Below are 112333 nucleotides of genomic sequence, written 5' to 3'. Positions count from 1 at the left end.
GACCACGGTCAGACCCTTGACGCCGGACTCGCGAATCGCATCCGACAGCACCTCGGCGATGCCGCAGAGGCCGAAGCCGCCCGACATGATCATCATGTTGTCCTTGAGAACGCCCTCAAGCGCCGACTTGGCGTCGGGATAGACCTTGTTCATGCAAAAACCCTCGGCTTAACCTGCGGCAGGCGTCGCGCCTTGTTGGCGGCGATTATTAGGCGAAATCGTCCGAAGCCGTCAATGATACGGGGTTCTCCATTCCGGTAGCTGGTGGTAGAAGCTGCCCACGCCGTGGGCAGATCCGTCCGTGGCCTTGAAAGCGACAAGAAAACCCTTCAAGTTGCGGGGGTTGGGCGTGGGGGCGCGCAGGTTTCCCGCCCCGCCCTTCTGGCTCCAACGACCAACTCTATCAGGACATGCCATTGACCATGGCCCAAGGAATGAAGCGCCTCGGGACGCCGATCGCGGCGCTGCTCGGTGTCGCGCTGATCGCCCTGATCGCGACCTCCTGGCTCATCAACCGCGACGCGCTGCGCAAGGCGGTGGAAGCGCAGATCCGCGACGTCACCGGGCTCGAGCTCGGCGTGGCAGGCAACATCGACATTTCCGTGCTGCCGGCAAGCTACATCTCCTTCCATGACGTCGGCCTGAAAGGCGGCGGCACCAGCGACCCCGCGCTCCATGTCGACGTGCTCACCGCCAATCTCAGGCTGTTGCCGCTGCTGCTGCAACGGTTCGAGATCGCCGACCTGACGCTGTTGCGACCGCGCATCCATGTCAGCCTGAAGCCGGACGGCGAGAGCAACTGGACGCCTTTCATCCAGACCATTGCGCGGACGATGAAGCCCGGCGCCGACAACCAGGTCTCGTTCTCCGAAATCAGGATCCAGGACGGCGTGCTCAATTACGAGGACGTCGCCACGAACGCCACCGAGAAACTAGAGGACATCGACCTGTCGCTGGCGTGGCCCTCGATCTCGCGCTCCTTTGCCGCGACCGGGCAATTCGACTGGCGCGGCGAGCGCGTCGACGGCTCGATCAGCTTTGCCGATTTCGTCGCGGCCCTTTCGGGCGACCGCTCGGGCCTGAAGGCGCGGGTCGCCAGTGCGCCGCTCAAGCTCGCCTTCGACGGCAGCGTCGCCAACCGCACCAGCCCGATGATGGAGGGTACGCTCACCATCGACAGCCCGTCTCTGCGCAACGCGCTGCGCTGGACCGGCCAGCCGCAGCCCGGCAGCGGCGGCTTCGGACGCTTCGCGCTGAAAGCGCGCGCCAATGTCGTCGGTGCCTCGATCGCGCTGACCAATGTCAATGTCGAGCTCGACGGCAACACCGCCGAAGGCGTGATCACCTACGCCAATAACGGCCGGCAGACGCTGCAGGCGACACTCGCCGCCGACGCGCTCGACTTGACACCCTATATCTCGACCTTCCGCCTGCTCGCGAGCGGTGCGCGCGACTGGAACACGCAGCTGTTCGATCTCAACGGATTGTCGACCACCGATCTCGACATGCGTCTCTCGGCAGCCAAACTGACCGTCGGCTCCTCGAAGCTCGGCCGCACCGCGATCGGCGCCAATCTGCGCAACGGCACGCTCGCGCTCTCGGTCGGCGAGGCACAAGTCTATGGCGGCATCGCCAAGGGCTCGTTCGGCATCTCGCGCTCCGACACCGTCGCCGACATCAAGGCACAATTCCAGTTCACCGACGTCGACCTCCAGGCCTGCGCCTCAGAACTGTTCGGCCTCAACAAGCTGTCCGGCCGCGGCAACATCAACGTGTCGCTCCTCGCCTCCGGCTCGAGCCCGTTCGGTCTGGTGCAGTCGCTTGACGGCACCGCCACCGTGACCGGGCATGATGGCGCGATCGCGGGCATCAATGCCGAGCAGCTGCTGAAGCGGCTGGAGCGCCGGCCGCTGTCGGGCGGCGGCAATTTCCGCAACGGCTCGACGCCCTACGACAATCTCACCATCGCATTGAAATTCGCCGACGGAATCGCCACCGCCGAGGACATCCGCATCGAAGGGCCGGCTGCGAAGATCACGATGACCGGCACCGCATCGGTACCGACGCGCGAATACGACATGAAAGGTGTGGCGAGCCTCAACACAACGTCAGGCTTTCAACTGCCTTTCATGGTACAGGGTCCCTGGGACGATCCGCTGATCTTCCCTGATCCCGAGGCCCTGATCCGCCAGTCGCCCGCGGCGTCTCCTTTCCTCGACCTGCTGAAGCGGCGCATCACCGGCGGAAAGCGACAGGCGCCGGAGGGATCGCCGACGGCGGAGAACGCCAAAGAGGGCGCGAAGTCGAACTGAGGACGCGTCCGCCGATCGCGCGAATTGATCGGGGCGAATTGATGCGGCGATTGGATCGATGCACGCGTTAAGCATCTCCACGAGCCCGATACCCCACGACCTATGTCTGACAACATGCCGCTAGATCGGATAGCGGCCATGCGCTAGTGTTTTATCCGACCGGTTAAAACACCGGCGGCTTGAGGGAGAAAAACGTGAAATCCAAGGTTATTGGCGCAGTCACACTGGCGGTCGCTGCGGTCGGGCTGTTCGCGGCCGCTGCACCAGCATTTGCGCAGCAAAAGACGATTACGGTCTGGTGGAGCAAGGGCTTCTACCGGTCCGAAGACGACGCGCTGCTCGAAACGATCAAGAAATTCGAAGCCAAGACCGGCATCAAGGTCGAATTGTCGCAGTACGCGATTCAGGACATGATTCCGAAGACGGTCGCCGCGCTCGACGCCGGCACCGTGCCCGACGTCGCCTACTCGGATTCCTATGACGTGCAGGCGCAGGGCAAGTGGGCCTATGAGGGCAAGCTCGAGGACTTGACCGATGTCATGGAGCCGATCAAGGGCCGGTTCGTGCAGAACACGCTGGATGCATCGATCCTCTATAACGACGTCACCAAGAAGAAGGCCTATTACGGCTTTCCGCTGAAGCAGCAGAGCATGCACGTCCAGATCTGGAAGGACATGCTGGAGAAGGCCGGCTTCAAGCAGAGCGACATCCCGACCGATTGGGCGGGCTATTGGTCGTTCTGGTGCGACAAGGTGCAGCCGGGCATCCGCAAGGCCACCGGCCAGCGCATCTACGCCGTTGGCCAGCCGATGGGCGTGGAATCCACCGACGCCTTCCAGTCGTTCTACACCTTTATGGACGCCTATCACGTCAAGCTGGTCGACGACGACGGCAAGCTGCTGGTGGACGATCCCAAGGTCCGCGACGGCCTGATCCACGCGCTGAAGGACTACACCGACACCTATATCAAGGGCTGCACTCCGCCCTCGTCGACGACCTGGAAGGATCCGGACAACAACGTCGCCTTCCACAACAAGACGATCGTGATGACCCACAATTTCACGATCTCGATCGCGGCGAAGTGGTACGAGGATTCGCAGAATCAGGCCCTCACCCAGGAGCAGCGCGACGCCGGCAAGAAGGCTTACGAGCAGGACATCATCACCGCGTCCTTCCCGAAGGCACCGGACGGGTCCACCATCCGTTACCGCTCCGACGTCAAGACCGGACTGATCTTCGCCGCGGCCAAGAACAAGCCCGAGGCCAAGCAGTTCATCAGCTTCCTGCTCCAGGAAGACAACGTCCGTCCCTATATCGAGGGCGCGCTCGGCCGCTGGTTCCCGGTGACCAAGGAAAGCCAGGCCAGCCCGTTCTGGCAGGCCGACAAGCACCGCAAGGCGGTCTACGCCCAGTTCACCGGCGGCACCGCGCCGTTCGACTTCACCAAGAACTGGAAGTTCACGATTCTCAACAACGAGAACATCTGGGCCAAGGCGATGAACCGGGTCGTCAGCGAAAAGATCCCGGTTGACAAGGCCGTCGACGAAATGATCGTCCGCATCAAGCAGGTTGCAGGCTAAGTTCTCTTTCTTCCTCTCCTCGCTGGCGCGGGGAGAGGCGAAGCGCTAACACCGGCCGCCTCGTGCGGCCGGAAGTCCTTTCAAAGAGTCCCAAAGAATGGCGATTACGCTCTCTGGCGATCAGTCGATCCCCGCCCCGCCCTTGTCGTCACGGCTCACGCCGGCGCAGGTCTGGGGCATCATACTGATCGTGCCCTATCTGCTGGTTTTCCTCGCCTTTGTCGTCTATCCCGTCTGCTACGGGCTCTGGCTGGCGCGCGCCCCATCGAACTATGTCGCGCTGTACAACGACCCGATTTTCGCGCGCGCCGCGGTCAACACGTTGATCTTCCTGGTCATCGGCATCAACATCAAGATGCTGATCGCGCTGTTCCTGTCCGGTTTCTTCGCGCAGCAGCGCACCTGGATCAAATGGCTCTCGGTGATCTTCATCCTGCCTTGGGCGGTGCCGTCGATCCCGACCATCCTGTCCGTGCGCTTCATGTTCAATCCCGAATGGGGCGTGGTCAACCACCTGATCTTCTCTTTCACCGGCGATGACGGCCCGAACTGGCTGAACGATCCGACGGTGGCGTTGACGATGGCGATCGGCGTGCACATCTGGAAGTCGCTGCCATTCTGGACGCTGATCCTGATGACCGGCCGGCTCGCAATCGCGCAAGATCTGTTCGAGGCCGCCGAGGTCGACGGCGCGAGCTGGTGGCAGAAATTCCGCTTTATCACCTGGCCGTCGTTGCAGACGCTCTACATCACCTGCACGCTGCTCTCGATGATCTGGACGCTGGGCGATTTCAATAGCGTCTATCTGCTTACCGGCGGCGGTCCGGCCGACCTGACGCATGTGCTGTCGACGCTCGGTATCCGCTATCTCCGGCTCGACCAGCTTTCGCTCGCGATGGCTTCCATCGTCTGCGCAATGCCGTTCGTCGTGCCGCTCATGTACTTCATGATGAAACGGCTGTCGCGATGAAGCTTCCCTCCCTGCGTGATGTCGCGACCGAATCGCGGCTGCTGCTGATCGGTATTCCCGTCTTCCTCTGGACGATGATTCCGATCTACCACATGTTCCTGTTCGCGATCTCGCCCAAGGAGGACGCGTTCTCGGGCAAGCTGTGGCCGGATCATCCAACGCTGCACAACTTCGAGATCGTGTTCAGGGAGCAGCATTACTTCCTGCGCGACTTCTACGTTCAGTTCTGGAATTCCCTGGTGATCGCGGCCGCCGTCGGCGTGCTGACGCTGGTCATCGCCACCGCGGCGGCGTTCTCGATCTCGCGGCTGCGCGTGCCCGGCGGACGTATCGTGATGAACCTGGCGCTCTTCACCTATTTCATCCCCGCGGCGTTCCTCGCGGTGCCGATGTACCGCACTATGGGCAATTACGGCCTCCTCAACAATCACTGGTCGCTGATCCTCGCGATGGTGACGATCGCCTCACCCTACGCGATCTGGGTGCTGAAGCAGGCTTCCGACAAGCTGCCGGTCGAGCTTGACGAAGCCGCGGTGATGGACGGCGCCACGACGCTGCAGATCTTCCGCCTGGTCTATCTTCCGCTGATGATACCCTCGCTGGTCGCGATCGGGACCTATGCGGTTCTGCTCGCCTGGAACGAATATCTCTACGCGTTCCTGTTGCTCTCGAACGACCGCGACATCACACTCCCCGTGGCGCTCGGCAACTTCCTCGCCGCTGACGATTCGCCCTGGGAGCTGCTGATGACGACCGGCTTCATCTACGCACTGCCGCCGGCCGCGATCTACTACGCCTTCCGCCGTTACATGGTGGGCGGGCTCACCGCGGGCGCCGTGAAGTCCTAAACGTCGGCTGCGCGCTTCCTGCGACAGGCGATCAGGAGCGCGATCATCGAGCCAAGGAAGTAACCGGCGGTCGCGCCCGAGATGGTGCGGCCGACGATGAAGCCAAGTGCGCGGTCGCCTGCGTTGATGGCCGAGATCACGCTCACCGTGTACTGCAGAAAGAACACGACGAGATTGCGGATCAGCGCGAACGCGCCGCCCGGACGGATGATCTCGCCGGTCTTGTGATCGACATCGAACGGACGCGGCGTCAGCACACCGAGAGGCAGAAGCACGACCGCCGCTGCGATCCATGCGACCAGCGGCCATTGGCTAGCTTGCTGCCCAAAGCCGATCCGCGAGACGCCCCAGACGATAAATACGACAGGGACAATCAGTGCACGCCAGATCGGCGCCTTGCGCGGCTGTATCGACTTGATGCCCTGCCAGACCAGATAGGCAAGCAGGATCCAGACCCAGGGCGGGGTGTGGATCAGGATCTGATAGGCGAACATCATGATCCATCCCTTCTAAAGAGGTGCTGCGCTCTCGCCCTGTGAACTCAACAGCTTTGAAGCGAGCGAGGCGATGATGATGACGACCGCGATCAGGGCAATCACCAGCGTGCAAATCGCGTTGATCTCCGGTTTTACGCCGAGCCGCACCTCGGAATAGATCCGGATCGGCAAGGTTGCCGAGCCTGGCCCCGTGGTGAAGCTCGCAATCACGAGATCGTCGAGCGAGAGCGTGAAGGCGAGCATCCATCCGGCGACGATCGCCGGTGCGATCAGCGGCAGTGTCACCGACAGGAAGGCTCGGACGGGCGCGCAGCCGAGGTCCATCGCCGCCTCCTCCAGCGACCGATCGAGCGAGCCGAGGCGCGACTGCACGACGACGGCGACGAAGCACATCGTCAGCGTGGTGTGGGCGATCGTCACCGTCCAGAAGCCGCGCTCGGCGTTCAACGCGACGAACAGCAGCAGCAGCGACAATCCGCTAATCACCTCCGGCATCACCAGCGGCGCATAGAGCATGCCGGAGAACAGCGTACGGCCGCGAAAGCGCTCGCCGCGCGACAGCGCCACCGCGGCCAGCGTGCCAATCAGCGTGGCGATGGTCGCGGACGAGACCGCGACCCGCAGGCTCATCCAGGCCGCCTCGATCATGGCGCGATCGGCAAAGAACTCGTGGTACCAGCGCAGCGACCAGCCGCCCCACACCGTCACCAGCCGCGACGCGTTGAAGGAATAGATCACGAGAATGAGGATCGGCAGATAGAGGAAGGCGAGCCCCATCGCGAGCGATGCGATGTTGAAGCGGGACAGGCGAGAGACCTTGCGCATCTCACCGCTCCTCCAACTGCCGCCGCTGCAGCCGCTCGTAGAGCAGAAGCGGCAGCAGCAGCATCACGAGCAGCACGATCGCCGCGGCAGACGCAACCGGCCAATCCTTGTTGGTGAAGAATTCGAGCCACAGGGTCTGGCCGATCATCAGCGAGTTGGAGCCGGCAAGAAGATCCGGAATCACGAACTCGCCGACAATCGGGATGAAGCACAAGAGTACGCCGGCGCCGACACCCGGCAGCGACAGCGGGAAGGTGACGAGCCAGAACACCTGCCACGGCGGGACGCCGAGATCGCCCGCCGCCTCCTCCAGCGCCGGCTCCATCTTAGCGAGCGTGGCGTAGAGCGGCAGGATCATGAACGGCAGATAGGAATAGACGATACCGATATACATCGCGGTGTCGGTGGAGAGCCACACCAGGGGCCGGCTGACCAGATGCAGCGCGAGCAGGATCTGATTGAGCAGGCCGTCGTGCTGAAGGATGTTGATCCAGGCATAGATGCGGATCAGGAACGACGTCCAGAACGGCACGATCACCAGCACCATCGCCACCGCCTGCCAACGTTTTGGCAGCCGTGCCATGCCGTAGGCGATGGGGTAGCCGATCAGAAGCAGCAGTGCGGTTGCCGTCACAGCAACGGTGAGACTGCGCAAATAGGCGAACGCGTAAAGGTCGTCGGAGGCGATCAGCCTAAAATTGTCGACTGACAACGCGGCAAAGGCCGCCTGGATTGCCGTCCATCCCGCCGTCAGGTCGAACACCGGCTCGTAAGGCGGCTGCGCGATCGCGGTCTGCGACAGACTGATCTTCAGCACGAAGCCGAACGGCACCAGGAAGAACAGCACCATCCAGACATAGGGCGCGATCGCGGCAAAGCGCGCCGGTCGCGCGAAAATCCGGGGCGTGCTCATGACGACAGCACCATGCAGTCGTCAGGCGTGAACCAGGCTACGACGTGCTGGTTCAGGCTATAGGCATCGACATCGAGGCGAGCACTGTTGGCAACCGACGCCTGCACAATTCCGCCGGCGTCGAGCTTCACCTTGTAGGTGGTGGTACCGCCGAGATAGCAGATGTCGGCGATCACGCCGTCCAGCCGGTTGATCGCGGTTTCGTGGCCGGCCTCGCTCACCGGACCATGGCGCGACAGCTTGACCTTTTCAGGACGGATCGCGACCGACAATCTTCCCGCGCCGACCGGTTGGCGCGGCTCGGCCACCACCAGCGCACCCGCATCACGCGTGCCAATGACCAGACGATGACCGTCGCGCAATTTGGACTCGCCGTCGAACAGATTGATGTCGCCGACGAACTCCGCGATCCAGCGCGAACGCGGTGCCTCATAGAGTTCGCGCGGAGTCGCAACCTGAGCGAGCTTGCCGGCATTCATCACGCCGATTCTATCAGCCATCGTCATCGCCTCTTCCTGGTCGTGGGTGACGATGATGAAGGTCATGCCGAGCCGGCGCTGTAGCTCCATCAGCTCGCCTTGCGTGTTTTCGCGCAGCTTCTTGTCGAGGGCTGCGAGCGGCTCGTCGAGCAACAACAATTGCGGTCGCCGCGCCAGCGCGCGGGCCAGCGCGACGCGCTGCCGCTGGCCGCCGGAGAGCTGATCGGGCTTGCGCTTCTCCAGCCCTTCGAGCTTCACCAGCGCGACCATCTCGGCAACACGCTTTGCGATGTCGGCACGCGCCAGACCTGCGCGCTTCAGGCCAAAGGCGATGTTGTCGCGGACCGACAGATGCGGAAACAGCGCGTAGTTCTGGAACATCATGTTGATGGGGCGCTCGTGCGGCAGCGCCTGCGCGATATCATTGCCACCGAGCAGGATGCGCCCTTCATCCGGCGCCTCGAAGCCCGCGAGCATGCGCAGCAGCGTGGTCTTGCCGCAACCGCTGGGGCCCAGCAGCGCAAAGAACTCGCCGGCCCTGATGTCGAGCGACACGCCGTCAACTGCACGGAACCTCCCGAACGTCTTGGCCACGCCCTCGATGCGCAGCAACGGTTCGCCCGCGGCAGCAATCGCAGCTCCAGCCGCATGGGCCGCGGCGTCCGTTCTGGGCAACTCGTCAGTCATGATCCCTGCCAACCCCAATGCCGCCGCACGCTAGCGGCGGATCGTCTTTTGCTCAACCGGTTCGAGGATAACATTGCCGACCCGTAGCCCGGATGGAGCGCCAGCGTAATCCGGGGCGGTCCGTCGCCGGTGAGACTTTCCCGGATTGCGCTTCGCTCCATCCGGGCTACCGCTGACTAGCTCACACTCGCCATGAATGCCACCAGCGCATCACGGTCCGCCGCGGGCATGGTCAGGCCGAGCTTGGAGCGGCGCCACAGGATGTCCTCCGGGAAGCGCGCCCATTCGCGGGCCATGAGATAGCGCACTTCGGCGCCGGTCAGGTCGGGACCAAAGCCTGGACCGAGCTCGTCGCGTGTCTTCGCCTCGCCCAGTACGGCCGGCAATCGCGAGCCGTAGGCCGCAACCAGGCGCCGGGCCTGCGTCTCGGAGAGAAAGCGCCAGCGGTCGCGCGCGAGGTCGACCTCGGTCTCGAAACGATCCCAGCCGAAATCTCCGCCGGGCAATGCTGCGCCGGCGGTCCAGCGCGGCAACATCGGATAGAACGGCGTCAATCGCGTCACCGCCCGCTCGGCGCGCAGCCGCGAGGTGGTGACGTCACCACCGAATATCGTCAGCAGTGGCGCCTTGCCCCGGCGCGCATGGAACAGCGTCGTCCCGTCGCGTCGCCGCGCGGACGCAGGCGACAGGTTGACGCCGGTGACCGTGCGCACCACGTCGGTCGGGGCAACGCGCTCGCGGAAATAGCGGCTCGCCGCCTCGCAGAGATAGCTGACATCGGCGCCCGGCATCGCGACGATCGCGGGGTCACCGGTGAAATCATGGGTGACCGTGCCGACCAGCGTGAAATCGCGCTCGAACGGGCCGGCAAAAATCAGCCGCCCGTCGTTGTTCTGGAAGACATAGACGTTGTCGGATTCGAACAGCTTGGGCACGACGATCTGGCTCATCTGCATGGCCACCAGGGCCGGCTGCGGCTGCCGCAGCACGGTCTCTGCGACCATCGACGTCCATCCACCGGTGGCGTTGGCCAGCGCACGTGCCGTGATCACCCGGCGATGGCCGCGATCGACCAGCGCGAGCCGCCAGATGTCGGTTCTGTCGGCGCGCACGCAACGCGCCCCGGTCCGGATCGCGGCACCGCGTTCGGCGGCATCCAGCGCCGTGAGCACCACCAGACGCGAATCGTCGACGACGCAATCGGCATATTCGAAGGCGACGCCGAACGGGCGCTTCAGCGCATTGCCGACCGGATGATGCGTGATGTCGAGCGTGCTCGATTTAGGCAGGCCGCCGCGGTTCGTGAGCGCGTCATAGACATATAGTCCGGCACGCAACAGCCATGGCGGGCGCTCGTCGGAATGGGCGGGGATCACAAAGCTCATCGGCCGCACCAGATGCGGCGCAATCCGGAGCCAGGTCCGGCGCTCGGCCAGCGCCCGGCGCACCCGCCAGAAGCCACGCCGTTCCAGCACCGACAGATCGCCATGGATCAATCGCGGCGTCGCCGATGACGCGGCGCCGGCGAGATCGCCCTGCTCGATCAGGATCACCCGCAGTCCGCGGCCGGCGGCATCGCGCGCGAGACTGACACCGTTCAGGCCGCCACCGATGATCGCGAGGTCGTAATCCGCCATGAAACCGTCGAGAGGGAGCGATAGATACGCCCAACACCACTAGCCGGTCTTGAGCGCAAGCTCCATGGCCTCGACACGGCCAACGAAGCCGGCATATTGCCCGATGGGCAGCGGCTTGCCGAGCAGATAGCCCTGCACGCCGTCACAGCCTTCCCTGGCAAGGAAGGCGAGCTGGTCGATGGTCTCGACGCCTTCGGCGATGATCGACATTTCGAGGCCGTGACCGAGGTCGATCACGGCGCGGACGATCGCAGCCGATTGCGGATTGCGGCCGAGATTGATGATGAAGGCGCGGTCGATCTTGATCTTGTCGAACGGGAACGCCTGAAGATAGCTCAGCGAGGAATAGCCGCTGCCGAAATCGTCCATCGAGATGCGGACACCCAGCGCCTTCAGGCGGCGCAGCAGCGCCAGGCCGCGATCAAAGTCCTCGATCAGCACGCCCTCGGTGATTTCGAGCTCGAGCCGGCCGGGTGCAAGTCCGGTCTCGATCAGGATCGAATGGACGAGCCCGACCACGTCGCCGTGCATGAACTGCGCCGGCGACAGATTGACCGCGACCTGCAGCGGCTTCGGCCACGACGCCGCCTCGCGGCAGGCCTGGCGCAGGATCCATTCGCCCATCTCGACGATCAGGCCGCTCTCTTCCGCGATCGGGATGAACTCTGCCGGCGAGACCTGGCCGCGCACCGGATGCTGCCAGCGCGCCAAGGCCTCGAAGCCGATGATCTCGCTCTCGGCGACGCTGTTGCGCGCGATGCCCTGGGGCTGGAAGGCAAGCGACAGCTCGCCGTTCTTGATCGCCATCGACAGGTCCTGGTGCAGTACGCGGCGGTCGCGGATCTGCTGGTCCATCTCGGGCTGGTAAAGGCTTATCGTGCCGCGCGATTTCTGCTTGGCGCGGAACAGGGCCGCCCCGGCATTGGCGAGCAGCGAGGCACCGTCGGAGCCGTTGTGCGGAAAGACCGACATGCCCGTGGTGATGCCGGCGCGGACCGCGCGGCCGTCGATGTGGAATTCCGGCGCGAGCGCCTCGCCAAGCTGCTGCGCCAGCGCGAGGCCCGCATCTGGCTGCTTGCCGTCGATGATCAGGCCGAATTCGTCGCCGGAGAGGCGCGCCACCAGGCCGCCGCGTGCAGCGTCCTGGAACCGCTGGGCCACCTCGATCAGCAGCTTGTCGCCAAGCGCATGGCCGAACACGTCGTTGACTTCCTTGAGGCCGTCGAGATCGACACACAGGACCGCGAATTCCTCGTCGGTCCCTTCGCAGGCCTCGATCATCTGGGTCAGCGCCTGAAGGAAGGCGGCGCGGTTCGGCAGGTCGGTGAGGCCGTCGTGGTAGGCCATGTGCGCCATCCGCGACTCGGTCTGCCGGCGGTTGGTGACGTCCTCGTGGGTCTTGATCAGATATTGCGGCTCGCCGGCGTCGTTGAGCACCGTGGCACGCCGGGTCAGGAACAGGCGCAGGCCGTCCTTGGTGGAGATCGGATGCTCCTCGGTGATCATCCCGCGTTTCTTGATCGCCGCCTCGTCGCGCGCGATGATCAGCTTGGCTTCCTTGGCATTGAAGATGTCGGAAGCGGTCAGGCCGGTGGCTTCCTCGCGCCTTCGGTTGAGGATCGTCTCGGCGCTGCGGTTGGCGAGCAGATAGCGGCCATCCTTGACCTGCTCCACGATCAGCGCGACCGGAATGTTGTCGACCACGAGCTCGAGGAATTTCTTGGTGCTCTCCAGCTCCATCGACAGCGATTGCCGGTCGGTGATGTCCTCGAACACCACCAGCAGGAATTCCGGCTTGTTGCTCTCGTTGCGGACCACGATCCGGATCGAGGCCACCATGCGCCGGGCCTGGTCGCGTGGGACGTCGACCTCGAATTCGTTGCGATATTGTCCTTCCGGCGCCAGCAGTGCGGCGCGGTCGGTCGCCTCGATGCTCGCCGCCGATTTGGGACCGAACAGCTCGCGCGCATTCTTGCCGACGACCTGGTCCCGCGAAAAGCCCCAGAACCGCTCATAGGCGCTGTTGGCGAAGATGTAGCGGCCGTCCTCGATGTTCTTCGCGGCGACGCAAGCCGGCACGTTGTCCAGCACCGTTTCCAGGAATTGCTTGGTCGAGGCGAGCTGCCGCGACAGCTTGCGCTGCTCGCTGACGTCGAGATGGGTCGCCACCGAGCCGCCGTTCGGCAGAATGAAATATTTCACCAGGATGGCGCGGCCGTCAGGCAGCTCGCTGATCAGGCCGTTGGAGCTTGCCGCCTTCTCGTAGAAGTCGTCGTCGGAAACGGCGAGGACCCCGCGCTTGCGCCGCAACTCGAGGATGTCGTAGCCGGTCATGCCGGTCCACAGGTCCGAGCGCGTCAGGCCGTAGATCTCGATATAGCGGTCGTTGCAAAAGATGATGCGCCGCCGCGCATCCGTCATCACCACGCCCTGGTTGAGATTATTCATGGCGGAGGAGACGAAGGCGTTGCGCCGCAGCTGCGAACGCTTGCTCCGGCGCAACGCGGATTGGATCCACAGCGCGACGGCGGCCAGGAACGCGCAGACGACAATACCCCCGATCAGGGCTTCCCAGATCAGATTGGGGTCGAGATTGCCAGGATAGGGAATAGGGCTGTCCGCATAGGCACGCGAAGGCGCTACCGCGCTGGCCAGGCACACGACGGCCCGCACAGCAATCGGAAGCATGCTGCCTTCCTGCCAGTTCTTCTCAGCCATCAGCCACCCGCGATTTCAACTGCGGATTGTCTGGCTTCACGGGTTTGGATCGGGTAAACGCCTGTACGCCCAACAGAAAAATGTGACGCGAAATACGGCAATTGCCCTGACATGATAAATGCTTCCTTAACGGAAAACGGCCGCGAGGCGCATTTCCCACGCAAAACGGACTTCTGGGCAACTTCAGCGGGACTTCTGCACAACCATGGATAGGGTCGACTGCGTCGTCATCGGTGCCGGCGTGGTCGGGCTCGCGGTGGCCCGGAAGCTCGCACAGTCCGGGCGCGAGGTGATCGTACTGGAGGAGGCCGAGGCCACCGGCACCATCACCTCCTCACGCAACAGCGAGGTGATCCATGCCGGAATCTACTACCGCGCCGGAAGCTGGATGGCGCGCATGTGCGTCAGCGGCAAGCATGCGCTCTACCGCTATTGCGGCGAGCGTGGCATTCCGCACAAGAATTGCGGCAAGCTGATCGTCGCGACCAATGCAAGGGAAACCGAGAAGCTGCAATCGATCAAGGCGCATGCCGAGGCCAACGGCGTGCTCGACATGCAGTTGCTCTCGGGCGAAGCCGCGCGCGCGCTGGAGCCGGCGCTGGCCTGCGACGCCGCGCTGCTCTCGCCATCGACCGGCATCATCGACAGCCATGCCTATATGCTCTCGCTGCGCGGCGAGGCCGAGGCAGCGGGCGCAGCCTTTGCGTTTCACACACCGTTGATCCGCGCCAAGGCGGATGCCGGCATGATCGAGATCGAGGCCGGTGGCGAAGCGCCGATGACGCTGCAATGCGGCTTGCTCGTCAACGCCGCCGGACTTTCAGCGACGACCGTGGCACGCCACATCGACGGCATGCCGATTGACCGGATTCCGCCATCCTATCTCGCCAAGGGAAATTATTTCAGCTGCAACGCGCGCGCACCGTTCTCGCGCCTGATCTATCCCGTGCCCGAGCCTGGCGGGCTCGGCGTGCATCTCACCCTGGACATGGCCGGACAGGCGCGCTTTGGCCCCGACGTCGAATGGATCGAGACGATCGATTATGAAGTCGATCCGTCGCGCGCCGAGCGCTTCTATCCTGCGATCCGCAAATACTGGCCGACGCTTCCCGATGGAGCGTTGATGCCGAGTTATTCGGGCATTCGCCCGAAGATCGTGCCGCCGGCCGTAGCGACGCAGGATTTCCTGATGCAGGGTCCGCGTGATCATGGCGTCACGGGTTTGATCAATCTGTTCGGCATCGAATCGCCGGGACTGACATCGTCGCTCGCGATCGCGGACCACGTCGCGGAGCTCGCCCAAATCTAACCGTTGCGCAACGATGATTGCGCAGCGCACGCCTTACGGCAGGGATGAGCGCAAAGGCTCTCATCCCTGCCTGAAAGGATACGATCAAACTCTACGGTGTTACGGGGGTTACTAGTGGAGCGTGTTGCCGTGCTTCAGACGCTCGATCTGGTCCTTGACCAGCAACTTCCGGCGCTTCAACTCAACAATTTGCAGGTCGTCTGTTGAAAGGTGCACGAGAGCTTCGTGCAATTCGTTTTCGAGAGTTTTGTGCTTCCGTTCCAATTCAACCAGATGTGCCTGAATTGTCATTCGAAACCTCCTCGGTAGGGGTGAACCTTGGATTCGATCCGGACGAGCAAGTCTACATCACCGATTCGTTCTGTCGATGGGTATCGGTCGTCGCACCGTCATTTTTGAGAATTCATATGTAATGAAGCGTGAGTAAGGAACCACGCGGCGAAAAATCCATGATATCAATGTGCTTGCGCGACGCTGCTGCGAATCGTCGAAATATCTTGCGAGAGAGCGGTGAGCGAAGGCCCCAGATCGCTTGCGATCACGCCGCGCAAGGACGATAATTTCCACAGGGCATCCACAGCCTTATCTCAAGCCTATCGGTTTTCGGCCACCGCAGACATGACCAATGAAGACGAGCGTGAGCTCGAATCCGAGCTCACCCGGTTGCAGCAGGAACACCGAGATCTCGATGCGGCGATCGATGCACTGCATCAATCGCCCGCCCCCGACCTATTGCGGTTACAGCGGTTGAAGAAACGCAAGCTGTTGTTGCGCGACCGTATTGCCTTCATCGAAGACCAGATCACGCCCGACATCATCGCCTGATCCACAGCCGTGGCGCGTTGCCATGTTTGAATCTGCTTGACTCAAAAAGAACAAAGTAGGAACATCTGGCTCACCCCGATGCCCGGAAACGCCCCAGGAACACGCAAGGACAACGCAGATGTCGGTCCCCGCCCTTCTCGACAACGGCCATTATGAGCAAGCCTGTGACCAGGCGATCGCCATGTGCGACGGCAATCTGCGCAGCACCATCAAGGCGCTGATCATGGCCAACGAATATCTGGAAGCCGAACTGGAGGAATTGCAGGCGGCGATCTCGGCCGGTTGCATTCCGGAAACTTCACGCAGCAGAAGCAGCGCCGCCTGACCTCACCATTGGAGCGCAACGCCATGTCGGACGTGACCTATTACGTTGCAATGCCCTTCCTCATCGATGCCGACGGATCGCCTGTCGCGGGCGCCGCGGAGGAATGCCAGAGTTCGACAGCCGCATTGCGGCGCGCCGAAGCCCTGGCGCACGGTGCCGGCCATATCGGCGCGGTCGCATTCAGCCGCAGCGGCAATCCCATGACCGGCGAATTCGGTGACGCCACGCTGTTGCGCAAATTTGGCAACGTCCCGGAAGATCTCGCAACGCTGTAGAAGATTGCTTGTTTGAGCATCATCTCCGCGCAAACGCGTTCCGCGTTTGTCGCGAGGGAAAACCGCTCGACACTTTGCGCTAGCGCGGCCCTTCGGGTCCGGATCAGCTCTAGCTGTTCACAAGCCTGATCCGCGGCTCGTGCCGCCGCTGCGCCTTGCGTACATACATGGCGGCATCGGCCTCCTCCAATGCGCGGACGGCGTCGGACTGCGCACCGAGCAGCGCGACACCGGCGGAGGCGCCCGCCGTGACGTGCTGGCCGCGAAAGACAAACGACAATTCGTCGATCGCCTGCTCGAAGATGAGCGCCTTCGCCTTGGCATCGGTCTCGCTGAGATTCCACAACAGCAGGGCAAACTCGTCGCCGCCGAGACGGCCGACCACGTCGGAAGCGCGGATCTGCCGCGTCAGCGTCGCGGCGATCGCCTTCAGCACCTCATCGCCGGCGCCATGACCGAAGGAATCGTTTATCGGTTTCAACCGGTCGACGTCGAGCACGATCAGTGCGCCGCTGGCGCGGTAGCGATTCATGTAGGCGGTGGCGCGCAGGAGCTCGCGCTCGAAGCCGCGGCGGTTGGGAATGTCCAGCAGGAAATCGGTGTCGGCCGCAGCCTCAAGCTCAACGACGCGCCGCAGCGCCTGGGTGAGCTTGGTCCGCAGGCCGCGGATCGTCGCCTTGCCGGTATCCTTGCCGGTATCCTTGCTAGTTTTCTTGGCAGCGCGGGCTGTGGGCGCGCGGCGCGGCGCCGCAGCCCGCTTGGGAGCAGTTTTCGTTCGGCTCCCGCTGGTTTTCCGGCCCTTTTTGGCCTTCGCAGCGGTCGCCCTTTTTGGTTTCTTCATGGGCATCCTGCTCAATGAAGGCTTGCGGGGATTCACCAAGACAGGATAGTCCATTCCCTTCTCCTTGCCACCGCCTTGCGAGCCACCGGCCGGAACCGTAAATCTGGCCTATCTTTCTGTTTTCCGAGCACAATTGACGTCATGACCGCGCCGATCGCCATCATCATGGGAAGCCAGTCGGACTGGGAGACGATGCGGCACGCCGCCGACACGCTCGCAGCAGTCGGCGTCGCCGCCGACACCTGCATCGTTTCGGCACACCGGACCCCGGACCGGCTGTTTGCTTTCGCCAAGGGCGCCAAGGCGGCCGGGTTCAAGGTCGTCATCGCCGGCGCCGGCGGTGCCGCGCATCTGCCCGGCATGACCGCGGCGCTGACGGAACTGCCTGTGTTCGGCGTGCCCATCGAGTCCAGAACGTTGAAGGGCATAGACTCGCTCTATTCGATCGTTCAGATGCCCGCCGGCATTCCGGTCGGCACGCTCGCGATCGGCAAAGCGGGCGCGATCAACGCGGCTCTGCTCGCGGCATCCGTGCTGGCGCTGTCCGATCCGGCCCTGTCCGACCGCCTCGCCGCCTGGCGCAAGGCGCAGACCGAGGCGGTTGCCGAGCGCCCGGAGGACAAGGCGTGACCGACGCAAAGCAGGTGAAGCTGAAGCCCGGCGACACCATCGGAATCCTCGGCGGCGGACAGCTCGGACGGATGCTGGCCATGGCCGCGGCGCGGCTCGGCCTGCGCTGCCAGGTGTTCTCGCCCGATCCGGATTCGCCGGCCTTCGATGTCGTGCTGAACGCAACCTGCGCCGAATATGCCGATGTGGAGGCGCTCGAGCTGTTCGCCCACGACGTCGACGTCATCACCTACGAGTTCGAGAACGTGCCGGCCGCTGCCGCCATGGTGCTGGACGCACGCCGCCCGGTACTGCCCAATCGCAAGATCCTCGAGACCACCCAGGACCGGCTTGCCGAGAAGGATTTCGTCACGCGGCTCGGCATCGGCACCGCCGCTTACGCCGACGTCACCTCGGTCGCGTCGCTCCGCGAGGCGATTATAAAGATCGGCCTCCCCGCCGTGCTGAAGACCCGCCGCTTCGGCTATGACGGCAAGGGCCAGGCCATCATCCGCGAGGGCGACGACATCGCAAAAGTCTGGACCAGCCTCGCCACCAAATCGGCGATCCTGGAAGCCTTCATCCCGTACGAGCGCGAGATCTCCGTGATCGCTGCACGCTCGGCCGCGGGCGAGGTCGAGTGCTTCGACGTCACCGAGAACGAGCATCGCGACCACATTCTGAAGATTTCCCGCGCGCCTGCGCTGATCCCGGATGCGCTCGCCGAAGAGGCACGCAGCATCGCCGGCAAGATCGCGACCGCGCTCGACTATGTCGGCGTGCTCGCCGTGGAGATGTTCGTGCTCGCGAACGGCGGCGGATCGAAGGTGCTGGTCAACGAGATCGCCCCGCGCGTGCACAATTCCGGACACTGGACGCTCGACGGCGCGTCGGTCTCCCAGTTCGAGCAGCACATCCGCGCTATTGCCGGCTGGCCGCTCGGCAAGCCCGTGCGTCACGGTGAAGTCGTCACCATGACCAATCTGATCGGCGACGAGATCAACGATTACGAGACCTGGCTGAGCGTGCCCGGCGCGACCGTGCACATTTACGGCAAGGGCGCCCCGCGCCCCGGCCGCAAGATGGGCCATGTTACCGAAGTCAGGCCTTCAAAAAGCAAGTGAGGGGACCGCAGCAAAAGCTGCGATCCCGCCTTTTTTGGAGTTTTTGTCCTGACGCGTTTTCTTGACGCGAACCGGTATCCACTTCGCTCGAAAACGCTCTAAAGCGCGATGAGATTTGGATGAATCGTCATCGCGCTTTAGGTGGTTGTTTGCGCATGATCTTTCCGGAAAACCGCTTCGCACTTTTCCGGATCATGCTCTAGGCCGTCTTCACGCCCGCGACGACGCCCGAGGGTTCGTCACTGAGCCAGCGATAGATCACCCCGCCCAGCGCGCCACCGATCAACGGTGCGACCCAGAACAGCCAGAGCTGCGACAGCGCCCAGCCGCCGACGAACAGCGCGGGGCCGGTGCTGCGCGCCGGGTTCACCGACGTGTTGGTGACGGGGATGCTGACGAGATGGATCATCACCAGCGCAAGTCCGATCGCGAGCGGAGCGAAACCCGCAGGCGCGCGACCGTGGGTCGAGCCCATGATGACGAACAGGAACATCATCGTCATCACCACCTCGGTGACGAAGCAGACGACCATGCTGTACTGGCCGGGCGAATGCGCGTCATAGCCGTTGGAGGCAAAGCCCTTGGTGACGTCGAATCCGGGCGCACCGCTGGCGATCACATAGAGCAGTTGGGCAGCGACGATCGCACCACAGACCTGCGCGATGACGTAAGGGAGGATCTGCCCGGTCGGAAACCGCCCGCCGGCGGCAAGGCCGACCGTCACGGCCGGATTGAGATGGCACCCCGAGATATGGCCGATCGCATAGGCCATGGTGACGACACTCAAGCCGAAGGCCAGGGACACGCCGACCAGGCCGATACCGACCTGCGGAAAGCCGGCCGCGATCACCGCGCTGCCGCAACCTGCGAATGTGAGCCAGAACGTGCCGATGGCCTCGGCCGCATATTTCTTCGTGTCCATGTAGCGTCTCCCCTGATTTCAAAGATTGCGGAAGAAAACCCCGCTGCGACCCCGTCTTGGCACCAAACCACCCAAATCAGGGCCGCGAGAGAGCATTTTCGCCGTATTTAATGGCTGAACTTGGCCCGAAAAGCTGCTCCACCGGTGGACATAGCGGGTTTTGTCTGATACATCCGCGCCCTCAAGGTTAAGGGCTTGTGCTTTTTGCCATCCCTTTGACTTACCAGAATTCAAATCCGATCCACTGAAGAGGATGCCGCGTGCAGGTTCTCGTTCGCGATAACAATGTCGACCAAGCCCTCAAGGCGCTGAAGAAGAAGATGCAGCGCGAAGGCATTTTCCGCGAGATGAAGCTCCGCGGTCACTACGAAAAGCCCTCCGAGAAGAAGGCCCGCGAAAAGGCCGAAGCCGTGCGCCGTGCGCGCAAGCTGGCCCGCAAGAAGCTGCAGCGCGAAGGCCTGCTGCCGATGAAGCCGAAGCCGGTGTTCGGCGCAGGCCCCGGCGGTGATCGTGGCGGCCGCGGCGGCCCGGGCGCTGGTGCGGGTGCAGGTCCGCGCGGACCGCGCTGATCTTGCCGAGATTGCAGGACTGAGATTTCAATGACGCGGGCCCCGGGCCCGCGTTATTATTTTGTGAGCAGTGCCTTTCTGGGACGGGGCACTACAGATGCGGCACCAGCGCGAGCGAACCGTAGATGGCCTCCCCTTTCCCCAAGCCTGGCTTGGCGCGGTCGCGCCGGATCTGGCGCCAGCCGCTTGCGCTGACGTTGGTGGGGATCGCACTGTGCGGCTGCTCCTTCGATCTGGGCTCGCTGATGCCGGAGAAGGACAAGCCGCAGGAAGCACCTCAGGCGGCGGCCGCCCCAGTGGATAGCGCGGTGAGCGCCGCCAACGTCACCGAGGCCCAGACCCACACGGCAAAAGCCCAGGCCATGGCGAAATCGGGAGAGACGCAGGCAGCGCTCGACGAGTTCAATCGCGCCGTTGCACTCGATCCCTACAATGCGCAGGCGCTCTACGGCCGCGCCCTGCTCTACCAGGGCAACAACGAGCACGATTTCGCGATCGCCGATTTCGGTGCCGCAAGCGGGCTCAATCCACAAAAGGCCGAGCCGCTGCTCGGCCGCGCCGTCAGCTATCTCGCCATCGGCAAGGTCAAGGAGGCGGCGGCCGATCTCGATGAGGCCGCAGAGGCCGATCCCCACAATGCCCAGGTCTGGACGACACGGGGACAGGCCTATGAGCGGCTGGGCGACAAGACCAAGGCGGCGGCATCCTACAACAAGGCAGTCGCATTGCGCCCACGCGATGACGCCGCCCGCAGCGGCTTGACCCGCGTCGGCGGCTGACAGACTCCCAAGCCTCAATTAAACGCGTTTTCTTGACGCGAACCTGCATCCACTTCACCCGAAAACGCTTTGGGACGGCGCAGACGCCGTCCTAATCGGGAGTGGCGCCCTTTGGCAGAACCGCGTGGAACATCGACTTCATGCCCGACAGCATTTCGTCGGCGACATTGGTCTTGGGCCGCGGCGCGGTTGCGCCTGCATCGGCGCGCAGATCGAGCGGCGGCGCAATCATTGGGACCGGAATATCAGCCGGCGGCGTCAGCCGATTCGGATTATCGCTACCGACCGAGGCCGTGTAGGGCGGGTTCGGCTGCGATGAGCCGTCATTTCCATAAGCGTCGGGTGACGGCGTCGACACATTGATGGGCGGCGGCAACGGGCTCACCGTCGACGGCACCGCAGTCACGATTCGGGGGGCCTCGGGTATGCGGGATGCTTCCTGCACCGCAGACTCCGGCGTCCTCTCGGCCGCCTTGGACTCGGAAGGTTTGGACTCCGAAGGTTTGGACTCCGAAGGTTTGGACTCGGAAGGCTTGATTTCGGCAGATTTGGCCTCGGCTGCCTTCTCAGCGGCCTTGCCCTCATGCGACTTGCGCAGGCGCTCGATGGCGGCGCGCGCCAGATCGTTGGCGTCGGGGATCACGGCCGGGGACGCAGCAGCCGGCGCCGAATTGGCCTCAACCACCGGCGCGGCGGTGGGCGCTGCCGGAGTGGATTTGGCGACCGTCTTCTCGTGCGCCGGGGTGCGGCCCACGTCCGCAGCCTTGGTCTCGGCAGGCTTCTCGGCCGCCGCCTTGTCCGACGCGCTCTTCTCGGAAATGCTCTTCTCGGAGACGCCCTTGGCCTTGACGCCGGGGGCCGGGAGGTTGGCGACATCGGCCGGCTTGCCGTTCTTGCCTGCATCGGCAGGCGCTATCACCGCGGCTGGCGCATCCGCCGCCGGCCTGGCGTTGATGTAGTGATTAACGATGTAAGCCCCGATGATCGTCGCGAGCACCGAGGGGAAAATATCCATCGAAATTTTAGCGATGTATTTCAGCATTTCTCGGCCACTCCCCGCGCGATCAGATGCGGGAACTTTGGGGCATAGTAAGGGATCAACTGCGACAGATCGATGGCAAAGGTTACGCGTGCCTTACGGCTTCAGCTCGATCTCAAGGAACACGATCTCGGTTGAGGTTTCGTTAAGTACGTCATGTTGGACGCCGGCTTTGCGAAAGTAGGACTTCCCTGCCGCAAGCTGCGCCTTGGAACGTTCCCCATCGGGCGCCACGATGGTCATTTCGCCGGCCACGACGGGAACGATCACATAGTCCATTCCGTGGGTGTGATGCCCGGTCGCGCTGCCCGGGGCAAGCCGCCATTCGGTTACCCGGACCTCTTCGTTGTCGATCTGGACCTCGGACTTGGCGGCAAGCATCGGAACTCTCCCGGGGGAATCGGCTCAGGGCACAAAAACCATGAAGACGTAGGCGGCAAATACCACCATATGGACCAGCCCGAACAGGACATTGGTCCTGCCCGTGCCGAAGGTCAGCATGCTCAGCAAGAATGTCAGGAACAGCAACACCGTGTTCTGGGGATTCAAGCCCAGCACCAGCGGCTGATCGATCACATAGGTGGCGAGCCCGACCGCTGGAATGGTCAGCCCAATGGTTGCCAGCGAGGAACCGAGCGCCAGATTGATGCTCTTCTGGAGGTCGTTCTTGCGGGCCGCCGCAATCGCAGAGACGCCCTCCGGCATCAGGATCAGGAGCGCGACCAGAAGGCCTGCAAAAGCCGGCGGGGCGCCGATACTGTCGGCGACGGCGTCCACCACCAGCGAGAACTTCTTGGCGAGGAGAACGACGGCCAGAAGCGAGATCAGGAGCAGCGCAACGCTGAGCGCCAGCATCTTGCCCGACAAATGGGCCTCCCCGCCCTCGCCGTCCGCGCGCTCGTGAACGAAGTAGTCCTTGTGCAGGACGATCTGGGTGTAGAGGAACACGCCATAGAGCACGATTGTGACGAGGTCGACGAAGCCGAGTTGAAGCGTCGAATAGATCGGTCCCGGCGTCGTCAGCGTATAGTTCGGCATGATCAGCGTCAGCGTCGCAAGCGCGATCAGCACGCTGAGATAGACGTTGGCGCCCGAGACCTGAAAACCCTGCTCGCGATAGCGAAGTCCACCGATAAAGACGCAGAGGCCGACGAGGCCGTTGCAGACGATCATGACGACCGCGAAGACGGTGTCGCGCGCCAGCGTCGGCGCGGGCTTGTCGCCGAGCATGATCGTGGTGATCAGCGCGACCTCGATGATCGTCACCGCGAGCGTGAGCAGCAGCGTGCCGTAGGGCTCGCCGATCCGCTCCGCGATCACCTCGGAATGATGCACGGCCGCGAACACGGTGCCGAACAGGATCACCAGCAGGACGACCGCGAACAGGCCGCCGCCGGCCGACAGGGTGAAGCCGTAGCCGGTCACGCTGACGATCAGGAACAGCAGCACCGCCAGAGCGGGGAATATCCAGGACGACCGCGGCATCGGTTCGTGTGCACTCATGCAGGCGATTCCTTCAATAGGGAGACCGATTATGCGCGAGAAGATCGCGCCCGTCAGCCCTTGGGCGCATTGATGAATTCGCGCGCCGTCTCCAGTGCCCCGAAATCATCGAGATTCTCGTGCCCTCCGCCTGGAAACCGCACCAGCTTCTTCGGCTCGCGAGCGAGGGCAAACAGGCGTTCGCCAAATCCGATGGGGATCGCCGGATCGTTGGTGCCGTGCATGATCAGCAAGGGCACCGTAACGCGCGCGATGCGCTCGTCGGAGCGAAATTGATCGCGCATCAAGAGGCGAACCGGGGCGAAGCGAAACAGCGAGGCCGCAACATCAACCGTCGACGTATAGGGTGCTTCGAGGATCAACTTGCTGACCGGATGCTCGGCTGCGACTGCGACCGCCACGCCCGTCCCAAGCGAAAAGCCCCACGCGACAATGCGTTGCGCGTCATAACGTTCTGTTGCGAAAGCGTATGCGGCCGCGGCGTCCCGGAAGAGGCCCCGCTCGCTCGGCGCGCCAGTCGAGCCGGCGTAGCCACGATAGGACAGTGCGACGAGGCCGGTGCCGTCGGCCGTGACGCCCTTGAAGCGGCTAACGCGCCCTGCGAGAAAATCGCCATTACCCGGAAAGAACAGCACCACGGGACGGCCGGGCTTTGCCGGCACGTGCCAGACAATGACCTTCTCGCCATCGGATGTCGTCAGGAGGTGCTCTTCGGCCTCCGGAAGCCCTGCCGCGGCGGGCGCCGTCCGCTCGGTGGTAGGAATCGGAAACAGCATATCGCGTTGCTTGAAATACAGCAGCGCGAGACCGGCGAGATAGCCGACCGCAAGAATGATGGCGATCCACTTGATGACGGTCATGCCGGACGGAATCTCACGTCAGCCGCGCCCACCATCGCATGGACGGCGCGCCAACTGACGCGCCGCTCCCGCGCGATGCTACATCGCCTTGACGATGTTCTCGGTAACCTTCTTGGCGTCGCCGAGCAGCATCATGGTGTTGTCGCGGTAGAACAGGGGATTGTCGATACCGGCATAACCCGACGCCAGTGACCGCTTGATGAACATTACCGTGCCGGCCTTCCAGACCTGGAGCACCGGCATGCCGTAGATCGGCGAGGTCTTGTCCTCTTCGGCCGCCGGGTTGGTGACGTCGTTGGCGCCGATCACGAAGGCGATGTCGGCCTGCGCGAATTCGGAATTGATGTCCTCGAGCTCGAACACCTCGTCATAAGGCACGTTGGCCTCGGCGAGCAGCACGTTCATGTGGCCGGGCATGCGGCCGGCGACCGGGTGAATGGCGTACTTCACCTCGACGCCTTCCTTCTTCAGGATGTCGCCCATTTCACGCAGCGCGTGCTGCGCCTGCGCCACCGCCATGCCGTAGCCGGGCACGATGATGACCTTCTGCGCATTCTTCATGATGAAGGCCGCGTCATCCGCCGAGCCGAGTTTGGCGGGCTTCTGCTCGCCGCCTGCTCCGCCGCCTGCGGCGGCAGTCTCACCGCCGAAGCCGCCGAGGATGACCGAGATGAAGGACCGGTTCATCGCGTGGCACATGATGTAGGACAGGATCGCGCCGGAGGAACCGACCAGCGCGCCGGTGATGATCAGCGCGGAATTGCCGAGCGTGAAGCCGATGCCTGCAGCGGCCCAGCCGGAATAGGAGTTCAGCATCGAGATCACGACCGGCATGTCGGCGCCGCCGATCGGGATGATCATGAGCACACCAAGCGCCAGCGCGATGATGACGATCAGCCAGAAGTCGAGCGCGCTGCCCGACATCACCAACCCGACGATGAAGACGACGAGCGCAATCGCGAGCGCGCTGTTGATGACGTGGCGGAACGGCAGGATGATCGGCGCGCCGCTCATGCGCGCGGACAGCTTCAGGAACGCGATCACCGAGCCGGTGAAGGTCAGCGCGCCGATGGCGACGCCGAGCGACATCTCGACCAGGCTCTGCGAATGGATGTTGCCGGGGGTGCCGATATCGAAGGCTTCGGGCGCGTAGAACGCACCGGCGGCGACCAGCACCGCGGCCATGCCGACCAGCGAGTGGAATGCGGCGACCAGTTCGGGCATCGACGTCATCGGCACCCGCCGCGCGACGACCGCGCCGATAGAGCCGCCGATAGCGATGCCGAGAATGACGAGCAACCAGGCGAGACCGTCCGCCGGTGGATGGTTGGCGAGCGTGGTGGCGACCGCAATCGCCATACCGATCATGCCGAACAAATTGCCCTGGCGCGACGAAGCCGGGCTCGACAGCCCGCGCAGCGACAGGATGAACAGCACTCCCGCCACGAGATACAAAAATGCAGAGAGGTTGGCGCTCATCTCAGGTCCCCATTGATCCCATCAGCCCGAGGTGGCCGCTTACTTCGACTTCTTCTTGTACATCGCCAGCATGCGCTGGGTGACAAGGAAGCCGCCGAAGATGTTGATGCAGGCAAAAATCAGCGCGACGAAGCCGAAGGCACGCGCCCAGCCCGAACCGCTCGAGACGTTGGCGACGCCGCAGGCAAGCAGCGCGCCGACCACGATCACCGACGAAATCGCGTTGGTCACGCTCATCAGCGGCGTATGCAGCGCCGGGGTCACCGACCACACCACGAAATAGCCGACAAAGACGGCGAGGACGAAGATCGACAGCCGAAAGATGAAGGGGTCGACGACCTGTGCAGCATGCTCCATGGCGATCTCTCCTTAAACCTTCGGCTGGAAGTTCGGGTGGATGACGGCGCCATCCTTGGTCAGGGCGGTGGCCTTGACGAGCTCATCGTCCCAGTTCACGGCGAGCTTCTTCTCGTTCTTGTCAACCATCGTCTCGATGAAGTTGAACAAATTGCGTGCGTAGAGGCTCGAGGCCGAGGCCGCGACGCGACCGGCGACGTTGGTGTAGCCGACGATCTTGATGCCATCGAGATCGACGACCTCGCCCGGCTTGGCGCCCTCGACATTGCCGCCGCGCTCGACGGCAAGATCGACCAGCACCGAGCCCGGCTTCATCGACTTGACCATTTCGCCGGAGACGAGCTTCGGTGCGGGCCGGCCCGGGATCAGCGCGGTGGTGATCACGATGTCCTGCTTCTTGATGTGCTCTGCGGTGAGCGCTGCCTGCTTGGCTTGGTACTCCCTGGACATCTCCTTGGCGTAGCCGCCGGCAGTCTGCGCGTTCTTGAATTCCTCGTCCTCGACGGCGAGGAACTTCGCGCCGAGCGATTCCACCTGCTCCTTCGTCGCGGGCCGCACGTCGGTCGCAGTGACGATGGCACCGAGACGGCGCGCGGTCGCGATCGCCTGGAGGCCGGCGACGCCAACGCCCATCACGAACACTTTTGCGGCGGGCACGGTGCCGGCGGCGGTCATCATCATCGGGAAGGCGCGGCCGAAGGCCTCGGCGCCCTCGATCACGGCGCGGTAGCCGGCGAGATTAGCCTGCGACGACAGCACGTCCATCACCTGCGCGCGGGTGATGCGCGGCATCAATTCCATCGCGAAGGCCGAGACGCCGGCATCGGCGATCGCCTTCAGCGCCGCCTCGTTGCCGTAGGGATCCATGATGGCAATGACGAGCGCGCCGCGCTTGTACTGCGCGAGCTCGGACGCCTCGGGACGCTTCACCTTGATGATGATGTCGGCGTCCTTGAGCGCATCGGCGCTGACGGTGGCGCCCACGGCGGTGAACTCGGAATCCGGCAGGCCCGACTTGAGGCCGGCGCCCGGCTCAACGGCAATCTCGGCGCCCAACGCCTTGAACTTCTTCACCGTATCAGGCGAAGCGGCAACACGCGGCTCCGACGGATCGATTTCCTTGGCAACGGCGATCTTCATAGGCCCTCCGGCGACGCGGGAAAAGCGCGCGCGCAAACTTAGCGTTACTCCCGCAACGTTGCATACCGGCTTTGGAACCGGATTGTTTGCAAATTTTGTGGGCAGCTGCCGCCGCAGACGTAGGCAGCCGCCGAAGACGATTTAGGTGAGGAAAATCGCCATCAGAATGACGATGAGCGCGACCGAGGCCGTGCCGTACTTCACGAGCTTGATGAAGCCCTCGTAGGTCTGCTCGTGGGCGACGTAGTCGTTGCCGTCGGCCGTGGTGTAGGCCACTTCGCTATGGTCAGCCATTGATGATGTCCCCAGTCGAAAGTCGAATTCTTTGGCTGGGATACCTTAAACCTTCGGGCAGGGCAACGGCACCGAAGCGCGGTTTTCCAGCAAATAGGCTCATTTGGAATCCGGATTATCGTGGATCCCGCACGCGAGACGGCATCCGCTGAACGACGGTTCAACGAATGCTTTGCAGCCATCCTGCCTGAAATTCGGGCACTTACGCTCAGCCCATCGCCTCGAGCTCGTCGATCATCCCGGCAATGACGGAGAGGCCGCCGTCCCAGAATTTTGGGTCCTTGGCGTCGAGCCCGAACGGGCGCAGCAGCTCGGAATAGTGCTTGGTGCCGCCAGCGGCGAGCATGTCGAGATAGCGCTCGGCAAAACCCTCGGCCGCGTTCTCGTAGACGGCGTAGAGCGAATTGACGAGGCAATCGCCGAACGCATAGGCGTAGACGTAGAACGGTGAGTGGATGAAGTGCGGGATGTACATCCAGTAGTTCTCGTAACCCGCCTTGATCTCGATCGCCGGCCCCAGGCTCTCGCCCTGCACCGACAGCCAGAGCTCGCCGAGCCGCGTCGCGGTGAGCTCGCCGTTCTTGCGCTCGGTGTGGACCGCGCGCTCGAACGAATAGAACGCAATTTGCCGCACCACGGTGTTGATCATATCCTCGACCTTGCCGGCGAGCAGCGCCTGGCGCTGCTTTGCGCTTTTGGTCTGCGCCAGCAGCCGCCGGAAGGTCAGCATCTCGCCGAACACGCTTGCGGTCTCGGCCAGCGTCAGCGGCGTCGGCGCCATCAGCGCGCCGTTCTTGGCGGCGAGCACCTGATGCACGCCGTGGCCGAGTTCATGCGCAAGCGTCATCACGTCGCGCGGCTTGCCCTGGTAATTCATCAGCACGTAGGGATGCGCCGACGGCGTGGTCGGATGCGAGAAGGCGCCCGGCGCCTTGCCCGGACGCACCGGGGCATCGATCCAGCGATCGGTGAAGAAGCGCTCGGCGATGTCGGCCATTTTGGGCGAGAAGCCCCGATAGGCCGACAGCACCATGTTGCGCGCATCGGGCCAACCGATGATGTCGGTCGCGGCGAACGGCAGCGGCGCGTTGCGATCCCAATAAGCGAGCCGCTTCTTGCCGAACCACTTCGCCTTCAGCGCGTAATAACGATGCGACAATTTTGGATAGGCCGCACGTACCGAAGCCACCAGCGCGTCCACCACCTCGCGCTCGACGCGGTTGTTCAGATGGCGGGAATCCGCGACATCCTTGAAGCCGCGCCAATTGTCGGAGATATCCTTGTCCTTGGCGAGCGTGTTGGTGATCAGCGCAAAAGTGCGCTCATTGGCCTTGAAGGTTTTTGCCAGGGCTTCCGCAGCGGCCTTGCGCTTGGCGCCGTCGCGGTCCTGAAGGAAATTCAGGGTGGGTTCGATCGCAAGCTCCCTGGATCCGACTTTGAAGCGCAGACCCGAGATCGTCTGGTCGAACAGCCGGTTGAAGGCGGAATAGCCGGTTTGCGACTTCTCCAGGAACAGCTGCTCGAGCTTGTCGTCGAGCTGGTACGGTTTCTCCTTGCGCAGATCCTCGATCCAGGGACGGTAATGCGCGAGCTCCGAAGCTTGCATCGCGCGGTTCAAAATATCGTCATCGACACGGTTGAGCTCGAGCGCGAAGAACAGAAGATGCGTCGAGGCCGCCGTCAGCCGCTCCGAGACATCGCCGTAAAACTTTGAAATCGCAGGGTCCACGCTATCGCCGGCGTGGACGAGGCCGGCATAGGAGCCAAGACGGCCCGCGAGATCGTCGATCGCCTCATAGCGTCGCACGGCTTCCGCGAGCCATTTTCCGCCATCTTCGTTTGCTGTGCCTGTTGCGAGCTTGCCCTTGTAGTCCGTCTCGAACGTGACGCAATCGGCATCCATCGTTTCGAGATCGCGCGCCACTTCCGGCGCATCGATCCCGGAATAGAGATCGGCCAGGTTCCACTCCGGAAGCTTGCCGGCCTTGCTCGCAGACTTGGTAAGCGAAGGCTTGGCGGAGGGTTTTGCCTTGGCAGCGGATTTTTTGGTGCTTGTCTCGCGGAGAGCGGGCTTGCTGGAAGCGGGCTTACGAAGAGCGTTCTTGGAGCGCGAAATCATTGTGTGGGAAACCTGTGTTCAACAGTCGCGACGGCGGGCGGGGACATCAAGGTTTAAGAGTGCGTTAATCGGCTTCGGCCAGAGTGACCCGATTCGAGACAGATAGTAGTAGCGTGCGGGGAGCACCATGGCTGCCAGTATTTTGATTGCCGATGACGACGCTGTGGCACGCCGCCTGGTCGAGAACATGGTGCAGAAATGCGGCTATGAGACGATCGTCGTCGAGTCCGGCGACGCCGCGCTGGCCGTCCTCACCGCCCCCGACGCTCCGGCGATCGACGCCGTGATCCTTGATCTCGTCATGCCCGGCCTCGACGGCATGGGCGTGCTGGCGAAAATTCGCGAAGCGGGCCTCAGCGTGCCGGTCATCGTACAGACCGCCCATGGTGGCATCGACAACGTGATCTCCGCGATGCGCGCGGGCGCGGCCGACTTCGTGGTCAAGCCGGTCGGTGTGGAACGGCTTCAGGTCTCTCTTCGCAACGCGCTCAACGCCTCCGCGCTCAAGGGCGAATTGCAACGCATCCGTCACAGCCGCGAGGGCCGGCTGACCTTCTCCGACATCATCACGCGTGCCGAGGCGATGGAGGGCGTGATGCGCGCCGCGCAGAAGGCGGCAAACTCGTCGATTCCGGTGCTGATCGAGGGTGAGTCCGGCGTCGGCAAGGAGATGTTCGCTCGCGCCATCCATGGCAGCGGCGAGCGCAAGGCAAAACCCTTCGTTGCGGTCAATTGCGGCGCGATCCCCGACAACCTCGTCGAGTCCATCCTGTTCGGCCACGAGAAGGGCGCCTTCACCGGCGCAACCGAACGGCATACGGGCAAGTTCGTCGAAGCCCATGGCGGCACGCTGTTTCTGGACGAGGTCAGCGAGTTGCCGCTGACCGCGCAGGTCAAGCTGTTGCGCGCACTTCAGGAGGGCGCAGTCGAGGCCGTCGGCGGCCGCAAGCCGGTGAAGGTCGACGTCCGGATCGTCTCCGCGACCAATCGCAAGCTGCTCGATCGCGTGAAGCAGGGGCATTTCCGCGAGGACCTGTTTTACCGCCTGCATGTGCTGCCGCTGACGATCCCTTCGCTCAGGGCCCGGCGCGAGGACATCCCGCATCTCTTACGCCATTTCCTGGCGCGCTTTGCCGCGGAGGAGAACCGCCCGATCTCGGGAATCAGTGGCGAGGCCGTGGCATATCTCGCCCAGCTCGATTGGCCGGGCAACATCCGCCAGCTCGAAAACGCGGTCTACCGCGCGGTGGTGATGAGCGAAGGCGACCAGCTCGGTCTCGACGACTTCCCCCTGTTGGCGTCGCATCCGCATTCCGGGGCGGATATTCCGACCGCACCGCTGATGATCGAGCCGATGGCAGCGCCCTCGGTGGTCTCGGGTAACGAAATACCAATCGCCCCGCTTCCGTCAGCGGGAACTCTCGCCATGCTGACCTCCACCGGCGATGTCCGGGCCCTGGAGGACATGGAGAACGAGATCATCCGGTTCGCGATCTCGCACTACCGCGGACAGATGTCGGAGGTGGCGCGTCGCCTCAAGATCGGCAGGTCCACGCTTTACCGCAAACTCGACGAAGCCGGCGTTCCCGGCCATGGCGGGAAAAGCGGTGAGGAGACGCACTGAACCTCATGCGAACGAAGGTTCGCGCGAGCCGACCACGCGCCCGCAACCCGTTGAATTACGACAAAATTCTGCAGCAAGCCAAACCGTGACTTGGAAGTGACAGACACCGGGAAAAGCGCGCGGTAAAGGCGCACAATCCGTTGCAAACGGGCTTTCTTGAAGTCAGTTTGTCGTGAGTTGTCCCGGGTAGCGCTGGCTGCGAAAACGGGGCCTGTATATCGTCAGCGTAAGAATCGTTGCGTGCAGGCGTGCAACTTTCAAGAGGCCGGCGCGGTTTAGCCGAAGCTCAATCAGGCGATAACGAAAGCTGTTCCACGGGGGACAGTTCACCCAAGGGGTGCGACACAATGCGTGACTGTTTGAACCACCGTGCAGGCTTCGACCGCGTCTTGATGACGGTCGCGGCGACCTTCCTCACGGTTTCGGCCGGCTCGGCGCTGGCACAGGATCAGGCGCGCAACAGCGCGGCCGAGCTCGCGATCGAAGCCGCGATCCCGCGCCCCGAGCCCGCAAACGTCCCGCCTCCAACCGCCGCCGACATCAAGCTCGACACGACCGCGACTGTTCAGGACCCTGCGAAGGAAGCCGCCAAGGAAACTGCTAAAGAGCCCGTGAAGGCCGAAGCCGCGCCGGCTCCCGACAAGGTCGAGACCAAGCCCTCGGACGTCGCCACCACGCCCGCAGCCGAGGCGCCGAAGAGCGAGACCGCGAAGACGGAACCGTCGAAGACTGAGCCCGCGAAGGCAGACACTGCGACGGCAACGCCCGCGCCTGCAGCACCTGCCACTGCAGCAATTCCTGCCGCCGAGCCGGTGAAGGCCGCGAGCAACGTCCCCACCGCCGACCAGCCGGTCGCCGACAAGCTCAAGGACATCATCGGCGCCAAGACTTCGCGCCATTTCGACCGTAAGAACGAGCGCGCGGCGATCGAGAAATTCTACGGCGCCCGCGACTTCGCGCCGGTCTGGACCCAGGGCGGCAGCCTGACGGCCGCGGCCAAGGGCGTGATCGCGCGGCTGAAGGATGCGGCCTCCGACGGTCTCAATCCCGCCGACTATCCGGTGCCGGATTTCGCCGGTGCGACCACGCCCGACGCGCTCGCCGATGCCGAGCTGAAGCTCACCGCCAGCATGTTCGACTATGCGCGCCAGGCGCAGAGCGGCCGCATGCACTGGTCCCAGCTCAGCGCCGACATCCTCTATCCCGAGCATCCGGTCGATCCGAACGAAGTGCTCACGAAGGTTTCGACGGCAGCCGACGCCTCCGCTGCGCTCGACAGCTACAACCCGCCGCAGAAGCTCTACAAGGAACTGAAGGCAAAGCTCGCGCAGCTGCGCGGCCAGGGCGAAGGCCCGGTGATCGAGATCTCCGACGGCCCAGCGCTGAAGTACATCCGGGCCAGGGGAAAGAAGCAGGCCGAAATCGTGGTGCAGGATCCGCGCGTGCCGCAGCTCCGCGCCAAGCTCGGCATCACCGAGAACGCCAGCGATGACCATTACGACGCCACGGTCGCCAATGCCGTGCGAAGATTCCAGGACGGCGCCGAGATCAAGGCGACCGGCGTGCTCGACGCGCCGACCGTGAAGGCGCTGAACAGCCCGAAGCGCGACAAGCAGATCGATACCGTGTTGGTGAACATGGAACGCTGGCGCTGGCTGCCACGCGACCTTGGCGTGCCCTCGCTGGGCGATGCCTATGTCATTCTCAACATTCCCGACTATACGCTGAAGGTGATGCAGCGCGGCCAGCAGGTCTGGACCACCCGCGTCGTCACCGGCAAGCCGGGCCAGCACGCCACCCCGCTGCTGACCGAGACGATGAAGTACATCACGGTCAATCCGACCTGGAACGTGCCGCCGTCGATCGTCTATGGCGAATACCTGCCGGCGCTGCAGCAGGACCCGACCGTGCTTCAGCGCATGGGCCTTAAGCTCGAGCAGAACCGCGACGGCTCCGTGCACATCTCGCAGCCGCCCGGTGAAGCCAATGCGCTCGGCCGCATCCGCTTCAACTTCCCGAACAAGTTCCTGGTCTATCAGCACGACACGCCCGACAAGAACCTGTTCGCCAAGGAAGAACGCGCCTTCAGCCACGGCTGCATGCGCGTTCAATATCCGGATCAGTACGCCTCGATCCTGCTCAACATCGCCCTGCCGGGCGAGAAGTACACGCCGGAGCGCGTGCGCAGCATGTACGGCTCGGGTGAGGTCGACCTGAAATTCCCGACGCCGATCCCGGTCAACATCACCTACCAGACCGCCTTCGTGGATGACGGCGGCAAGCTGCAATTCCGCAAGGACGTCTATGGCCGCGACGCGACCATGATCAACATCCTCAAGAACAGCCGCGGCAAGGATCTCGAGACCATCGTCGCTCACTCGCAGCCGAGCTATTCGCGCCCAGCGACGACGCTGCCGTCCGGCGTGGCGATAGCCAACAATGGCGCCTCGTCGGGACTGAACTTCTTCGAGCGGCTGTTCGGTGCGCCGACCCCGCCGCCGGCCCCGGTCGGCCGCCGGCCGCAGCAGCAGCGGGTGTTCACCCGCTGAGCTCAGGCCAACCTCGGCGCCCGATTCTCTGAAATTCCGTAATAAAATCAGCGACCTCATCCCTTGGATGGGGCCGCTTAACGTTAACCATTCTCGACCTGATCTCGGGCGATGGGCGTTTTTTTGCCACACTCAACCGCTTAGGTTTGTGTTCTGACTTGGTTTGGGGTCGGGAAGGTCAACCTCCAATTAACCTTCTCGCTTTAAGAAAGCGTTCACCCTCTTTCGCGCGCTAACGGGGTTGGCGGGAGAGTCCATTTTGAACGCTCGTCGACTGGGTGGGCTCTAACTTGCTGGCTGGTTTCGCGCGCCAATTCGCTGCGTTGTCGTTGTCCCATGCGGGCGTGAGGGTCGGATCTCGGATCGGCCTCGCCTCGCTGGCACTGCTTGCGGCTGCCGGTTCGGTCCACAACGCAGCCGCGCTGAACGAAACCAAGACGCTCTCCTTCCACCACACCCATTCCGGCGAAGACCTTACCGTCACCTTCAAGCGCAATGGCCGCTACGACGAAGCCGCGCTGAAGACACTCAACCACTTCCTGCGCGACTGGCGCACCCAGGACGAGACGGTGATGGACCGTCACCTCTTCGACATCCTTTGGGAAGTCTATCGCGACGTGGACGGCAAGCAGCCGATCCAGATCATCTCCTCCTATCGCTCTCCCGCCACCAACGCGATGCTGCGCCGCCGCTCCGCGCATACGGGTGTCGCGCGCTTCAGCCAGCACATGCTGGGCCATGCGATGGATTTCTACATCCCGAATGTGCCGCTCGAGCAGATCCGGTTCGCTGGCCTCCGCCTGCAGCGCGGCGGCGTCGGCTTCTACCCGACCTCCGGCTCGCCCTTCGTACATCTCGATACCGGCAACATCCGGCACTGGCCGCGGATGACGCATGACCAGCTCGTCCGCGTCTTCCCGGACGGCCGCACTGTCCACGTCCCCAGCGACGGCACTCCGCTGAAGGGATATGAGCTTGCGAGGGCCGACATCGAGCGGCGCGGCAATGGTGACGACGCAGCAACCGTCGGCAAACCAAGCTTCCTCGCCGCTCTGTTCAAGGGCAAGTCGGCTCCCGCCAGCAACGACGAGGATGACGAGGGCGCACCCGCCGCGTCCGAGAAGCCGGCAGCGCCGACCGTGGTCGCGGCCGCAGCGAAGCCAGCCGATCCGGTGCCGACGCCGCGGGCCAAGCCGTCAGTCGTCGCTGCGATCCAGCTGGCCTCGGCCGATGCCCAGCTTGTTGCGCCGCCCAAGCCGAAGCCCGCGCCCGTCGCTGACAAGCCGGCTGCAGGCAAGCCTGAGACCCCGGCCGACATCATCAATGCCCGCGGCTTCTGGGATGCACCCGCCACGCCGCAGCAGGCGACGCCCGCCCAGGTCGCAGCCCTGAGGGCGCGCCAGGCGCTCGCTGCCGCCACCGATCCTCAGCCGACCGCGAGCGTCTCCAACGCCGCCTATCGGGCACTGGCCTATGCGCCGGCTTCCGCCTCTCTGGTCGACCGCGCCAACGTCGTCGCCGCCTCTGCGCCGATCCCGCGCGGCGTGCGCCCGCTGTCCACGGCCCGCAATTCCGCGCCGGCCACCGAGATCAACTCGGTCGTCGGCAAGAGCACCGACGGCATGATCGCCACCGCGACCCGGCTCTCCGCGGCCAAGGGCGAGAGCATCTGGCTCAAAATCGTGATGCTATCGCCGAGCGCCAGCCGTGCGATGTCGGTGACGCTGATGGGCGAGCTCGATACGTTTGCTTTGCGCGGCTATTTCGTGAAGCCGCGGGCCGTGGTCGCGATGGGCTTCACCGACGATCCGATGCAGGGCCTGTCCTGCGACAGTTTCTCGGGTAGCGCCACCGCCAGGCTCGAGACGACGTCGTTCGTCATGCGCACCGCCGCACTGCGCTGAGGCGCAGGCCTTTCGCTGCTTCCCAAATCTCCGGAATCGTCCTCGCGAAGGCCAGGATGACGACGTTATTTCCTGCGCCGCCGATCGAGATGATACGTCAACGCCAGCGACAGGCAGATCGTAAGCTCCTGCTTCGGCAGCGCGCCGACGACGTTCAACAACAGCGCCCGGGTCTGCCGATATTCGAACTGATCGGAAAAGCGCTCACGGAACGTATCGATCAGCGTCGTCTTGCAATTGAACAAGATGGCGGCGTGCTCGGAATCCTTGACGCGGCCGAGCCGGATCGTGCTGCCGCTTCCGGACTGCTCCGTGAGATAGGCCGGCTCGCCCCATTTCAACGTCTCGGTCAGCGGACCGATGCCGTCATGCGCCGCGGCCGTTGCAAAGATGAGCTTGCGCACGTCGAGAAGGCGCCGGCGGATCGGCAATGGAAAGGCGTCGAAGGCCCGGCTCACCTCGCGCGGCAACAGCGGCTCAGTCACGGTCTCACTCTCGATCGATCGCCAATCGGTCTCCGCTGCGCGCCTGATCAAGCCGGCAGGCCCGCCCTGAGAAGGCCCGCCTCGTAGCGCTGACGGTCGACGTCGCGCTTATAATGCTGGGTCGGGAGATGATTGGCCACCGAAAATGCCGGTTCACGCTTGAGAACTTCGGCCGCGTGCGCGCCAGCAGCGACCGCGTTGCCCATTTGCGCAAAGATCCCTGCAAGGAAGGCGTGATGGGTGTGATCGGGGCGTGTGATCCGTGAGAACGCCTCGGCGGCTTCGGCGTATTTCTCGGCACAATAATAGGCGCGTCCGAGATGGCTCCAGAAGCGTTCCGGGTGGTACGGGTTGAGCCGCATCGCCTTCTTGATCCAGTCGATGCCCTCCTCCGGCCTCCCCAGCCAGGTCAGGAGTTCGCCCTGCTGCACCACCACGAGATCATAGTTCGGGTTGAGCGCGAGCGCCCGCTCCTGATGGTAGGTCGCCTTGGCATGGTCGTCGCGGTTCAGATTGAGCGCCGCGAGGATGCGGTGGACGTCGCTGTCATTGTCGTCGAGGGCCAGCGCGGTCTCCAGCTCTGAAGCCACCTGTTCAAAGGTGGAGTCGCGATCCGCGCACCAGCTATAGACCCAGGTCTGGCCCAGGACGCACGCCTTCCACGCGTGTGCGTGGGCATAGTTCGCGTCGAGTTCGACCGCTCGGTCGAGCAGGAGTTGCGCCCGCGCATTGTCTTCGCGATTGGAGCGATGGTGCAGGACCTTGGCGGCCAGCACGCATTCATAAGCCGCCATGTTGTCCGTTGGCTTGCGGTTCGCGCGATCATGCGTCGCCGCCTCGACGCGGCCGGGCAACGTGGCGGCAATTGCCCGGGTCATCTCGTCCTGGATGGCGAAGATGTCCTTGAGCTCGCCGTCGTAGCGTTCGGCCCAAACGTGCCTGTCGGTTTCCGCATCGATCAACTGCACGGTGACGCGGACGCGATCTGCGGCCTTTCGCACACTGCCCTCGATGACGTAATCGACGCCGAATTCGCGGCCGACGTCCTGCACCTTGACCGCTTTGCCCTTGTACACAAAGGTCGAGTTGCGGGAGATCACCAACAGGTCGTGGAAGCGGGAAAGCTCGGTGATGATGTCCTCGGTCAAGCCATCCGCAAAGAACTCCTGCTCCGGGTCGCCGCTCATGTTGGCGAAGGGCAGCACTGCGATGGACGGCTTCTTCGACTTGCCGGTCGCCTTTGCGGTGCCCTTCGTGTCGTCCGATGCGCTTGCCGGCCCCTCCTCCAGTCGAATCCGGTAGACGCGGATCGGACGGACGATGTTCTTGACGTTCTGCTCGCCGATATCCTCGAATGCAACGCCATCGAGACGCAGGCCGAGTTGGTCGCGGACCGCGCTCGAGATGCAGATACCTCCGGGCTCGGCCAGTGCCTCCAACCGTGCCGCGACGTTTACGCCGTCGCCGAAAATGTCGTTCTGGTCGACGATCACGTCGCCCAGATTGATGCCGATGCGGAATTGTATCCATCGCGGCGGCGGGACGTCGGCATTGCGGTGCCCCATCCGGCTCTGAATTTCAGTCGCGCACAGCACGGCGTCGACGACGCTATGGAATTCGACGAGCATACCGTCGCCCGTCGTCTTGATGATACGGCCGTGATTTTTGGCGATGGCCGGATCGATCAGCTCGATCCGGTGGGTCTTGAGGCGTGCGAGCGTGCCTCCCTCGTCGACCTCCATGAGCCGACTAAAGCCGACCATGTCAGCCGCGAGGACCGCTGCGAGCCTGCGCTCAGGTCCAGGCACATCCATTGCTCGGTCCCTTCACCGAGCACTCTAGCAGACAAGCGGATTTTGCCCAAGCTGGGTGCGCTGCGGCGGGACGAGGTATTTCCTACCGGTGACGCTGCGGCCTCATCGCCTCAGATCATCCCCAGCGCCTGCATGTAGGTCTCGAGAATCGTCTCGGCCTCGGCGCGCTCGTTGGGGTCTTGCTTGCGCATCCGCACGATGGTGCGCAGCGCCTTGACGTCGTAGCCGTTGCCCTTGGCTTCGGCGAAGACGTCGCGGATGTCGTCGGAGATCGCCTTCTTCTCTTCCTCCAGCCGCTCGATGCGCTCGATGATGGATTTGAGCTGGTCTTTGGCAAATTTCGTCGCGGGCTCGTCGTCGCGGACGGCGGCGGAGGTGGCCATCTTGGTACTCCCAATGGAACTGGCAAAACGAGGTGACGCCGGCATCCTCACCGCGCGTGCTGGCTAGACCCATAGGGTTCGTGCCGACTGCGTTCAAGCAAGCATCGCGCTCGTCCACAGCGCGCCCACATCTTCCTGCAGGAGAGCAAAGAAAGGTGTTGTGTGGCGCGACTCAGCGCGCGTCTCGACGCTTCCCTCAGTGATCGTGGGGATGGGCCTTCTTCATCGCCTCGATTTGCTCGGGCGCGGCCTTGCCTTGGTACTTCGACTTCCAGGTCTCGTAGGGCATGCCGTAGACGGCCTCCCGGCTCTCATCTTTGCTGAGAGCGACGCCTTGGGCGTCGGCGGCGTCCTTGAGCCAGTTGGACAGGCAGTTGCGGCAGAAGCCGGCCAGATTCATCAGATCGATGTTCTGGACGTCGGTCCGCGTCTTCAGATGATCGACCAGGCGACGGAAAGCGGCCGCTTCGAGTTCCGTTCTGGTTTTGTCGTCGATTGCCATGTCTGGATCCCTTAGGCCCGAATTGGCTTTGGCCCCGATGGTGGTCACCCTTACGGGATCAGGTGGGGTCCTGTCACAGATTTTGCCATATCGCGGCGCAAACGGCCCCCTGAGCCAACAATGGGGCCGTTCCCGGCCTACGCCAAATCGTCAATCATCTGGTATACGTTCCGCGACAATGATCGCCGAATCTCCCCGCTCCCCCCTTCGCCTGCTCGCCCGGTTGGTCCCGGTGCTGGTGGTTGGCCTGTTGTGTCTCTGGGCCAGCCCGGCTTCGGCCGACTTCCGGCTCTGCAACAACACGTCCAGCCGGGTCGGCATCGCGCTCGGCTACAAGGACGCCGACGGCTGGACCACTGAAGGCTGGTGGAACATCTCGTCCCGCTCCTGCGAGACCCTGCTGCGGGGAACGCTGGTCGCCCGTTACTATTACATTTACGCGATCGACTATGACCGCGGCGGCGAATGGTCGGGGCAGGCCTTCATGTGCTCGCGCGACAAGGAATTCACCATCCGCGGCACCGAGGACTGCCTGGCGCGCGGCTATGACCGGACCGGCTATTTCGAGGTCGATACCGGCGAGCAGCGGGCCTGGACGGTGCAGCTCACCGATGCCAACGAGCAGCCGTCACAGCCGCATGTCCCCGGGATGCCCGGCCCTGTTGGCCCTGGTGGCGGCGTTCCGGGTTTGCCCAATAGCCCGCCCGGTGCTACGCCCCCGGGCTCGCCCGGCCTGCCACCGGCCGCTGCCCCCCCGCCTGGAAATAAGCCATGAGGCGTCTTCGCCGTATCAAGATTCTCGCGACCCTCGGACCTGCCTCTTCGGATCTCGCGATGATCCGCCGCCTGTTCGAGGCCGGCGCCGACGTGTTCCGCATCAATATGAGCCACACCCCGCATGACAAGATGCGGGAGCTGGTGGCGACGATCCGCAATGTCGAGAGCAGCTACGGCCGCCCGATCGGCATCCTGGTCGATCTCCAGGGCCCGAAGCTCCGGCTCGGCGCCTTCGCCGAAGGCGCAGTCCAGCTCCAGAATGGCCAGACCTTCACGCTCGATTCCGACAAGACGCCCGGCGACGCCACGCGCGTCAATCTCCCGCATCCGGAGATTCTTGCAGCGCTGCGGCCTGGCCATGCGCTGCTGCTCGACGACGGCAAGGTGCGGCTGATCGCGGAGGAGACCACGAAGGAGCACGCGGTGACGCGCGTCGTGGTCGGTGGCAAGATGTCCGACCGCAAGGGCGTCAGCCTGCCCGACACCGACCTGGCCGTTTCGGCGATGACGCCCAAGGACCGCGCCGACCTCGAGGCCGCTTTGGTCACCGGCGTCGACTGGATCGCGCTGTCCTTCGTGCAGCGCGCCGATGACGTGATCGAGGCCAAGAAGATGATCCGCGGCCGCGCCGCGGTGATGGCCAAGATCGAGAAGCCGCAGGCGATCGATCGCCTCGCCGACATCATCGAGGCTTCCGACGCGCTGATGGTGGCGCGCGGCGACCTCGGCGTCGAGTTGCCGCTGGAGCGCGTGCCGAGCCTGCAGAAGCAGATGACGCGCATGGCGCGCCGCGCCGGCAAGCCGGTGGTGATCGCAACGCAAATGCTGGAATCGATGATCCAGTCGCCGGTGCCGACCCGCGCCGAAGTCTCCGACGTCGCCACCGCCGTCTATGAAGGCGCGGACGCCATCATGCTGTCGGCGGAATCGGCGGCCGGCAAATTCCCGGTCGAGGCGGTCTCGACCATGAACCGCATCGGCGAGGAGGTCGAGCGCGATCCAACTTATCGTTCGGTGCTCACGGCGCAGCGCCCCGCCCCCGAATCCACCGCGGGCGACGCCATCGCCGACGCCGCGCGGCAGATCGCCGAGACCCTCGACCTGCCTGCGCTGATCTGCTGGACCAGCTCGGGCTCCACCGCCGTGCGCGTGGCGCGCGAGCGGCCGAAGCCGCCGGTCGTGGCGATCACGCCGAACATCCAGGCCGGACGCCGCCTCGCCGTCGTGTGGGGCGTGCATTGCGTGGTGGCGGAAGATGCGCGCGACCAGGACGACATGGTGAGCCGCGCCGGGCAGATCGCCTTCCGCGACGGTTTCGTCCGCGCCGGCCAGCGCGTGATCATCGTCGCCGGCGTCCCGCTCGGCATTCCCGGCACCACCAACATGGTGCGTATCGCCTCCGTCGGCCCCGAGGGCGACGCGGATATCTGAGGCGACCCGCGCCCGGCCAACAAAAACCGAGAAAACAACCCCATGCACAGTAGCCGGCCCGTTCGGCTGCTGTGCTCGGGTTTTGCGAAAAGACGTGCTCAGGCAACGGCGTGAGCACGATCAGCTCGCCGCCCCCGTAGCACCGGCGTTTTAAGCCCCGACCAGCGCCTTGGTCGTTGGCAACAGCGTCTGCTGCACCACCAGACCGCGGGCGCGGGCGTCCATGACGCCGACGGCGCGCAGCGCCAGCAGCGTCACGGTCTGCACCGCATCGCGCATCTTGACGTGATCTTCGAGATTGTCGGGCGCGAGCGGGCCGACGAGCGCCTCGTGCAGCGCACCAAGCAGTGCAGTTGCGGCCAACGCGGTGTCCTGCGCCGGCAGATGGCCGGCGCGCACGGCGGCGTCGATCCGCCCTGCGATCTCGCCGGCAATCTCGCGGCGGCTGGCAAGGCGCGAGGCACTGACGTCGACATCAACAGGCTCAGCCAGGATGCCCCAGGCCAGCCGGCGCTGCGACAGCGTATGGACAGCCACCGTGGTCACGGCCGCCGCCAGCGCCGAGGACGGCCCAGGCGCGGTATCCGCAGCGCGCCGGATCGCCGCGAGCTCGTCACGCGAAACCTCGGAAATCAATTCGGAGATCAGCTCGGCCTTGGAGGGGAAGTAACGATAGACGGTGCCGGCCGCCACGTTGGCCCGGACCGCGACCGGTGCGATCTGCACTGCCGCCATGCCGCCTTCGGCTGCGGCTTCCCTTGCCGCCGCCAGGATGGCGCTGCGCCGCGCCGCAAGACGCTTAACCACTTGATGCGTTCGCCGATAAACCATGGCGCGCTTCCTGTCCCACACGCTTGCCGCACGCCCGCGGCCGAACGCTTCGTCACTGCAATAGATGCAAATCGCCCCGCAAGGACTGAACAACTATTCAGGGGGGATGACAAGAAGCAAATGCGTGACGGATCGCTCGCGCGCCAGGCAAGCGGTCCGTGCATTGATTCATGCAACCTTAACTGGCTGGTCATAGTCCTACGAGGATCAACCGGAATTCGGCAATGCGCCCCACAAGAATGCTTTTTGCATCGCATCCCGTTTTCGAAAAGGGGCTGCCATCGGACGTGGCGCCTTGATGCTGCAGCGCACGACAACCACTGCTGACTTGCCCGACTGCCCTCCCGTGCCCGCGGCCGAAAGCCTGCGGCGATCATGGACGACGAACCTGCGCGGGAATGCGCTCTCACCCGTTGCCATTGTCGTCTGCTCGATGCTGGCGGGCGCGCTCTACACCTTCGCGATGGGCGAGGACGTCAACTGGGATTGGCAGAACTACCACGAATACAATGTCTGGGCCGTGCTCAACGGCCGCTATGGCGTCGATGCGGTCCCGCCGGGCTTTCAAACCTACTTCAATCCGATCGTCTATTTTCCCGTCTATTACCTCCGCCACTTCCTGCCGTCGCCGTATGGGCTGATGATCATCGGCGCAATTCACGGCCTCAACCTCGCGCTCATTTGCCTGTTTGCACGCGTGGTCCTGCGCCAGGCCGCAACCATCGCGGCGATCGCGGCGGCGATCGCAATCGCCGCCTCAGGTCCGATGACGCTCTCGGAAGTGGGCACGAGCTTTTCCGACGTGCTGCTGGCATTGCCCGTGATCGGCGGTTTCCTTCTGATCCTGGCTGCGGATCGCCGGCCCGCAGCCAGCCACCTGCTGGCCGGTCTCCTGATCGGCGCCGCGGTCGGGCTGAAGCTGACCAATGTCGTCTATGCGATAGGCGCAGCCGCGGCAGTGCTCGCCTCAGCGCGTCCGCTTCGGGCGAGTGTCCTTCTCGGACTCGGCGGGATTGTCGGCGCGGCGCTCGCCGGCGGCGAATGGTGCCTGATCGCCTGGCGCGACACCGGCAATCCGATCTTCCCGCTGTTCAATGCCGTCTTCCAATCAGGCGAGGTGGCGGCCATCAATCTGATGGACGCGCAGTTCATGCCGCACAGCGTGCCCGACGCGCTGGCCTATCCCTTTTATTGGCTGATGGGTGACCACAGAGGCGCGGAGCATCCGTTCCGCGACGCGCGCTTCGCGGTCGTGATGGTGCTGCTCGTGCTTGGCCTGTTTGCGCGCATGACGCGCGCCAGCGCAATCCTCACACGACGCGACGTGCAGCTGCTGGTGCTGTTTGCAGTCTCGTACCTGGCGTGGCTCGGCCTGTTCTCGATCCAGCGCTATGCGGTCGTTCTGGAACTGTTGTGTGGCCCGATCATCGTTCTGCTGATCGCGCGCCTCGCTGCGAGCGCGGGGCCGACATGGCTGACGGCATCCCCCGTTCCGCCGAACGCGCTGATGTTGACGGTTGCAGCGGCGATCGCATTGTGGTCGCAGCCGGCGGACTGGTGGCACCGCCCCTGGTCCGACGCCTACCGACCGAAGATCGCCGACGAGCTCGATCAGCCCGCGATCTACTTTATCCTCGGCAAGCCGCTGGCTTATATCGCGCCGCAGCTTCCGCCGCAGTCGCGCTTCTATTTGCTCGCCGATATCGGTGTGCCCATCGTCCCCGGCGGCATCTTCGACCAGCGCATCCGCGCCGGGTTGAAGGCTCCCCTGCCCGGCGGTCTCCGCGAATTGCACATGCGCGGCGAGCCGGACCGTAGCGCGCTGCTGGATCGCTACGCGCTTGCGATCGATCCCACCAGGCCCTGTGTCGCCATCGAGGGCGCCCGCCCCGGCACGATGCTCGAAAGCTGCCCGCTCATCGAGCGGGCTTCGCATTAGCGTCTCACGGTCGAGCGCACTCGGAGCTTGCTCGAGTTTCTCAGTTCGTTCGTGTTGCTGCGAGCTGCAGCGATGCAGCCTCGGTAGCCCGAGCCTCGGCAGCCCGCCAGGCTGCGCAGCGGCCGAGGATCAGCCCGAAGACGATGAGGATTGCCGGGAAGCCCACCGGCTGGCCGAGAAACAGGAAGCTCGCAAGCAGCGCGAAGACGAGCGCCAGGGCCAACACCTCGTGGCGCGCGAAACCTTCATCGAGCCCGGCGCGGACGAGAAAGGCCACCGCGATGCCCAGCACAACCAGATCATACATGAAGAGATAGGGCGTCGTGAGCAGCGTTGCCGCCGCGAGCATCGCCGCCTTCAGCGCGTAGGGCAGCCTGCTCCGCCACATCACGACCAGCACGACGGCAACCGCTGCCGTCAACACCCACTGGAATATCCATCCGAGCTGCTCGGTGCCGCCGACATAGCGCACCAACGCGAAGATGCTCTGCATCTTGAACCAGGGCGCCCTTCCTTCGGTCAGGAAGGCCTGCGAGAACATCGGAATCCAGTGGAAGAAGGCCTGCCAGCTTTCGGTCCCGAATGCGAGCCAGGACGCCCCTGCGATCGTCACAGTGACGATGGCGGCGGTGAAAAGCACCGTCCACTCGGCGGCGGCGATCAGCACCAGCGGAAACAGCAGTCCATATTGGGGCTTGTAGCTCAGAAGGCCCAAACAGATTCCCGCCAGCACGGGCCGCGCCGGCATCAGATAAAGCATGCCGCCGATCAGGGAGGCGGTGAGGAAACCGTTCTGCCCGACCAGGATGTTGATGAAGGTGGCGGGAGATCCAATCGCAAGCACAAGGCCCGCATTGCGCCCGATGATCGCGCGCATCACGGCCAGATAAGGCACCATGCTGAATGCGGCAAAGCCGATGAAAGCCATCGCATAGGGAAACTGCGCGAGGAAGGAGGCCACGAACAGGAAGGGCGGCGGATAGTGCCAGGCGAAATGGCCGACAAAATCCTGCTTGAGCAGCGCGAGCTCGACCTGCTTCTGGATGTCCCAATCCCAGGCCAGCGCGGGATGGCCCTCGAGCGCCAGTTTCCCGGCCGCCCAGACATTGACGAAGTCCGTCGGGATTCCGCGTCCGTCCGCGCCAAAGATCCACACATGCGTGAGATAGGCCGTCGGAAAATACGCCAGGGTGACGATTGCCAGCACGAAGGAGATGTTGAGGAGCGTGGCTGGAAGTGCGCCGGGACGACCAACAGCAGGCGGGACGGACGAGGCTTCGGCCATGCGGCTTCCTTTGACGCAATACGGTGACGCAGATGCGTGCAAGCCATACACCCGAGTGACTTGAAGGAGGCTTAAGCCTCCTTGACGAATGCCCCGCGCGATGCTTCGGGCAAAGCAAAAAGAGCCCCGTCGATGACAGGGCTCTTCGGTATTCCGTTGATCGTCCGGCTTACTTGAGGCTGGACGAGATCGAGCCGAACTTGGCGTTCAGCGTGGTGCCGAGGTTGTTGACGACGGTGATGATCGCCAGCGCGATGCCGGCGGCGATCAGGCCGTATTCGATGGCGGTGGCGCCGGATTCGTCCTTCACGAAACGCGAAACGAGGTTCTTCATAGACTGCTCCCAAAAGGTACACGAGGCTTCAATGGTCTGGTCTAATCGGCTTCCCAGCGCCGCCCAACCATGGAACCGAACGTAAGGGCAAAGACTTGCGCCGCAGTTAATTCGACTGCGGAAATACGGAACCGTTTGTATGTATTCGACGATGGTAAACCGAAATCTAAAACAATCGGTTAAATTGCAGGGACATGAAGCCTCGCTCTCTCCATTCCCTCCCCCCTTGTGGCAGGGCTATCGCATATGAGGAAAACGCGGCGGGAAGCTCGCTTGTGGCCATCCTTCGAGACGCCCGCCTCCGGCGGGCCCTCAGGATGAGGACGGAGTACGTGGCAGCAATTTCGACACGCAAAGCTGCGTTCAGCCTCATCCTGAGGAGACCGCGGAGCGGTCGTCTCGAAGGACGAGGCGCTCGCTCAGGCCTCGCCAAGCCCATATGCGATAGCCCTGCCGCTTGCGGGCAGGGGCAGGGAGGGGGGTGCCACACGGGGATTCTATCCGTCGCGCACCTGCCATCGGCGCATCATCAACAACGACCACCTTTTCCTGGGCTACCCCTCTCCCTAACCTCCCCCACACGGGGGAGGGAACGGACCTCCATCGAGGCTAGCCGAGTCTCATCGCATCACGCTTCAGTCCCGCCGATTTACCGGAAGTTATGACCGCCATGGTTCAATGCCGCCCGCTCGGCCAACAGGACCAAGAACAAGACGAGGCGGCATGTCCCTATCCTTCACCAACAGCATTGCAGTGCAGAGCCGCGCGCGCGCGTTGGTGCCGCTGTGCGTCGGCGCGGGCGCCTATCTCTTCTTCCTCTATGTCGGCGACACCCTGCTTCAGGACTCCGACTCGTTTTGGCAGATCAAGATCGGGCAATGGATCCTCGATCACCACGCGCTTCCCTATACCGACTTCTATTCGTTCACACGGCTCGGCGAGCCCTGGATATCGACATCATGGCTGTCGCAGATTCTGTTTTCAGTCTCTTATACGCAATGGGACTGGGCCGGCCCCGTGGTCCTCACCGCGCTCGCGATCGCGGCGTCGGCAGCGATCTTCGTCTATCTGCTCGATGCCCATCTCGAAATCCCGCGCTCCGTGCTGTTCGCGATGCTGGCCGTGCTGCTGTCGCTGCACCACATCCTGGCGCGGCCGCACATCCTGGCGCTGCCGGTGATGATCGCATGGGTCGGCATTCTCATGAATGCCGCCGATCGCAAGGTCACGCCGTCCTGGGTTTGGCTGCCGCTGATGTCGTTGTGGGCCAACCTTCACGGCGGCTTCGTGCTCGGCCTCGCGCTGATCGGCCCGATGGCGCTGGAGGCGATCTGGACTCTCGATTCCGGCAAGCAGGTGCGGCTGCTCGCGCGCTGGTTCCTGTTCGGCGTCGCCGCGATGGTCGCCGCCTGCGTCACGCCCTATGGCTGGCGCACGCTGCTGGGCGCGACCAACATCCTCAATCTCGGCGAGCTGCTGTCGGTTATCTCGGAATGGATGCCGGCGAATTTCGCCTCGTTCTCCGCGTTCGAGGCCGCGATCCTGGGCCTGATCGCGATCGGCCTGTTTCGCGGCCTGACGCTGTCGCCGCCGCGCATCCTGCTGATCCTGCTCTTCACCTGGATGGGGCTCACCCATGTCAGGAGCATCGAGGCCTTTGCCTTCCTGGTGCCGCTGGTGCTGGCCAAGCCGCTCGGCGAGACATCGCCGCTGCCACAAACTGACGCGCAGGAGAGCGAGAGCTGGACGGGCCACTACGTCACCGTCATCGGCGCACTGATGATCGCCGCCGCGGCCTGGACCTCGACCTCGATCTACATGTCGCATCACCGCTTCACCTTCACGATGGATCAGACGCCGGTCGCCGCCGTCGACCTGCTCCAGCAACGCAAGGCGCAGCGGATCTTCAACGGCTACCAGTTCGGCGGCTATCTGATCTCGCGCGACGTCCCGGTCTTCGTCGACGGCCGTGCCGAGCTCTATGGCGAGAAGTTCGTGATGGACTTCTTCAAGGCCACCGAGGGCAAGAAGCCCGCGCTGCTGCCGCAGCTGCTTGACGAGTACAAGATCGACGCGACGTTACTGGGGGCCGATACGCCGGGTCCGCAAATCCTCGATCACATCCAGGGCTGGAAGCGGCTTTATGCCGACGACATCGCCGTGATCCATGTGCGGGACGGCGAGCCAGCGGCGGTCGCCCCGGCCAAGCCATGACCATCACGGCCAGCCTTCCGATCGCGCGAGCCCGGCGCAATCTGGCGCCGCTGTGCGTCGCGGCCGCGACCTTTCTACTGCTGCTGGTCAGCGGCGACAGCCTGCTGCACGATCCGGATACGCTCTGGCAGATCAAGGTCGGCCAGTGGATTCTCGATCATCGCGCCGTGCCCTGGACCGACCTCTATTCGCTGACGCGCCAGGGTGAGGTCTGGCTCTCGACCTCCTGGCTGTCGCAGGTTCTGTTCGCGACGACCTATGCCGGATGGGGATGGGCCGGGCCCGTCGTGCTGACCGCGGCTGCGATCGCGCTGGCGATGGGATTGCTGCTGACCTTCCTGCAACGGCATCTCGACCTGCCCTATGCGCTGGTGTTCTGCCTGCTGGCGATGACGCTGGCCGCGCCACATCTGCTGGCTCGCCCACATGTGCTCGCGCTGCCGGTCATGGTCGCCTGGACCGGCGCCTTGATGGCGGCTGCTGACCGCGGCCGCGCGCCGTCCTTCCTGCTGCTGCCGTTGATGACGCTATGGGCCAATCTCCACGGCGGCTTCGTGCTCGGGCTCGCCTTGATCGGCGCAATCGGCCTCGAAGCGCTCTGGCGCGCCGCGCCGGCACGCCGGCTGGCGCTTGCGATGCGCTGGGCCATATTCGGGCTTGGCGCACTGGCGGCGAGCTGCTGCACGCCCTACGGCCTGGACACGCTGCTCGGTGCCGCCCGCATCCTCAGCCTTGGCAAATCCTTCTCCGTCATCGCCGAATGGCGTCCGGCCGATTTCAGCTCGTTCAGCCCGTTCGCGGGCGCGCTGCTCGGACTGCTCGGCCTCGCGCTCACGCGTGGGCTGGCGCTGTCGCCGCCGCGCGTGCTGCTGATCCTCGGCGCCACCTGGATGGCGCTGGCGCATGTTCGCAGCATCGAAACCTTCGGCGTGCTCGTTCCTCTGGTCCTGGCGCAGCCGCTGAGCGGCTGGTTCAGGTCCGCGTCGGATGCACCGCGCGGTTTGCGGATGGCTCCCGGCGCCCCGGCGGCGCTGGCCGCGGTGGCAATCGTGCTTGCGACCGCAACCGCGACGGCGACCTTTGCGGGCCATCATGCCTTTGAATTCTCGACGGCGCAGACGCCTGTTGCGGCAGTCGATGTGCTGACCGAGCGCAAGGCCGCGCGCATCTTCAATTCCTATGGCTTCGGCGGCTACCTCATCGTCCGCGACATCAGGCCTTTCGTCGACGGACGGTCGGAGCTCTATGGCGAAGGATTCCTGATGGACTATTTTGCCGCCGAAGACGGGCGTGACGTCTCCGGCCTGCTGCGCACGCTCGACGACAACAGGATCGACGCAACGCTGCTCACGGTGGATTCACCGGCGGCCCAGATCCTGGATCATATCAAGGGTTGGAAGCGGATCTACGCGGACAAGATCGCGGTGGTGCATGTACGGGACGATGCCGCAGGCGCGGCCGCCACCACATCGAAGTGACGACGCAGCTCATCTTCGATCACGAAAACAGAAAGGTCCCGATCAGCAGGCCCGCAGCAAAAGCGAGAAGCCCCAAAGTGGAGGCTGAAACGATACGGAGGAGGATGCGAACCTGCTCCTCGTACTCCTCTTCCGCGGTCTTGTGGGACTGAGCCGTCATTGCAACTGCCCTGCCATCGCCCAGATTGGGCGAATGTACGCTCGAAATCATGGCCAACGCGAGGCAGCTTAGCCCGCCGCGATGCCCTGTTCGTGATCTGGCGGGCCTCTCTATCAAGGGGGAGGATCATCGAAGCCTCCCATTGATGTCCTTTCAATGGGGGTAGCGGACTGAATTTGCCCACTTGTGTTTCCGCGTCTCGACCCAGCGCACCGAAGGCGGACACCGGCCCGCTATAGGAGCGCAACGCTATTCATTCCAGCGTCGGGACCCGTAGGGCGGGCAAAGCGCAGCGTGCCCACCACCTGTCGCGACTCCCGAGAGGTCGTGGGCACGGCGCTTGCGCGCCTTTGCCCACCCTACGGGAGCGGTGTTGTTGCGAACACCACTGCATCCACATCGTCATTGCGAGCGCAGCGAAGCAATCCAGAATCCCGCCGCGGTGACAGTCTGGATTGCTTCGCTGCGCTCGCAATGACGGAGCTTGCGGTTACAGCTCACGTCCCTCTCGCGTCCAGGATACGAGACCGGAGTTCGATCCAACAAAAAACGCGGCGTTTCCGCCGCGTTTTTCAGTTCAATCTCATTGCAATCACGCCTGCGGCTGCGGCTCCAGGCCGGGGTCCGGATCGGGACGCGGGCGCGGTTTGCCGGCCGGCGGTACGGCTGAGGCGCGCGGCGTGGTCGGCTCGAGCACGGACTCGCGGTTCGGCTTCTTGCCCTTGAGCAGGTCGATGATCTCGTCGCCGGAGAGCGTTTCGAACTCGAGCAGGCCCTTGGCGAGCGCTTCGAGATCGGCACGCTTCTCAGTGAGAATGCGCGTCGCCTCGTTGTAGCCCTCTTCCACGAAACGGCGGATCTCGGTGTCGATCTTCTGGACCGTCGCTTCCGATGCGTTCTGGGTGCGCGACACAGACATGCCCAGGAAAACCTCGTCCTGGTTTTCGCCGTAGGACACGGTGCCGAGCGCCTCGGACAGGCCCCAGCGCGTCACCATCATGCGGGCGAGGCGCGTGGCCTGCTCGATGTCGGACGACGCACCCGAGGTGACCTTCTCGCGGCCGAAGATCAGCTCTTCAGCGACGCGGCCGCCCATCATGATGGCGAGCCGCGAGGTCATCTGCTCCAGAGACATCGACAGCTTGTCGCGCTCGGGCAGCTGCATGACCATGCCGAGCGCGCGGCCGCGCGGAATGATGGTCGCCTTGTGGATCGGGTCGGTCGCGACGACGTTGAGACCGACGATGGCGTGGCCGCCCTCGTGATAGGCCGTCAGCAGCTTCTCTTCCTCGGTCATGACGAGCGACTTGCGCTCGGCGCCCATCATCACCTTGTCTTTTGCTTCCTCGAACTCGGCCTGCGTCACCATCCGCTTGTTGCGGCGGGCAGCGGTCAAAGCGGCTTCGTTGACGAGGTTCATCAGGTCGGCGCCGGAGAAGCCCGGGGTGCCGCGCGCGATGGTCTTGAGGTTGATATCCGGCGCCAGCGGCACCTTGCGGACGTGAACCTTGAGGATCTGCTCGCGGCCGACGACGTCCGGATTGGGCACCACGACCTGGCGGTCGAAGCGGCCCGGACGCAGCAGCGCGGGATCGAGCACGTCGGGACGGTTGGTCGCCGCGATCAGGATCACGCCCTCGTTGGCCTCGAAGCCGTCCATCTCGACCAGCAGCTGGTTCAGCGTCTGCTCGCGCTCGTCATTGCCGCCGCCGAGACCGGCGCCGCGGTGACGGCCGACGGCGTCGATTTCGTCGATGAAGATGATGCAAGGCGCGTTCTTCTTGGCCTGCTCGAACATGTCGCGGACGCGAGAGGCGCCGACGCCGACGAACATTTCGACGAAGTCAGAACCGGAGATGGTGAAGAACGGCACGTTGGCTTCGCCCGCGACCGCACGCGCGATCAGGGTCTTGCCGGTGCCGGGAGGGCCGACCAGCAGCACGCCGCGCGGAATGCGGCCGCCGAGGCGCTGGAATTTGCCGGGGTCGCGGAGGAATTCGACGATCTCCTGCAGATCCTGCTTGGCCTCGTCGACGCCTGCGACGTCCTCGAAGGTGACGCGGCCATGCGCTTCCGTCAGCATCTTCGCGCGCGACTTGCCGAAGCCCATCGCCTTGCCGGCGCCGCCCTGCATCTGCCGCGACAGGAAGATCCAGACGCCGATCAGCGCGATGAACGGAAGCCAGGAGACCAGCAGCGAGACGAACCACGGCACGTTGTCGCCGGGCGGCTTCGCGGTGATCTGCACCTTGCTGTCGTACAGGCGCTTCACCAGCGTCGGATCGCTCGGCGCATAGGTCTGGAAGCTCGAGCCGTTGGTGAAGGTGCCGTGGATGTCCGGCCCCTGGATCACGACGTCGCGGACATGGCCCTGGTCGACCTCACTCAGGAGCTGCGAGAAGGCGATGTCCTGCGAGGAGGCCCGCTGACCCGGATTCTGGAAGAGCGTGAACAACGCCAACAGCAGCAAAACAATGATGACCCAGAGGGCGAAATTGCGCAGATTGGCGTTCATCGATCTTCCTTCGTGGTCGCGCGGATCGCGGCCTCATCCTTGGGCATTACGACGAAATCCCCAAGGAATCCTCATCGTTTGACGTCTACAATTTAGGTGCCGCCCCGGTCGCTGCCAAGGGAACGAGATGGGACTATTTATCCCATCTTAGAGCGATTCCCGCTGAAATAATGGCGGCATAGCCGGGGTTTTTCCTGCCTGGTTAAGGTGTCCTGACCCTCGGTTGAGGTGTCCTGACGGCGGCCCTGCGGAAACGGCCGGTGTCATGATCCGCCCTCATCACCGCTTCGGGCCCCTTGGAATTCCCCTTTGACTTCCCCTTGGGGACCGCCGCGCCGGCGCGGGCGCGATGTGGATACGCCCGCGGGCCAAGCTGATCAAGGCTCCCGCCAGGGTCTGCTTCAGGATGGCACGGCCATTTGCGGGGGAACGGGAGCGAGCCGCCACGCCCTGATCGAGCATGGCCTGATCGAGCGCGGCCAGGAGGGTCTCAACCTTGCCGAGTTCCGCCGGCCCCTCGTGCCCGAGCGCGTCGATGGCCCGCAGAAGCAGCCGCAACCGGACTTCTTCCGGCAGGGTGGCGAAGGCTTCTGCTTCGAAGGAGGTTTGGGCCTCGAAACTGCGAACGCCCGGCTGCGGCGCATCGCCGCGATCCCGCAAACGGAGGAAGCGCTCGGCGCCGTCGGTCAGCACCTCGACGGCCGCATTGGCACGGGCGAGCCGCGCCGACAGCCGCACCAGCGTGCGGGCATCGCCGCCCTCCGCGGCGAGCTGCGGCAGCAGCGCCCGCAACCGCGGCCGCGTGAAGGCTGCGTCGCGATTGGTGGGATCGTCGGCAAAGCCGATTCCAGCCCGCTTCAGGGTCGCGATGAGCTGCGATTTCGGAACGTCGAGCAGCGGGCGCGCCAGCACGAGACCGTCGCGAGTCGTGAGCCGGGCCATCGCCGACAGCCCGGCGATGCCGCTGCCGCGGACGAGCCGCATCAACACTGTCTCGGCCTGGTCGTCCCGGGTATGCGCAGTCAGCACATGGCTCGCGCCGGCTGTGCGCGCCGCATGCGCAAGCAGCCGGTAGCGGGCTTCGCGCGCGGCGGCCGGCAATCCTGTTGCCGGCTTTGGACCGCGCCAGCGCAGGGTCCGGTGCGTCAATCCGAGCTCGGCCGCGAGCCGTTTGACCTCACGCGCCTCGCGCGCCGCCTCCACCCGCAGGCCGTGATCGACGGTGACGACGGTGAGTTCCGGGCCGCGGCCAAGACCGCGGCGCCAGCGCGCGGCGAGCCACATCAGCGCGACCGAGTCGGGGCCGCCGGAGACCGCGAGCACCAGCGCCGGCGCAGATTTCAGCTCGGCGAAGAGCTGCTTCGCCGCGCGTGCGGAGATCGGAGAATTGTCGTCGTCTGACATGACGCCGCAATTTAGCGCAGCGCCATCGGCGTTGTCAGGTTCAAACGCCTCGCATCAACACTTCGTCCGCTTCTGCTCGCGGTCGACGGCGGCCTTCACACTGGCCGAGGCGCGCGGATATTTGCGGCCGACCTCGCCGAAGGCGGCGCAGGCGGCCTCCTTCTCCTTCAGCGCGGCGAGCGACTGGCCGAGCCGCAGAAGCGCATCCGGCGCCTTCGCCGATTTGTCGTATTTGGTGGTGACGGTGAGGAAGGCTTCCGCGGAATCGCGATATTGCTGGCGCTGGAAATAGCTTTCGCCGAGCCAGTATTGCGCGTCCCCGAGCAGCGGGTCGCTCGGATATTTCCCCGCAAAATTCTTCATGGTCTGCTCGGCGAGCGCGTAGTCCTTGCGCTGCATATAGCCGATGCCGAGGTCGAACTCGTCGCGCGGCGTCGCCGAGGGCGGCAGGGTCGTGAGAGCCGGACCACCGGCCTGCGCGGGATTGCCCTGCTGTGCCGGCGGATAGCCCGGCTGCGCCGGCGCTGCGGCCTGCGGATAACGGCCACCATTGTTGCTGAGATCGAGCGGCGCGCCGGCGTCGCGGCCGCCGGGCGCACCGCCCTGAGCTCCCACTGACATCGGCTGCTGGCCGCCGCCGAGCGCGCGCGGCGCGCCGGGCGAATTCGGATTCTGGCTCGGGTCGAACGCATCGCCGCGGCGGCGCGTGCCGGGGGCGCCGGGGCCCGGCTGTTCCTGAACGATCGGCGCGGGAGCCGCGATCTGCGGCTGCTCGTAATTCGGCTGCGCGGCTTGTTGCTGCTGCGGAGGCTGCTGGCGATAGCCAGGGGCGACCTGAGCGGGCGGCGTGGCCGCGACGTTAGGCTGTGCCGGCGCCTGTCCGGGCGCGCCGCCCTCGAGCGCCCGCAGCCGATCCTCGAGCTGGCGATTGCGATATTGCAGCTCTTCGTTCTGGCCGGTGAGCTGGCGCAGCTGGTTCTCGAGCCGCTCGATCCGCATCTCGGGGTCGCCGTCGTCCGACTGGGCGAAGGCTGGCGCGCACACAGAGAGCAGCGCGGCGAACGCCACGGTGCCGGTAATTCCCTTGAATTTGGATGACATCTTGCCCTGACGACGAATGCGACGCGGCGCGCGGCGGATCATTCGCCGCGGCACACAATGAGGAAGGGAGTACGCCAAAACTGTGACTGCCACCAAGGGGTTTCTGTCACAGATCGCTGAAACGAAACCGGCGCCCGAGAGGGCGCCGGCATAATCGGTTTCTGAAGATGAACGGCGCCTGACCGGGTGTCAGGAGCTCGCGTTCAGCACGGTCACAGCGCGACGGTTCTGCGACCAGCAGGAGATGTCGTTACAGACGGCGACGGGGCGCTCCTTGCCGTAGGAGATCGTGCGCATGCGGTTCGCATCGATGCCACGCGAGGCAAGGAACGAGCGCACCGACTGGGCGCGGCGGGCGCCGAGCGCGATGTTGTATTCACGGGTGCCGCGCTCGTCGGCGTGACCTTCGATGGTGAAGGAGTAGCGCGGATAATTCTGCAGCCACTGCGCCTGCTTCTCGAGGGTCACGATCGCCTGCGGGGTCAGATCGGTCTGATCGCTCTCGAAGAACACGCGGTCGCCCACGTTCACCACGAAGTCCTGCTGGCTGCCCGGCGTCGCCGCGCTCGCGTTCGCGTCCATACCCACGTTCTTGTTGGCGCAAGCGCCCATCGACAGAGCGATGGCAAGCACCGCGGCCAGCTTCAATCCCTGGAGGGTACGCATAGGATAATTCATTCCGGAGCCTCCACGCTCACGTTCGTCCACTGCTGTCCGGTCTACAGGGGGTTGGTTAAGCGAACGTTCCGTCAACCTTGACGGAACCTTGCCCCAGCCGATCAAATGCCCCCAACCAGCGAAAAGCAACCGCCATGGTTAATGGGTTGTAAATGTGGCGCGAGGGTGAAGGCAAGCCGTGTCGGCCGCAAAAACGCCAAGTCTGCCGGAATTTTGGGCCTTGGCCGAGGCAGCCTGCGGAACGTCGCTGACGGACGGAACCGCGGTCAGCCCAGGGTGGCCACCGGAGCGGGACTGAGGGGGGCTGACACGATAACCGGCCGCGACACAACGTGGCGCTGACTGTTGCGGTCGAACAGCATCCGCCGTTCGAACGCGCTCGAGCGCATGATGGGAAAGCGTGTCAGCACCTTTTCCCGAAGGTTCCTGAAATCGGACGCCATCAATGACGTCTTCATCGTATGCCAGCCCGGAAACGCGCGCGGTTCGGCGACGGGCTCATGCAAAAACACGCGCCGGTAAAATGGCTGGTGATCGGGACGCACCATCGCCAGGCCCGTATCGGCATTGAAATACTCGCAAGCCAGGTAGGCCAGCCGCAGGGTCAGATAGGGGAGTTCCGGGAGTCCCCTGGCTTTGTCGGGATCGGCAGCAAGCCGGGCTGGATCGACGAAAACCTCGCCCCGATCGAGCCGCCTGTGGAGAACATCGCCATACAATTCGGTCGAATAGGATAAGCGGCATTCCCGCGTCAGGACATGGATGCGGACTGAACTGCACAGCTCTCCGTCGACGTAAACGCCGAATATCCAGACATTGGCCGCGTCGTCATAGACATCGCGGACCTGGCAAGTCTCTGATGGCAAGATCAATCCGCCATTCAGATATGCCCTGTAGCGCAGATGGAAGATCGAATCTCTGTCTTCGGGAGCCTCGATTAGCCGATAGTCGATGCGATCGAACAGCGCTGCCCCGCGTACCGGCGAAGGCCTGCGTAGCTCGACTTCAGACGACATCCGTTACTCCAAACTTCCAAACAACTTACGCGAGTACAAAAAGATTAAAGGTTTCTTAATATAATTGCAAAGCCTTAGAAAGGTTAGGGTTAACCTTTTGGCTACCGGAAAACCACGGGTTTGGTCTGGTATGTCGGGAAAGATCGAGCGTCGCTCGAAGCTAGGCGAGCGATCGCGAGGAGACCAGGATCAACTGCTCCGGCAAGCGATTGCCATGCGAAGCATTGAGCAATTGACGGACCCGCACAGCCGGGACCGGGCGGCTGAACAGATAGCCTTGTCCTTCCGTGACCGTGCCATCGGCGCTGACGAGCTCAAGCTGCTCGCTGGTCTCGATGCCCTCGACCACGACCGCCATGCCGAGATCGGCGGACAGCCGCGCCACGCCGCGCAAGAGCGTCAGCGGGCGGTCGGTGTCGATGCCCTCGAGGAAGGAGCGATCGATCTTGACCTTCTGCATCGGGAAGTTGTGCAGATAGCTGAGGCTCGAATAGCCCGTGCCGAAATCGTCCAGGGAGATGCGCACGCCGAGCGCGTGTAGCTGGGACAGGATATCGTGGGTGAGCTGCGTGTTCCGCAGCAGCGAGGATTCGGTGATCTCGATCTCGAGGCGGTGCGCCGGCAGCCCCGACACTTCGAGCGCGTAGCGAATCTCGCTCAGCACGTCGCGCTGGTGGAATTGCTGCGGCGAGAAGTTCACGGCGACGCTGACGCCCTCCGGCCATTTCATGCATTCCATGCAGGCGCGGCGCAGGATCCAGCGGCCGAGATCGACGATCAGGCCCATGTCCTCCGCGACCGGGATGATGTCGACCGGCGAGACCGTGCCGCGCACCGGATGATTCCAGCGCAGCAGCGCCTCGCAGGTGGAGATCTTGCCGGACTTCAGATTGACCAGCGGCTGGAAGAACAGCTCGAATTCCTCGTTGGCGAGCGCCTTGCGCAGGTCGAGTTCGAGGATGCGGCGGGCCTCAACGGTGGCCGCCATCTCGTCGCGGAAGAAGCAAAAGGTGCCGCGGCCGTCGGCCTTGGCGCGGTAGAGCGCCATGTCGGCGTTCTTGAGCAGCGTGTCGGCGCTGACGCCCTCGGACGAGGTCAGCGCAATGCCGACGCTGGCGCCGATCTCGACCAGGTGATTGTCGATCCGGTAGCGTTCGCTCAGGCGCTCGACGATGCGGCGGGCAAGGCTCGCGGCATCCTCGGCCGCGCTGATATCCTGCTGGAATACGACGAACTCGTCGCCGCCGAAGCGGGCGACGAAATCCTCCGGTCGCAACATCTCGCGCAGGCGGTTGGCGACCGCACAGAGGAGCTGGTCGCCGCAGGGATGACCGAGCGTGTCGTTGACCTGCTTGAACTGGTCGAGGTCGACGAACAGCAGCGCGGACAACCGATCGGAATGACGCGAGGCCTCCAGCAGGGATTCGATCACGTTGCGGAAATGGACGCGATTGGGGAGCGCCGTCAATTCGTCGTAGCGGGCAAGATGCGTGATCTTGGCCTCGGCGTTGCGCCGCTCGGTCACGTCCTCGAGCAGCACCACTGCGCCGCCGTCGGCCATCGGCTGGACCGTCCAGCAAAATGACCGGTTTCTCTGCATGTCGGGATCGGCGGTCACGATCTCGTTCGCATGCGCGTTCTCGATCTCGGCGACGATCATCTCGCCGCTCACAGCCGAGATGGAGCCGGAGCCGACGCACGCGGTCATGATATCGCGCGCCGTGGCGCCCGCCCGAACGAGATCGTCGGGAAGGTTCAACATCTCGCTGAACCGGTGATTCATGACGGCCAGCTGCCTGTCGACACGGAACATGCACAGACCGTGCGGCATGTTGTTCAGGGCAGTATCAAACTGGCCGGCAAGCGCCGCTTCGCGTTCACGCGCCACGACCGCCCGCATGAATATTTTGTGCAGATTGGCAGACAGCTGCATGATCGCAAGCAAGAATGCGGCGCTTACGAACGCCATGGCGATGTAATAAGGCGTGCCGCGCAGCGCCAACGCGATCACCGGCGGACCAAATTGAAGCACGGCCTGCTGATGAAATATCGATGGTCGCCCGTACGCCCTGCCCGCTCCTCCCGCCACGATCCCGGTGGTGACGGATAAGGCAATCAGGTGGACGACTGCATCATCAGTGCTCAACAGGGCGGTCGAGCACCATATACCGATCGCAGCAGCCTGGATCAGCGCTCCGATTCTATAGCGCTTCTGCCACCTGGCCGCTTCATCGGCGGTAAGAGCCGACTTGCGGGGATCGAAGCGCCGGAGATCAAACACCCGGATCGCGCCCGCCACGACAAGAAATAGGACGCACGCCCAAAGCAGGCTTTGCCCCGTCTTCAGCGCGGTCAGGCTTGCTGCAAACGCGACGAAGACGATGCCTGCGAACAGCGGGCCGGACGCCTCAAACAGCGAATCGATCACGGCCGCCGAATGATTCGGCGAGCGCTTTTGATCGATCTCTCCGGTCTGGCTTGCGAGCTGCATTTTGGTTTGTACGCGCGTCCTGCTTGACGTGTACTTTTACCCAGACCAGATGAAGCCTTTCTGAGGGAACATCGTTAAAGTCGAGTTGTTTTTCGGCAATAGCGAAACTGTTTCTGCTGAAATATCAAGCAACTAGGCAAGCCTTGCCGGGCACAAGGTGAAGGAAAGCTTGCCGCGCACGCAAAAACCCGAAAAATCGGCGCTCTCTTTCCCAAGAACACCGCGCGTCGGTGGACGCGCGCGCGCGTTCTATTGGCCTGCGGTCGCGGACAGCAGCGGCGACCACGCTGGATCGGAGGCGAAGCCCGGCGTCGGCACCTTCAGCTCGTTACGGCCGGAGATGTCGACGGAGAACAACGACGGTCCGCCATTGCCGCCGGGATCGCGGAAGAACATCAGCACGCGACCGTTCGGCGAGAAGGTCGGGCCTTCATTGTGAAAGCCGGAGGTGAGCAGCCGCTCGCCGGAGCCGTCCGGTTTCATGACGCCGATCGAGAACTGCCCACCGCCCTGTCTGGTGAAGGCGATGTAATCGCCGCGCGGCGACCACACCGGTGTCGAATAGGTGGCGTTGTTGTCGTCCTTGGAAAAGGAAATGCGCTGGGCCTGTCCGCCGCCCGCCGCCATCACATAGATCTGCGACCTGCCGCCACGATCGGACTCGAAGCAGATGCGGGTGCCGTCCGGCGAGTAGGACGGAGACGTGTCGATCGCCGGCGTGTCGGTGAGGCGCGTGGTCGAGCGCGAGCGCAAATCCATCGCGAACAGGTTGGAATTGCCGCCCTGCTGCAGGCTCATGATCACGCGCTGGCCGTCCGGCGAGAAGCGCGGCGCGAAGGTCATGCCGGGGAAGTTGCCGACGATCTCGCGCTGGCCGGTCTCGATGTTGAAGAGATAGACCTTCGGATCGCCCTGCCCGAATTCCATATAGGTGATCTCTTGCGAATTCGGCGAGAAGCGCGGCGTCAGCACGAGGTCGGCGCCGCGGGTCAGATAGCGCACATTGGCGCCGTCCTGGTCCATCATCGCAAGCCGCTTGACGCGGCGCTCCTTCGGCCCGGACTCGTCGACGAACACGACGCGGCTGTCGAAATAGCCCTTCTCGCCGGTCATCTGCTCGTAGATCTGGTCGGAGATGATGTGGGCGATGCGGCGCCAATATTCCGGCGAGGTGAAATATTGCTGGCCGGCGAGCTGCTGGCCGGTGACGACGTCCCACAGGCGGAATTCGGCCTTGAGTCGGCCGTCCTGCTGCCGCGTCATGCGGCCGGTGACGAGCGCCTGCGCGTTGAGGGTCTTCCAGTTCTGGAACTGCGGCGCAACGTCGATGTTGGTGATGCGCTCGATGAAGGCGGCCTGGTCAATCGGGGCAAACAGGCCCGAGCGCTTCAGATTGTTGGTGATGACCTGCGTGACGCCGTTGCTGACATCGCCGTCGGCGGGCGACCCCGGCACGAAGTTGGTGATCGCGATCGGGATCGGACGGAACTCCGTGGGATCGATGCGGAGCCGCCCCTGCTGCGGCTGCTGGGCGAAGGCCTGTCCGCCCCCGAGCAGCGCGAGCGTCGACCCGGTCAGGGTCATGAAGCGGCGGCGGTTGATCGATCGGACGTCATTCATCGGAAAATTCTTTTGTTCGGATGTCACAACATGTCTTTTAGGCCGAAAGTCATCGGAATGAGCTTCCAGGTATCGTATTGCTGCTTCGGCAGGAAGGAATAGACCTGGCACTGCACGATGGCCCGCCTTGCGCTCTCCGCCACCGCCTGGGCGATCGACCGCGACGGTCCTCGCACTGCGACGATGACGGGTTCGGACGCGAGCGATCCGTCGATTTTCATGGGAATGTCGATGTCGGCTTCGTACTGATTGGCGTCCTGCCCGTTGTAGGTAGGCGTGAAGCAGCGCTTGACCGCGCCCTGAAATGCACCTTGCCAAGTTGCGACATTGGCGACTGCGGTCCCGGACGTCGAGCCCAAAGCGGCGGACGCATTCAGCGCCGATCCCGAGAGCTCGTGCCGGGTCGCAGCACGCTTGTCGAGGTCGCGCTGAATCTGCGCGGGGTCGAAGCTGCGCTCCTTGGGCTTCGGCTGCTGCTGCGGCTGTACCGCCGCGACCTTTTGCTCCACCGGCTTGGGCGGCGGCTTCTTGGTCTCCAGCTTCTTCTGGAGTTCCGCAATCGGATCTTCCTTGGCCGGATCAGGCTTCTTCTCCTGCGGCTTCGGCTCATCCTTGGGCTTGGTCTCGGCAACCGGCTTCGGTGGATCGGGCTTCTTCTCGACCGGCTTTTCGACAGGCTTCGGCGGCGTATCGGGGGTCGAGTTGGTCTTGATCAGCTCTTTCTTCTCGGTGACCTTGCCGACGGCGTCTTCCTCGGGCTTGGCCTCGGCGATCTTTTCGACCTTGGGCTTCGGCTCTTCCTTCTTGCCGGTCTTCTGCCCGTTGGTGATCTGCGCGAGCTGGTCGGTGGAGATGATGTCGATCGGAAGCGACTCTTCCGGCGCGATGAAGGCCTTGCTGCTAAAGGTGAGCAGCCCCCATCCAATCACGAGGACGTGGAGAGCAATCGACGCAACAAGTGTCTTGTCGACGTTCACCTTCACCGGCTTAGGACCCCTGATCCGATTCCGTGACGAGTGCCAGCTTCTTGAATCCGGCACCCGACAACTGGCCCATCACCTTGGCCACGGTGCCGTAATCCGCCTTCTTGTCGGCGCGCAGATAGATGCGCTCCTCGAGCCCGCCACGCGCATCCGTGATCGCCTTCAGCTTCGGGATCAGCTCGTTGATCGCGATCTCGGCGTCGTTGATGAACACCTTGCCATTGATGTCGACCGACATCTGGATCGGCTTCTGGTCGTTGGTCTCGAGGCTCTTGGCCTGGGTTTGCGGCAGGTCGAGCGGCACACCGACGGTCAGCAGCGGCGCCGACACCATGAAGATGATGAGCAGCACCAGCATCACGTCGACCATCGGCGTGACGTTGATCTCGGCCATGACCGGCTTGCGCCGGCTGCGACGGCCGCCGCCTCCGGACGAACCCGCGACGTTCATGCCCATGGTCTGGTGCCCAATCTCGCCTTCACCCTATACATACCGTCCGTCAGCCCCGCTCGTCGATCTGGCGAGACAGGATGGCTGAAAATTCATCAGCGAAGCCCTCGAGCCGCTGGGCCTGCCGGTTCACCTCGGAGGTGAACTTATTGTAGAAAATAGTGGCAGGAATGGCGGCGATAAGGCCGACCGCGGTCGCAAACAGCGCTTCGGCGATGCCGGGCGCCACCACCGCCAGAGAGGTATTTTTAGACGCCGCGATCGACTGGAAGCTCGACATGATGCCCCAGACCGTGCCGAACAGGCCGACGAAGGGGCCGGCGGAGCCGACGGTCGCGAGCACGAGAAGCCGGCGTTCCAGCCGCTCGACCTCGCGCGAAATCGAGACGTTCATGACCTTGTCGATGCGCATCTGGAGACCCGCAACCGAGCGGGCGTGGCTCTCGAAGGAGCGCTTCCACTCGCGCATCGCGGCGACGAAACAGGCCGCCATGGAATGGGTCGGCTTGGCCGAGAGCGTGCGGTAGAGCTCCTCGATCGACTCGCCGGACCAGAACGCCTGCTCGAACCGATCCATCGAACGCCGTGTGCGCGCGTAAAGAAAGATCTTGTCGATCGCGATGGCCCAGACCCAGACCGAGCAGGACAACAGGCCCAGCATGACGCATTTCACGATCCAGTGAGCCTGCCAGAACAGCGCGATCAGCGACACGTCGGCGGAGGCGGCAACCGGGAGGGCGGACTGAGCCACGTCGGCCGGATTCATCAGCAGTATCCTCTCAAGACGATCGTTTTCTGGCGATCGTTACCTCTGTCCCGGCCTGCAAATGGCGGCCGGTTCCCCAACAGCCGCGCTAGCACCGGCGCGGCCGGCAAGCCCGCTCAAAGCCTTGTCTTTCTGGAGTGCAGGGGCTTGTCCAAAGCCGCCGCCTGCATTCCCTGCCAAGATGTCAAAACTAAGGGCCTCGACCCATGGCCTTGACCTCGGGCTTTGGGCGCGATTGTCCGCGCTTACCAGAGCCCGGCGATGGTTAATGCGGGGTTACCGGGGGCGAATTTGACTGCGGGAAAGGTAAGCGCCGCAGGCGGTTGGCGGGGGTGTTGGACACATGGAGGCTGTCGGCCCCGCGCGAGCTGCGTGCCCGCCCCCTTGCGGGAACAGGGAGGGTCAGGGGCACCCACACGGCACACTTTTCCGGTTGGCATTCTCGCGGCGCGTTTCGTCCGTGCGGGGCGCGCGCCGCATCCGAAATTCGGTAAAGGAGAAGTCGAAAGGATCATTATGCAGTTTGTGCCATCCGCGACGGAACTTCACCTCGCGATCGGCGACACAGCTCTCTTGTTTTTGTCTGTAACGCGCCTGAGAGTGTCGATGGGCTGCCCGTCAACCGATGGTGGTGACGCATGAGCTGCCCGTCATATGGGAGGTCTTCATGGAACAGATTCTGATCAACCTCGTCTCAGGTGCGCTTGGTGGAGTTGGCGCGGGCAAGTCTTCGCCGACATTTGATCTCGGAATGGCTGGGAACGTCATTTCCGGTCTGGTCGGTGGTGGCGTGCTCGGCCAGATCGTGACGTTGTTGCTTCCGTCCGTCATGGCCGCAGCGCAATCGGGAAATCTGAGCGTTGGCGGCGTCGTGTCACAGGTTGTCGCCGGTGGCGCCGGCGGGGCAATTCTCACCGCGATCATTGGCGCCATCAAGAACAAGGCTGCCGCCTGATCCGTCGGACGCGATCTACCACTTCTCCTTCGAGGTCCGCACGTCGAGCTCGAACGACCAGGCCCGCTCGGGCTGACGGTAGAGGAAGGCGAAGGCGTCGACGATGCCCTCGATGTCGATCAGGCTGTCCTCGCGGCCGGCCGCATCCGGAAACCGCGTAAAGATCTTGTCGCCGGCTATCGCGCCGTCGACCACGACATGGCCGACATGGATGCCGTCGGGCGCGTATTCCTTGGCCATGGCCTGCGCCAGCGTGCGCACGCCTGATTTGGCCGAGTTGAATGCGCCGTAGCCGGATCGCCCGCGCAGCGAGGCGCTGGCGCCGGTGAAGAGCAGCGTGCCGGTCTTCTTCGGCACCATGCGGCGCGCCGCTTCGCGGCCGAACAGGAAGCCGCCGAAGCAGACCACGCGCCAGGCATTCTCGAAATACTCGGCGTCCATCTCGATGATCTTTCCCGGCGTGTTGTTGCCGGCATTGTAGATCGCGAGGTCGAGGTCTTCGCCGGCGGCATCGAACAAGGCGGTGATGTCGCTCTCCCGGGTCGCGTCCGCGACGACGGGCGTGGCCACACCGCCGGCCTTCGCGATGTCATCCACGACCGCCCGCAACGCCGACTGCGTCCGGCCCGCGACGATCACCTTGAGCCCCTCGGCCGCAAAACGCTTGCAGAGCCGGGCGCCAAGGCCGCGTTCCGGTCCGACGCCGATCACGATTGCCGTCTTCATTGCACGCTCCGACAATTGAAAGCTGATGATGGGTCATGGTTCACGCCGCAGAAGCAGGCTCCGGACAATTGGTGAGCCGCGCGGGATTGCCGACCGCAGTGCAGCCGCCGGGCACATCCGACGTCACGACCGTACCGGCGCCGATCTTCGCGAAATCGCCGATGCTGATGTCGCCAAGAATGGTCGCGCCGGCACCGATATAGATGCTGTGCCCGATACGCGGCGAGCGCGTCGGAAGTTCACCACGTCGGCCGATGCTGACGTTCTGAAGGATGGTGACCTCGTCGCCGATCACGACATTGGCGCCGATCACGATGCCGGTGGCGTGGTCGAGATAGACAGCCGATCCGATCTGGGCGGCGGGATGAATGCTGACTTGCAGGACGTTCGACGCCTCGTTCTGAAACAGCAGCGCCGCATCGCGATGGTCATGACGCCAGAGCCAGTTCGAGACGCGCCAGGCTTGCAGTGCGACATAACCCTTGAAATGCAGCAACGGCGTCAACAGGCTGGCGATGGCTGGATCGCTGCGCACGATCGCCTGCAAATCGCGACCGGCCGCTTCAATCAATTCGGGTGAGCCGCGAAAGGCGTCGAGAGCAAAGGCGGTGAAACGCGCACGCTCCGTGGCACCACCGCCGAGCCTGCGCCCGATCAGATCGGCCAGGGCGGCGGTAAAATCGTCATGGAGGAGAACGGTGCCAAGGGATTTGCCAAAGACAGGATCGGCCGCCGTCGCGCGCTGCGCCTCGTCGCGTATCGTCTGCCAGAGACGGTCGTTGGTCGCGGTCGCAACTGCCATCGTCGCCGCCTCCGGTATTTTAGCACTCACATATCGAATATAGGCCGTGGGCAGGCCGCGCGCCACGCCGCGGCAGCGGCGCCCCGAGCACCATGCCGCAGGCCCCCGTGCGGCTACGAGCTTGCAAGCCGGGCATCCGCGACCATATAGTCCCCGAAACTTTTGGCCGACTTTGGGTTGGCCGGGGATGTCCACGTAGGGCATCTCGTTCAAGCCCCGCGGTGGTCCGCCATCCGCGGGTTTTTCGTACCCGGCCGCCATCGGCGCAGCCGAAACGAATTACGCTCACGCAAGGTCACGCCAAGACATGTCGCCCAACGCACCAGCCGACGACCACCACGACGTCATGTACCCCTCCGCCATACCGTTCGTGCTGGTCCATCTCGGCTGCTTTGCGGCGATCTGGACAGGGGTCACCTGGCAGGCCGTTGCAATCTGCATTTCACTGTATGTCGTGCGCATGTTTGCGATCGGAGCAGGCTACCACCGCTATTTCTCGCATAAGGCTTTTGCCACCGGCCGGGTGTTTCAGTTCATCCTGGCCTGCCTTGCGCAAAGCACCGCGCAGAAGAGCGTGCTGTGGTGGGCGGCCAAGCATCGGCATCATCATCTGCATTCCGACACCGAACACGACGTGCATTCGCCGCGTCAGCGCGGCTTCCTGTACAGTCATCTCGGCTGGATCTTTTACCGGGAGCACGATGCGACCGACCTCGTGAAGGTCGGCGATCTCGCAGTCTATCCGGAGCTGATGTGGCTGCATCGGGTGGAGCTTCTGCCGGCCGTTGCGCTTGCGGTGCTCTGCTTCCTGGTGGCGGGCTGGTCGGGTCTGGTCGTCGGCTTCCTGTGGAGCACGGTGCTGGTCTACCACGCGACCTTCTGTATCAATTCCCTGGCCCACGTGCATGGACGCAAGCGCTACGTGACGGGCGACGATTCCCGCAACAACTGGCTGCTGGCGTTGTTCACCATGGGGGAAGGCTGGCACAACAACCACCACGCCTACCAGAGCAGCGTGCGACAAGGTTTCTACTGGTGGGAAATCGACCCGACCTATTACGTCCTGAAGGTGCTGTCCTGGTTCGGCGTCGTCTGGAACATGAAGGCGCCGCCCGAGCAGGTGCTGCGCAACGAGCAGCCGCTCGGCGCGCGGGTCATCAATCGCGCAGCCCGCGAGCTTGCCGGGCGGTTCGATGCGCCAAAACTCGCGCACGCGATCTCGTCGGCACTGCACCGGGCCGATCCGGCCCAGTTGCAACTGCCGACGCTGCACGACATCCTCAATCGCGCACATGACGGCGTCGATGCGTTGACGCATCTGCATCTGCCGAAGATTCCGACCCGCGACGAGTTTCTCGCCGAGGCGAGGGCGATGTTCGCGCGAACGCGATCACTCAACGAGATCGTCGATCACGCCTACGAACATTTCCTGACGTCGGTGCGCGCGCAGCTCGTGACGGTGCGCTGAAGCTGGCGGCCTGGCCCGACCTGAGAAATGCAATTGCCACCGGAATGGAACCCCCGAACCGACCGAACAGCGCGCTGGCACGCTCCAGCAGCACGACGCGCTGGTTGATCTGCTTGCGTTCGGCGTTGGTCATGGTCGGACCCGTTGGCGCGGGAGGCGCTGTCAGGGTTTAGTCGTGCCTCGTGGGAAGCGGGTTCTATGGCACCGGGCGATCGTGAGCGTGGTCGTAGACGACACCGCATAGCCCCCAAAAACCAAACCGCCCGCCTGCGGAGTGCGCAGGCGGGCGGCTCGGGGCCATCAGGACTTTGGGGGCATGCGCCTGAAGGCTTTGAGAGGTGTCAGCCCTTCAAGATCAGCCCTGCTGCTGGTCGGTCGGCGGCGGGGTCGGACGCGTCTTGTGCTGCGCCATGAACTGGTCGAACTCTTCCTTGTCCTTGGCGTGACGCAGACGGTCGAGGAAGTTCTTGAACTCGACCTGTTCTTCCTCGAGCCGCTGCAGCGTCTCGGTGCGGTATTCATCGAAGGCTCGGTTGCCGCTCGAAGGCGGCCCGAAACCGAAGCCGAAGCCGCCGCGCTCCATGCGGCCGCGCATGCGGTCCATTTTGGACTGCATCCGCTCCATCTTGTTCTGCCAGCGATCCTGGTGGCTCCAGCAACCCATTTTTCTGCTCCCGAGTGTGAAAAAGAGAAGGGCAAGTCCGATCGGCCACCAGATGATGAAGCCGAGGATGGTCACGGCGATCCAGCCGGGATGCCATGGCGTATCGAGCATGCGAGGTCGCTCGTATTGTTGCTGTTGGTCAGAGGGGCCGCGCCAGCGATTGACATCAGCGGTGTAGGCCATTTCCCATCTCCATCACGGCATGAATGCCGTTGTGAATGTAAATAACATTTACATAGCTAAATCATCCCGCGATTTTGTCAAGCCGGCGGCCTGACACGGTCTCGGAATTATTTGCGCAACTTTATTTCGGCTTGCCCCAAGGACCACCTGGAGTGCCAACCGGCGGGACTCCGGAACCGGAGGGAGCCTCCGGCGGCACCGGCGGCGGCTCGGCGCTTTTCGCCTGCGGCCGGCGGTCGGTCGGGAAGCCGAGGCCGCGCAGATAGATCAGTACCTCGGCTTCGAGCAGTTCGTCCGGCGACATCGGCAACTTGCGCCGCGCCGCATCCCCGCGCGAGAACAGCGAGGCGACGCCGTGCGCCATCGACCAGATATGCAGCGCCATCATCATCGCCGGCGGACGCGGTGCACCGGGCGGGGCGAGCGCCGCAAGGCGCTCTGCGGCGGCGCGAATGACGTTAAAAGCGCGCTCGCTCGCGGCCTGCAGCGCCGGATTGGCATCGACCGGCAGACCGGATTCGAACATCGCGTTGTAGAAGGCAGGCTCCTCGCGGGCGAAGGCGAGATAGGCCCGGCCGACGCGTTCGAACGCGGTGACGGTGTCCGGGCGCCCGTCGTCCCACGCCGCCGTAAGACGCGATTCGAACTGCTCGAAGCCGCGCTGCGCGATCGAGGACAACAGCTCGTCGCGGTCGCGAAAATGCCGGTAAGGCGCCGCCGCGCTGACGCCGGCCATGCGCGCGGCATCGGCAAAGGTGAAACCGGCCGCCCCCTTCTCCGCGATCAGCCCGAGGGCGGCCTGCAACAGGGCTTCCTTCAGATTGCCGTGGTGATAGCCGCGCTCGGCGCGACGCTGCTCCTTGCGCCAGCTCATGTGAACGACTTTTACATGAGCCGGGCGTGAAGGTCACTAGCGGCGATGGGGTGTGATTAACCCGTACTTCCACGGATCACACCGGACCGATGCGTCGGCGTCGAGCCCGGACACGGCCCAAAGTTACATCTGCGGAATGGTCAGGACCGGCATGACTTCGACCGCCTCGCCGGGAAAGATCGCGAAGTGCGGATGGTTCTCGAACAGTTTCGCAGCAGCCTCCTGCGAGGCAGCCCGCACCACCGTGAAACCGGTCAGCGCATTGCTGACCTCGGTGATGCCGCGGGCGTCGATCTTGCGGGTCTTGCCGAGCGGACCGCCGATCTCGACGATGACGTCCTTGTGCTTCTCGACCCAGCCGTGCCACGCGGCCATGCCTTCCCGTTCCTTCGCCTTCCGTTCGGTCTCGGGAAGCGCATTCCAGGCCGCCATTTTCGGCCCGGACATGCTGCCAAGATAGACGGCGAGGAATTTGTGTTCTGCGCTCATCGGTTCGCTCCCTTGTTGATGGATTGACGACAGCCGCGATTCCAACGCGACCGCTGTGACTAGCTCTTCAGACCGTCGAAGCCAGCGGCGGCCGCCTGCACCTCCGGCGGAAAGTCGGACATTTCCTGCACCTGGCGGATCTCGATGATTTCGCTGGCCGAAGCCGGGCACTGCTTCGCCCAGGCGATGGCCTCCTCGCGCGAGGCGACCTCGATCATCCAGTAGCCGCCCAGCACTTCCTTGGCTTCCGCGAAGGGACCGTCGGTCACGACGGGCAGGCCGGTGGCAAACGAGACGCGGGCCCCCATCGACGGCGGATGCAGGCCGTCCAGCGTGATCAGGACGCCGGCATCCTTCAGCGCCTCGTTGTAGCGCATCATCGCGGCGACGCGTTCGGGATCGAGTTGCACGTCCGCCGGCGCGGTCTCGTAGCCGAGCGGGATCATCAGCATCATGAATCGCATGCGGTTCCTCACTTGCCTCGTCATTAAGACGAACGACGTTTTACGAAGCAGACAGGGCTGTGAAAATTATTTCTGGCTGCGGCAGTGCAGGCCATGACGGCATCGTCGAGATGATTTCGGGCGTCACCAGCCAGATCAACCTGCTTGCGCTGAACGCCCCGATCGCCTCCGAGATCGATGCGCTGAACATCATTTCGTCGCGCGTGGTCGACGATTGGTCATCGCTATGTTCGCTGGCCGGAAAACGGTTGCACAATCAATGCGTGTATGCCTAATTGCGCCCTTGGGGGCGTGGAAACAGCGAGGCAACTATTAGCCTTTCGCCGTTTGCCGTCGACTTGGAACTGGGCGCTCCGATACTTTGAGACGGGGGCATATGAGATCGAAGATCGGGCGCTGCCCCTTTTGCTTGTCGGATTTTTGTTAGCGAGTTGCGCGAGTCCACGCGGCCTTGACGAACCGCCCTTGCAGATCCCGCCATTGAAGCCGGGTTTTGGCCGTGTCTACTTTACCCGGCCGGGCGAGTTCCAGGGGTCGGCTGTTCAGCCCGAGATTCGGATGAACAATGAAGTCGTCGGCAGGTCCGTGCCCGGCGGATTCACCTTTGTCGACCGGCCACCGGGGCAATACGTCGTGACAACGACGACCGAGGTCCAGAATGCGGTGACGTTTCAATTGGCCGCGGGAGAATCGAAGTACATCAAGACCGCAGTGTCGGCCGGGATCCTTGTTGGCCATGTCACGCCGACGCTCGAATTCCCCGAGCAGGGACAATCCGACATCGGCCGCCTGAGATATGTCGGCCCCAAACTCTGATCGCTCATCGTGATCCCTTGCGCGGGACCGACTAAACTGTCATGTCGCGGGTCCGAGCAAAGGACCGCGTCATGACCTCCTTCCCCGCCAAGGTTGCCCTCATCACCGGCGCCGCGCGCGGGATTGGGCTCGCGACGGTGAAGCGCTTTCTCGCCGAAGGCTGGCGCGTGGTGCTGCTCGATATCGAGGGAGAGCTGCAGGCAAGTGCGACAGCGGCGCTGCAGAATCCCGACAACACGCTGGCGATTGCCTGCGACGTGTCGGATGCAGCGGCCGTGGGAGCCGCAATGGCCGCGGTGATGAGCCGCTTCGGACGGCTCGATGCGCTCGTCAACAATGCCGGCGTCGCCGTGTTTGCGCCGGTGCTGGAGACCAGCGATGCCGACTGGAACAGGATCATGGCGGTCAATCTCACCGGCCCGTTCCTCTGCACCAAGGCGGCCGCGCCGCTGATGCGCGAACAGGGCGGCGGCGCCATCGTCAACATCACCTCGATCTCGGCGGTGCGCGCCTCGACGCTGCGCTCGGCCTACGGAACCAGCAAGGCTGGTCTCGCGCATCTCACCAAGCAACTCGCGGTCGAACTCGCCTCGCTCAACATCCGCGTCAATGCCGTCGCACCGGGACCAGTCGACACCGCGATGGCGAAGCAGGTGCACAGCAAGGAGATCCGCGCCGACTATCACGACGCCATTCCGCTCAACCGCTACGGCCTGGAGGAGGAACTCGCAGAAGCGATCTACTTCCTGTGTTCGGAGCGCGCAAGCTACATCACCGGCCAAATTTTAGCCGTCGATGGCGGCTTCGATGCGGCCGGCATCGGCTTGCCGACGCTGCGCGGCGAACGGCGGAACGGATAGGCGCAGATAGGCACGGGATTTGTAGGGTGGGCAAAGGCGCGCGAGCGCCGTGCCCACCATCTCTAGACGTCGTGGGCACGCTTCGCTTTGCCCACCCTACGAGGCCTACGGAATCGAATGTGTGGAGTGCTCGATGCGACGCGTCACCGTCCTCAAAGCCCTGATGCTCGCAACCGCCCTGCTCGCCTCCGCACCCGCGCAAGCCGAGATCCGCATCATCCAGAGCCCCGGCGGGCAGGTCGGACCGTTCCTCGATCTGTTCGAGAAGGTACGCGAGAGCGGCGACCGCGTGGTGATCGACGGTCCCTGCCTGTCCGCCTGCACGCTGGTGCTCAGCATCGTGCCGGGCGAGCGCATCTGCGTCACCAAACGTGCCGTGCTCGGTTTCCATGCCGCGCGTTCGGTCGACCGGCGCGGACGCTTCTATGCCGAGCCGGAAGCATCCGAAGCCGTGCTTGCGGCCTATCCGGGCCCCGTTCGCGACTGGATCAGCCGTCGCGGCGGCCTTACCTCGCGATTACTTTTGCTGAAGGGGCGCGACCTCGCCGCAATCTATCCGCGCTGTCGATGACAATTCGATCGCAGGCGGTATCAGCACCGACGCACATGCCGGTTCGCAAGCGCGGTCATCACTTTTGCAGCGGGAGCGACAGGCTTACATCCTGATGTTCCCGATCACGAGCGCAGCCATAACGGACGGCCGGTTCTATGTGCTCGCACGGGGAACCGAGGCCGTCACAAACTGGCTATTCCCCTAGTGGAAGACGATCTCCACGACCAGCGCGAGCTTCACGCTGGCGCAGATCAGCATTCCCCACAGAGCAAAATTGATTTGTAGCGCCGCCACCATCGGTCGCTTCCTTCCAAGTCACGCCCGCCCTAGTTTGTAGGTATTGTGACTAGAAGTAACGATTCTGGCGCGAAGTTCACAGCCTAATCTTGCGCCAGTTGTTGTGCGATGCAATTCGTCTCGTGTCACAAACCCGCTCGCGCTGTTCCCGCAAAGTGAAACGAGCGCACGAATCTCCTTTCGGCCATGCGGTCGACGTCGTTTTCCCTCAAGTCCCGGGTAAGTGTCGCGGTGCAAAGTTTTCCACGCCGATTTGCGTGGCGTACCGCACGACAGGTTCGGCATGGCTCGATACATTCTCGTCTTGCTTAGTTTTTGCGCAGCGCTCGCGGGATGCGCGTCCGCGCCGGCGGCGGAGCGTCGCCCGATCGCGTGGGACGGACTCGGTCAGGATCCCAATCGTCCTGCTGTCACGAAACGTCGCCTTGCCAATCACGCAGCACCGGAAAGCGATCCCAATCTGGAGCGGCAAAGGGTGCTCGCCACGCTGCGCCCCTATTCCGACGCATGGTGGGCCGTCCAGGACGAGATCGAAGCCGAGAACGACAGGCAGCTCGGCTCAAAGCTCGTGATCTGCCGCAACTGCGTGACGCAGACGCCGAGCGAGGACGTGACTGGATCGATCCGCTGACGGGGCGCACTCCCTCTCTCAAAACAATAGAGAGAGGAAGCCGCAGCTCAGGGCATCAACGGAGCATCGCGCTCACATTCCTTCGGCAGGGCAGTTCACCATCCAGGGAATGCCGAACTTGTCGACGCACATGCCAAAGCCCTTGGCCCAGAACGTCTTGCTGAAGGGCATGGTGACGGTGCCGCCGTCGGCGAGCGCGTTGAACTTGCGCTCTCCCTCCGCGGTGTCCGCGACTGTGACCGAAATCGAAAAGCCCTGCGGCTTTTGAACATGCTCGGGCGGCGCGTCGGAGGCCATCAACACGCTACCGTCGGGCAGTGACAGCCGCGCATGCATGATCGTCTTCTCGCGGCCTGGCGCACCCGGCATGTCCGCCGGCGCGTCCGAGACACGCATCATGGCGTCGATCTTGCCGCCGAGAATCTTGGCGTAGAAGTTGAACGCCGCTTCGCAGGTGTCCTGATAGAACAGATAGGGATTGAGCATCGTTTCTCTCCTCTTTGCTTCCTTGGCGGTTTCTCTGGCAGTTCCTCTGGCAGTTCCTTGGGCGGTGGCCGGCGGCGTTACTTCTCGGTCAGCTTCTTCAGGCTGGCGAGGCCAACCTCGAAATCCTTGCCGATCATATTATCCATGTTGATGAAGACCTGCATCACCTTGGACATGAAGGGAGCCGGACCGTACATCGCCCATGTGACCAGTGTGGCATCGCCTTGCGGCACAAAGGTGAACTCGGCGGTGTTGTGCCCTTCGAAGGGCCGTGCGAAATCGAGCTTGATGCGCAGTTTTGACGACGCATTCGCTTCCAGGATCTCCATATTGCCGGCGCCGACATTGTTGTTGCCGTCCCAGGCGTAGGTTGCGCCCTTCCCTGCCGCGGTTCCACCGAAGGTACGCTTCATGGCGGGATCGCGCCCCTCATAAGGCGACCAGCTGGTCCAGAAGTGGAAATCGGAGACGAGCGGATAGATCGCCTCGGCCGGCGCCTTCAGCGCGAGTGAGCGCTCGACACGGAACGTGTCGGGTTTTGTCAATGCGAAGACGAGGACCGCGGCTATGCCGACGGCGAGCACGACGGCGGCGATGGCAATGGCTTTCAACATGAATGGCTCCCTGATACGGGATTAAGACGAAGGAGCCGGGCCGGGACCGACATGTGACGGAACGTTTTTTTGGCCGTCACTTCGCCTTCGCGCCCTGCCGGGCGCCGCCGCCCTTCGGCTGGCTGTCCCTGATCAGGCGATCGATGTGCATGCGGATGTGGGCGGCCTCGGCCGAGGTGTTGGCGAGCGCGATGGCGCGGTCGAAGGCGACGCGGGCTTCGTCGTTGCGGCCGAGCTGCATCAGGAAGGCGCCGCGCACGCCGTAGAAATGGAAGTAGTTGGCAAGCTTCGGCGCCAGCGGCTCGATCAGGTCGAGCGCAGCCTGCGGACCGCGCACCTTGGAGACGGCGACCGCACGGTTGAGCGTCACCACCGGCGAGGGCTGTACCACCTCCAACGCGCCGTAGAGCAGGTCGATCTGGGTCCAGTCCGTCTCCTCCGGCGTCGCCGCGCGCGCATGCAGCGCGGCGATCGCGGCCTGGATCTGATAGGGCCCGCTGCGGCGGTGGCGCATCGCCTTGTCGATCAGCGCCAGGCCCTCCGCGATCATGGTGCGATTCCACAGCGAGCGGTCCTGGTCATCCAGCAGGATCAGCGTGCCGTCTTCGGCGAAGCGCGCGGCGCTGCGCGCGTGCTGCAACAGGATCAGAGCCGTCAGGCCCATGATCTCAGGCTCGCTCTGGAACAAGCGCAACAACAGCCGCGCCAGCCGGATCGCTTCCTCGCACAGCGGCTTTCGGATCTCGGCCGTGTCGCCGCTTGCCGAATAGCCCTCGTTGAAAATCAGATAGATCATCGCGGCGACGCCGGCGAGCCGCTCCGAGCGCTCGATCGCGCCGGGTGTTTCAAACGGTGTCCCGGCCTCGGCGACCTTGGCCTTCGCGCGCGTGATGCGCTGTTCCATCGCGGCGTCCGACACCAGAAAGGCGCGCGCGATCTGCTTGACGGTGAGACCCGAGACGATGCGCAGCGCGAGTGCGATCTGCTGCGTCGCCGGCAGTTGTGAATGGCAGCAGATGAACATCAGCCGCAGAATATCGTCGCGGTAGTGCGAGCCGTCGAGCCGCTCGGCGAGCTTGCCTTCGGCGTCGTCGAGATCGGAGATCGCCTGATCGTCCTCCGGCAATGGCTGCTGCTTACGGGTGCGGCGGACCTCGTCGATCGCGACGTTGCGGCCGACCATGATCAGCCAGGCCGCGGGGTCGCGCGGCGGCCCGTTCTGCGGCCAGGTTTTCAGCGCGCGCAGACAGGCGTTCTGAAACGCCTCCTCGGCCGTATCGAGATCGCGGAAATAGCGCAGTAGCGCGCCAACCGCCTGCGGACGCGCCGAGGTCAGCGCGGTCTCGATCCAGGCGGTGTCGGTGTCGCTCACGCCGAAATTCCTCCTGGCCTGAACACGCCGACCGGGCGCACCTCATAGGCGCCGCCGGGATTGGCCGAGCCGAGGTCGCGCGCGACGTCGAGCGCCTCGTCGAGATTCTTGCAGTCGACGATGTAGAAGCCGAGCAGCTGCTCCTTGGTCTCTGCATAGGGACCGTCGAGCACCAGCGGGGGGTCTTCCTTGCGCAAGGTCGCCGCCGCCGTGGTCGGCAGCAGCCGCGCCACCGGGCCGAGCCGGCCCTGCTGTGTGAGCTTATCCTGCACCACGGCGAGCTTCTTCATCACGGCTTCGTCCTGGTCCTTGCTCCAGGAGCCGACGAAGTCCTCGTCGTGATAGCAAAGGATCGCATAAAGCATCGGCAGCACCTTCCCTGAACGCTTGTTTTAAAGACGGTCCACTATGCCCCGCCCCGACAGAGCTAAGGAAAAAATTTGCGAGAAAAATCCGGCAGATCATGCCAAGGAGAGGCGTCAAAAGCGGAACCCGATGAGGCAATTGGAATGACCCTGGGCACACTGGCCGTCCTGATCAACAGCACGCAGCAGAACTGGCTGCCGGAGCGCTGGAAGGCCCGATTCGACGCGGTGTGCGGCGGCCGCCGCGTGGTGCTGTTGCCGGATGCCGGGCTCAATCCGGCCGAGGTGCACTATGCCGCGGTGTGGAAGCCGGTACCGGGCGACCTCGGCTCTTTCCCTAATCTGCGGGCCATCTTCAATCTCGGCGCCGGCGTCGATGCGCTGATGGCGGACAAGAGCCTGCCCAACGTGCCGCTGGTGCGCGTCGCCGTGCCTGATCTCACCAACCGCATGACCGAATATGTCGTGCTGCATGTGTTGATGCACCACCGCCAGGAGCTTGACCTGCGCAACGCGCAGCGCGCAAAGCGCTGGGAGCCGCAATATCAGTGGCCGGCGAGCGCCGTCACCGTCGGCGTCATGGGCTTGGGCACGCTCGGTGCCGACGCGGCCGGCGTGCTGCGGCGGCTCGGCTTCCGCGTCGCCGGCTGGAGCCGCAGCCCGCGCACGATCGAGGGCGTCGAGTGCTTCCACGGCACGGCCGGAATAGATGCATTCCTGCGCAAGACCGACATTCTGGTGTCACTGCTGCCACTGACGCCTGACACAAGCGGCGTTCTCAACCGCGACGTCTTCGCAAAACTCAACCGCAACGGCCCGCTCGGCGCGCCGGTCCTGATCAATGCCGGCCGCGGCGGCCTCCAGAACGAGGCCGACATCCTGGCCTGCCTCGACGACGGCACGCTTGGTGCGGCCTCGCTCGACGTCTTCGTGCAGGAGCCGCAGCCCGCGGACAGCCGGTTCTGGACCCATCCGAAGGTGGTGCTAACCCCGCACAACGCCGCCGACACCGACGCGGATGCGATCTCGGCCTATGTCGCCGAACAGATCACAAGGTTCGAGGCAGGTGGGGCGCTGGAGAATGTGGTGGATCGCAGCAGGGGGTACTAAGCGCTTCAGCCCTGGAGTCGTCCTGGCGAAAGCCAGGACCCACTACCCCAAAGCAAGTCGCTGCACGAAGCCGACAACCCCGAGCCGTCGCCAAATCACGTTAGGTGGCTATGGATCACCTGCGTTCTCAGGGACGACGGCGGAGAATTATCGCGCTTGTCCGGAACGGCAGCTCAACTTTTAGCGCCAGCCCCCACCATCACATCAATCGCGCCCTTCACGATTGCCTCCAGCTCCTTGCGCGAGACGCGCGCGCGGGAGCGGATGGCGATGGTGTGGACGGTTGCTGACGCGAGTTGCGCCAGCGCGGCCGGGTCAGCGTTTTCCGACAGTTCGCCCTTCTCCTTGGCGCGGCGGAAGCAACTCGCAAAAGCCTTGTCGAGTTCCGAAAGCCCCTCCAGTACCATGGCGCGAATCTCGGGATCGCCGACCGCTTCGGACGCTGCCGTCACCACCGTGAAGCAGCCGCGCGGGCCGGTCTCGCCGGAGAGATAAATGTTCAGCGCGGCGGCGTAGATTCGCTCCAGCCGCTGGCGCACCGGCATCTCCTGGCGAAATATCTCGACCATCGATGCTCGTGCCTCCTCGCGGTAGCGCTGATAGCTCTTGATATAGAGCTCGCGCTTGTCGCCGAAGGCACCGTAAAGGCTCGGCCGGTTCATGCCGGTGGCTTCGCTGAGATCATCGAGCGAGGTCGCGGCAAAACCCTGTCTGCGGAAGAGATCGAGCGCCTTGCCGAGGGCGATTTCGGGCTCATAGGCGCGCGGCCGGCCCCGGCGTTTCGGCTCATTGGCGGCAGCTGGCGGTTTTGATTTTTGTACCATTTCGCAAATTAATCCTTGACCCGCCCCATATTATGCAAGATGGTACAAAAATCAATCTGGCCAGGTTGAGCGACACTCACAAGAGGAATTGCCCAAGGAGGCCCACGATGGATCTTTATTTCTCGCCGCTCGCCTGCTCCATGGCGACGCGCGTCGCGCTCTATGAGGCCGGCGCAGAAGCAAATTATCTCGAAGTCGATCCGCCCACCAAGAAAGTACTCAAGGACGGCTCCGACTTCCGCACTGTCAATCCGATCGGCCTGGTGCCGACACTGCGCACCGACGAGGGCGTAGTACTAACGGAGAACGCGGCGATCCTGCAATACGTCGCCGATCGCTTCCCGCAATCCGGCCTCGGCGCCGCAGAGGGGATCGATCGTACCCGGTTGCATCAATGGCTCTGCTTCATCGGCACCGAGCTGCACAAGGGACTCTTCATTCCCGTGCTCGACCGCAAGGCGCCGCAGGAAACGAAGGCCTATGCGCTGGAGAAGAACCTGTCGCGGCTCGACTACCTCGACAACTACCTGAAGGGGCGCGAGTTCCTGCTCGACCATTTCAGCGTGGCCGATGCCTATCTCGTCACGGTCATCAACTGGACCATGGCGACGCCGCCGATAGAGCTCGCGAAATGGCCGAACGTGAAGGCCTATTACGAACGCCTGCGCCAGCGGCCGTCGGTTGCGAAGGCGATCGCGGAGGAGTTCGAGCTGTACAAGGCCGAGCAGGCGCGGAAGAAGGCGGCGGCGTAGCGTCGGTTCATCAAGACATCGTCCCGGCCGCGGAGGCCGGGACGAAGCTTTTCAATGCCTCACCGCGCGTAGCCATACACCGCGGTCGCATTCTCCGACGACACCAGCCCACTCTCGACATCGTCCTTGACGGCCGCGCGATCACGCTCGCTCGGAGCGCCGATGCCGGCGCCGCCCGGCGTCATCACCACCAGCCGATCATCCGGCGGAATGGTCTGAAAGCCCTTGCCGCGCATCTTCTGGCCGGACTTCAGACCAACATAGCCGGCCTCGCCATTCTGGCCGCCATCGCGGCCGCGCGGCGGGTGGTCGATGCGGTCGAACGCCGCGAGGATATCGAAGGGCGCGTCGATGCCGGTGCCGACCTCGATGACCTGACCGAGGCCGCCGCGGGTGCGCCCTGCACCGCCGGAGTCCGGACGCAGCTCCTTGCGCCAGAAGATCAGCGGCGTCTGCGTCTCCGCGATCTCGACCGGCGTGCCGCGCACGCCGCTGGGATAGGCCGTGGCGGACAAGCCGTCCTTTGCAAAGCGCGCGCCGGTGCCGCCGTTGCTGGTGACCGCCATCGAGAACCCGTAATTGCCGCCGACGCCGGAACGCGTCTGGCCGCGCACGTTGAGATTCCACAGGCATGACGTGCCTTCCGCGGGCACGCGCTCGGGAATGATCTGGCGCAGGCAGCCGAACACAACGTCGGGCAGCATCTGTCCGACGATGTGGCGCGAGGCGACCGGCGCCGGCTTCGGCGCGTTCAGGATCGCACCTGATGGCGCCGACACCGTCAGCGGCAAGAGCGAGCCGGCATTGTTCGGAATCTGCGAGGCGACGACGCAGCCGAGGCCGAACACCGTGTAGGCGGTGGTGTAGGACAGCGGCACGTTGATGCCGAACTTCGAGGCGGCCGATGTGCCGTCGAAATCGACGTGAATGCCCTCGTCCGAAATCGTCAGCGTTGCGGCGAGCGTCACCGGCGCATCGTAGCCGTCGACGACCATGCTGTTGCGCCAAATCCCCTTCGGCAGTTTGGCGATCTCGGCCAGAACCGCCTCGCGCGAGCGGTCACAAATGTAGTCGCCGAGTTCGTCGAGCGTGTCGATGCCGAACTCGGTCATCATCTCGACCAGGCGCTCGCAGCCGACGTCGTTGCAGCCGGCCAGCGAATAGGTGTCACCCTCGGTGTCGATCGGCAGCCGCGTGTTGGTGCGGATCATCGCCATCAGCGTCTCATTGACGACGCCCTGGTCGATCAGCTTCAGCATGGGGATGTAGAGCCCCTCCATGAACACGTCGGTCGCGTCAGGCCCGAAGCCGATGCCGCCGATGTCCATGAGGTGGCTGGTGCAGGAGAACAGCGCAACCACCTTGCCGCCCTTGAAGCAGGGCGTGGTGACGACGAAGTCGTTGAGATGGCCGGTACCCATCCAGGGATCGTTGGTGATGTAGGCGTCGCCCTCCTTCATCGTCTCCAGCGGGAAGCGGTTGATGAAGTGCTTGACCGATTCCGCCATCGAGTTGACGTGACCTGGCGTGCCCGTCACCGCCTGCGCCAGCATCCGCCCCTTGAGGTCGAACACGCCGGCCGAGAGGTCGCCGCATTCGCGCACGATCGGGCTGAAGGCGGTTCGGAGCAGCACCTGCGCCTGCTCCTCGACCACGGCGATCAGCCGGTGCCACATGATCTGAAGGTCGATCAGGCTTGCGCCTTTTGTCTTGCTCATGATCAGGCCGCCTTCCGTTCCATGACGATGCTGCCGGCACCGTCGATATGGGCGTCAAAACTGTTGGAGACGAAGGTGGAGGTCTCGTCCTCCGCGATCACGGCAGGACCCGCAATCGTCGCACCCGGCGCCATGTCCTCGCGGCGATAGAGCGGGATCTCGATCACCTCCCCTGCCCGGCCGTCGAAGAATTTGCGGCTACCTGCCGCTTTGCCCGCGGGCTTGCGCGCGACAGCCGCAACCGCAGGAAGATTGCGCGCGTCGGTGGTCGCAAGCACCGACCAGCTCAACACCTCGATCGCCGCACCCGGGATCGGACGCTCGAACATCGCGGAATAATCAGCCTCGAACTTCTGGCGCAGGCCGGCGAGATCAGCCGATGTCAGCGCCCGGTTCGGCAGCTCGACGGTGATCTCGTGGCCCTGGCCGACGTAGCGCATGAAGGCGGCGCGGCGCTCGCGCACCGGCGCGCCGGCGGCACCGGGCTCGACCAGCGCACGCGCTTCGCTCACCATCTCCTGCAAAAGGTCGGAAACTGCAGCCGTGTCGAAATCATCGAGCCGGACGTGGCGGCTGCGTACGAGTTCATAGGCGATCGGAGCCGCAAGGAATCCAACCGCCGAGCCGACGCCCGCATTCGACGGCACGATCACGCGCGAAACGCCGATCTTCTCGGCCACGCGCGCCGCATGCAGCGGCGCCGCGCCGCCGAAGGCGATCAACGTGTGCTGACCGACAATCTCGCCGCGCTCGACCGCGTGCACGCGCGCGGCGCTTGCCATGTTCTCGCAGACGACTTCGTGCACGGCGTAGGCTGCCGTTTCCGCCGACAGGCCCAGCGGCTCCCCGACGCTGCGCAGTAGCGCCTGCTTCGAAAGCTCCGGGTCGAGCTTGATCGTACCGCCCGCAAAGGCGTCGGGATCGATCATTCCGAGCGCGACGTCCGCATCGGTCACCGCCGGACGCTGACCACCGCGGCCGTAGCAGGCGGGACCCGGCTCCGACGAGGCGCTCTCGGGACCGACGGTGACGCGCTTCATCGCGTCGACATGCGCGATCGAGCCGCCACCGGCGCCGATCTCGACCATCTCGATCACGGGGATGCGCACCGGCAGGCCCGAGCCCTTCAGGAAACGCGCGGCACGATCGACCTCGAACACGCGCGAGGTCTCGGGCTGGTACTTTTCGATCAGGCAGATTTTTGCCGTGGTACCGCCCATGTCAAAGGAGAGTACCTTGCTCTCACCGAGACGCGCCGCGATCTGCGCTGCAAAGATCGCACCGCCGGCAGGACCGGACTCGACCAGACGCACGGGAAAGCGTCGCGCCGTCTCGATCGAGGTCACGCCGCCGCCGGAGGTCACGAGATAGATCGCACCACGATACTGCTCGACCTGCAGGGCATCGGACATGCGCGCGAGATAGCCGTCGATCAGCGGCTGCACATAGGCGTTGGCGACTGCTGTCGAGGTCCGCTCATATTCGCGAATTTCCGGACACACGGCCGAAGACACCGTCACGGAAATGCCAGGCATCTCCTCGCTGATGATCGCGGCGGCGCGGCGCTCATGCTCGGGATTGGCGTAAGAATGCAAGAAGGCGATCGCGACGCTCTCGACGTTCAGCGCGCGCAGTTTCGGCGCGAGTGCGCGCACCGCGGCCTCGTCTAGCGGGAGACGCACGGCGCCGTGCGCGTCGATCCGCTCAGGTACAGTAAAGCGAAGATTGCGCGGCGCCAGCGGCCGCGGCTTGTCGATGCTGAGATCATACTGGTCGTAGCGGCTCTCGGTGCCGATATCGAGCACGTCGCGAAAACCCTCGGTCGCAATCAGCGCGGTCCTGGCGCCGCGCCGCTCGATGATGGCATTGGTCGCCAGCGTGGTGCCGTGGATGAACACGTCGATGTCGCTGATATGCGCGCGCGCGTCGGTGAGAATAAGACGCATGCCGTCCAGCACCGCCTGTTCGGGCCGCTGCGGCGTCGTCAGCACCTTGCGCGTCTTGCGCACCTCACCCACGTCCAGCACGATATCCGTGAACGTGCCACCGATATCGACGGCAAGCCGCACCTCGGCTCCCTCAAGCATTCCTGAACACTCCGTGCTGATCGTGAAATTGGGGTCAAACCCGCAGCAATTTTCATACCAGCGACGGTGCAAATGGTGAAGCCATCCGTCCCCTCCGCGTGGCACCTATGCGGTAGGAGAGTGCTCGAGACGTCCGCCTGATCAGAGCAGGAATGCCAGCGCCGCCTCGCAGCGCTCCTCGACCTTGAGCGTCAGGAGATCGTCGGCACGGGTGCGCCCGAGATTGATCGCGACGATCGGAATCTGCCGATCTGCGGCAGCCTTTACGAAGCGAAAGCCGGAATAGACCATCAGCGACGAGCCGACGATCAGCATCGCATCGGCCTGCGCCAGATGGTCCTGCGCGGTCGCGACCACGTCGCGCGGGACGTTCTCGCCGAAGAACACGACGTCGGGCTTGAGGATACCGCCGCAGGCTTCGCAAGCAGGTACCTTGAACGACGAGAAATCCGCATGCTCCAGATCGGCATCGCCATCCGGCGCGTCGGCCGCGTCGAGCGTCAGCCATTCCGCATTGGCGCGGCCGAGCGCATCCTGGAATTCGTTGCGCGGCGTCTTGCCGCCGCAGCCCATGCAGCGGACCAGGTCGAGCCGTCCGTGCAAATCGATCACCTGCCGGTGGCCGGCGGATTGATGCAGCCGGTCGACATTCTGGGTCAGCAGCATCCCGCACCGCCCGCTCGCCTCGAGCCGGGCCAGCGCATGATGCGCATCGTTCGGCTTCGCCTGGCCGAACCGCCGCCAGCCGATCAGGCTGCGCGCCCAGTAGCGCTGGCGCGTAGGCTCTTCGGACATGAAGGCCTGGAAATTGACCGGCTGGGTCCGCTTCCAGTTGCCGTGGCTGTCGCGATAATCGGGAATGCCCGAATTGGTGCTGCAGCCGGCGCCGGTCAGCACAAACAGTCTTTCGTGCCGGCCGACGAAATCCTTGAGCGGAGGGTGTATCATGGCGCAGATGTAGTCTGCGCCATGGCATTTTGCCAGATCACCGGCGCTCAGCCGATGCGAAGCCGGCGATCAGCTTGACGAGTTCGTTCTGCCGCACAGCACCGGTCTTGCGGAAGACGTTGTGGAGGTGGGTCTTGACGGAGGCCTGCCTCACACGCGGCGAGTTCTAGCTCGCCCAGTTGTCGCGGAATTCGGGGTACAGCGTCAGACCCCCGCAGGCGTAGATGGTCTGCCCGGTGATGTAGCTGGCATCATCCGAGGCGAGGAAGGCGAACACGGCGGCGATCTCTTCCGGCGTACCGACACGGCCGAGCGGGATATGGCTTGCCACATTGGCGCGCTTGTCGGCGTCGCCGGTCCAGGCCGCGTTGATCGGCGTGTCGATCGCGCCGGGACCGACCGCATTGACGCGGATGCCGCGGCCGGCGAATTCCAGCGCCAGCGTGCGGGTCAGATTGGCCATGCCGCCCTTGCTGATCGAATAGGCGAGATAGCCCGGCTTCGGAATGATCTGGTGGACGCTCGAGCAGTTGATGATGCTGCCGCCTCCGCCACGCGCGACGAAGTGGGCGAGCGCCTTCTGCGCACAGAGCACGGCGCCGTTCAGATTGACGTCGATGATGCGGCGATAGGTTTCAATGTCGAGCGACTCGCTCGGCGATTCCCGCTGGAAGCCGGCATTGTTGACGAGACAGTCGAGGCGCTTCCACCGCGCCAGCACCGTCTCGAACATCGCTGCGACTTCCCGCTCATTGCTGACGTCGGCCTTGACGATGACATGATCGAGCTTGCCATGCCCGCGATCGCTTGATCCCGTCCTCGCAAGCGCCAACGTCTCCTCGACCCTCTCGGGGTGATCGACATAATTGATAGCGACGGCCGCGCCTTCCTGAGCGAGCCGGATGGCGACGGCGCGGCCGATGCCCTGGGACGCGCCGGTCACCAGCGCGTGTCGGCCGACGAGGCGTGAGGGAAAGGTGGTTGAGAGATCGGTCTGTGGCATGGGCTTTCTCCGGAGTACTTCACCAGCGATGGAACGGGCATTTTGTTCCATCCCTCGACGCATCCCTGGAATTCATTCCGCGCGGCGCGCGATCGGTGAGGTCAGGATCTGATAGAGAATGATCGCGCCGAAGGTGGCGGTGCCGATTCCGCCGATCGTGAACGCACCGAATTTCAGCGTGAGGTCGCCGGCCCCTGCAGTCAGCGCCACGGCGACGGTGATCAGGTTCGCAGGATTCGCGAAATCGACCTTGTTCTCGACCCAGATGCGACCCGCCATCGCCGCGATCAATCCGAACAGCACGATCGAGAGGCCGCCGATGACAGGACCCGGGATCGACAGGATCAGCGCGCCGAATTTCGGCGAGAAGCCGAGCAGCAGCGACACGGTCGCGGCGAAGGCAAACAACAGAGTCGAATAGACCTTGGTCGCCGCCATGACGCCGATGTTCTCGGCATAAGTGGTCACCCCGGTGCCGCCGCCGCAGGCGGCCACGATCGTCGCGAGACTGTCGGCGAACAGCGCGCGACCGAGATAGCCATCGAGGCTGCGGCCGGTCATGGCGCCGACGGCCTTGATGTGACCGAGGTTCTCGGCGACGAGAATGACTGCGACCGGCGCGATCAGGACAATCGCATCGGCATGGAAGGTCGGCGTCGTGAAATTCGGCAGGCCGAACCACGGCGCGGCCGACAGTTGCGCGAAATCGATCGGCTTGCCGAAGCCGAGGCCGTTGGCGAACAGCAGATACAAAAGATATCCACCGATGGCGCCGAGGATGATCGGCAGGCGGCGCCACAGGCCCGTAGCGGCAACCGCCACCACGCCGATGATCAGAACGGTCGCGAGCCCGATCCAGGTCTCGAACGCATTGGCGCTGACCGCCTTGACCGCCACGGGCGCGAGGTTGAGGCCGATCGCTGCAACCACGGCGCCGGTGACGGCCGGCGGCATCAAGCGTTCGACCCAGCCGATCCCCGACCACATCACGACCAGCGCGATCATACCGTACAGCACACCGGCCGCGACGATGCCGCCGAGCGCAACCGACAGGTTCGGGTTCGGCCCATGTCCGCCATAGCCGGTTGCGGCGATGACGACGGCGATGAACGCGAAGCTCGAGCCGAGATAGCTCGGCACACGGCCCGCAACGATGACGAAGAAGATCAGTGTGCCGATGCCGGAGAACAAGACCGCAACATTGGGATCGAACCCCATCAACAGCGGCGCGATGATCGTCGACCCCGACATTGCAACGCAATGCTGGAGACCGGAAACAATGGTCTGGCCCCATGGCAGCCGCTCCTCGGGCATGATCACGCCCGAGGTCTTCAACTTCCAACGCGGAAAATAGCTATGCGCTTGCTCGTCCGAGCCCGTTGCGTTCGACATGTTCCCCCCATTGCGGTGCAGCGATTGATCTTCGTGCGTTCCGACAAAAATGTGATTGTTGCTTATGCGGCGATCATCACATCATGTAAATCATGCAAGATCCAAACCTTGCAAAATCAATGCGTTCCGGGGCTCACATTATGACACAAGTCGCGATCCAGCCAGCCGTCCACCGCCGGCACCAGCCCTGGTACAAGATCCTCTACATCCAGGTCCTGATCGCGATCGCACTCGGCGTTCTCATCGGCCATTTCTTCCCCGATCTCGGCAAGGCCTTAAAGCCGCTCGGCGACGCTTTCATCGCGCTGATCAAGATGATGATCGCGCCGGTGATCTTCTGCACCGTGGTGCACGGCATCTCCTCGATGGGCGACCTCAAGCGTGTCGGCCGGGTCGGCCTGAAGTCGCTGATCTATTTCGAGACGGTCTCGACCGTTGCGCTCGCGATGGGCCTGCTGGTCGGCCGGGTCCTCCAGCCCGGAGCCGGCTTCAACATCGACCCCGCTACGATCGATCCGAGGTCGGTGGCAACCTACGTCACCAAGGCCAAGGAGGAGGGCATCGTCGCCCATCTGATGGCGATCATCCCCGACAGCTATCTAGGTGCGATTGCGCGTGGGGACCTCCTGCAGGTGCTGTTGATCTCGATCCTCTCCGGCTTCGCCATCGCCTTCCTCGGCAAGGCCGGCGAGCCGATTGCGGATGCGATCGACAAGGCCGCGAAGATGTTCTTCGGCATCATCCGCATCATCGTGCGCGTGGCGCCGATCGGTGCCTTCGGCGCGATGGCCTTCACCGTCGGCGCCTACGGCCTCAGCTCACTGCTGAACCTGGCCGCCCTGATCGGCACGTTCTATCTCACCAGCATCCTGTTCGTGCTGATCGTGCTGGGCTCGATCGCCCGGTTCGCCGGCTTCTCGATCCTGCGCTTCATCGCCTACATCAAGGACGAGTTGCTGATCGTGCTCGGTACCTCGTCGTCAGAGACGGTGCTGCCGCAGATGATCCAGAAGATGGAACATCTCGGCGCCTCGCGCTCGGTGGTCGGCCTCGTCATCCCGACCGGCTACAGCTTCAACCTCGATGGCACCAACATCTATATGACGCTGGCGACGCTGTTCCTCGCGCAAGCCACCAACACACATCTGACGATCTGGCAGGAGCTCGGCATTCTGGGCATCGCCATGATCACCTCGAAGGGCGCATCCGGCGTGACCGGCGCCGGTTTCATCACGCTCGCCGCCACGCTTTCGATCGTGCCTGATATTCCGATCCAGTCGATCGCGATCCTGGTCGGCATCGACAAGTTCATGAGCGAATGCCGCGCGCTGACCAACCTCATCGGCAACGGCGTCGCCTGTGTCGTCATCAGCATCTCGGAAGGCGAGCTCGACCGCGACGCGCTGCACGAGACCATGGCGCATCCGCTGGAGATGGGCGAAGCGCTGGAGCCTGGCGGCAGCGCTTAGACGCCGCGACGCGCAGGCAGGCGCAGCCTGGTTCCGATGCGGTAGTTTCCCGGAGTGGTCAATTGGTGCGGTGCGAGTCACAACAGCGATGTTGGGATCACCGATTGATACTCATTCATTCCACCCGACGCGCTGGGGGCAGAGCGTCGGGTTTTTGAAACATCGCGAGCAAGATCTGCCGGGCGGGATCAGATGATCCCGCCATTCGCGCGCAGCACCTGCCATTGATCCAGCCACCAGCGGGGAACGCAACCGCGGCAACGACATCCGTCCGTTTCCGGCGAAAGATAATCTGTCGGTGGTCGGTCTCATTGTTGTGTTGGGACGAACAATCAGTCTGGGACGGCCAGATCAAGCCGCCGCATGACCCCGATGGCCTCCAGGAACGTCTCGTCATGACTAACGACGAGCAACGCGCCGTCGTAAGCTCGCAAGCCCGCTTCGACCGCCTCAATGGATTCGAGGTCCAGATGATTGGTGGGCTCGTCCAGGATCAGCAGTGAGGGCGGCGTCGACCCGCCCAATACGCAGGCGAGCCCCGCACGAAACAGCTGCCCACCGCTCAGGCTGCCGACGATCTGCAAGGCCGCATCGGCGCGAAACATGAAGCGCGCCAGGGCGGCATGGCACTCATTCGCGCCCGCCCTCGGATTGAGACGCCCGAAATTGTCGAGGATCGAGATCGCGGGATCGAGCAGGCTGACTTTCTGGTCGAACAGCGCGAAGTCCGGCCTGACCCGCACGGTGCCCGAGACAGTGCGCAGTTCGCCCGCGATCAGCTTCAGCAGCGTCGTCTTGCCGGAGCCGTTAGGCCCGACAATCGCGATGCGCTCCGGGCCGACGATCGAGAGCGATAGATCGTGCAGGATCGGCCGTTCCTGCAGATAACCTGCACTGACACGATCAAGCCAAACCACCTCCCTCCCCGCCGGCAGCCGGGTCGAGGGCAGCTTTACGGACAGCGGCTGAAGGATCTCGACGCGCCGGCGCGCGGTGTCGACCGCATCAAGCGCCTCCGCACGCCGTCTTTCGGCGATCTGCGCATTTTTGCCGCCACTATCCTCGCTGCGATCCTTGCGCGCGCCCGCCAGGATGCGCGGGATGTCGCCCTTGGCGCGCTTCTTCTTGCCGCCGCTGTCCTTGCGCGCCTTGCGCTCGGTGGCCTCTTGCGCCTTGCCGTCGATCTCGGACAGGTGCTTCTCGGCGTGCGCGAGGTCGTGCCTGATAGCAGTGAGCTCGACGGTCTTCTGCGCGCGATAGCTGCTCCAGCTGCCGCCATAGCGCGTTGCTCCGAGCGAGGTCAGCTCGACGATGGCGTCCATTGTCTCGAGCAGTGCCCGGTCGTGGCTGACGACGATCGCGCCGCCGCGCCAGGCCGCCAGCAGATCGATCACGGCCCTGCGCCCGTCCCGATCGAGATTGTTGGTGGGCTCGTCGAGGAGCAGGAAGTCCGGCTCGGCGAAGAGTAGCGCGGCGAGACGAACGCGCGTGACTTGACCGCCCGACAAGCGGTCCAGTTCCGTGTCGGGCGCGATATCGAATGCAACGCGGGCAAGGGCGGATGCGAGCCGCGTCTCCAATGTCCAGTCGACTTCAGCAACATCCGCGGCCGGGGCTTCGCCACGCTCGGCACGGCGCAGCAGATCCAGGGCATCGCGCGCGCCGAAGAGGTCGACGACCTCCGCGCCCGCCGGCAGTTGAGCGCCCTGGCGCAGCAGACCGACGATTCCGTTGACGACAACACGCCCCGACTGCGGAACGTGCTCGCCCGTGATCGCGGCGAGCAGAGTTGTTTTGCCGACGCCATTGCGGCCGACAAGACCGGCTCGCTCAGTCCCGAAGGTCAGATCGATATTGGAGAGGAGAGAGCGGCCGTCAGGCGTGGACAGCGACAGGCGCGACAGGATGATGGAAGCAGGCATGGAATTCCCCGTGAGCAAAGCGAATCGGCGTTGCGGTCGGGGTAAGATCCATGGCTGCGAATATCCTTGTTGAGATACCTGTCAGTAGTCCCGCAATAGGGCGAGATCAAGTCGCCCCCTCGTTGGCCTATCGCAAATCAGCCCTTGAGCGCGGTGACCACCACCTCGATCAACGCTCCGCCGCCGAGATCGGCGACGCCCACGGTGGCGCGGGCCGGCAGATTGTCGCCGAAGAACTCGGTCCAGGCCGCATCCATTTCCTTCTTCTTGGACAAATCCGTGACGAAGATCGAGGCGCTGACCACGCGCGACTTGTCGGTGCCGGCTTCCTTCAGATAGAGGGCGATCTTGCCGAGGATGTTGCGGGTCTGGTCGCCCATCGAGACCGAGGTGTCGTCGGCGATGGTACCGCCGACGAAGACGAAGCCGTTGGCTTCGACGGCGCGGTGCATGATGGGCGTGCGGATGCTGCGGATGATGCTCATGATGTCCTCTTCTTAGAGCGTGGAGGGATGAAAGCGGTCGATGCCGAGATCGCTGATGCGAGTCTGGGTGCCGCCATTGACAATCAGCTCCGCCATCACGGCGCCGGCGCCGGGGCCGAGCTGAAAACCGTGCAGCGAGAAGCCGAACTGGTGGTAGAGGCCTTTGTGGCGGCTGCTTGGCCCGAACACGGGAATATCGTCCTTCATCCTGGCCTCGATGCCGGCCCAGGCGCGCATGATGGTGGCGCCGCGCATCACCGGGAACAGCTCGAACACCGTGCGGGCGCTGATCGCGAGGCTCTTCCAGTCCAGCACCGTCTCGTTGCGGTCCTGACAGGGCACGGCCAAATGGCCGCCGCCGATCAGCACGGTACCGTTGGAGAATTGCTTGAAGGAGAGCTTTCGCCCGCGCAGGATCACGACGGGGTCAATGAAGTGCGGCACGCGCGAGGTGATCATCAGCATCGGCGCCACCGTCTCCACCGGCACCGGTTCGCCGAGCGCGGCAGCGATCTTGCCGGCCCAGGCGCCGGCGGCGTTGACGAGCACCGGCGCGGCGAAGGTTTCAGTGCCGACATCGACGTGCCAGAGACCGTCGCTGTAGCGGATGTTGGACGCGGCGACGCCCTCGCGCACGGTCGCGCCGAGCTGCTGGGCTTTGCGCCGGAACGCCGTCGTGGTCTGCGCCGGATTAGCTGCGCCGTCGCGGCGCGAGACGACGCCGCCGGGGCAGGTCTCTGCTACGGCGGGCACGAGGCGTCGCAGCTCAGTCGCGTCAATGAGTTCTTCATGGGTGAAGCCGAGCGCGTTGAGCTCAGCTACACGGGCACGGCAGACCGCTAGCTCCTCCTCGTTCTCGGCCACCAGAACCTGGCCGTAGCTTTCAAAGCTGCAATCGTCGTCGAGGAGATCCTTGATCTTCTCCCAGATCCCCATCGAACGGATCGACAGCGGGATTTCGGGGATGTCCCGCGCGAGCTGGCGGACGCCGCCGGCATTGACGCCCGAGGCGTGGCGGCCGGCATAGTCCTTCTCGATCAGCACCGGCTTGAGGCCGGCAAGGCACAGATGCAGCGCGGTCGAGCATCCGTGGATGCCGCCCCCGACGACGATCGCATCCACGTTTTGGCTCATCCGCGCACCACGGCCTTGATATCTGCTTCGCTCTTCGGAACGGCGGCGAGTTCGGCGAGCGTGATCGGCTTGACCGGCGCGCGCAGCCGGTAATAGCCGATCTCCTGCGGGGTCTTGCCGCGCGCCTGCGCCATCAGCTCGGTGACGGTGAGGCCGCAAAGCCGGCCCTGGCACGGGCCCATGCCGGTGCGTCGATAGGCCTTGAGCTGATTAGGCCCGGTCGCGCCGATCGCGACGGAATCGAGAACGTCCTTTGCGGTGACCTCCTCGCAGCGGCAGACGATGGTGTCGCCGGAGGGAATGCGGAACTGCGGCGCCGGGCGGAACAGTGTGTCGAGGAAGACGCGACCGCGCTCGGCCTTGGCGAGATCGGCGCGGAGCGTCGTCATGGGCGCGAGCGTCGCGGCCGCCGCCGGCGCCAATGCCTCCACCGCCGCGCGCGCCGCGATGCGACCGCGAACCACGGCGGCATTCGCACCGCCGATGCCGGCCCCGTCGCCGGCGATCGCGATTCCAGCGACCGACGAATTGCCGCTGGCATCGAGCACTGGCGACCAGCACAGCTGCAAATCGTCCCAGCGATGCTCGACCCCGGCCGCCATCGCCAGATTAACGTTGGGTACGACGCCCTGATGCAGGAGCAGGAGATCCGCAGGGATAGTCTCGCGCTTGCCGCCGGCGATATAGCTGACGTTGGCGAGCTGGCCATCGCCAGCCGCGGTAAGCTCGGTGACGCCAGAGACGACCTGCACCTTCGCCTTCACCTCGCGCATCATCGACAGGCCCTTCATGAAATAGGGCGAGGTCAGGAAGGCAAAGGCGTGCGGCAGCGCCGCGAAATAATTGCCGCGGTCGGTGGTATCGAGGATACGGTCGATGCGGCCGCCGAGGCGCAAAATCTGCGCGGCGAGTAACCAGAGCAACGGACCCTGCCCCGCGATCACCGTGCGGCCGTCCGGCACCAGCGCCGACGATTTCAGCATCGTCTGCGCGGCGCCCGCGGTCATCACGCCCGGCAACGTCCAACCCGGAATTGGAAACGGCCGCTCCAGCGCGCCGGTCGCGAGGATCACGCGCTTCGCCTTGACGAAGGCCGAGGCGCCACCGATCGAGACCGCGATATCGAGGTTGCGGTCGAGGCTCCAGACCGTCGCATGGTGGATGATTTCGGCACTGCTCGCGCGGAGCGACTGCACGAGATCGGCACCGGCCCAATAGTCGGCACCAAGCTGGCTGCGCTCGGTCACCGGCGTGGACGAGATGGCACGAAACACCTGTCCGCCGGGACCGATGTTCTCGTCGAGCAGCAGCGTCGTGAGACCTGCTTCGGCGGAGGTCGCGGCGGCCGCGAGGCCCGCAGGCCCGGCGCCGATCACCACGACGTCATAGTCTTCGCGCTCGGGAGCCACGCTCATCTTCCGATCTCCCGCTTGCCCTTCTGGATCTCGATCTGCATGCCCTCGGCCACGGGCACGAGGCAGCCCTGACGATTGCCGACGCCGTCGATCGTGACGAGGCAGTCGAAGCACACGCCCATCATGCAGTAGGGCAGGCGCGGCGCGCCGCTCACCGCCGTGAAGCGCCGCGCGTCCTGATCGGATGCCAATAGCGCGGCGGAGACGGTGTCGCCCTGTCGTGCAGCGACGGCGATGCCATCGACGAAGATCTGCACCTGTGCCCGTTTGTCCTGTTCGGATCGTCTAAACATGGGATGCCTCTTGGCTCCTTGATATCTCTAATAGCCGCTGTGGTTCGCAGCACCGGCGGCGCCAAAACGGCTGGCCGAGAACGCGCCGACCAGCTCCGGCTCGAGCGCGCCCTGCGCCACCATGCGCGCGATCTCGAAGGCGTGGTTGGAGGCGAGCGTTACGCCGGAATGGCAGCAGGCGACGAAGGCGCCGGGATGGGTCTCGGACTGGTCGTAAATCGGAAAGCCGTCCTGCGGCATGACGCGGATGCCGGCCCAGCTCCTGATCACGTTGAGTCGCGCAAGATGCGGAAACATCCGCTGGGCGCGATCGGTCATCACCGCGCTGATCGAATGTTTCAGCGTGCGATCATCGAGCTCGTCCTCCTTGCTGTCGCCGATCATCACCGTGCCTTCGTCGGTCTGCCGGATCGTGGTCAGCGGATGCGGCAGGAATGGCATGGTGCGCTCGGTGACCACGATCTGGCCGCGAGTCGGGCCCATCGGCGCGCAGAGGCCGACCATCGGCGCCAGCGTCTGGTTGGCGTTGCCGGCCGCAAGCACGATCTTGGCGGCGCGCAGCTCGCCCTTCGGCGTGGTCAGGCGGAATTCGCCGCCGCTCTTGCTGATTGCCGAGACCGGGCGCTCCGGGAGATAATCGATGCCAAATTCCCTAAAGCCGGTGTGGAAGGCGCGGAACGTGCGCAGCGAATTGACGTGGCCGTCGAGCGGACAATAGCTGCCACCCGAGACTTCGGGGCCGATCAGCGGGAGCGACTTCTTCACTTCGGAGGCGGAGAGCATCTCCATCTTGTAGTCGGCAGCACCGGTCTGGTTGTGCATGCGCTTGACCAGCTCGGTGCGCTGGCCGAATTCATCGTCGCCGAGCGTCAGATGGAAGCCGCCATTCTGTTGGAGCGAAACATCGAGACCCGTCTGCTGCTTCAGCTCAGAAGCAAGCCGGCCCCACGCCTGCGACGCCTGCACGGTCCAGACGGTATAGGCAGGCATGCCGAGGCCTTTGCTCTGGACCCAGACCAGCGCAAAATTCGCGCGCGAGGCGCGCTTGGTGATGTCGCCTTCGTCGAGCACGGCTACGCTCTTGCCGAGCCGGCCGAGGCCCCAGGCAATGGCGGAGCCGAGCAGTCCGCCGCCGACGACGGCGACGTCGTATTCAGTTCGCATAGGTTCTCCTATCGTCCCGTATCGCCCTTGCCGGCGAGCACGCGGTCGAGCCCGTAGAAGCGGTCGAGCAGAATGAGGGCGGTCATGGTCACAGCGATCACGCAGGCCGAGACCGACGTCACCAGCGGATCGATGTTGTCCTGGATATAAAGGAACATGCGCACGGGCAATGTCTCGGTGCCGGGTGCGGCGAGAAACACGGTCATGGTCAGATCGTCAAAGGACTGGATGAAGGCGAGCGCCCAACCGCTGATCACGCCCGGCAGGATCAGCGGTAGCGTGACGCGACGAAACAGCGTCCAGCCGCCAGCGCCCAGCGACACCGCGGCCATCTCGACCGTGCGGTCCATGCCGGTTGCAGCCGCCAGCGTCAGCCGCAGCGCGAACGGAAACACGATGATGACATGCGCGATGATGAGCGCCGCGAAGCTACCGCCGAGCCCGGCAGAGGTGAAGAAGCGCAGGAAGGCGATGCCGAGTACGACATGCGGGATCATCAGCGGCGACAGGAACAGCGCCGCCAGCGCATCGCGGCCGCGGAAGCGATAGCGCGCGATCGCGAGCGCCGCAGGCACCGCGAACAGAAGCGCGACGAAGGAGGACAGCGCGCCGAGCCCCAGGCTGACCCAGAAGGCGTGAATGAACTCGGGATAATCGGCGATCGCCCTGAACCAGCGCAGTGAAAAGCCGTTGGTCGGCAGCGACAGAAAGCCCTCCGGCGTGAAGGCGACGAGGCAGACGACCAGGATCGGCGCCACCATGACGATCACGAAAATGGTGTGGAAGATCAGCGCAAGCGGGCCGTTCCGGCTCATCGGAACACCTCCGCATAGCGACGCTCGATCAGCGCGTTGCTGCCGACCACTATGAGCACCAGCGCGGCCAGCAGCAGCGTGGCGACGGCCGCGCCGAGCGGCCAGTTCAGCGTGTTGAGGAACTCGTCATAGGCGAGCGTCGCCGCAACCTTGAGCCGGCGGCCGCCGATGATCGCGGGTGTCGCGAAGGCGCTGGCCGAGAGCGAGAATACGATGATCGCGCCCGACAGCACGCCCGGCATGATCTGGGGCATGATGATCCGGCGGATGATCGTGACGGGTCCGGCGCCGAGCGACATCGCGGCATTCTCGATCTGCGGATCGAGCCGCTGCAGCGCGGCCCAGACCGACAGCACCATGAACGGCATCATCACATGCGCAAGCGCGACCACCATGCCGGTTTCGGTGAACATGAAGGGAATGGGGGAGCGGATCACCCCGGCCGACATCAGCAGCTTGTTGACGAGACCGTTGTTGCCGCCGAACAGCAGCGCCCAGCCGAGCGTCCGCGCCACCACGGAGATCAAGAGCGGCCCGAGAACGACCAGCAGAAAAATGCTCTTCCAGCGGCCGCTCATGCGGTTGAGGATGTAGGCTTCGGGCGCGCCAAACACAGCGGTGAGCAGCGTGGTCAGGATGGCAATGCGAAATGTCCGCCAGAACATTTCGGCGTAATAGGGATCGGTCGCGATCTCGCGCCAGTTCTTGAGGATAAAGACCGGCTCGATGCCCTTGTACTGCCCCCAATCGTGGAACGACAGCATGACGGTCATCGCCAGCGGAATCAGAAGCACGCCGACGAATAGCATCAGGGCAGGCGCGCTCAGCGCCCATGGCGCACGCGCATGGCGTTCCTCGGCGGCCGCGCTCATGCGACGCTCCTCGCGCGCACGCTCATGTCCTCCGAATGCCAGGTGAGGCGAACCGCCTCACCTTCGGTCGGCTGGGCCTTCCCGTCATTCTGCCGGATCACGATCGCCGGACCGCATTCGCTCTCGCACTGGAACAGCCAGTGATTGCCTTGGAAGATACGCGTGACGATTTTTGCACCAAGGCCCTCATCGCCGAAGGCTATTCTTTCAGGGCGAATGCTGACGGTAACAGGGCCGCTGAGACCGGCCATCGCCGGTGCGCTCCAGGAGCCCGCCACCAACCGCGACGGGGTCGCAGACCGATCGATCGTCCCGGCAAAATCGTTGGTCTTGCCTAAAAATTGCGAAACGAAGGCCGAGGCCGGTTTCTCGTAAGTTTCTTGCGGCGTACCGATCTGTTCGATCTTGCCCTGGCTCATCACCACGATGCGGTCGGACAATGACATCGCCTCGTTCTGGTCGTGGGTGACGAGGATCGTGGTGGTGCCGATGGTGCGCTGGATCTGGCGCAGCTCGATCTGCATCTCCTCTCGCAGCTTTGCGTCGAGATTGGATAAGGGCTCATCGAGCAGCAACACGCTCGGCTTGATCACGAGCGCACGCGCCAGTGCCACGCGCTGCTGCTGGCCGCCCGACATGCGACGGGGATGGCGGTCCTCGAAACCGGCAAGCCCGACCATCGCGAGCGCGGCACGGACGCGCTCCGCTCGCTCGCTGCGCGGCACGTTGCGCATATCGAGACCAAAGGCGACGTTCTCCGCCGCGGTCATGTGCGGAAACAGCGCGTAGCTCTGGAACACGATGCCGAGCCCGCGCTTGGCCGGATGGATCGCGGTCAGGTCCTTGTCCTCCAGGCGGATCGCGCCGCGGGTGGGATCAAGGAAGCCCGCGATCATCTGCAACGTCGTGGTCTTGCCGCAGCCGGAGGGGCCGAGGAAGGAGACGAACTCCCCCTTGCCGACCGCGAGACTGAAGTCGTCGACCACAGTCTGCGCGCCGAACTGTTTTGCAACCCGATCGAGCTCGAGAAAGGCCATGCCGCTGTCTCCGCTGCGACGATCAGATCAGCGCTCGACCTCGCGATTCCAGCGCTTGGTCCACTCCTCGCGCTTGTCGTTGATGACGGTCCAGTCGGGATTATAGAGCTTTGCCGCGCGCTCGCCGATCGGGGCCATCTTGCCGAGCTCCGGCGGCACCACCAGCGATTTCAGCACCGGGCCGTAGCCGTAGTCCTTCAGCATCACGAGCTGGATCTTGGGATCGAGCAGCATCTTGACGAAGCTCGATGCCAGCGGCGAAGCGTTGGGTTTGGCGATCGGACAGGCGGTCGTCAGCAGCGTCGCGGCGCCTTCCTTCGGGTAGACGAAATCGACTGGGAAGCCGGTGTTGGCAAAGCTCTGCACGCGGCCGGTGCCCCACACCGCGATCACGGCCTGGCCGGACTGGAACAGCTCGGTCATCTTTCCCGGCGACGGCTCATAGGCGAGCACGTTCGGATTGATCTGCTCCTTGAAGATCTTGAAGCCGGACTCGACGTTGGACTCGCCGCCGCCGTTCATCTTCGACAGCATGACCAACGCTTCAAGGCCATAGGTGTTGTTGATCGGCGGAATGACCAGCTGCTTGGCGTATTTCGTGTCCTTCAGATCGTTCCACGAGGTCGGCGGCGCCCAACCTTTCTCTTTGAACACCTTGGTGTTGTACATCAGGCCCGTCGCGACGATACCGATCGCGACCGCGCGATCGTCCTTGAAGCGCGCGGTGTCGTAGAGATCGGCGGCCGGCAGGCCCTCGAGCTTGCCACAGAAGCCGAGCTGGATCGCCTGGTACATCGGACCGTCGTCGACGATGGCAACGTCGATCTGCTGGTTGCCCTTCTGCGCCTGAAGCTTGGCCAGCGTGTCGGTGGAATTGCCGGCGACGTATTCGACCTTGACGCCGTTCTCCTTCTCGAAGGCCGGGATCACCTCGTCGCGGATCGTCTTCTCGAACGAGCCGCCATAGCCGGCGACATAGAGTGTCTTTTGCTGGGCCGAGACGGCCGTCGGGACGGCGATGAGCGCTGCGATGCTGACCGCGGTCAGAAGGCGAAAAGTCTTCATGTGGACCGATCTCCAATACCGGAATGAGGTGACGTGCCGACAAATCCCTGGCTGTTCCGCATTTCCTTCCGCGCCGATCCCCTTTGGAAGCAGGGCTCCGGCCCCTGCTCAGCGGGTTTGGGCGCGATTTGGAGATTTGAACGCCTCAAAGTGCCGAAAAAGCGGGCTGTCTCCAGTCTTGATGAAAAAGATCGCAAACCCGGGCTTACATCGTCCAATGAATAATGGCACCATCTGCATGCCTAGATGTTATGAATGGAAAACGGGATGGCGCGGATCAATTCGCGGCAGGTGGAGGCCTTCCGCGCGACAATGCTGACCGGCAGCGTCACCGAGGCGGCGGCGCTGATGACCGTCACGCAGCCGGCGGTGAGCCGGTTGCTGCGCGACCTCCAGGCGCTGCTGAAAATGGAGCTGTTCGAACGGCGCGGCACCGGCCTCGTGCCAACCGCGGCGGCGATGGCGCTCTACACCGAGGTGGAGCGTTCCTTCGTCGGGCTCGAACGCATCACCGCCGCAGCCGAGGAAATCCGCGGCCGCCGCACCGGCTCGCTGCGGATCGCAGCACTGCCGGCGCTGTCGAACGGCTATCTGCCGCGGCTCACCGGACATTTCCTCAAAGAGCGCCCCAACCTCAGCCTCGCCTTCTTCGGCGTGATCTCGCCGATCGTGGTCGATTGGGTGCTGAACAATCAGTGCGACGTCGGCTTTGCCGAGGTGCCGATCGCGCATTCCGGCCTGCCGAGCCAAAAGCTGCCGGCGCCCGCGCGCGTCGCGGTGCTGCCGACGGGGCATCGCCTTGTGGAAAAGCAAGTCCTGGAGCCGCGGGACTTCGAGGGTGAGACCTTCATCTCGCTGTCGGCGGGGTCGTCGAGCCGTCACCTCGTCGATCAGATCTTCCACCGCCACGATGTTCGCCGCGTGCTGCGCGTGGAGACCGCATTGTCCGAGATCATGTGCGGCATGGTGTCGTCGGGGCTTGGCGTTGCGATCTGCGATCCCTTCACCGCGCAGGAGTTTTCCACCCGCGGCGTCGTCGTACGCCGCTTCCTGCCGCGCATCGACTTCGAGTTCTCCGCCGTATTTCCTGCGCAGCGCAGCCCCTCGCCGGTGGCGCTCGATCTGGTCGAGACCATGCGCAAGGCGCTCGCCGAATTCGACGATCAACCCGCGCTTGGATGATCGAACGCTTGCACGGACAAGGTTGATCTCTTACCTGAGGGCACATGGCACGCATCACCATCATCGAGACCGGACAGGTTCCGCAAAAATATCGCGAACAGCACGGCTCGTTTCCGGACATGTTCAAGCGCATGGTCCGCGCCGAGGACCCGACTGCCACTGTCGACATCGTCAGCATCCCCAACGGCGACGCGCTGCCCGATCCGGACAAGCTCGAGGCCGTGCTGATCACCGGTGCTGCCGCAGGCGTTTATGACGGGCTCGACTGGATCGCGCCGCTGGAAGATTTCGTGCGCACTGCCTATGCCAACAAGACGCCGATGGTCGGCATCTGCTTCGGCCATCAGCTGATTGCGCAGGCGCTCGGCGGCACCGTGCGCAAATCCGAGAATGGTTGGGGCATCGGCCGGCACGTCTATCAGGTGCTGCCGGAGAACGGTGTGGTCGAGGGCGAAGCGGTTGCGATCGCTGCCTCACATCAGGACCAGGTCATCGAGCCGCCGAACGATGCGCTGACGATCCTCTCGTCGGAATTCACGCCGCATGCCGGCCTGCTCTACGCCAACGGCGCGACCCTGACCGTGCAGCCGCATCCCGAGTTCGACGTGGAGTTTGCGCAAGTATGCTGCGACCTGCGCGAGGGGAAGGCGCCGGATGATGTCGTGGCGACGGCCAGGGATTCGCTGGCGCGGCCGCTGGACAACGCGAAGCTCGGTGGGGCGATCACGAGGTTTTTGGCGAGGCGCTGATTTCACCTCGCCCCGCTTGCGGGGAGATTTCAGAACGGATCCGTCCCCAGCCCCGGCACATCGGCCGGCCGCGGCCCGGGCGCGACCCAATGAAACCGACGGTCGCTCTCCGCAATCTTGATGTCGTTGATCGAAGCCTCGCGCCGCCGCATCAGGCCGTGCTCGTCGAACTCCCACTGCTCGTTGCCGTAAGAGCGATACCACTGGCCGCTGGCATCGTGCCATTCGTACTGGAAGCGCACCGCTATGCGGTTCTCGTCGAAGCCCCAGAGGTCCTTGATCAAGCGATACTCCTGCTCCTTCTCCCATTTACGGGTGAGGAAGGCGACGATGGCTTCGCGCCCCTGGAATACTTCCGAGCGATTGCGCCAGCGGCTGTCCTCGGTATAGGCGAGCGAGACACGCACCGGATCGCGCGAATTCCAGGCGTCCTCGGCCATGCGCGCCTTCTGCGCGGCAGTCTCTCGGGTGAAGGGCGGAAGCGGCGGGCGCGACATGATGGCCTCATCGGTTGGTTGGGGCCGCAATCTATCGCTGCAGTCGGTGGAGTCGATAGGCCGTTACCTATCGGCCGATCACTTATCGGGCGATCGGGAAATCAGATCGGCCTTCATCAGCGCACGGATCGATTTTGGGATCGGTTGCGCCCGGCCGCCGTTGATGAAGGCGACGCGCACCTCGGCCTTGACCAGCACGTCCTCGCCACGCCGTACCTCCTGCGCCAGCATGATGGATGCGCCCTTCACCGCGACCGGCCAGGTTACGATGTCGAGCACGTCGTCCATCCGCGCGGGTTTGAGGAAATCCAGATGCATCGAGCGGACGACGAAGGCAAACCCTGCGCCTTCGGTCTCGGCCTCCTCGAACAGCACCTGCTGCTCGGCGCCCATCAGCCGCAGATGATTGGTACGCCCGCGTTCCATGTAGCGCAGATAATTGGCGTGATAGACGATGCCGGAGAACACTGGTTTGACGATGTCGCAACAGAAGCCTAACGGATTGCTTTCAATGGGTCGCTGGACGGCTAAGGCGTGAATGGCGAGCAGGTTTACCCATGGTCTTCCATAGCAAGCCGCAGCGCCTTCGGGATGCGCTGTGCTTTTCCGCCTGAGATAAAGGCCACGCGTACACGCGCCGTGACTAAGAGATCGTCTGCGCGCCTGCATTCCTGCAGCAATGTAATAGACGCGCCTCTCACCTCTTGCGGTACCGTGACGACGTCAAGCACGTCGTCCAAGACCGCCGGCTTTAGAAAATCGATTGTCATCGAACGGACAACAAAGGTAAAGCCGGGCGCATCGTTCCGCGCTTCTTGGAGCAGCGCGTGCTGATTGGTTCCGAGCAGGCGCAAGTAATTCGTTCTGCCGCGTTCCATGAAGCGCAGAAAATTCGCATGATAAACAATTTGGCCGGAGTCTGTATCTTCAAAATAGACGCGGACCTGCAGCTTATGGCGTCCGTCGCGAATTTCGCCGTCAAGAGAGGCTGTCACATTGCGATTCCATTATTGCGGTTCCGAGAATCAATTGTCTTGCACAGAGGCACTTTTCTGAGCAAGCCCCAAAACTGTTGGGCTTGGCTCCTGCAGTCGGAAGCTCCAGCGTCCTGCCGTGTGAAGCACTGCCGGGGATCAATAGCGGCCAGCCAGACAAAAGTGTCGCCAAGCGTTGGTGCCCAGGGAGGTAGTCATACGCAACCACCGACACGACGAGCCCTGTTTGTCCTTAGTATGGTGGCGTGAGTGCTCAGCCGACCGGTCTCGTCGGTCTGACACTTCGGACACACCCTGTGGTCGAAGGCGACGCGCATGCAGGCCCCTTCGTTCGGCACCGCTATCCTACCACCGGCAACCATCGCCACGACACTATCGTCGCGCGGTTTGAGGAGTTCTTGGAGGCAAATCCCGATCGCCCCCTTTATCTGACCGAAATCTGCGCGGCGATCGGGGCGGCCGAGCGAACGCTTCGCGCCTCGTGCGAAGAGCATCTGGGCATGGGGCCAATCCGTTATCTCGCTTTGCGCCGAATGCACCTCGTGCGGCGCGCGCTCCTGCACTCGGACCCATCACAGGCGACCGTCACGGATATCGTGACCGACTACGGCTTTTGGGAGCTCGGGCGGTTTTCAGTCGCCTATCGCAGGCTTTTCGGAGAGTCGCCATCGTGCACCTTGCGGCGGCCCCAGGATCCGCCGGAAGTCCATCTCGATCGCCCCTCCTCGCTCGTAGCCACAGGTCTATGGGCTGCGTGAACCAGACGTCCAGGGGCTTGCTGGACCGCTTGGCGACCGGCCCGGTTCAAAGCGAATGATCCGGACGTCGCCGCGGTCATCGAAAAATCTCCAGCGAGGTCGATCAACTGGACAAGTCGCTAGGCCGAGGCAGGGACGGATTGTCTGGATTGCTGCCCCTGGTCGTCTGCCCGCAGTCGGGACGGGAGATCGGCGATCTCATCCTATGAGTGACGCACGACCAAGGAACCCTATGATTTCGCGAGCGTTAATGAATTAGAACGCGAGCCGATACTCGATCGCGGCCGGGATGCCGTAACGGCGAATGCGCAGGTGTTTGTGACAAAAGCGTGACACCCCGCGCAATAATCCCGAGCTCCGGAAAAACCTCCGGATAACCCGGTGCGTTCTATTGCCCGGTCGCAGGGTTCGCCCTCCCCTGCGACGGGCAAGGGAGACTCTTTGGAATGCGTGGACGCATTGGTTGTGGGGTGCTCGCTCTCTTCGTTCTGCTTGCAAACACACAGGTCATTCCTGCAGCTTGCATCGATCCCGCGCAGCTCGCGCACTCGACCGTCAGCATCATGCGCCATTTCGATGATGCTGAGCGCGATGCGCGTACGGATCTTATCGGCGTGCGAGGCACCGCTTGGTTCCTGTCTCCAACAACAATCGTCACCGCCGAGCACGTCACAACAGGGATGAAGCTCTCGACGGAGGAGTGGAAGTCGCTCGAGATCGCGGACGGAGATGGCGGCTATTTCATCGCCGCGCGCATCCAGCGCTTGGCGGGAGTCCAGGCGGAAAGACTTGCCGTCATCGAACTCCAGCATGCCGTTTCCGCCGCGCGGAGCGTCGTGATCCGGAGGGAACCCCTCATGCCGGACGAGCAGGTCATGACGCTCGCCTATCCGGCCGGCCGCCCCCATCCCGTGAGAGGACGGTTTGTTCGATTCGGAGACGATGGGAAGCTCGCCGGGATGGCACTCCTGGAATTCTATGAAGGCGAGAACCGCCTTGTCATCGGCCATGGCGCGTCGGGGGCACCAGTGTTCGATTGCGACGGCCGTGTCGCGGCAGTCATCAGCAACGTGTTCACGCAGACCATCGTCTGGGCGTCCCATCAAATACGGATCTCGACAGCGTGGGGAATGCCCAACGTCGTCTCCGTGCCGGTCCAGGCCCTGGACGAATTTGTCCAAGCCGACTGAGACCCAAGTGGGTGGCTACCTTGGTGCGTCTCTTGGGCTGACGTAGAGGCCAGCGGGACGCGTGGGCGGTCCGTTGCCGACCTCATGGACCCGAGCCCGCGCTCAGACCGGCAGGCCACTCCTGGCTCGATTCCGAACCTGCATAGTCAACCACGCGCGGTCGGCGCTAACCTGCGGCTTATTATCGGCGGACTCGGCAGCCTGATGAGATCGCGGATCTTCTTCAGGCGCACCACAAGCCGTCAACTGACTATGCCGGAGGGGTATCATGCTCATCAAACTGTTGCGCGTGCTCGCCATCACCGCCGCCGTATTGGGGATGACAAGTCTAGCATCGGCACAGACAACTCCTCCGCGCCATGTCTCGCCGCCGAAGACAATCGGTGTAGCCAAGCCAGAAACAGTTTCCTCACTTTCCGTCGTTCGGGACCTGCGGACAATTCCGCCACCAGTTGATGGCGGCAGGTGCGGCTGTGTCCTGTGGCAAGATTTGTTCGATCGCAATAACCCGAATAATTTGCGATCAGATTATCCCAGTCCACCTGCTCAGCCCGGCCAGTTCTAATCGCTACAAGGTGAAAGCCTCCTAGCCCCCTCCGATGGCCAGACAGCGCATGGCAAGTCATCCGATCAACGTGGCACCCGTTGCGCGGCGGGCGTTGCAATTCATGACGTTGCTGCCGGTTGCGCTGACGCGCGTTGGGGACCACGTTGCCGCCGATGTGACGATCCCTAACCGCGCCAAAGGCGATCGAGGACCACAGCCCTGACAACGCTTGCAAGACTGTTTGCAAGACTGGACCAATGGCCAGGCCGCGATCTGGTGTTCAAAATGTCGACGGATTCGCCATCAGAACTCGCCACGAAGATCTTTCGAGCTTTCATAAATTGCCAGGTCAGCGGATTTCGCTTCTGAAAAATCGCCTCAACGTCGTGTTGCAAGTATCCGGACAGGACGATGGGCGGCCGAGCAAACACCTCCGGCAACGTCGAGGACAGATTGCTATCGCTCAGAACCTTCCATCGCGAGTGGCCGCCCATGACCGGTGACCGCAAGCTGAACACCACTCGTCCGATCCTGGTTTCGCGGATGGCATAGGAACACATCGCACAAGGCTCAACGGTTGAATAGAGCGTGCAATCATCAAGGCTTGTCGCGCGGAGCTTCTTCTGGGCCGAAGCAATTACAACCATTTCGGCGTGTCGCGTAACGTCTCCTTCGACCCTGACCATATTGAGGGATTCGCAAATGAATTCGCCTCGTCGAGCGATGACGACCGCAAATGGGTACTCCCCGCTTTTGCCCGCGGATTGGGCGAGAGCAACGCAGCGACGCATCATGATCGCATCTGGCTCTGGATCAGGTATGCGCATGGCTGCAACAAACTCTTGAGCGATCCGAAATGTGCGCGACGCTCGTTCGGTTGTTGCGCGATCGCACTAAAAGGAAGGCTCCGGCCCTTGATTGCATAATGGCCTCAAGAATCGTGTCAGGACAATTTTCCTTCCGATGAGCCATGCAAAGCTAATGTTTGGTTCGTAGTGCTGACTATGCAGATTCGGAGTCTCGGAGACCGGCAGCAAGCGGGCGGATTCACGAGGAAGCCGCGCGAACCGTTGAGCAGAAGTTCGTTGAAGAGACACCATGCGTGAATTCGGCCGGAAACGCATAGCCAGGCACACAATTGCCGCCCACAATGCCGGATTATGGTTCTGTTTCCTCGCGCGAAGCCAAAAAAGTGGGAATCGGCATCCAAATTAAAGCGGGGCGCAAGGCCGGCTGTGCGGTCAGCCATTGCAGGTCGGCATGATTGGCCAAGTTGCAACGCGCGGCGAAAACCTATCCGCATGTACAGGGCCGCTGTTCCAAGCATGCAGTTTTAGAAAAGGAGAATGACCAATGTTGCGTAAGGCTTTGATTGGCTTTGCAGCCATCGTCCTTGTAGGCGCAATCTTTGTCCCCGATGACGCGCTCGCCCGTGGTGGTTTCCGCGGCGGCGGTTTTCATGCTGGAGGGTTTCATGGCGGCGGGGTTCGCGCGGCACATTTCCGAGGGGGTGCCGTAGCGGGACGTGGCGTGGCTTATCGCGGCGGCGCCTATCGCGGGGCGGCTTATCGTGGCGTCGCTTGGCGCGGAGGATATCCTTATCGTGGAGCGGCGGTTGGCGCGGCGGCAGTAGGGGCGGCAGCGGTGGGTACGGCAGCGGCCGGTTATTACGGCTCCTATGGGTACAACAACGGCTGCTATCGTAACGCCTACGGCGCTTGGGTCTGCCCATAACGCGCGCGCAGTGCGCTTCGGACGGCGGCACGTATCACCGGGAGTTACCGCCGCCGCATCCGTCATCTTCGGTCGTTTGCGCCCGTGTAATGCAGTGTGGGCACATTTGATCCCTTAATTCTAAGATAGGCGAGATCATCTTGGTCATCGCCGAGAGATGGTAGCTCGGCCGGGATGGCGAGGGAGAAAGCGTCCTGAGAACAGCGATCACGTCTTCACGGCAGGACGGCGGCTTGCACCATGCTCTGGGGCTCACCCTTATCAGGCAGAAACGACCGAACGACGCGCTCAACGAGTTCCGCACAGCAAGCGAACTCGAACCTGATCGGTCGCGCTACGCCTACGTGTACGCCGTGGCGCTGCATTCGTCGGGCCGCGTCGGTGAATCAATTGACGTGCTGAAGGACAATCTGGTCCGGCATCCAGACGATCGCGACAGCCTGTCCACCCTTGTCACGTTCAGCCGCGATTCCGGAAACATCGGTGCCGCCCTCGAATACGCTGAGCGGCTCTCTCGCCTCGTCCCGAATGACTGTGAACTAAATCGCCTCACCGACGATCTTCGCGCACGCTTGAAGTGACATGACGGTCGCAGAACGGGGCGATCATTGGCTAATCGCGCTGCTGATGCCGTGCCAGACCTGATCCTTCAGGGCTATCAGCGGTGGTGGGGGCATCGTCGCTGGCGCTTCTGATCGCTTGGCACCATCGACAGCCAGAGTGGCGACGTGGATTTCTCCATCCGTATAGTACGGATCGCCTTCGCCGTTTCGGCCGAACAAAGTCGGGCCCGTTCCGGAGATTTGGAAGAAGTCTTGTACCATGCCTGCCTCCCGCAAATCCCGCATCAGCAGGTCACGTTCGGCATCGATGTCGGGGGCGATGTGATGGGTCACCTGACCCGTATCGTGACTGAGACCGACACCGCGGTCGAGCGTGATTGACCCCAACCAGACCGGACGGCCAACGCTTCCTTTTTCAAGGACCATCCAAAGCCGGACGTGATGTCGTTTATCAGCGCTCCTTCCATCCGGCTCCTCGAAGGCGAGCTCTTCCTTTTTTCCACCGTAGTAAAGCGGGCTCACAGGCGCATCATGGTATGGCCGATCAAGCACCACGCTGCCTACGATTTCAATGCTGGAGCGCAACGTGATTGGGTCGGCCGGAAACCAACCGGCTGCATGCATGGCGCGCAGCACATCTACTTTGCTGCCGACGAGTCCGACATTGAGCGCATCGCCTGGGATGCCGCTCGCGGTATGGGTCACCATGGCTAAGGAAGCGAGACCCGGTTCGCGTTCGTGATGGCGCCACAAGGCAGGCAGTATGACATAGGCCAGCATCAGGTAGGCGATGAGCACGCCCACGGGAATGATCCACCATCGTCGCCTACCTGCAATCCGCTTCATGCGCTGCCGCCGTCGACTTGATTGCGATAGTTTCGTTCTGCTGTGTGCCTTCATCCCGTGCGAGATGCGCCAAGCTCATCGCCTGGTTCAGGAACAATTCAACCAGATGCTCAATTCGTCACAAAGATGGGCGGCACAGCGCTTCTATTTCGTGAACCTCGGCCTCGAGGACGTAGGCGGCGTTGCCGCCGAAGGCTGAAGATTGAACGTCAGCCAGACATTCCAGCCTGCTGGCCGATTTTCATTGGCGAATTCGCCGTAGGCCTTCAGGTTCAGATACCCCTGCATGTCTCCGACCGGGAAAATGTAACCAACCTGAGGTCCGACGCCAGCCACCCGCGACCGGAAGCAGCCGACGCGATCGCCGGAGCCGCTGTCGCAGCCGATCTCCTGATACAGGTAACCCACGAGGCCGACCTGCCACTGCTTGGTCAGGAATTGCGACGCACCCCAGTCGAGGTGCATGTCGACACCGTTCTGATATTGAGTGGACGGGTTGACGAAGTTGTATGTAAATCCCAGCACCGCCGAAAATTCATGCCCGGTCTTCGGATCGAAATAGGTGTAGCCGCCACCCGCGTCGATTGCCCAGTGCCCAATCCCCAAATTCGCAAGGCGGGTCGACTGGTAGGCGCCGACTGGGAGGTCGGCGGTAATGTAAGTCATGTAGTTGTTGACTCCGGCATTCCAGCGCAGCGCGAACTGCGGGATCAGATCGCCAAATGCAATGATCGAACTGTCGATGCTGTCGAAGCGCGAGAACGGGATGGTGCCGCCGCCTGGGAGCGTCAAAGCTCCTATCACCGATCCCGCCAGCGACGTGGAGTTGGAGCCGTAGGTCGCTAACAGGCTGGCCGAGGCCTGACCGCCCAGCACCGGTGTCGCAAAGGTGTAGGTCCCGGCCACAAGGCCAAGATCCACATTCGCATTGACGTTCGCGTTCACGGCGGCCGTCAGATTCGCGGGAAAGCGGCCAATCGTGATCTCGCGTGCCCGCGCTACGTCGCCACCGGCGGAAACCGAAGTGTGATAATAGACCGAGGTCACCGACCAGCCCGGCGCCTGCTGGGGAACAGCCGCGAGGCTGCCAAAAAATCCGGGGATCCAAAAGCTGACGCCGCCCTCATCGGCTCGCGCCGCATCATTGGGGAGCACGAGCAAGGCGGCAATTGCTGCCGCGCCCAACCGCAAAACGAAACCAGCCGTCGGCCCCGACTTCCCGCCCTTCATCCGCATCTGCCGATCCCCATTCTTCTAATGCCCTCCACAACCGAAGAACAATCCGGCAGTGTGGGGACCCGGAAAACGATGCAGACGCTACCACAGCACGTCTATGCGGAATCGGCGCTTTTTCAGCTTATGCATCTTTAGCGGGAGACTGTGCCTTACATGCCACATTCTCCCAGTGTGCAGCCTGGTGTTCTTGCCGATCTTGCATAGCGTTTCCTGCCGACGGAGAACGCGCTTCGCCCAAAGCGACTTTTTTGCCGTTTTCGCATAGTCAGCCAAGATCGCTTCTCTCAACATCGGTAGCAAAAGCAAAGCATCCTGGTTTGGCCCCGCGGACGCTTGCGCGCGGTCAGAACCAGCGGGCGAAACGAAGGTCATGATTTCTGACGAAAGGAGCGTAAAGGTAAAGGGAGGCAATCGATGACCAACGCCAACACGAACACCGGCAATCTCAATCCATTCTTCCATCCGGCAGCGCACTATGCGTCTCCGGAGGACGTCCTGAACGACGACGAACTCTCTGTACTGGAGAAGCGGATCATCCTGTCGTCATGGGCGTCCGACATGTTCGCGGTCGAATCCTGTCCCGCGCTACGCGAAATTCCCGGCATGGGCCACACGATCCGGCTCGCGGACATCCTCGCCGCGCTGAGGCGGCTCGACGGCGACGACGATCCGCCGCCCCCCCCCCCCGGGGGCGTGCCGATGAGGCTGCGGCGGCCCTGGGCCGCCGCCTTGCGGAGGTCAGTATGATGCTCACGCAGGTTGTCGTGGCGATGGTTCTGCTGGGACATGCGGCAACGTGGGCCGTTCCGTTCATTGCTTTCATGAGCGAGTTGGGAGGTCGGCCCGCGCAGCGAACGTAGGCGACATTCTGACGCTCATCTCGCGCCCGGCGCAGCACGGCCGATCCGGATGCGCGAGCCGGCGTTCCGACGGCGGCCGCGGAGCTTCTGCCGTCGCGGATGAGAGCGAAGGTCGACGACCTCTGCGAGGAGCGCGAGGCCCTCCGCGGGCGCCTCAGTTACCGGTCGATCTTAGCGAGCGAGAAAGCGGAGGAACGAGCACCTGCCGATCTCAGTTGTCCTGCATCAACCTTTCTAGAAGGAGGATGACGATGGAAACGGAAAGGCGTGAAACAGGAACGCTGATCGGTAGCGACAAGGTCGAAGGCACTGCCGTCTATGGCACCGACGCCCAGAAGATCGGCTCGATCGAGCACGTGATGATCGACAAGGTCAGCGGCCAAGTATCGTACGCGGTTCTCGGCTTCGGCGGCTTCCTAGGCATCGGGGACGATCACTACCCGCTGCCATGGCAGTCGTTGAAGTACGACACGGGCCTTGGCGGGTACGAACCAATCTCACCGCAGACAGGCTCCAGGGTGCGCCAAAGTATGGCAACGACAACGCCTGGGATTGGGATGACCCCGGACGAGCGAGAGCAGTAAATGATTACTATTCCGGGTTCTGACGCTTGCCGGCAAGCCCGCCGGTGAAGCGGGCTTGCCAACGGCGATCAAGGCGTCAGCCGTCGGCAGAACCGCTCTGTCCAGGAATTTGAGGTGTCGGCGGTGCGAATACTCCTCGTCGAGGACGCCCCTCTCATCCGCGAGTTCGTGGTTGAGGCTCTGCGAGAGGAAGGATTCCACGTCGTCCATGCAGCCAATGGCGAGGAGGCGCTGGCGTGGTGCGGGCGGCGGGTCGTCGACGTTCTCATCACGGACGTCAAGCTGCCCGGAAGCGTCGACGGATGGCAGATCGCCGAACGCTGCCGCGAGCATGATCCCGGACTCCCGGTGATCTATGCGACCGGCTTCTCGCCCGTCGCGCCCCGTCCGGTGCCCGGAAGTCTGACGTTGCAGAAGCCCTATCGTCCGGAGGACATCGTCAGGGCCGTCAGGCGGGTAGCTCCGGATCAGGCGTAGGCGCCGCCAACGCCGCAGCTGGAATTGCGCGAACGGCGAGTTCGGCGGCGCCAAGCTGATCCGGAAATCGGCGACGCCAAAATGACCACCGCGCTGCTCGACCGATTGACCCATCACTGCGACATCGTCGAGACCGGCAACGATAGCTGGCGGTTCAAGAGCCGAGACGACGATCACGCCACCCGCGCTCGTCTCGCCTCCGCTATCCCGGCCAGCTCCGACGAGACGAGCGCTACCAGCAAAGCTCGCCGCGCAAAGGGGTCAAAATTGGGCTCTGACGCAAGTTTGGTGCAGCGCCGACTATTCTGCGCCGATCAACCTGGCTTGAAGCAGATCGATTTTCCCTCGACCGTACATTTGACGTCGAACGAGCTTGGGCCGCGTGATCTGACCTTCAGTCTGTCCGTTCGACCATGGTGAAGTGATTGCCGCCCGTACCGCAGCCTCATCCTTCGCGACGCCGCTGGCGAACGAGGCGACGAGGCTGGCGCGAGCGCGCTCGATCCACGGGATGAAGCCAGCCTCGGTCTTGCGCCGGATCATCAGGTGGAATTCGGCGATGATCTCGCGTGCCTCGACCAGAGTTGGCACGCCAGCTTCGATCGCCGCGATCGTGACGGTCTCCGCTTTCGTGAGCAGGTCCCGCCCGATGGTCATGAGGCGAGCGATTGTTCTGGCTGAGGGAATCCGCTGGAGGTTCTGTGCATCGGCCTTTTCGGCTCGACGTCTGCGGGTCGTCCACTCGCTGACGGCGCGCAGCGAGCCGCGGAAGCCACGCGCTGCTAGGCGGCGCCAGAGTTCAGCCCCGTTTCGACAGCCGGACACCCACTGATCATCGAGCCATGGCAAATGCAGATCCAACGAGCTTTGCCGGGTCCGAAAGACATCGGTGCGTTCGCCGCGGATCACCTGCCGTACCAGCTTCCTGCTATGGCCAGTCTGACGCACGATCTGCTTGATGGGTATGCCGTTCTTCGACAGTGTCAGGATGGCCGCATTGGTCTCTTCGCGGCGCAAGTAGCCCTCATACTGGAGGCGCTCGGCTGCTGTCAGCAACTGGGGATCGATCGTGGTCGCACCGATGACGGTGCGAATCTGGCGCATCGATTTGCGGACGGCATCGAGGAAGGCCCGACTGGCGTTCTCCATCAGATGCCAGCGGTCGGCGACCTGCACCGCGTGCGGCAAGGCTTTGGCCGCCGCTTCGCCATATCCGCCGCCACGATCGCGGGCGACGATTGCGATCGTGGGATGCGCAGCGAGCCACGCTCGGGCGGTCGCGGGCTCACGATCCGGCAGCAAGGTGACTACCCGGCGCCTTTCCAGGTTGCAGATGATGCTGGCGTAGCGGTGATTGCGACGCCAGGCCCAATCATCAATGCCGATAACCTTGAGCGGGTCAGCCGGCGGACGGCTACGGCGTCGGACCACGCGCAGAAGCGTGTCCTTGCTCACCGGCAACATCAGCCGTTTTGCGAAGCCTGCCGCCGGTCGGCCGCCAAGCGCCAGACCAAGGTGATGGACGATAGAGTCCAGCCTCGCCGTGCGTCGCGCTGATGAAGCCAATATCCCGTCGGAGAAACGTTCAGTGAAGATCTGGCGTCCGCACAGGACGGCGTCGCAACGGAAGCGGCGTGCGATCACCAGGAGCTTCACGACCCGCCCCGAAAGCGGCAGATCGGTCACACGGCGCCGATAGCGGCTGTGGACACGTCGGGAAGCCGCTCCGCACAATGGACACATGCCGACGCTTCCGGACGCCCGGACCGTGATGATGGCTCTATCACCCTCGTAGCACGCACTCTCTACAACAAACCCACGCGGCACCAGACTGGAGCGGTGGAGTGCCTGCTGCATGGCGCTGATTCTCCTCCAATCAAAACGCCAGACATCACTTGAACTGCATCAAAAGTGAGTCAGAGCCAAATTTGCAAGCCGATTGACAATTAGCCTGTACGTCGAGCACGGAACCGATACATTCAATTCGGTGCACGTCGAAACGGCCGCTAGGATCGCGCGCGCAGCGCGGCAGGTCGGGGCCAAACGGCTAGTTCACCTATCAGGAATCGGCGCCGACGCGGCTTCGCCTTCGCCCTATATTCGCAGTCGCGGCGAAGGCGAGGCGGCCGTGCAGGCCGCATTCCCTGGCGTGGTCATCATCCGCCCAGCGGTGATGTTTGCGTCGGACGACAGCTTTCTTACGACAATTCTCAGGCTGCTTCGGGGTCCTGCCGGCTTATCCGATATTCGGCGACGGCAGGACGAGGCTTCAGCCGGCGTACGCGGATGACGTTGCTGCGGCGATTACACAAGTTCTACGGCAGAACAAAAAGTACGCATCCGGCGACGGCCCCTGGCCAGGTCGCTTTGAGCAGGCAGCCGATAGCACTCAGGCGGCGTAAGCGATGTTCTGAGGGCGCCAGTTCCAAGGCAGGAGTTCGTGGATGCGCTTGGCGGGATGATCCGGCAGGCGGGCGAGCACGTCGGCGAGCCATGCCTGTGGATCGATGTCGTTGAGCTTGGCGGTGGCGACGAGGGCGTAGATCGCGGCCGCACGGCGGCCGCCCTCGTCGGAGCCGGCGAAGGTCCAATTTCTTCGGCCCACGGCAACCGCCCGTAGTTCGCGCTCGGCAGCATTGTTCGACATGCAAAGCCGTCCGTCCTCAAGGAAGCGGGTAAATGCATCCCAGCGGCTGAGGCAATAGTTGATTGCCTTGGTCGTATCGTTGTTCCTGGAGAGCTTGGCACGCTGCTCGCGCAACCATGCCTCCAGCTCCACGATCAGGGCGCGGCTACGCTCCTGGCGCACGCGCAGGCGCTCCTGCGGCGCAAGACCATTGATCTCGCGCTCGATGGCGAACAGGACATCGATGCGCTTGACCGCCTCGGCCGCGATCGGCGCCTTGCTGAGCCGTGCGAGATCAAAGAACTTACGCCGGCCGTGTGCCCAGCATGCCGCCTCGATAATCGGGCCGCCTTTGCGATTGACTTCGTAGAGCCTGCCAAAGCCAGCATAGGCGTCGGCCTGCATCAGTCCGGCATAGCCCGCCAGATGCTGCTCCGGATGCGCACCGCCACGATCAGGCGAGTAAAAGAACACAGCTGCCGGCGGATCTGGGCCGGCGAACGGGCGATCGTCGCGCACATAGGTCCAGAGCCGGCCGGTCCGGGTCTTGCCCTTGGCCAGGACCGGCACCGTGGTGTCGTCGGCATGGATGCGCTCGGCCGCGAAGACGTGGCTTCGGATTGCATCGACCAGCGGCATCAGGGTTGCCGCGGAAGCGCCCACCCAGTCCGCCAGCGTCGAGACATCGAGGTCGACGCCTTCGCGCTGGTAGACGTCGCTCTGACGATTGAGCGGCAGGTGCAGACCATATTTGGCGAACAGGATATGGGCCAGCAGCTTGGGCCCCGCACGTCC

The 112333-nt window shown here is 63.7% G+C and carries 108 protein-coding genes and 2 pseudogenes (1 of these 110 cut by a window edge); 40 read left to right on the top strand and 70 right to left on the bottom strand.

What is annotated here, in order from left to right; genetic code table 11:
- Window positions 1-153 carry the 5' portion of a CoA transferase subunit A gene (locus ABIA96_RS29360; protein WP_354140526.1) on the bottom strand. It extends 555 nt beyond the left edge of the window, so the window shows 153 of its 708 coding nt (coding positions 1-153); its start codon is at window positions 151-153; its stop codon lies off the left edge, out of view.
- Between the two features lie 269 nt (window positions 154-422).
- Here ABIA96_RS29360 and ABIA96_RS29355 point away from each other — a divergent pair, with 269 nt between their 5' ends.
- The 4 genes from ABIA96_RS29355 (at window position 423) to ABIA96_RS29340 (ending at window position 5710) form a co-directional block, all read left to right on the top strand.
- The gene (locus tag ABIA96_RS29355; protein WP_354140586.1) at window positions 423-2312 is read left to right on the top strand and encodes an AsmA family protein; all 1890 of its coding nucleotides are present in this window, start codon (window positions 423-425) and stop codon (window positions 2310-2312) included.
- A gap of 194 nt (window positions 2313-2506) precedes the next feature.
- Window positions 2507-3892 carry an ABC transporter substrate-binding protein gene (locus ABIA96_RS29350; protein WP_354140525.1) on the top strand — a complete coding sequence of 462 codons (1386 nt, stop codon included), beginning with the start codon at window positions 2507-2509 and terminating at the stop codon, window positions 3890-3892.
- A 97-nt stretch (window positions 3893-3989) separates the two neighbouring features.
- Window positions 3990-4862 (top strand): carbohydrate ABC transporter permease, encoded by an 873-nt coding sequence (locus ABIA96_RS29345; RefSeq protein WP_354140524.1) that lies wholly within the window; start codon window positions 3990-3992, stop codon window positions 4860-4862.
- Window positions 4859-5710 (top strand): carbohydrate ABC transporter permease, encoded by an 852-nt coding sequence (locus tag ABIA96_RS29340; protein WP_354140523.1) that lies wholly within the window; start codon window positions 4859-4861, stop codon window positions 5708-5710. The genes ABIA96_RS29345 and ABIA96_RS29340 overlap by 4 nt, the downstream gene beginning before the upstream one ends.
- Here the strand turns inward: ABIA96_RS29340 and ABIA96_RS29335 are convergent.
- The 6 genes from ABIA96_RS29335 to ABIA96_RS29310 form a co-directional block, all read right to left on the bottom strand.
- Window positions 5707-6207 carry a DUF6622 family protein gene (locus ABIA96_RS29335; protein ID WP_354140522.1) on the bottom strand — a complete coding sequence of 167 codons (501 nt, stop codon included), beginning with the start codon at window positions 6205-6207 and terminating at the stop codon, window positions 5707-5709. The two genes, ABIA96_RS29340 and ABIA96_RS29335, sit on opposite strands and share 4 nt — an antisense overlap.
- A gap of 12 nt (window positions 6208-6219) precedes the next feature.
- Complete coding sequence (locus ABIA96_RS29330) at window positions 6220-7032, bottom strand: ABC transporter permease (RefSeq protein ID WP_354140521.1); 813 nt, start codon at window positions 7030-7032, stop codon at window positions 6220-6222.
- 1 nt (window position 7033) lies between these two features.
- Entirely contained in the window at window positions 7034-7945 is a 912-nt protein-coding gene (locus tag ABIA96_RS29325) for an ABC transporter permease (protein WP_354140520.1), read from the bottom strand.
- Window positions 7942-9111: an ABC transporter ATP-binding protein gene (locus tag ABIA96_RS29320; RefSeq protein WP_354140519.1), complete on the bottom strand. Its 1170-nt coding sequence runs from the start codon at window positions 9109-9111 to the stop codon at window positions 7942-7944. Before ABIA96_RS29320 ends, ABIA96_RS29325 begins: the two co-directional genes overlap by 4 nt.
- A 176-nt stretch (window positions 9112-9287) precedes the next feature.
- A complete protein-coding gene (locus tag ABIA96_RS29315; RefSeq protein ID WP_354140518.1) occupies window positions 9288-10748 on the bottom strand; it encodes a glycerol-3-phosphate dehydrogenase in 1461 nt (486 codons plus the stop codon).
- A 39-nt stretch (window positions 10749-10787) separates the two neighbouring features.
- On the bottom strand, window positions 10788-13466 hold the full coding sequence (locus tag ABIA96_RS29310; RefSeq protein WP_354140517.1) for a sensor domain-containing protein: 2679 nt from the start codon (window positions 13464-13466) through the stop codon (window positions 10788-10790).
- A 205-nt stretch (window positions 13467-13671) separates the two neighbouring features.
- On the opposite strand from ABIA96_RS29310, the gene ABIA96_RS29305 reads away from it, so the two are divergent.
- Window positions 13672-14775, top strand: a complete 1104-nt coding sequence (locus tag ABIA96_RS29305; RefSeq protein WP_354140516.1) for an NAD(P)/FAD-dependent oxidoreductase — start codon at window positions 13672-13674, stop codon at window positions 14773-14775.
- Window positions 14776-14886: 111 nt separating this feature from the next.
- Here the strand turns inward: ABIA96_RS29305 and ABIA96_RS29300 are convergent, their stop codons facing one another.
- Window positions 14887-15066, bottom strand: a complete 180-nt coding sequence (locus ABIA96_RS29300) for a YdcH family protein (RefSeq protein WP_354140515.1) — start codon at window positions 15064-15066, stop codon at window positions 14887-14889.
- 327 nt (window positions 15067-15393) lie between these two features.
- Between ABIA96_RS29300 and ABIA96_RS29295 the strand changes: the two genes are divergently transcribed.
- The 3 genes from ABIA96_RS29295 to ABIA96_RS29285 all read left to right on the top strand — a co-directional run bounded on the left by ABIA96_RS29295 (window position 15394) and on the right by ABIA96_RS29285 (window position 16200).
- Window positions 15394-15600 (top strand): YdcH family protein, encoded by a 207-nt coding sequence (locus ABIA96_RS29295; RefSeq protein ID WP_008131174.1) that lies wholly within the window; start codon window positions 15394-15396, stop codon window positions 15598-15600.
- A 118-nt stretch (window positions 15601-15718) separates the two neighbouring features.
- Window positions 15719-15925, top strand: a complete 207-nt coding sequence (locus tag ABIA96_RS29290) for a hypothetical protein (RefSeq protein ID WP_354140514.1) — start codon at window positions 15719-15721, stop codon at window positions 15923-15925.
- A 23-nt stretch (window positions 15926-15948) separates the two neighbouring features.
- The gene (locus ABIA96_RS29285) at window positions 15949-16200 is read left to right on the top strand and encodes a hypothetical protein (protein ID WP_354140513.1); all 252 of its coding nucleotides are present in this window, start codon (window positions 15949-15951) and stop codon (window positions 16198-16200) included.
- Between the two features lie 109 nt (window positions 16201-16309).
- On the opposite strand, the gene ABIA96_RS29280 is transcribed toward ABIA96_RS29285, so the two are convergent.
- Complete coding sequence (locus ABIA96_RS29280; RefSeq protein WP_354140512.1) at window positions 16310-17041, bottom strand: GGDEF domain-containing protein; 732 nt, start codon at window positions 17039-17041, stop codon at window positions 16310-16312.
- 141 nt (window positions 17042-17182) lie between these two features.
- On the opposite strand from ABIA96_RS29280, the gene purE reads away from it, so the two are divergent.
- Both purE and ABIA96_RS29270 read left to right on the top strand, forming a co-directional pair.
- Entirely contained in the window at window positions 17183-17671 is a 489-nt protein-coding gene (gene purE, locus ABIA96_RS29275; protein WP_354140511.1) for a 5-(carboxyamino)imidazole ribonucleotide mutase, read from the top strand.
- Entirely contained in the window at window positions 17668-18774 is a 1107-nt protein-coding gene (locus ABIA96_RS29270) for a 5-(carboxyamino)imidazole ribonucleotide synthase (RefSeq protein WP_354140510.1), read from the top strand. Before purE ends, ABIA96_RS29270 begins: the two co-directional genes overlap by 4 nt.
- A gap of 199 nt (window positions 18775-18973) precedes the next feature.
- Here the strand turns inward: ABIA96_RS29270 and aqpZ are convergent, their stop codons facing one another.
- The gene (aqpZ, locus tag ABIA96_RS29265; RefSeq protein WP_354140509.1) at window positions 18974-19696 is read right to left on the bottom strand and encodes an aquaporin Z; all 723 of its coding nucleotides are present in this window, start codon (window positions 19694-19696) and stop codon (window positions 18974-18976) included.
- Between the two features lie 260 nt (window positions 19697-19956).
- Between aqpZ and rpsU the strand changes: the two genes are divergently transcribed.
- Together rpsU and ABIA96_RS29255 are read left to right on the top strand one after the other, a co-directional pair.
- Entirely contained in the window at window positions 19957-20265 is a 309-nt protein-coding gene (rpsU, locus tag ABIA96_RS29260; protein WP_014439827.1) for a 30S ribosomal protein S21, read from the top strand.
- 125 nt (window positions 20266-20390) lie between these two features.
- Window positions 20391-21044, top strand: coding sequence for a tetratricopeptide repeat protein (locus ABIA96_RS29255; RefSeq protein ID WP_354140508.1), 654 nt, complete (start codon window positions 20391-20393; stop codon window positions 21042-21044).
- A 91-nt stretch (window positions 21045-21135) separates the two neighbouring features.
- Here the strand turns inward: ABIA96_RS29255 and ABIA96_RS29250 are convergent, their stop codons facing one another.
- The 9 genes from ABIA96_RS29250 to ABIA96_RS29210 all read right to left on the bottom strand — a co-directional run bounded on the left by ABIA96_RS29250 (window position 21136) and on the right by ABIA96_RS29210 (window position 29835).
- Window positions 21136-22086 carry a hypothetical protein gene (locus ABIA96_RS29250; RefSeq protein ID WP_354140507.1) on the bottom strand — a complete coding sequence of 317 codons (951 nt, stop codon included), beginning with the start codon at window positions 22084-22086 and terminating at the stop codon, window positions 21136-21138.
- Window positions 22087-22179: 93 nt separating this feature from the next.
- Window positions 22180-22464 carry a cupin domain-containing protein gene (locus ABIA96_RS29245; RefSeq protein WP_354140506.1) on the bottom strand — a complete coding sequence of 95 codons (285 nt, stop codon included), beginning with the start codon at window positions 22462-22464 and terminating at the stop codon, window positions 22180-22182.
- A 24-nt stretch (window positions 22465-22488) separates the two neighbouring features.
- Complete coding sequence (locus tag ABIA96_RS29240) at window positions 22489-23586, bottom strand: calcium:cation antiporter (RefSeq protein WP_354140505.1); 1098 nt, start codon at window positions 23584-23586, stop codon at window positions 22489-22491.
- A gap of 53 nt (window positions 23587-23639) precedes the next feature.
- A complete protein-coding gene (locus ABIA96_RS29235; RefSeq protein WP_354140504.1) occupies window positions 23640-24446 on the bottom strand; it encodes an alpha/beta hydrolase in 807 nt (268 codons plus the stop codon).
- Window positions 24447-24524: 78 nt separating this feature from the next.
- Window positions 24525-25925, bottom strand: coding sequence for an NAD(P)(+) transhydrogenase (Re/Si-specific) subunit beta (locus tag ABIA96_RS29230; protein ID WP_354140503.1), 1401 nt, complete (start codon window positions 25923-25925; stop codon window positions 24525-24527).
- 39 nt (window positions 25926-25964) lie between these two features.
- On the bottom strand, window positions 25965-26282 hold the full coding sequence (locus tag ABIA96_RS29225) for a proton-translocating transhydrogenase family protein (protein WP_354140502.1): 318 nt from the start codon (window positions 26280-26282) through the stop codon (window positions 25965-25967).
- Window positions 26283-26294: 12 nt separating this feature from the next.
- A complete protein-coding gene (locus ABIA96_RS29220; RefSeq protein ID WP_354140501.1) occupies window positions 26295-27422 on the bottom strand; it encodes a Re/Si-specific NAD(P)(+) transhydrogenase subunit alpha in 1128 nt (375 codons plus the stop codon).
- 141 nt (window positions 27423-27563) lie between these two features.
- Window positions 27564-27716, bottom strand: a complete 153-nt coding sequence (locus ABIA96_RS29215; RefSeq protein ID WP_008136857.1) for an aa3-type cytochrome c oxidase subunit IV — start codon at window positions 27714-27716, stop codon at window positions 27564-27566.
- Between the two features lie 208 nt (window positions 27717-27924).
- On the bottom strand, window positions 27925-29835 hold the full coding sequence (locus tag ABIA96_RS29210) for a M3 family oligoendopeptidase (RefSeq protein ID WP_354140500.1): 1911 nt from the start codon (window positions 29833-29835) through the stop codon (window positions 27925-27927).
- Between the two features lie 127 nt (window positions 29836-29962).
- On the opposite strand from ABIA96_RS29210, the gene ABIA96_RS29205 reads away from it, so the two are divergent.
- The 3 genes from ABIA96_RS29205 to ABIA96_RS29195 all read left to right on the top strand — a co-directional run bounded on the left by ABIA96_RS29205 (window position 29963) and on the right by ABIA96_RS29195 (window position 35912).
- Window positions 29963-31459 carry a sigma-54-dependent transcriptional regulator gene (locus ABIA96_RS29205; RefSeq protein WP_354140499.1) on the top strand — a complete coding sequence of 499 codons (1497 nt, stop codon included), beginning with the start codon at window positions 29963-29965 and terminating at the stop codon, window positions 31457-31459.
- 347 nt (window positions 31460-31806) lie between these two features.
- A complete protein-coding gene (locus ABIA96_RS29200; protein ID WP_354140498.1) occupies window positions 31807-34008 on the top strand; it encodes a L,D-transpeptidase scaffold domain-containing protein in 2202 nt (733 codons plus the stop codon).
- A 278-nt stretch (window positions 34009-34286) separates the two neighbouring features.
- Window positions 34287-35912: a peptidoglycan L,D-endopeptidase MepK gene (locus tag ABIA96_RS29195; RefSeq protein WP_354140497.1), complete on the top strand. Its 1626-nt coding sequence runs from the start codon at window positions 34287-34289 to the stop codon at window positions 35910-35912.
- Window positions 35913-35977: 65 nt separating this feature from the next.
- Here the strand turns inward: ABIA96_RS29195 and ABIA96_RS29190 are convergent, their stop codons facing one another.
- The 4 genes from ABIA96_RS29190 to ABIA96_RS29175 form a co-directional block, all read right to left on the bottom strand.
- On the bottom strand, window positions 35978-36397 hold the full coding sequence (locus tag ABIA96_RS29190; RefSeq protein ID WP_354140496.1) for a DUF1801 domain-containing protein: 420 nt from the start codon (window positions 36395-36397) through the stop codon (window positions 35978-35980).
- Between the two features lie 47 nt (window positions 36398-36444).
- Complete coding sequence (locus ABIA96_RS29185) at window positions 36445-38211, bottom strand: adenylate/guanylate cyclase domain-containing protein (RefSeq protein ID WP_354140495.1); 1767 nt, start codon at window positions 38209-38211, stop codon at window positions 36445-36447.
- Between the two features lie 110 nt (window positions 38212-38321).
- The gene (locus ABIA96_RS29180) at window positions 38322-38594 is read right to left on the bottom strand and encodes a DUF2312 domain-containing protein (RefSeq protein ID WP_007596286.1); all 273 of its coding nucleotides are present in this window, start codon (window positions 38592-38594) and stop codon (window positions 38322-38324) included.
- 196 nt (window positions 38595-38790) lie between these two features.
- Complete coding sequence (locus ABIA96_RS29175; RefSeq protein ID WP_354140494.1) at window positions 38791-39096, bottom strand: DUF1244 domain-containing protein; 306 nt, start codon at window positions 39094-39096, stop codon at window positions 38791-38793.
- Between the two features lie 178 nt (window positions 39097-39274).
- Between ABIA96_RS29175 and ABIA96_RS29170 the strand changes: the two genes are divergently transcribed.
- Window positions 39275-39871, top strand: coding sequence for a DUF1036 domain-containing protein (locus ABIA96_RS29170; RefSeq protein ID WP_354140493.1), 597 nt, complete (start codon window positions 39275-39277; stop codon window positions 39869-39871).
- Window positions 39868-41304, top strand: a complete 1437-nt coding sequence (pyk, locus tag ABIA96_RS29165; protein WP_354140492.1) for a pyruvate kinase — start codon at window positions 39868-39870, stop codon at window positions 41302-41304. The genes ABIA96_RS29170 and pyk overlap by 4 nt, the downstream gene beginning before the upstream one ends.
- Window positions 41305-41454: 150 nt before the next feature.
- Here the strand turns inward: pyk and ABIA96_RS29160 are convergent, their stop codons facing one another.
- Complete coding sequence (locus tag ABIA96_RS29160; protein ID WP_354140491.1) at window positions 41455-42135, bottom strand: helix-turn-helix domain-containing protein; 681 nt, start codon at window positions 42133-42135, stop codon at window positions 41455-41457.
- Window positions 42136-42481: 346 nt separating this feature from the next.
- Here ABIA96_RS29160 and ABIA96_RS29155 point away from each other — a divergent pair, with 346 nt between their 5' ends.
- On the top strand, window positions 42482-44074 hold the full coding sequence (locus ABIA96_RS29155) for a glycosyltransferase 87 family protein (protein ID WP_354140490.1): 1593 nt from the start codon (window positions 42482-42484) through the stop codon (window positions 44072-44074).
- 40 nt (window positions 44075-44114) lie between these two features.
- Here the strand turns inward: ABIA96_RS29155 and ABIA96_RS29150 are convergent, their stop codons facing one another.
- Both ABIA96_RS29150 and ABIA96_RS29145 read right to left on the bottom strand, forming a co-directional pair.
- A complete protein-coding gene (locus ABIA96_RS29150) occupies window positions 44115-45359 on the bottom strand; it encodes a glycosyltransferase family 87 protein (protein WP_354140489.1) in 1245 nt (414 codons plus the stop codon).
- Between the two features lie 169 nt (window positions 45360-45528).
- Window positions 45529-45693 carry a Flp family type IVb pilin gene (locus tag ABIA96_RS29145; RefSeq protein ID WP_045002731.1) on the bottom strand — a complete coding sequence of 55 codons (165 nt, stop codon included), beginning with the start codon at window positions 45691-45693 and terminating at the stop codon, window positions 45529-45531.
- Between the two features lie 723 nt (window positions 45694-46416).
- Here ABIA96_RS29145 and ABIA96_RS29140 point away from each other — a divergent pair.
- A complete protein-coding gene (locus ABIA96_RS29140) occupies window positions 46417-47907 on the top strand; it encodes a hypothetical protein (protein WP_354140488.1) in 1491 nt (496 codons plus the stop codon).
- Window positions 47904-49385: a hypothetical protein gene (locus ABIA96_RS29135; protein ID WP_354140487.1), complete on the top strand. Its 1482-nt coding sequence runs from the start codon at window positions 47904-47906 to the stop codon at window positions 49383-49385. Before ABIA96_RS29140 ends, ABIA96_RS29135 begins: the two co-directional genes overlap by 4 nt.
- Window positions 49386-50137: 752 nt before the next feature.
- Here the strand turns inward: ABIA96_RS29135 and ftsH are convergent.
- The 10 genes from ftsH to tolQ form a co-directional block, all read right to left on the bottom strand.
- Complete coding sequence (ftsH, locus tag ABIA96_RS29130) at window positions 50138-52060, bottom strand: ATP-dependent zinc metalloprotease FtsH (RefSeq protein ID WP_354140486.1); 1923 nt, start codon at window positions 52058-52060, stop codon at window positions 50138-50140.
- Between the two features lie 279 nt (window positions 52061-52339).
- Entirely contained in the window at window positions 52340-53464 is a 1125-nt protein-coding gene (gene tilS, locus ABIA96_RS29125; RefSeq protein WP_354140485.1) for a tRNA lysidine(34) synthetase TilS, read from the bottom strand.
- Between the two features lie 54 nt (window positions 53465-53518).
- Window positions 53519-54565 carry a tol-pal system protein YbgF gene (gene ybgF, locus ABIA96_RS29120; protein ID WP_354140484.1) on the bottom strand — a complete coding sequence of 349 codons (1047 nt, stop codon included), beginning with the start codon at window positions 54563-54565 and terminating at the stop codon, window positions 53519-53521.
- A gap of 189 nt (window positions 54566-54754) precedes the next feature.
- Window positions 54755-55243: a peptidoglycan-associated lipoprotein Pal gene (gene pal / locus ABIA96_RS29115; RefSeq protein ID WP_354140483.1), complete on the bottom strand. Its 489-nt coding sequence runs from the start codon at window positions 55241-55243 to the stop codon at window positions 54755-54757.
- Window positions 55244-55509: 266 nt separating this feature from the next.
- Window positions 55510-56259 carry an N-acyl amino acid synthase FeeM domain-containing protein gene (locus ABIA96_RS29110; RefSeq protein WP_354140482.1) on the bottom strand — a complete coding sequence of 250 codons (750 nt, stop codon included), beginning with the start codon at window positions 56257-56259 and terminating at the stop codon, window positions 55510-55512.
- Between the two features lie 160 nt (window positions 56260-56419).
- Window positions 56420-58750, bottom strand: a complete 2331-nt coding sequence (locus ABIA96_RS29105) for a putative bifunctional diguanylate cyclase/phosphodiesterase (RefSeq protein ID WP_354140481.1) — start codon at window positions 58748-58750, stop codon at window positions 56420-56422.
- Window positions 58751-58999: 249 nt separating this feature from the next.
- Window positions 59000-60370: a Tol-Pal system beta propeller repeat protein TolB gene (gene tolB, locus ABIA96_RS29100; RefSeq protein ID WP_354140480.1), complete on the bottom strand. Its 1371-nt coding sequence runs from the start codon at window positions 60368-60370 to the stop codon at window positions 59000-59002.
- Between the two features lie 23 nt (window positions 60371-60393).
- Complete coding sequence (tolA, locus tag ABIA96_RS29095; RefSeq protein WP_354140479.1) at window positions 60394-61353, bottom strand: cell envelope integrity protein TolA; 960 nt, start codon at window positions 61351-61353, stop codon at window positions 60394-60396.
- Window positions 61354-61357: 4 nt separating this feature from the next.
- Window positions 61358-61810 carry a protein TolR gene (gene tolR / locus ABIA96_RS29090; RefSeq protein ID WP_354140478.1) on the bottom strand — a complete coding sequence of 151 codons (453 nt, stop codon included), beginning with the start codon at window positions 61808-61810 and terminating at the stop codon, window positions 61358-61360.
- A 43-nt stretch (window positions 61811-61853) separates the two neighbouring features.
- A complete protein-coding gene (gene tolQ / locus ABIA96_RS29085) occupies window positions 61854-62570 on the bottom strand; it encodes a protein TolQ (RefSeq protein ID WP_354140477.1) in 717 nt (238 codons plus the stop codon).
- Between the two features lie 667 nt (window positions 62571-63237).
- Between tolQ and ABIA96_RS29080 the strand changes: the two genes are divergently transcribed.
- Window positions 63238-63525 (top strand): hypothetical protein, encoded by a 288-nt coding sequence (locus tag ABIA96_RS29080; protein WP_354140476.1) that lies wholly within the window; start codon window positions 63238-63240, stop codon window positions 63523-63525.
- 15 nt (window positions 63526-63540) lie between these two features.
- On the opposite strand, the gene ABIA96_RS29075 is transcribed toward ABIA96_RS29080, so the two are convergent.
- Together ABIA96_RS29075 and ABIA96_RS29070 are read right to left on the bottom strand one after the other, a co-directional pair.
- On the bottom strand, window positions 63541-64251 hold the full coding sequence (locus ABIA96_RS29075) for an SDR family NAD(P)-dependent oxidoreductase (RefSeq protein WP_354140475.1): 711 nt from the start codon (window positions 64249-64251) through the stop codon (window positions 63541-63543).
- Window positions 64252-64291: 40 nt separating this feature from the next.
- Window positions 64292-65053, bottom strand: coding sequence for a serine acetyltransferase domain-containing protein (locus ABIA96_RS29070; RefSeq protein ID WP_354140474.1), 762 nt, complete (start codon window positions 65051-65053; stop codon window positions 64292-64294).
- 307 nt (window positions 65054-65360) lie between these two features.
- On the opposite strand from ABIA96_RS29070, the gene ABIA96_RS29065 reads away from it, so the two are divergent.
- Entirely contained in the window at window positions 65361-66521 is a 1161-nt protein-coding gene (locus ABIA96_RS29065) for an acyl-CoA desaturase (protein ID WP_354140473.1), read from the top strand.
- Between the two features lie 355 nt (window positions 66522-66876).
- Here the strand turns inward: ABIA96_RS29065 and ABIA96_RS29060 are convergent, their stop codons facing one another.
- The 4 genes from ABIA96_RS29060 to ABIA96_RS29045 form a co-directional block, all read right to left on the bottom strand.
- Window positions 66877-67368 (bottom strand): DUF2852 domain-containing protein, encoded by a 492-nt coding sequence (locus ABIA96_RS29060; RefSeq protein WP_354140472.1) that lies wholly within the window; start codon window positions 67366-67368, stop codon window positions 66877-66879.
- A gap of 121 nt (window positions 67369-67489) precedes the next feature.
- Entirely contained in the window at window positions 67490-68242 is a 753-nt protein-coding gene (locus ABIA96_RS29055; protein ID WP_354140471.1) for a TetR/AcrR family transcriptional regulator, read from the bottom strand.
- 123 nt (window positions 68243-68365) lie between these two features.
- Entirely contained in the window at window positions 68366-68731 is a 366-nt protein-coding gene (locus ABIA96_RS29050) for a YciI family protein (RefSeq protein ID WP_354140470.1), read from the bottom strand.
- Between the two features lie 59 nt (window positions 68732-68790).
- Complete coding sequence (locus ABIA96_RS29045) at window positions 68791-69195, bottom strand: YciI family protein (protein WP_354140469.1); 405 nt, start codon at window positions 69193-69195, stop codon at window positions 68791-68793.
- Window positions 69196-69254: 59 nt separating this feature from the next.
- On the opposite strand from ABIA96_RS29045, the gene ABIA96_RS29040 reads away from it, so the two are divergent.
- The 5 genes from ABIA96_RS29040 (at window position 69255) to ABIA96_RS29020 (ending at window position 72352) form a co-directional block, all read left to right on the top strand.
- Window positions 69255-69470, top strand: a complete 216-nt coding sequence (locus ABIA96_RS29040) for a hypothetical protein (RefSeq protein WP_354140468.1) — start codon at window positions 69255-69257, stop codon at window positions 69468-69470.
- The gene (locus ABIA96_RS29035) at window positions 69463-70011 is read left to right on the top strand and encodes a DUF2846 domain-containing protein (RefSeq protein WP_354140467.1); all 549 of its coding nucleotides are present in this window, start codon (window positions 69463-69465) and stop codon (window positions 70009-70011) included. The genes ABIA96_RS29040 and ABIA96_RS29035 overlap by 8 nt, the downstream gene beginning before the upstream one ends.
- Window positions 70012-70082: 71 nt before the next feature.
- On the top strand, window positions 70083-70871 hold the full coding sequence (locus ABIA96_RS29030) for an SDR family NAD(P)-dependent oxidoreductase (protein WP_354140466.1): 789 nt from the start codon (window positions 70083-70085) through the stop codon (window positions 70869-70871).
- Window positions 70872-71004: 133 nt separating this feature from the next.
- Window positions 71005-71442: a hypothetical protein gene (locus tag ABIA96_RS29025; protein WP_354140465.1), complete on the top strand. Its 438-nt coding sequence runs from the start codon at window positions 71005-71007 to the stop codon at window positions 71440-71442.
- A gap of 562 nt (window positions 71443-72004) precedes the next feature.
- Window positions 72005-72352 (top strand): hypothetical protein, encoded by a 348-nt coding sequence (locus ABIA96_RS29020; protein ID WP_354140464.1) that lies wholly within the window; start codon window positions 72005-72007, stop codon window positions 72350-72352.
- 72 nt (window positions 72353-72424) lie between these two features.
- Here ABIA96_RS29020 and ABIA96_RS29015 read toward each other — a convergent pair whose 3' ends face one another.
- The 4 genes from ABIA96_RS29015 to ABIA96_RS29000 all read right to left on the bottom strand — a co-directional run bounded on the left by ABIA96_RS29015 (window position 72425) and on the right by ABIA96_RS29000 (window position 75189).
- Entirely contained in the window at window positions 72425-72838 is a 414-nt protein-coding gene (locus ABIA96_RS29015; RefSeq protein WP_354140463.1) for a VOC family protein, read from the bottom strand.
- A gap of 77 nt (window positions 72839-72915) precedes the next feature.
- Window positions 72916-73452, bottom strand: coding sequence for an SRPBCC family protein (locus ABIA96_RS29010; RefSeq protein WP_354140462.1), 537 nt, complete (start codon window positions 73450-73452; stop codon window positions 72916-72918).
- A gap of 76 nt (window positions 73453-73528) precedes the next feature.
- Window positions 73529-74824 carry an RNA polymerase sigma factor gene (locus ABIA96_RS29005; RefSeq protein WP_354140461.1) on the bottom strand — a complete coding sequence of 432 codons (1296 nt, stop codon included), beginning with the start codon at window positions 74822-74824 and terminating at the stop codon, window positions 73529-73531.
- Window positions 74821-75189, bottom strand: coding sequence for a YciI family protein (locus ABIA96_RS29000; RefSeq protein WP_234680602.1), 369 nt, complete (start codon window positions 75187-75189; stop codon window positions 74821-74823). Before ABIA96_RS29000 ends, ABIA96_RS29005 begins: the two co-directional genes overlap by 4 nt.
- Window positions 75190-75333: 144 nt before the next feature.
- Between ABIA96_RS29000 and ABIA96_RS28995 the strand changes: the two genes are divergently transcribed.
- Window positions 75334-76299 carry a 2-hydroxyacid dehydrogenase gene (locus tag ABIA96_RS28995; protein ID WP_354140460.1) on the top strand — a complete coding sequence of 322 codons (966 nt, stop codon included), beginning with the start codon at window positions 75334-75336 and terminating at the stop codon, window positions 76297-76299.
- A 173-nt stretch (window positions 76300-76472) separates the two neighbouring features.
- On the opposite strand, the gene ABIA96_RS28990 is transcribed toward ABIA96_RS28995, so the two are convergent.
- A complete protein-coding gene (locus ABIA96_RS28990; RefSeq protein WP_354140459.1) occupies window positions 76473-77123 on the bottom strand; it encodes a TetR/AcrR family transcriptional regulator in 651 nt (216 codons plus the stop codon).
- Window positions 77124-77230: 107 nt separating this feature from the next.
- Here ABIA96_RS28990 and ABIA96_RS28985 point away from each other — a divergent pair, with 107 nt between their 5' ends.
- Window positions 77231-77875 (top strand): glutathione binding-like protein, encoded by a 645-nt coding sequence (locus tag ABIA96_RS28985; RefSeq protein ID WP_354140458.1) that lies wholly within the window; start codon window positions 77231-77233, stop codon window positions 77873-77875.
- Window positions 77876-77934: 59 nt separating this feature from the next.
- On the opposite strand, the gene ABIA96_RS28980 is transcribed toward ABIA96_RS28985, so the two are convergent.
- The 5 genes from ABIA96_RS28980 to ABIA96_RS28960 form a co-directional block, all read right to left on the bottom strand.
- Entirely contained in the window at window positions 77935-79593 is a 1659-nt protein-coding gene (locus tag ABIA96_RS28980) for a hydantoinase B/oxoprolinase family protein (RefSeq protein ID WP_354140457.1), read from the bottom strand.
- A 2-nt stretch (window positions 79594-79595) separates the two neighbouring features.
- Entirely contained in the window at window positions 79596-81680 is a 2085-nt protein-coding gene (locus ABIA96_RS28975; protein WP_354140456.1) for a hydantoinase/oxoprolinase family protein, read from the bottom strand.
- A 141-nt stretch (window positions 81681-81821) separates the two neighbouring features.
- Window positions 81822-82628, bottom strand: coding sequence for an NAD-dependent protein deacetylase (locus ABIA96_RS28970; RefSeq protein WP_354140455.1), 807 nt, complete (start codon window positions 82626-82628; stop codon window positions 81822-81824).
- 166 nt (window positions 82629-82794) lie between these two features.
- Window positions 82795-83631: an SDR family oxidoreductase gene (locus ABIA96_RS28965; protein ID WP_354140454.1), complete on the bottom strand. Its 837-nt coding sequence runs from the start codon at window positions 83629-83631 to the stop codon at window positions 82795-82797.
- A 72-nt stretch (window positions 83632-83703) separates the two neighbouring features.
- Complete coding sequence (locus tag ABIA96_RS28960) at window positions 83704-85023, bottom strand: solute carrier family 23 protein (RefSeq protein WP_354140453.1); 1320 nt, start codon at window positions 85021-85023, stop codon at window positions 83704-83706.
- A 140-nt stretch (window positions 85024-85163) separates the two neighbouring features.
- On the opposite strand from ABIA96_RS28960, the gene ABIA96_RS28955 reads away from it, so the two are divergent.
- Window positions 85164-86492, top strand: coding sequence for a dicarboxylate/amino acid:cation symporter (locus tag ABIA96_RS28955; protein ID WP_354140452.1), 1329 nt, complete (start codon window positions 85164-85166; stop codon window positions 86490-86492).
- 332 nt (window positions 86493-86824) lie between these two features.
- On the opposite strand, the gene ABIA96_RS28950 is transcribed toward ABIA96_RS28955, so the two are convergent.
- From ABIA96_RS28950 to ABIA96_RS28905, 10 genes are all read right to left on the bottom strand, one after another.
- Window positions 86825-88414, bottom strand: a complete 1590-nt coding sequence (locus ABIA96_RS28950) for an ABC-F family ATP-binding cassette domain-containing protein (RefSeq protein ID WP_354140451.1) — start codon at window positions 88412-88414, stop codon at window positions 86825-86827.
- Window positions 88415-88551: 137 nt separating this feature from the next.
- The gene (locus ABIA96_RS28945) at window positions 88552-88899 is read right to left on the bottom strand and encodes a RidA family protein (protein ID WP_354140450.1); all 348 of its coding nucleotides are present in this window, start codon (window positions 88897-88899) and stop codon (window positions 88552-88554) included.
- A gap of 12 nt (window positions 88900-88911) precedes the next feature.
- Entirely contained in the window at window positions 88912-90033 is a 1122-nt protein-coding gene (locus tag ABIA96_RS28940) for an NAD(P)/FAD-dependent oxidoreductase (protein ID WP_354140449.1), read from the bottom strand.
- Window positions 90030-91448 carry an FAD-dependent oxidoreductase gene (locus tag ABIA96_RS28935; RefSeq protein ID WP_354140448.1) on the bottom strand — a complete coding sequence of 473 codons (1419 nt, stop codon included), beginning with the start codon at window positions 91446-91448 and terminating at the stop codon, window positions 90030-90032. Before ABIA96_RS28935 ends, ABIA96_RS28940 begins: the two co-directional genes overlap by 4 nt.
- Window positions 91445-91741, bottom strand: coding sequence for a (2Fe-2S)-binding protein (locus tag ABIA96_RS28930; RefSeq protein ID WP_354140447.1), 297 nt, complete (start codon window positions 91739-91741; stop codon window positions 91445-91447). The genes ABIA96_RS28935 and ABIA96_RS28930 overlap by 4 nt, the downstream gene beginning before the upstream one ends.
- Window positions 91742-91768: 27 nt before the next feature.
- Window positions 91769-92905, bottom strand: a complete 1137-nt coding sequence (locus tag ABIA96_RS28925) for an NAD(P)/FAD-dependent oxidoreductase (protein WP_354140446.1) — start codon at window positions 92903-92905, stop codon at window positions 91769-91771.
- 8 nt (window positions 92906-92913) lie between these two features.
- The gene (locus ABIA96_RS28920; protein WP_354140445.1) at window positions 92914-93720 is read right to left on the bottom strand and encodes an ABC transporter permease; all 807 of its coding nucleotides are present in this window, start codon (window positions 93718-93720) and stop codon (window positions 92914-92916) included.
- Window positions 93717-94592 carry an ABC transporter permease gene (locus tag ABIA96_RS28915; protein ID WP_354140444.1) on the bottom strand — a complete coding sequence of 292 codons (876 nt, stop codon included), beginning with the start codon at window positions 94590-94592 and terminating at the stop codon, window positions 93717-93719. Before ABIA96_RS28915 ends, ABIA96_RS28920 begins: the two co-directional genes overlap by 4 nt.
- Entirely contained in the window at window positions 94589-95629 is a 1041-nt protein-coding gene (locus tag ABIA96_RS28910) for an ABC transporter ATP-binding protein (protein WP_354140443.1), read from the bottom strand. Before ABIA96_RS28910 ends, ABIA96_RS28915 begins: the two co-directional genes overlap by 4 nt.
- A gap of 27 nt (window positions 95630-95656) precedes the next feature.
- Window positions 95657-96694 (bottom strand): ABC transporter substrate-binding protein, encoded by a 1038-nt coding sequence (locus ABIA96_RS28905; RefSeq protein WP_354140442.1) that lies wholly within the window; start codon window positions 96692-96694, stop codon window positions 95657-95659.
- A 267-nt stretch (window positions 96695-96961) separates the two neighbouring features.
- On the opposite strand from ABIA96_RS28905, the gene ABIA96_RS28900 reads away from it, so the two are divergent.
- Window positions 96962-97876, top strand: coding sequence for a LysR substrate-binding domain-containing protein (locus ABIA96_RS28900; RefSeq protein WP_354140441.1), 915 nt, complete (start codon window positions 96962-96964; stop codon window positions 97874-97876).
- A 44-nt stretch (window positions 97877-97920) separates the two neighbouring features.
- On the top strand, window positions 97921-98625 hold the full coding sequence (locus ABIA96_RS28895; protein WP_354140440.1) for a type 1 glutamine amidotransferase: 705 nt from the start codon (window positions 97921-97923) through the stop codon (window positions 98623-98625).
- Window positions 98626-98654: 29 nt separating this feature from the next.
- Here the strand turns inward: ABIA96_RS28895 and ABIA96_RS28890 are convergent, their stop codons facing one another.
- The 3 genes from ABIA96_RS28890 to ybgC all read right to left on the bottom strand — a co-directional run bounded on the left by ABIA96_RS28890 (window position 98655) and on the right by ybgC (window position 100117).
- Complete coding sequence (locus ABIA96_RS28890; RefSeq protein ID WP_354140439.1) at window positions 98655-99122, bottom strand: nuclear transport factor 2 family protein; 468 nt, start codon at window positions 99120-99122, stop codon at window positions 98655-98657.
- Between the two features lie 78 nt (window positions 99123-99200).
- The gene (locus tag ABIA96_RS28885) at window positions 99201-99635 is read right to left on the bottom strand and encodes a YbgC/FadM family acyl-CoA thioesterase (RefSeq protein ID WP_354140585.1); all 435 of its coding nucleotides are present in this window, start codon (window positions 99633-99635) and stop codon (window positions 99201-99203) included.
- Window positions 99636-99673: 38 nt separating this feature from the next.
- Window positions 99674-100117: a tol-pal system-associated acyl-CoA thioesterase gene (gene ybgC, locus ABIA96_RS28880; protein ID WP_354140438.1), complete on the bottom strand. Its 444-nt coding sequence runs from the start codon at window positions 100115-100117 to the stop codon at window positions 99674-99676.
- A 296-nt stretch (window positions 100118-100413) separates the two neighbouring features.
- On the opposite strand from ybgC, the gene ABIA96_RS28875 reads away from it, so the two are divergent.
- The 3 genes from ABIA96_RS28875 to ABIA96_RS28865 all read left to right on the top strand — a co-directional run bounded on the left by ABIA96_RS28875 (window position 100414) and on the right by ABIA96_RS28865 (window position 102630).
- Entirely contained in the window at window positions 100414-100875 is a 462-nt protein-coding gene (locus tag ABIA96_RS28875) for a helix-turn-helix domain-containing protein (protein WP_354140437.1), read from the top strand.
- 446 nt (window positions 100876-101321) lie between these two features.
- The gene (locus ABIA96_RS28870) at window positions 101322-102065 is read left to right on the top strand and encodes a S1 family peptidase (protein ID WP_354140436.1); all 744 of its coding nucleotides are present in this window, start codon (window positions 101322-101324) and stop codon (window positions 102063-102065) included.
- Between the two features lie 268 nt (window positions 102066-102333).
- Complete coding sequence (locus ABIA96_RS28865) at window positions 102334-102630, top strand: hypothetical protein (RefSeq protein ID WP_354140435.1); 297 nt, start codon at window positions 102334-102336, stop codon at window positions 102628-102630.
- Window positions 102631-102797: 167 nt separating this feature from the next.
- Here ABIA96_RS28865 and ABIA96_RS28860 read toward each other — a convergent pair whose 3' ends face one another.
- Window positions 102798-103439: a nucleoside deaminase gene (locus ABIA96_RS28860; protein WP_354140434.1), complete on the bottom strand. Its 642-nt coding sequence runs from the start codon at window positions 103437-103439 to the stop codon at window positions 102798-102800.
- A 1140-nt stretch (window positions 103440-104579) separates the two neighbouring features.
- On the opposite strand from ABIA96_RS28860, the gene ABIA96_RS28855 reads away from it, so the two are divergent.
- Window positions 104580-104927, top strand: coding sequence for a tetratricopeptide repeat protein (locus ABIA96_RS28855; protein ID WP_354140433.1), 348 nt, complete (start codon window positions 104580-104582; stop codon window positions 104925-104927).
- A gap of 24 nt (window positions 104928-104951) precedes the next feature.
- Here the strand turns inward: ABIA96_RS28855 and ABIA96_RS28850 are convergent, their stop codons facing one another.
- Window positions 104952-105755 (bottom strand): LssY C-terminal domain-containing protein, encoded by an 804-nt coding sequence (locus ABIA96_RS28850; protein ID WP_354140432.1) that lies wholly within the window; start codon window positions 105753-105755, stop codon window positions 104952-104954.
- A gap of 144 nt (window positions 105756-105899) precedes the next feature.
- Window positions 105900-106985 carry a SphA family protein gene (locus tag ABIA96_RS28845; RefSeq protein WP_502918857.1) on the bottom strand — a complete coding sequence of 362 codons (1086 nt, stop codon included), beginning with the start codon at window positions 106983-106985 and terminating at the stop codon, window positions 105900-105902.
- 420 nt (window positions 106986-107405) lie between these two features.
- On the opposite strand from ABIA96_RS28845, the gene ABIA96_RS28840 reads away from it, so the two are divergent.
- The 4 genes and pseudogenes from ABIA96_RS28840 to ABIA96_RS28825 all read left to right on the top strand — a co-directional run.
- Window positions 107406-107738: a hypothetical protein gene (locus ABIA96_RS28840; RefSeq protein WP_354140430.1), complete on the top strand. Its 333-nt coding sequence runs from the start codon at window positions 107406-107408 to the stop codon at window positions 107736-107738.
- Window positions 107739-108102: 364 nt separating this feature from the next.
- Window positions 108103-108458, top strand: a pseudogene (locus tag ABIA96_RS28835) (PRC-barrel domain-containing protein).
- A 100-nt stretch (window positions 108459-108558) separates the two neighbouring features.
- Entirely contained in the window at window positions 108559-108912 is a 354-nt protein-coding gene (locus ABIA96_RS28830; protein ID WP_354140429.1) for a response regulator, read from the top strand.
- Window positions 108913-108981: 69 nt separating this feature from the next.
- Window positions 108982-109077, top strand: a pseudogene (locus tag ABIA96_RS28825) (ATP-binding protein); the annotation flags it as partial.
- 135 nt (window positions 109078-109212) lie between these two features.
- Here the strand turns inward: ABIA96_RS28825 and ABIA96_RS28820 are convergent.
- Window positions 109213-110769, bottom strand: a complete 1557-nt coding sequence (locus tag ABIA96_RS28820) for an ISL3 family transposase (RefSeq protein WP_354140428.1) — start codon at window positions 110767-110769, stop codon at window positions 109213-109215.
- 532 nt (window positions 110770-111301) lie between these two features.
- Window positions 111302-112333, bottom strand: a 1032-nt coding sequence (tnpC, locus tag ABIA96_RS28815) for an IS66 family transposase (protein WP_354140427.1), incomplete at its 5' end; no start/stop codon positions are given.

Origin of the sequence: Bradyrhizobium sp. LB11.1, assembly GCF_040549385.1 — a bacterium.
Taxonomy (GTDB): Bacteria; Pseudomonadota; Alphaproteobacteria; order Rhizobiales; family Xanthobacteraceae; genus Bradyrhizobium.
This window is presented reverse-complemented; position numbering and strand designations above follow the sequence as displayed.

What these genes read in the sequence shown, in the direction of transcription:
- tolB (WP_354140480.1), bottom strand. Translation starts at nt 60,370, where the DNA reads ATGAATGACGTCCGATCGATCAACCGCCGCCGCTTCATGACCCTGACC.
- ABIA96_RS28900 (WP_354140441.1), top strand. Translation starts at nt 96,962, where the DNA reads ATGGCGCGGATCAATTCGCGGCAGGTGGAGGCCTTCCGCGCGACAATG.
- ABIA96_RS28845 (WP_502918857.1), bottom strand. Translation starts at nt 106,985, where the DNA reads ATGAAGGGCGGGAAGTCGGGGCCGACGGCTGGTTTCGTTTTGCGGTTG.
- ABIA96_RS29210 (WP_354140500.1), bottom strand. Translation starts at nt 29,835, where the DNA reads ATGATTTCGCGCTCCAAGAACGCTCTTCGTAAGCCCGCTTCCAGCAAG.
- ftsH (WP_354140486.1), bottom strand. Translation starts at nt 52,060, where the DNA reads ATGAACGCCAATCTGCGCAATTTCGCCCTCTGGGTCATCATTGTTTTG.
- ABIA96_RS29295 (WP_008131174.1), top strand. Translation starts at nt 15,394, where the DNA reads ATGACCAATGAAGACGAGCGTGAGCTCGAATCCGAGCTCACCCGGTTG.
- ABIA96_RS29105 (WP_354140481.1), bottom strand. Translation starts at nt 58,750, where the DNA reads ATGCAGCTCGCAAGCCAGACCGGAGAGATCGATCAAAAGCGCTCGCCG.
- ABIA96_RS29215 (WP_008136857.1), bottom strand. Translation starts at nt 27,716, where the DNA reads ATGGCTGACCATAGCGAAGTGGCCTACACCACGGCCGACGGCAACGAC.
- ABIA96_RS29170 (WP_354140493.1), top strand. Translation starts at nt 39,275, where the DNA reads ATGATCGCCGAATCTCCCCGCTCCCCCCTTCGCCTGCTCGCCCGGTTG.
- ABIA96_RS28970 (WP_354140455.1), bottom strand. Translation starts at nt 82,628, where the DNA reads ATGATACACCCTCCGCTCAAGGATTTCGTCGGCCGGCACGAAAGACTG.
- ABIA96_RS29050 (WP_354140470.1), bottom strand. Translation starts at nt 68,731, where the DNA reads ATGAGCGCAGAACACAAATTCCTCGCCGTCTATCTTGGCAGCATGTCC.
- tolR (WP_354140478.1), bottom strand. Translation starts at nt 61,810, where the DNA reads ATGGGCATGAACGTCGCGGGTTCGTCCGGAGGCGGCGGCCGTCGCAGC.
- ABIA96_RS28985 (WP_354140458.1), top strand. Translation starts at nt 77,231, where the DNA reads ATGGATCTTTATTTCTCGCCGCTCGCCTGCTCCATGGCGACGCGCGTC.
- purE (WP_354140511.1), top strand. Translation starts at nt 17,183, where the DNA reads ATGACCGCGCCGATCGCCATCATCATGGGAAGCCAGTCGGACTGGGAG.
- ABIA96_RS28920 (WP_354140445.1), bottom strand. Translation starts at nt 93,720, where the DNA reads ATGAGCCGGAACGGCCCGCTTGCGCTGATCTTCCACACCATTTTCGTG.
- ABIA96_RS29015 (WP_354140463.1), bottom strand. Translation starts at nt 72,838, where the DNA reads ATGCTCAATCCCTATCTGTTCTATCAGGACACCTGCGAAGCGGCGTTC.
- ABIA96_RS28990 (WP_354140459.1), bottom strand. Translation starts at nt 77,123, where the DNA reads ATGGTACAAAAATCAAAACCGCCAGCTGCCGCCAATGAGCCGAAACGC.
- ABIA96_RS29255 (WP_354140508.1), top strand. Translation starts at nt 20,391, where the DNA reads ATGGCCTCCCCTTTCCCCAAGCCTGGCTTGGCGCGGTCGCGCCGGATC.
- tolQ (WP_354140477.1), bottom strand. Translation starts at nt 62,570, where the DNA reads ATGAATCCGGCCGACGTGGCTCAGTCCGCCCTCCCGGTTGCCGCCTCC.
- ABIA96_RS29315 (WP_354140518.1), bottom strand. Translation starts at nt 10,748, where the DNA reads ATGGCGGATTACGACCTCGCGATCATCGGTGGCGGCCTGAACGGTGTC.
- ABIA96_RS29035 (WP_354140467.1), top strand. Translation starts at nt 69,463, where the DNA reads ATGCCTAATTGCGCCCTTGGGGGCGTGGAAACAGCGAGGCAACTATTA.
- ABIA96_RS29280 (WP_354140512.1), bottom strand. Translation starts at nt 17,041, where the DNA reads ATGAAGAAACCAAAAAGGGCGACCGCTGCGAAGGCCAAAAAGGGCCGG.
- ABIA96_RS29305 (WP_354140516.1), top strand. Translation starts at nt 13,672, where the DNA reads ATGGATAGGGTCGACTGCGTCGTCATCGGTGCCGGCGTGGTCGGGCTC.
- ABIA96_RS29335 (WP_354140522.1), bottom strand. Translation starts at nt 6,207, where the DNA reads ATGATGTTCGCCTATCAGATCCTGATCCACACCCCGCCCTGGGTCTGG.
- ABIA96_RS29200 (WP_354140498.1), top strand. Translation starts at nt 31,807, where the DNA reads ATGCGTGACTGTTTGAACCACCGTGCAGGCTTCGACCGCGTCTTGATG.
- ABIA96_RS28930 (WP_354140447.1), bottom strand. Translation starts at nt 91,741, where the DNA reads ATGTTTAGACGATCCGAACAGGACAAACGGGCACAGGTGCAGATCTTC.
- ABIA96_RS29030 (WP_354140466.1), top strand. Translation starts at nt 70,083, where the DNA reads ATGACCTCCTTCCCCGCCAAGGTTGCCCTCATCACCGGCGCCGCGCGC.
- ABIA96_RS28975 (WP_354140456.1), bottom strand. Translation starts at nt 81,680, where the DNA reads ATGCTTGAGGGAGCCGAGGTGCGGCTTGCCGTCGATATCGGTGGCACG.
- ABIA96_RS28935 (WP_354140448.1), bottom strand. Translation starts at nt 91,448, where the DNA reads ATGAGCGTGGCTCCCGAGCGCGAAGACTATGACGTCGTGGTGATCGGC.
- ABIA96_RS29205 (WP_354140499.1), top strand. Translation starts at nt 29,963, where the DNA reads ATGGCTGCCAGTATTTTGATTGCCGATGACGACGCTGTGGCACGCCGC.
- ABIA96_RS28940 (WP_354140449.1), bottom strand. Translation starts at nt 90,033, where the DNA reads ATGAGCCAAAACGTGGATGCGATCGTCGTCGGGGGCGGCATCCACGGA.
- ABIA96_RS28960 (WP_354140453.1), bottom strand. Translation starts at nt 85,023, where the DNA reads ATGTCGAACGCAACGGGCTCGGACGAGCAAGCGCATAGCTATTTTCCG.
- ABIA96_RS28820 (WP_354140428.1), bottom strand. Translation starts at nt 110,769, where the DNA reads ATGCAGCAGGCACTCCACCGCTCCAGTCTGGTGCCGCGTGGGTTTGTT.
- ABIA96_RS28860 (WP_354140434.1), bottom strand. Translation starts at nt 103,439, where the DNA reads ATGCGCATACCTGATCCAGAGCCAGATGCGATCATGATGCGTCGCTGC.
- ABIA96_RS28925 (WP_354140446.1), bottom strand. Translation starts at nt 92,905, where the DNA reads ATGCGAACTGAATACGACGTCGCCGTCGTCGGCGGCGGACTGCTCGGC.
- ybgF (WP_354140484.1), bottom strand. Translation starts at nt 54,565, where the DNA reads ATGTCATCCAAATTCAAGGGAATTACCGGCACCGTGGCGTTCGCCGCG.
- ABIA96_RS29220 (WP_354140501.1), bottom strand. Translation starts at nt 27,422, where the DNA reads ATGAAGATCGCCGTTGCCAAGGAAATCGATCCGTCGGAGCCGCGTGTT.
- aqpZ (WP_354140509.1), bottom strand. Translation starts at nt 19,696, where the DNA reads ATGGACACGAAGAAATATGCGGCCGAGGCCATCGGCACGTTCTGGCTC.
- ABIA96_RS29135 (WP_354140487.1), top strand. Translation starts at nt 47,904, where the DNA reads ATGACCATCACGGCCAGCCTTCCGATCGCGCGAGCCCGGCGCAATCTG.
- ABIA96_RS29110 (WP_354140482.1), bottom strand. Translation starts at nt 56,259, where the DNA reads ATGTCGTCTGAAGTCGAGCTACGCAGGCCTTCGCCGGTACGCGGGGCA.
- ABIA96_RS29240 (WP_354140505.1), bottom strand. Translation starts at nt 23,586, where the DNA reads ATGAGTGCACACGAACCGATGCCGCGGTCGTCCTGGATATTCCCCGCT.
- ABIA96_RS28955 (WP_354140452.1), top strand. Translation starts at nt 85,164, where the DNA reads ATGACACAAGTCGCGATCCAGCCAGCCGTCCACCGCCGGCACCAGCCC.
- ABIA96_RS28965 (WP_354140454.1), bottom strand. Translation starts at nt 83,631, where the DNA reads ATGCCACAGACCGATCTCTCAACCACCTTTCCCTCACGCCTCGTCGGC.
- ABIA96_RS29020 (WP_354140464.1), top strand. Translation starts at nt 72,005, where the DNA reads ATGGCTCGATACATTCTCGTCTTGCTTAGTTTTTGCGCAGCGCTCGCG.
- ABIA96_RS29250 (WP_354140507.1), bottom strand. Translation starts at nt 22,086, where the DNA reads ATGCTGAAATACATCGCTAAAATTTCGATGGATATTTTCCCCTCGGTG.
- ABIA96_RS28865 (WP_354140435.1), top strand. Translation starts at nt 102,334, where the DNA reads ATGCTCATCAAACTGTTGCGCGTGCTCGCCATCACCGCCGCCGTATTG.
- ABIA96_RS28915 (WP_354140444.1), bottom strand. Translation starts at nt 94,592, where the DNA reads ATGAGCGCGGCCGCCGAGGAACGCCATGCGCGTGCGCCATGGGCGCTG.
- ABIA96_RS29330 (WP_354140521.1), bottom strand. Translation starts at nt 7,032, where the DNA reads ATGCGCAAGGTCTCTCGCCTGTCCCGCTTCAACATCGCATCGCTCGCG.
- ABIA96_RS29235 (WP_354140504.1), bottom strand. Translation starts at nt 24,446, where the DNA reads ATGACCGTCATCAAGTGGATCGCCATCATTCTTGCGGTCGGCTATCTC.
- ABIA96_RS28995 (WP_354140460.1), top strand. Translation starts at nt 75,334, where the DNA reads ATGACCCTGGGCACACTGGCCGTCCTGATCAACAGCACGCAGCAGAAC.
- ABIA96_RS28870 (WP_354140436.1), top strand. Translation starts at nt 101,322, where the DNA reads ATGCGTGGACGCATTGGTTGTGGGGTGCTCGCTCTCTTCGTTCTGCTT.
- ABIA96_RS29185 (WP_354140495.1), bottom strand. Translation starts at nt 38,211, where the DNA reads ATGGATGTGCCTGGACCTGAGCGCAGGCTCGCAGCGGTCCTCGCGGCT.
- ABIA96_RS28840 (WP_354140430.1), top strand. Translation starts at nt 107,406, where the DNA reads ATGACCAACGCCAACACGAACACCGGCAATCTCAATCCATTCTTCCAT.
- ABIA96_RS28905 (WP_354140442.1), bottom strand. Translation starts at nt 96,694, where the DNA reads ATGAAGACTTTTCGCCTTCTGACCGCGGTCAGCATCGCAGCGCTCATC.
- ABIA96_RS28950 (WP_354140451.1), bottom strand. Translation starts at nt 88,414, where the DNA reads ATGCCTGCTTCCATCATCCTGTCGCGCCTGTCGCTGTCCACGCCTGAC.
- ABIA96_RS29345 (WP_354140524.1), top strand. Translation starts at nt 3,990, where the DNA reads ATGGCGATTACGCTCTCTGGCGATCAGTCGATCCCCGCCCCGCCCTTG.
- ABIA96_RS28890 (WP_354140439.1), bottom strand. Translation starts at nt 99,122, where the DNA reads ATGTCGCGCCCGCCGCTTCCGCCCTTCACCCGAGAGACTGCCGCGCAG.
- ABIA96_RS29180 (WP_007596286.1), bottom strand. Translation starts at nt 38,594, where the DNA reads ATGGCCACCTCCGCCGCCGTCCGCGACGACGAGCCCGCGACGAAATTT.
- ABIA96_RS28850 (WP_354140432.1), bottom strand. Translation starts at nt 105,755, where the DNA reads ATGAAGCGGATTGCAGGTAGGCGACGATGGTGGATCATTCCCGTGGGC.
- pal (WP_354140483.1), bottom strand. Translation starts at nt 55,243, where the DNA reads ATGAATTATCCTATGCGTACCCTCCAGGGATTGAAGCTGGCCGCGGTG.
- ABIA96_RS29010 (WP_354140462.1), bottom strand. Translation starts at nt 73,452, where the DNA reads ATGTTGAAAGCCATTGCCATCGCCGCCGTCGTGCTCGCCGTCGGCATA.
- ABIA96_RS29340 (WP_354140523.1), top strand. Translation starts at nt 4,859, where the DNA reads ATGAAGCTTCCCTCCCTGCGTGATGTCGCGACCGAATCGCGGCTGCTG.
- ABIA96_RS29230 (WP_354140503.1), bottom strand. Translation starts at nt 25,925, where the DNA reads ATGAGCGCCAACCTCTCTGCATTTTTGTATCTCGTGGCGGGAGTGCTG.
- ABIA96_RS28945 (WP_354140450.1), bottom strand. Translation starts at nt 88,899, where the DNA reads ATGAGCATCATCCGCAGCATCCGCACGCCCATCATGCACCGCGCCGTC.
- ABIA96_RS28910 (WP_354140443.1), bottom strand. Translation starts at nt 95,629, where the DNA reads ATGGCCTTTCTCGAGCTCGATCGGGTTGCAAAACAGTTCGGCGCGCAG.
- ABIA96_RS29150 (WP_354140489.1), bottom strand. Translation starts at nt 45,359, where the DNA reads ATGGCCGAAGCCTCGTCCGTCCCGCCTGCTGTTGGTCGTCCCGGCGCA.
- ABIA96_RS29355 (WP_354140586.1), top strand. Translation starts at nt 423, where the DNA reads ATGGCCCAAGGAATGAAGCGCCTCGGGACGCCGATCGCGGCGCTGCTC.
- tilS (WP_354140485.1), bottom strand. Translation starts at nt 53,464, where the DNA reads ATGTCAGACGACGACAATTCTCCGATCTCCGCACGCGCGGCGAAGCAG.
- pyk (WP_354140492.1), top strand. Translation starts at nt 39,868, where the DNA reads ATGAGGCGTCTTCGCCGTATCAAGATTCTCGCGACCCTCGGACCTGCC.
- ABIA96_RS29065 (WP_354140473.1), top strand. Translation starts at nt 65,361, where the DNA reads ATGTCGCCCAACGCACCAGCCGACGACCACCACGACGTCATGTACCCC.
- ABIA96_RS29290 (WP_354140514.1), top strand. Translation starts at nt 15,719, where the DNA reads ATGTCGGTCCCCGCCCTTCTCGACAACGGCCATTATGAGCAAGCCTGT.
- ABIA96_RS29285 (WP_354140513.1), top strand. Translation starts at nt 15,949, where the DNA reads ATGTCGGACGTGACCTATTACGTTGCAATGCCCTTCCTCATCGATGCC.
- ABIA96_RS29245 (WP_354140506.1), bottom strand. Translation starts at nt 22,464, where the DNA reads ATGCTTGCCGCCAAGTCCGAGGTCCAGATCGACAACGAAGAGGTCCGG.
- ABIA96_RS29175 (WP_354140494.1), bottom strand. Translation starts at nt 39,096, where the DNA reads ATGGCAATCGACGACAAAACCAGAACGGAACTCGAAGCGGCCGCTTTC.
- ABIA96_RS29000 (WP_234680602.1), bottom strand. Translation starts at nt 75,189, where the DNA reads ATGCTTTATGCGATCCTTTGCTATCACGACGAGGACTTCGTCGGCTCC.
- ABIA96_RS29325 (WP_354140520.1), bottom strand. Translation starts at nt 7,945, where the DNA reads ATGAGCACGCCCCGGATTTTCGCGCGACCGGCGCGCTTTGCCGCGATC.
- ABIA96_RS29140 (WP_354140488.1), top strand. Translation starts at nt 46,417, where the DNA reads ATGTCCCTATCCTTCACCAACAGCATTGCAGTGCAGAGCCGCGCGCGC.
- ABIA96_RS29225 (WP_354140502.1), bottom strand. Translation starts at nt 26,282, where the DNA reads ATGGAGCATGCTGCACAGGTCGTCGACCCCTTCATCTTTCGGCTGTCG.
- ABIA96_RS29160 (WP_354140491.1), bottom strand. Translation starts at nt 42,135, where the DNA reads ATGGTTTATCGGCGAACGCATCAAGTGGTTAAGCGTCTTGCGGCGCGG.
- ABIA96_RS29075 (WP_354140475.1), bottom strand. Translation starts at nt 64,251, where the DNA reads ATGAAGACGGCAATCGTGATCGGCGTCGGACCGGAACGCGGCCTTGGC.
- ABIA96_RS29070 (WP_354140474.1), bottom strand. Translation starts at nt 65,053, where the DNA reads ATGGCAGTTGCGACCGCGACCAACGACCGTCTCTGGCAGACGATACGC.
- ABIA96_RS29055 (WP_354140471.1), bottom strand. Translation starts at nt 68,242, where the DNA reads ATGAGCTGGCGCAAGGAGCAGCGTCGCGCCGAGCGCGGCTATCACCAC.
- ABIA96_RS29310 (WP_354140517.1), bottom strand. Translation starts at nt 13,466, where the DNA reads ATGGCTGAGAAGAACTGGCAGGAAGGCAGCATGCTTCCGATTGCTGTG.
- ABIA96_RS29025 (WP_354140465.1), top strand. Translation starts at nt 71,005, where the DNA reads ATGCGACGCGTCACCGTCCTCAAAGCCCTGATGCTCGCAACCGCCCTG.
- ABIA96_RS29145 (WP_045002731.1), bottom strand. Translation starts at nt 45,693, where the DNA reads ATGAAGAACCTCGTTTCGCGTTTCGTGAAGGACGAATCCGGCGCCACC.
- ABIA96_RS29060 (WP_354140472.1), bottom strand. Translation starts at nt 67,368, where the DNA reads ATGGCCTACACCGCTGATGTCAATCGCTGGCGCGGCCCCTCTGACCAA.
- ABIA96_RS29320 (WP_354140519.1), bottom strand. Translation starts at nt 9,111, where the DNA reads ATGACTGACGAGTTGCCCAGAACGGACGCCGCGGCCCATGCGGCTGGA.
- ABIA96_RS29300 (WP_354140515.1), bottom strand. Translation starts at nt 15,066, where the DNA reads ATGACAATTCAGGCACATCTGGTTGAATTGGAACGGAAGCACAAAACT.
- ABIA96_RS29080 (WP_354140476.1), top strand. Translation starts at nt 63,238, where the DNA reads ATGGAACAGATTCTGATCAACCTCGTCTCAGGTGCGCTTGGTGGAGTT.
- ABIA96_RS28895 (WP_354140440.1), top strand. Translation starts at nt 97,921, where the DNA reads ATGGCACGCATCACCATCATCGAGACCGGACAGGTTCCGCAAAAATAT.
- ABIA96_RS28980 (WP_354140457.1), bottom strand. Translation starts at nt 79,593, where the DNA reads ATGAGCAAGACAAAAGGCGCAAGCCTGATCGACCTTCAGATCATGTGG.
- ABIA96_RS29045 (WP_354140469.1), bottom strand. Translation starts at nt 69,195, where the DNA reads ATGCGATTCATGATGCTGATGATCCCGCTCGGCTACGAGACCGCGCCG.